We start from the raw sequence: 99,463 nt of genomic DNA, 5'->3' as shown, positions 1-99,463 counted from the left end.
TGCGCACCGCCTCGCGTCGCTGGCGTTCTGCGGCGGTCAGCCCGCCGCCGGTGGAATACCTCATACCTTCGGGATACTCCGGCGGGGCTGCTTGTCAAGAACGGTAACCCCACAAATTAAAGTTCAGCACAAGCATGAAAAAAGAATTCCATTCACAAGCGACCATATTATTAAATCGCTACAACCGCCCCCAGAGTTCACTCCGGCATTGATGCTGTGGCAGGATTTCCTCAACCACCGCAGCTCAGAACTCGGAGTAGCGATGCAAAGACGCTTCGTCTTCTCTCCCCTCTTCCTCACCCTGGGGACCCTGGGACTGGCAGTGCTCCTGGGCACGGCCTTCTCCTCCCTGGTACTCAGCGGCCCCGAGTTCGCCAACCTGGCGAGCGGGTTCTTCGGACTGGTTCTCGCGGCTCTCGGGACGTATGGCACTTTCTTCCAGAAGGCCGAACTCCCCTCTCCGCCGGAAAAGGCACCAGAAAACGATTCGGGCACGCCCGAGGACACGCGATCGGACAGCCACGTGAACGACCGCACAAACATCGCCGTAAGCACCAACAACAACTCACACAACACCACCAACTCCCACAACAACAACGGAAAGAACTCCGGCGGTGTGATCCTCGGAGCGGTGGCGATGGTGGCCATCGTGGCGATCATCGTCGCCCTGGCCCTGGTCTTCTTCGGGGTGGTCCCCGTAGCGGTCGAGGGCGAGGCTACGGCGGACACGGGTGAGGCCGTCGCGGCGAACACGGAGCAGTCCGCCTGCGACGCGCCGGTCCCCTTGGGCCCGGATCCACTGGAACTGCGGTCAGCGACCGTCGTCTACACCGAAGGGCTGGGGGTGAAGGCGCGCTGCGGCCCCCACGTCACCTACCCGGCGAGCGACCAGCAGAACCTGTTCGACCACGTGCACGTGAACATCGTCTGCCAGGTCCGCAACGGCTACCCCGTGAAGGATCCCCGGAACGAGGAGTTCCCCGCCGGGTATCCGAGGGAGTCGACCGTGTGGAACCTGCTCCACGACGGCCGGTGGGTGTCCGACCTGTACGTGGACACGCCGAAGGTGGAGGGGAGCGACCCGCCGGAGGGGTACGAGTCCTGCGACGGTCTCGTACGACCCGTGTAGACACGCGTGGGGAGGGCCGCACCCAGTACGGGGAGCGGCCCTCCCCCACGTGTTCGGCTCCGGCTCCGGAACCCCGCGTCCCGGGTGAGCGGTGGTCAGGGCGGGTCCCGGACCGGAAACGGCTCCGCGCCGTGGGGTTCCCCACAGCGTCCCGGTACCGGCAAGGGTGACGATCCGCCCGGACGGGGAAGAGGCAGTCCATGACCGACATCTCCCCGGACGACGCGGCTGAAGGCAGGACGTACCCAGGCGAGGGCAGGACCGGCCCCCGGGAGTGGCGGTTCGTGTGGCGCCACCGGTACGCCCTCGTGCTGGCCGTGGTCGTGGCCTTGATGGTCGGCGCGTGGGTGGCCCAGAGTTCGGCGCGTCCGCTGTTGTGGGCCGTGGCGGCGCTGGGGGCGGCCGCCCTGGTGTGGTGGTGCCGCATGCGGCTGCGCCTGGCCCGGGAGAGGTGGCGGGTGGCGCGGGTCGACCTGTCGGAGGTCGACCGGATGAGCGGGGTGGAGTTCGAGGAGCACGTCGCGGGGCTGATGCGCACGCACGGCTACACCGCCGTGACGGTGGTCGGCGGAGCCTCCGATGGAGGGGTGGACGTGCTGGGCCGGGCGCCGGACGGGCAGGCCGTGGTGGTGCAGTGCAAGCGGTGGAACAGCCCGGTGCCCCCGAACGAGGTCCGCGCCTTCCTCGGCGTCCTCGCCACCAGTTACGAGGGGTACCGGGGGGTGTTCGTGGCCTCGAACGGCTTCACCGAGGCCGCGGCCCGCGAGGGCGAGGGTTACATGACCCTGGTGGACCGGGAACGGCTGGCGCGGTGGATGGGCGGCTCCGGCGCGCCCGAGCCGCCCCGGTCGTGACCCGCTCGGCTTTCTCTCCGTGTTCTCTCAGTCCCACCAGAAGCGCCAGACGGGGCAGCCGACCAACTGCTCCGCGTAGACCTCCAGCCTGCCGGGGCTGGTGTTCTGCCAGATGTTGTCCGGGCAGAAGGCGAAGTGCTCGGCCGCCACGCGCAGGGCGGCCTCGGTGTCGGCGGGAGGAGCCGCGATGCTCAGGGTGAGGGTGCCGAAGCCCATGCCCAGTACGCGCGCGCCGAAGCGGCGTTCCCAGTCGGACACGACGGCCGCGAACACGGCGGTGTCGTTGTCGTAGTTGAGCGGCCCCGCCCAACCGGACGCGGCCACGGCCTCGGCGCCCGAGGCGGCCGGGACAAGCCCCAGGCGCGAGCCCACTCCGTTCTCGACCAGAATCTCGGCGCACTCGGCGGCTGACTCCCCCGGGTCCTCCTCCACCTGCGCGGCCGGTGCTCGTCCCGGCCAGGACGCTCCGTAGGGCGCGGTCACCGACAACCGGTCGGCGCCGGGATCGGCCTCCTCGCCGCAGGCGTGCTCCTTCCACCACCGGGCCAGCAGTGCCTCCGGGTCGTGGTCGGAGGGCGAGGAGATCCATTCGGGGTACAGCTCCCGGGACTCCCAGGGCCGGTCCGGTTCGCTGCGCAGTCCGTCCAGGAGCAGCGGCCACAGCCCGGAGCGGGGGTGCTCGGCAAGCAGTCGGGACCACAGTCCGAACGGCGCGGGGTCGTCGCTCAGCCACAGCAGCGGGGTGCCGTCCTCCGAGGACACCGTGCGTCCGGGTGGAAGCCGTACGGAAAGAGCCTTCTGGGGGTCCATGTCGCGATCGTAGGCGTCACCGGCGACGTTTCCCCGTCGGTCGGCTCCCCGGCGGTCGGCTCACCCCGTGCGCGCACCCGCGGAGCGCGCGGCTAGACCAGGGGCCTCCCCTCGGCCAGGTAACCGCGCACCAGGTTGACGATCGGCCCTTCCAGTCCCTGCTCCTCGAAGGCCGTGTCGGCCTCCGCCAGCAGAGGACGGGCCTTCCCGGGACGCCCCCGCTCATGGATCACGCAGCCGAGCTGGGCCAGCGCGAGGGGGAGGATCTCGGTCCTCAGCTCCCGGGCCCTTTCGACCACGGCGGCCAGCACCTCCTCCGCCCCATCCCGGCGACCGGTCTTGCGCAGGACGGTCCCGTACCAGTGGCGGACGAAGACGTCCTCGGCGGAGCCGGGGGCGAACACCCTCTCCACCCTGGGCAGGAGGTCGAGGGCGATTTCCTCCGCACGGACGTAGTCACCCGCGTGGAGGAGCAGCGGCAGGACTCCGCCGCGAAGGCCCAGGACTGCCCGGTCCTCCTCTCCGAAGACACGGTCCAGGGCGGGGGCCACGCGCAGGAACCAGTGGGCCGCTTCGGCGTGGTCGCCCCGGTCGAGCAGCACCGAGGCCAGTTTGTGGGTGGTGAGAGCGGTCAGGTAGGGATCGCTCCGGTCGGCCCCCTCCAGGATCAGCACCGCTTCGCGCAGATGCCTCTCGGCGGAGTCGAGGTCACCGGCGGCGTGGGCGTTCTCCCCCATGTCGGCGGTCAGGAAGGCCACCCACCGGTTGTCGGGCCCCAGAACGCTGCGCCAGACGCGCAGCCCCCGTGCCTTCCCGTACCGCTTCGCGTTGCCGCGCACGGGCTGGGTCCACAGGACCGGCCTCGTCCGTGCCAGTGCCCGCACCAGAGCGAACACCAGCCAGTGGAGGGGGAGAAGGCACACGACGACGACCAGCGCGCCCGCGCGCGTGCCCCACGAGTACCGCTCCCGGCGTCGGGAACGACCGGTCCGCGGATCGATCTCCAGCCCGGCGCAGAAGTACGTGTGCGCCTCGGCGAAACGGCTCTGTGCCGCCAGGCAGCGGCCCAGACCGTAGGCGGCCGTCCGGGTGATCGGGTGGCCGTCGCCGAGCTCGGCCAGGGACCGGACGTAGTGCTCACGGTACTCCTGCTCGACTTCGGTGACGGGACCGTGGTCGACGGGGCCGGGACCGCTGACGGAGGCGAGCACGGCCCTGTCGAGGCGTTCGTCGAGCTCCCGGATCCGGGTGGCGGCCTCCTTCCGGTCGGCGACCTCCCCCCGCAGGCGCACCGCCTCCGCGCCGTCGCCCGCCCGGGCGTCCTCAAGTGCCCCGAGCTCGCGCCTGTACCACCACAGCGCCTCGTCCTCCTTTCCCTGGCCGCGCAGGGAGAGGGCGAGCAGGGAGGCGGCCTCCCGAGGTGTGCCGTCGCCGCGGCCGGAACGGTCGCGCACCAGCACGACCGAGCGCAGGAGCCGTTCGGCGGCCCGGAGTTCGCCGTCGTCCAGGAGCCCCCGGCCGAGTCTGACGAGGAGTTCCTGGCTCTCGGGCGTAGCCGGGCGCGACGCCGCGTCGACCTGGACCATTTCTCTGTCGCACCGAGACATCGCGTACGCCGTGTACAGGTGTCTTCCCTCTCTCCCGGCACGGCGGCGCCTCTGCTGAGGTACGTGGCCCGGTACGTCGAGGCCGGCCGTTCCCGCCCTCTGGAGCGCGAGCGCGGCGTTGGCACGGACCAGCAACGCCCGCGCGCGGCCGGGCTCGCGATCGGGATCCTCTCCCCCGACCGGTTCGCGGCGGCCCTCGGCGTCCACGCGCAACGCCTCCGCGAAGTGGGGTTCGGCCTCCTCGAACCGGCCCTGCCCCGCCAGGGCCTCCCCGAGGGTGTAGGCGGCCTCCCGGCGCTGCACGTCACCGGGGGGCAGCGCCCTGGCCAGGCCCTCGTGGACCCGCCGGGCGGTCTCCTCCGTGTCGCGCGCACCGCGGTGGTGCAGGCGGTACCGGGCGAGGAACACGCCGAGTTCGCGGAAGGTCCCGTCCGCGGACAGGGAAGGGTAGAGCCCCTCCTCCGCCCGCTCCATCACTGCGTGGGTCTCCTCGAACCGCCGGGCCGCCAGGAGGCGCAGCGCCAGGATCAGACGGGGCATGTGAGCGGCGTCCGGCGGCAGGTCCGGCCACGCGTCGGCCGTACGGACCGCCTCCGCCAGGGTCTCCTCCCCGCGACGGATCCGTCCGCCCCAGAAGTCGCAGGACGCCCTCAGGGAGAGCGCGGCGACCAGTACCTGAGGGGAGAGGTCCGTCCCGGGGCCCCGGGCGCGGCGGATCAGGGAGTCGAGCAGTTCCGTCGCCGCGGACCTCCTGCGCTGGTGCATGTACGCCATCGCGAGCACGAGTCGGGCCTCAAGGGAGAACACGTGGCGCTCGCCGACCCCGTGTTCGAGTTTGTCCAGTCCGTGCGAGAGCAGCTCGACCGCCTGGGAGACGTCTGTCTCGGAGCCGTCGGACATGCTCTCGACGAGGAGGGCGGTGCCCAGGTTCACCTGTGCGTGCAGGACGTAGGAGTGGTCCGCGGGAAGCCTGCGGTGGAGCTCGTCGTAGGAGCGCCGGCACGCTTCGACGGCTCCGGAACCGTCTCCGAAGCCGGCGTCGTGGAGCAGGGCCGCCAGCAGGCCGGCCTCGCCCAGATAGGCGTACGGTGCCGTGGGGTCGGCCTCGGGCGCCTCGGGCCAGCGCCCGATCCCCTCCCTGGCCCGGGTGAGGCACCGCTCGGCCTCCTGGAGCGAACCGTGTCTCATGGCCCGGAATCCGACTGTGAGCAGGGCGCCGACCGCCGACCACCGGGTCTGGTCGTCGGCGCTTTCCAGAACGCCGGCGAGGACCCGTTCCGCCTCGTCATGCCCGCCGAGGAACTGCAGCGCGCGTGCGTGGTCTATGCGCAGCCTCGCGGTTTCCTCCTCGTCGGCTCCGGCGCGCTCGGCGCGTTCGACGCGGTGGAGCGCCGCACGCTCCGCCAGCTGCCAGTCCTCGCTGTTGAAGGCTTCGTGCATGACCGCGGTGAGTACCTCGGTACCGGTCTCTGCGTGCTGGAGGAGGAAGGCGGTGACCTCCGGCAGCGGGCGCCCCGCGCTCAGGTCCGGGTTGCGCTGGATCTCGTCGACGAGGTCCTCCCTCACCACGCACCGGTCCGGATCGTCCGGTAGGAGCGTGAGCAGGCCGTCGGGGCGAGCGTCGGCGTCGGACCTCGTCCTGCGGTCGAGTCCGGCCAGCCGCCACAGCCCGGGGAGGTCCTCGCGCTCCTCGGACCAGGCGCCGCCCCGGTGGCACCGGTAGACGAGCTCCACCGCGTCCACGGGCAGGGGTCCCGTCATCCCCATCCGACGCAGGTCGCAGGCGGCCTGGACGAGCACCGCCACCCTCTGGTCCTCCTCCGACCGCAGGCTCTCCCACTCCTCGACGGCCTCCGTGCCGGCCGCGAGGTAGCGGGCGATGTCGATGCGGTGCGCGGCCCACTGACGCAGCGCGTCCGCCAGACGGCCGTCCAGGCGCCCGAGCCGCTGGGCCTCGCGTTCGTCGACCGGAGGGTTGTCAACGGGCAGTTGGAGGACCTTGACGTCGATGTTGTCGGGGTGCTCCGGCCGGAGCCACCTCCCGCTCTCCTCCTCCAGGTAGGTGGAGGAGGTCGCGACCACCCGCGGAGCCCTGCCCTCGGCGATCATCGTGTGCAACGCACCGGCGGGGAGCTTGCCGTCCTCCAGGAACCGGGGCAGGTCGTCCAACCAGAGCACGGACCGGCGCTTCGCCGCGGCGTAGCGTGCGGCCGCGGCGAGGTCCTCCCTACCGCTGGGGACGACGAGGGAGTACCGCTTCCACGGCCGGACGCGCAGGGCCTCGAACAACGAGCGGGACTTTCCCGCCTTCGGGCGTCCGACGAGCAGGAGAAACGGGTAACGCCCCAGTTTTTCCCGCAGCTCGGCGTCGGCCGACCGTTCGATATAAGCGGGTGTTCTCCCGACGCCGTCCCCGTCACCTGTGTACGGTTCGCGTGCGGGCCTGATGCCCAGCACGCCGAGTTCGCTGATATCGGCGATTCTGCGCAGGAAGACGCCCGGCGGGAGGGCGCTGGCCGATCTGCTCGCGGCTTCCCTCTCCAGGACCTTGGCGGTCAGGGGCAGCGCCACACCGGCGGCCAGGCCCACGACGACGACCACGCGGGAAACCCATTCCGGCCAGCTCTGCGGCAGCAGTCCCCCGGCGCCGACGACGAGGGCGAGCACGAGGGCGAGGGCGGCCGTGAACCATATCCGGGAGCCGGTCATGCACAGCGCTTTCGTGTGGACGGAAACCGCGCGCCTACACGCGCGCGCTACCGGAGATCCTCACGGAGGCGTACAGAGGTGTCAACAGAAAAGGAAACACGGAACCTCTCCCCGTCGGGGACGTGAGCGTTCTCCCGTCTTCTCCACCGCTTTCACGTGTGGACCGGGACGAAGAAACCGGCCCTTTCATCGGCGGATCCGCTTCGGCCCGGGGAGGACAGCACGTCAGGGCCGGTGTCCGGGAGGTGGGGCCTGAAAGGCCCGGACGCCGGCCCGCTCCGCCGGAGGGCAGCGGTCAGGTGGCGAGCGCGCGCAGGGGTCCGTCCAGCTCGCGCCGGTAGAAGTCGACGAACCCGTCGGGGTCGGGCCCGGCGTTCTGCATGACCAGGCGGTCGAAGCCCGCGTCGACGTACGCGCGGACGGCCTCGACGTAGCGTTCGGGGTCGGGCCCGCAGGCGAAGTGCCCCAGCACGTCCTCCTCCCGGACCGTGGTGGTGGCGGCCGCGAAGTTGACCGGGTTGGGCAGCTCGCTCATGACCTTCCAGCCGGTCAGGGCCCAGCGGGAGGTCTCCAGGGCCGCCTGGGCGGCGGTGTGCTCGTCCTCGGCCCAGGCCATGGGCACCTCGGCGTAGCGGGGACCGTCTCCTCCGGCGTCGCGGTAGGCCCGCACGATCTTGGACTTGGGTTCGGTGGCGAACAGCCCGTCGCCGAGTTCGGCGGCGAGTTTGGCCGACTGCCCTCCGCTGGCGGCGACGGCGATCAGCGGCGCCTCCTCGGGCAGGTCGAACACCCGGGCGTCCTCCAGGCGCAGGTACTCGCCCTCGTAGGACTGGTAGCCGCCGTTCCACAGCAGGCGGATGATCTCCAGGGCCTCGCGCAGCATGTGGTGGCGCACCTGGACCGCGTCGGGGAACTCCTGGCCGACGACGTGTTCGTTGAGCCGCTCCCCGGAGCCGACGCCGAGGACGAACCGGCCCTTCGAGAGCAGGGACAGGGTCGCGGCGGCCTGGGCGATGATCGCCGGGTGGTAGCGCACGGTCGGGCAGATCACCCCGGTGGCCAGGCCGATCCGCTCGGTCCTGGTCGCGATGGCGCCGAGCACCGTCCAGGCGAAGGGCGAGTGGCCCTGGTTGTCCAGCCAGGGGTGGTAGTGGTCGCTGATCTCCACGAAGTCGAACCCGGCGCGCTCGGCCAGCTCCGCCTGCCGGACCAGCTCCTCCGGCCCGAAGGCCTCGGCCGCCAGCTTGTACCCGATCTGCATGCGTCTCCCCCGTCCGGTGGCACCGGGCGCCGGTCCGCGCCCACCGCCGGGCCCGCCCTCGGCCGGACCGGTGGAACGACGCGAGACCCCTGGCGTCCCTCACCACGCGTTACTCACCCAGGACACCCATACAACTACCGTCCGGGGCGGCGAAGGGGTTGCGACACACATCCGTCCCCGGATCCGGGAGGGACACCGGGCCGTGCGGCCACACGCCCGGTCACGGCACGGCCGCGAGGTTGCGCGGCGCCGTCCACAAGGGAGTCGCCCATTGCTGACGGAAAGCGACGGAGAGCGGAAAAATATCTTCCGCCATTCTCAATCTATAGCGCACCCGGGGGCTTGCGGCAAGACCCGGGTCGTGCCGCACAATTTCCCCTCGAAGCCGGAATCCGCGCAAATCCGGGATACGCGAAAAGCGTGTGCCGGTGTCGGCGCACAGGACGCGCACCGGCGCCGGGCCGCTGGTGGGGTCCGGGGCGCGCTCACAGGAAACCGGTTCGGAGACGCGGATGCGCGCCGCCGGAACACACGGAACGGCTGCTGGAGAAGCAGCCTACGGGGAAGCAGTCCTTTGAACGGGGAATTCATGATCGACGTGATCGTGGTCGGTGGCGGACCGACCGGCCTGATGCTGGCCAGCGAGTTGCGGCTGCACAGTGTGCGCGTGGTCGTGCTGGAGAGGCTGACCGAGCCGACCCGGCAGGCCCGCGCCCTCGGTCTGCACACGCGCAGCGTCGAGGTGTTGGACCAGCGCGGCCTGCTGGAGCGGTTCCTCGCGGCCGGTGAGAGGTTCCGGGTCGGCGGCCTCTTCGGCGGCATCACCAAGCCGTGGCCCGACCGGTTGGACACGGCCCACCCGTACGGCCTGGCCATCGAGCAGCCGGTCACCGAGCGGCTGCTCAGGGAGCGCGCCCTCGAACTCGGCGCCGACGTCCGGCGCGGCCGCGCACTGGTCGGGTTGGGCCAGGACGGGGACGGGGTGACCGTCGAGCTGGCGGACGGCACGCACCTGCGCTCGCGCTACCTCGTCGGCTGCGACGGCGCCCGCAGCACGGTGCGCGGGCTGCTCGGCGTCGGCTTCCCCGGTGAGCCCGCCCGGGTCGAGACGCTGCTGGGCGAGATGGAGGCGACCGAGGACCCGGCGACGATCGCCGCCGTCGTCGAGGAGGTCCGCGGGACCCAGCTGCGGTTCGGCCTCACTCCCCTCAAGGGCGGGGACGGGGCCGGGGTGTACCGCGTCGTCGTGCCCGCCGACGGGGTGGCCGAGGACCGCACGAGCGCACCGACCCTCGAAGAGTTCAGGCGGCAGCTGCGGGCCCACGCGGGCACCGACTTCGGCGTGCGCTCGCCGCGCTGGCTGTCCCGGTTCGGCGACGCCACCCGACTGGCCGAGCGCTACCGGGTCGGCCGGGTGCTGCTGGCCGGGGACGCGGCGCACGTCCATCCGCCGACCGGCGGGCAGGGGCTCAACCTCGGTGTCCAGGACGCGTTCAACCTCGGCTGGAAGCTGGCCGCCGAGGTCAACGGCTGGGCGCCGGAGGGGCTGCTGGACAGCTACCACGCCGAACGGCGCCCGGTGGCCGCCGACGTGCTGGACAACACCCGCGCGCAGACCACGCTGCTGGGCACCGAGCCGGGTGCGGTCGCGCTGCGGGGCCTGCTCTCGAAGCTGATGGACTTCGAGGAGGTGAACCGGTACGTGACCGGGCTCGTCACCGCGACGGACCTCCGCTACGACTTCGGCGGGGGGCACGCCCTGCTCGGCAGGCGGATGCGCGACATCGGTCTGACGCGGGGACGCCTCTACGAGCTGACGCACGGCGGCCGCGGGCTGCTGCTCGACCGGACCGGTCGGCTCTCGGCGGCGGGCTGGGCGGACCGGGTCGACCACGTCGTCGATGTCGGCGACGCCGGCGGGGAGCTGGGCGCGCCCGCCGTGCTGCTGCGGCCGGACGGCCACGTGGCGTGGGCCGGTGGGGACCAGCGGGACCTGCTCGACCGGATGCCGAGGTGGTTCGGGGCCGCCGCGGGCCGGGCGAGCCGGTGACGTGCGGCGAAGGCGCTCCGGCACGGCTGGTAGCCCGGCGCCGGACCGGGTAGTGCGGGGGCATGGACGGTACCGAGCACGACCGCTGGATCCAGTTCGTCGGAAACGCCACGGTGCTCATCGGCTGGGACGGCCTCGTGGTGATGACCGACCCCAACTTCCTGCACGAGGGGCAGTGGGCCTACCTCGGTTACGGCCTGGCCACCCGCCGCCGGATCGGCCCCGCCCTGGACGTCTGCGACGTCGGCCGGGTCGACGGGATCGTGCTCTCGCACATGCACGGCGACCACTTCGACCGCGTCGCGCGGCGCGGCCTGGCCCGGGAGACGCCGATCCTGACCACCGGCCAGGCGGCCCGACGCCTGGACCGCTGGGGGTTCGGCGCCGCGGTGGGGCTGCGGACCTGGGACGAGGAGACCATCACGCGCGGCCGCACCCGGGTCCGCGTCACGTCGGTCCCCGGACGCCACGGGCCCCGGCTCGTGCACCGGCTGCTGCCGCCGGTCATGGGCAGCATCCTGGAGTTCGGCGCGGTCGGGGAGCAGGACGAGTTCCGCGTCTACGTCACCGGCGACACCCTGGTCTACGAGGACATCGCGCGGATACCCCGGCAGTATCCGCACATCGACATGGCTCTGCTCCACCTGGGCGGCACGGCGCTGCCCGGCGGGATCCTGGTGACCATGGACGACAGGCAGGGGGCGGAGATGGCCCGTCTGGTGAACCCGGCGGTCGCCGCGCCCATCCACTACGACGACTACCGGCGCTTCAAGTCCCCGCTCAGCCGCTTCCTCGACCGCATGGAGGGTCTGGGCTGGGGCGAGCGCGTCCGGCTGCTCCCCCGAGGGCAGCGCGTACCCCTCTGACCGGGCCGTTCGCGGCCGCGCGCCGATGCCCGCACCTGGGAAAACCGGTTGCGGGCGCGCGTCGCGCCGTGGAAGCCTGCCGGGGCGCTCGCGGCGGTGACGGGGCGCGTACGGCGAAACCCCTGTGGAGAGCGGTCTTGGGCTACATCGACGTCAACCAGGTCAGCCACACCCTTCCCGACGGTCGGGTCCTGCTGGACTCGGTGTCCTTCCGCGTCGGCGAGGGGTCCAAGGCGGCGCTGGTGGGGGCCAACGGCGCGGGCAAGAGCACCCTGCTGCGGATCGTGCGCGGCGAGCAGCGCCCCCAGGGCGGCGCGGTCACCCTGGACGGCGATCTCGGCGTGATGCCGCAGTTCATCGGGCACGTGCGCGACGAGACCACCGTCCACGAACTGCTGGTGTCGGTCTCCCCCGCGCCGGTGCGCGAGGCGCACGCGGACCTGGAGGCGGCCGAGGCCGCCATGATGGTCGACGACGGCGAGAGGACGCAGATGCGCTACGCCGGGGCCATCGCCCGCTACGGCGACGCCGGGGGCTACGACGCCGAGGTCGTGTGGGACCAGTGCTGCACGGCGGCGCTGGGCGCCCCCTACGAGCGCTGCCGGTGGCGCGAGGTGCGCACGCTGTCGGGCGGGGAACAGAAACGGCTGGTCATCGAGGCCCTGCTGCGGGGGCCCGCGCCGGTGCTGCTGCTGGACGAGCCGGACAACTACCTGGACGTGCCGGGCAAGCGCTGGCTGGAGGAGGCGCTGCTGGCCACCCCCAAGACGGTCCTGTTCGTCTCGCACGACCGGGAGCTGCTGAGCCGGGTCCCGGACCGGATCGTCACGGTCGAACTGGGCGCCGCGGGCAACACGGCGTGGGTGCACGGGGGCGCGTTCGACACCTACCACGACGCCCGCCGGGAGCGGTTCGCGCGGCTGGACGAGCTGCGGCGGCGCTGGGACGAGGAGCACGCCAAGCTCAGGACGCTGGTGGTCACCTACAAGCAGAAGGCCGCCTACAACTCCGACATGGCCTCGCGCTACCAGTCGGCCCGGACCCGGCTGCGCAGGTTCGAGGAGGCGGGGCCGCCGCAGAAGCTGCCCCGCGAGCAGAACCTGCGGATGCGGCTGCGCGGCGGCCGGACGGGCAAACAGGCCCTGGTGTGCGAGGGGTTGGAGCTGACCGGGCTCATGCGCCCGTTCGACCTGGAGGTCTGGTACGGCGAGCGGGTGGCGGTGCTGGGCTCCAACGGGTCGGGCAAGTCGCACTTCCTGCGCCTGGCGGCCGGGGGCGGCAGCGATCCGGAGTCGTCGGTGCTGCCGGAGGAGGAGCGGACGAAGGTGTCGCCGGTGGAGCACGGCGGCACGGCGCGGCTGGGCGCGCGCGTACTGCCGGGGTGGTTCGCGCAGACCCACGAGCACCCCGAGTTCGCGGGCCGCACGCTGCTGGACATCCTGCACCGGGGGCAGGGCACCCGCCGGGGCGTGCCCCGCGACGAGGCGGGGCGGGCGCTGGACCGCTACGAGCTGGCGCCGGCCGCGGAGCAGACCTTCGACACGCTCTCGGGCGGGCAGCAGGCGCGGTTCCAGATCCTGCTGCTGGAGCTGTCGGGGTCGACGATGCTGCTGCTGGACGAGCCCACGGACAACCTGGACGTGGTCTCGGCGGAGGCGCTGGAGTCGGCGCTGGAGGCCTACGACGGCACGATCCTGGCGGTGACGCACGACCGCTGGTTCGCGCGCGGGTTCGACCGGTTCGTGGTGTTCGGCGCCGACGGGGGCGTCTACGAGGCACCGGAGCCGGTGTGGGACGAGGGGCGGGTACGCCGCGAGCGGTAGGGGTTCCTCGGCGTGGAAGGGGCGCACGTCCGCTGCCCTACTACTCCGTGCCGCCGGAGCGCGGCGTGTGGGCGGCGACCGGGTACGGCACCCTGGTCTCGGACCTGCCCGCACGGGTCATGCGCGGCGGGCACCGCGGGTAGGGCGGTGCCCGTGGAGGTTCACCGGCCCGCCCCCTTCCGCCGTGATCTCGTACCCGTAGCGGGGTTGGAGCACCGAACCCCGACATGAGTACAAGATCATCGCGGGTCAGGAACCTCCCGCCACACCGGGAACACGTTCGGGCGATCCGCTACCCGACGGGCAGTTCGATGTCGACCATGGCCGAGCACTCCTCCAGGCAGCCGCCCACCGTGAGCGTGCCGCCGGGTTCCGCCTCGGGGAAGAGGAACGCGGCGTGGGTGCCCTCTCCGGCGTCGAGCGCGTAGCGCCCCGCCGCCTCGCTCGCCCGGCGCTCGTCGCCGCCCCGACCTCCATGGCCCTGGCCGTCACGGCCCCGACCGTCACCGCCGCCGCTTCCGCCTCCCGTGTAGGAGGCCTGGAGCAGGTCGAGGCTGACGCCGTCTTCGGTGGTGAACTCCACCGTCACCGCCAGGGGCTCGTCGGGGGCGGCGCGGTAGGCGGTCAGCAGCCGGGCGCGCACCCCCTCGGACTCGTCCGTCACGTCCTCGGCGGCCAGCAGGTCTGGCCCCGGATCGCGGCCGTCCACGCGGAGTTCGGTGAGCAGGCCGTCCTCGGCGGTGAAGCCGCCGTAGGCGACGCAGGCCGGTCCGGTGTCCGGTTCGGCGGCCGGGTCGCCGCCGGGGCACAGTTCGTAGCCGTCCGGTGTGTGACCGACCTCGGCGTTTCGGGCGGGGCGTCCCCCGTCGGCCCGGGCCTGGGCGACCGCCGCCTGGTGGAGGAGGTAGGCGCGTGCGGCGGAGCCCTCGGCGGTGCGGGGCAGCCCCCCGCGCATCCGGCCGGGGTCCCCGGCCCGGGCCAGGGCGTCCACGTACCCCGTCACGGCCCTCCCCGACGCCGCCACCGCGCGCGCCTCCTCCCCACCGGTTCCGGCGAGGGGGACGTGCGGGGAGGGCCTGCTCCGGGGCTCGGCGCTCGGAGCCGCGGACCGCTCGGGCCCGCGCGTCGCGCCGTCGGCTTCCGGCCGCCCGGGCCGGGGCCCGGGCAGGTCGGTGGGCTGGGCCGTCCACCCCTCCCCCGCTCCCTCCCCGGCCGGGGCCGCGTCCCGCGGTGCCCCGCAGCCGGAGGTGACGAGCAGGGCCAGGGCCGCGGCGGCGGCCAGCCTGGTCGGTGTCATGTCCTTCTCCCCCCGTGAGGACCGGCGGCCAGCCGAGCCTACGGCCGGGAGGCGTCAACACGGGGGTCGCACAGCGTAAGGACTTCTTGGCGCGGGGCCGTCCCGGGTCCCCGGCGGGCCCGGGGCACGGCGGGGAGGCCCCCCGGGGCCGTCCGGCACGCGGCGCGGGCCGCACGGCGCGGACCACGCGCCGTGCGGTCCGGTGTTCAGGGGCGCAGCAGCACGGGCAGTTCCTGGAGGCTGTTGACGATGATCGAGGGGTGGTTGCGCAGTTCCCCGTCGGGGACCGCCAGCTCCAGGTCGGGGTAGCGCTCGAAGAGCATCGGCAGGGCGATCCGCCCCTCCATGCGGGCCAGGGTGGCGCCGGGGCACACGTGCGGCCCGTAACCGAAGGAGATGTGGCGGCCCCCGGAGCGGGTGAGGTCGAAGGCGTCGGGGTGGGGGTCGTCACCGTGCTCGGCCCGGTCGCGGCTGACCGCCCCGTAGGAGACCATGAGCGCCTCCCCCTTGCGGATCGTGCTCCCGGCGGCCTCGACGTCCTCGGTGGCGAACCGGAAGATCATGTTGGAGGTGGGCGGGTCGTAGCGCAGCGTCTCCTCCACGACCGCGTCCCAGCCGACCTTGCCCTCCTTGACCAGGGCGAACTGCTCGGGGTGGGCGAGCAGGGCGCGCACGGCGTTGGACAGCAGGTTGACGGTGGTCTCGTGCCCCGCGGCCACGGTGACCTGGAGGGTGCCGCGCACCTCCAGGTCGGTGAGGACGTCGCCGTTCTCGTCCGCCCGGAGGAGCTCGCTGGTCAGGTCGTTCCCGGGCCGGGCGCGCCTGTCGGCGACCATGTCGTCGTAGTACTTCTCCAGGGTGGCGTAGACCTCCATGAACTCCTCGGGCCCGGTGACCGACGAGAAGAACTTCACGTACAGCTCGCGCAGGCGGTCGAACTCGCTCCGGTCCACCCCGTACAGCTCGCCGATGACGTTCATCGGCAGCTGGAAGGCGAACTCCGACTTCAGGTCCAGGGGTTCGTGCGCGCGGGGCTCCATGGCGTCGAGCAGTTCGGCGGTGAGCTCACGGATGCGCGGGCGCAGGCGCTCGACGCTGCGCGCGGAGAAGGCCCGGGCGGTGAGCAGGCGCAGCCTGCGGTGCTCGGCCCCGTCGGTGCCCAGGAGGTTGGTGGGGGTCGGCGGGATGGTGCTGAGCAGCGGCCAGGCCTCGGGGATGCGGCCGTTCTGGTAGTCGTCCCAGTGGGCGACGTCCTTGACCAGGCGGGGGTCGGTGAGCAGCGCGCGGGCGGCCTCGTGGTGGGTGACGGCCCATGCGGTCACGCCGCCCGGCAGCTCGACCCGGGTGAGGGGTCCGGCGGCGTACAGGGCCTCGCGCTCGGCGCGCAGGTCGGTGACGTGGGGGTCCAGGACCAGGGTGCCGTGGGGGTCGTGCTGGACGGGGCAGGGCATCAGATCGCTCCCAGGGGCGGTACGGGGGTGAAGGCCACGGGCAGTGAGGCGACGCCCCGCACCCAGGGCGAGGGGCGCCATCGCAGTTCGGAGGGGTCGACGGCCAGTTCGAGGTCGGGCAGCCGGTCCATGAGGACCTCGATTCCGGTCACCGCGATGATCTCGGCGATCTCCTGGGCCGGGTAGGGACAGGAGTGCTCGCCGTGGGAGAAGGACAGGTGGGCGTGGTTGCCCCGGTCACCGGAGGCGGGGACCGCGGAGCGCACGCGCGGGTCGGTGTTGGCCCCCGCCAGCCCGAGCAGCACCAGGTCTCCCCGGCGGATGAGCTGTCCGTCCAGCTCCACGTCGTGGACGGCGAAGCGGCCCGCGTGGACCTGTGTGGGGGTGTCCTCCCACAGGACCTCGTTGAGGGCCTCCCGGGCGCTGTGGCGGGCGCCCGCGAGGGAGGAGGCGAAGTGGTCGTCGGTGAGCATCAGGCGCAGCGCGTTGCCCAGCCACTCGCCGGTGGGCTGGTTGCCGCCCCCGAGCATGACGACCAGCTCGGGGACCGCCTCCTCGTCGGTGTAGCCCGCGGGGTGGGCGAGCAGGCGCGAGACCACGTCGGACCCGGGTTCGGCGCGCCGTCGGGCGACGAGTTCGGCCATGGCGGCCAGGAGGGCGTGCTGGGCCTCCAGCGCCTGGGCCCCGCCGTCGATCATGGTGGTCATGAGGGAGGCGACGTGGTCGCCCCGCTCGTCGTCCAGCCCGTAGAGCCAGCTCAGCACCAGGGCTGGCAGGCGCGCGGTGTAGGAGGGGCGCAGGTCCGTTCCGGTCGAGGCGCAGAACCCGTCGACGAGGCGGTCGGCCAGGCGGGCGGTGACCGCGCGCAGCTCGTGCGGGTCGGTCCCGGCGAGGGCGTCAGCGACCGCGCCGGCGCGCCTGCGGTGCTCGTCCCCTTCCGAGTACAGGACCGTGGGCAGTTGCATCACCAGCGGCAGCAGCGGCCAGTCCTGTGGTACCCGGTCCCAGGCGTTCCACCGGCGCGAGGAGCGCGCGAACACCTCGGGGGTGCTGAGCACGTGGTGCAGCTCGCGGTAGCCGATGACCAGCCACGCGGGCACGTCGCCCTCCAGGAGCACGGGCACCACCGAACCGTGCTCGGCGCGCATGGTCCGGTAGAGGCCGCCGGGGTCGTCCCGGAAGCCGGGGCCGTGGAGGCGGACCGGGCAGGAGTGGGGGACGCTCACCGGGTGCCTCCCGTGACCAGGGCGCGGACGTGGTCGACCAGCGCGATGAGGACCTGCTTGGCCGAGTCGCGCGAGCGCGCGTCGCAGCGCAGCAGGGGGACGGAGGCGTCCAGGTCCAGGGCGGCGCGCACCTTCTCCAGGCTGTGGCCGGTCCCGCCGAAGTCGTTGTGGGCCACGACGAAGGGGGTGCCCTGGGCCTCCAGGCGGTCGATGGCGTAGAAGGAGTCCTCCAGGCGGCGGGTGTCGACCAGGACGACCGCGCCCAGGGCTCCGGAGAACAGGCGGTCCCACAGGAACCAGAAGCGCTCCTGGCCCGGGGCGCCGAAGACGTAGAGCACCGAGGTGGCGTCCAGGGTGATGCGGCCGAAGTCGAAGGCGACGGTGGTGGCGCGCTTGGCCTCCACGCCGTCCACGTCGTCGACCCCGTGCCCCGCCCGGGTCATGGTCTCCTCGGTGCTGAGCGGGCGGATCTCGCTGACCGAGCGGACCAGGGTGGTCTTGCCGACCCCGAAGCCGCCCACGACCGCGATCTTGAGGGCGTACTCGGCGGTGTCGGGCAGCGGGACGCGGGCGGGGCCCGCGGAGGCGTGCGGGGCGGCCGGGGGCGGGGCCGCGGGGGGATCAGAGGTTGTGGAGTGCAACGAGCACCTTCTCCAACACGTCCGGGGAGGCGAGGGGTCGGGCCGGCGAGGGCGCGGGCCGGGGGTGGCGCGCGGTGACCAGGCCGGTGTCGAGGAGGTCGGTGACCAGGATGCGCACGATCGCCACGGGCAGGCGCAGGTGGGCGGAGATCTCCACCACCGCCGTCGGGCCGCGGCACAGCCGCAGGATCCGGGCGTGCTCGGACTGCATGCCGGGGGCGGGCCCGCTCTCGGCCACGATGAGGGTCACCGCGTCCAGGGACTCGTCGGCCCCGCCGCTGCGGCCCGAGGTGATGACGTAGAGGCGGTCGGGCCCCTCCTGGTGGTGCGGGCGGGTCATACCGGTCCCGCGGCGGCGCGGGGCGGGGTGGTCAGGTACTCACCCATCTGCTCGACCAGCTCGTTCATGTTGTGGCCGACCAGGCCGGGTTCGGCCTCCTCGGAGGTGATGACGGCCAGGTGGGCGCCGTGTCCGGCCTCGACGATGAAGAGCAGGCCGCCGTAGAACTCGGCCATGGCCTGGCGGACGCCGCCCGCCCCGTCCCCGAACTCCACCGAGGCGCTGTGCGCCAGGCTCTGCACCCCGGCGGCGATCGCGGCGAGGTGGTCGGCGCTGTCGGCGCGCAGGCCGGAGCTGTGGCACAGCTTGAGCCCGTCGCGGGAGAGCACGAGGGCGTGGCGGGTGCCGGGCGTGCGTTCCAGGAGGCCTTCGAGGAGCCAGGTCAGCTTGTCGAGGTCCATCATGCGTCCTTGTCGGTCGGGCCGCGCACCGCGGAGCGGAACTCGCCGAAGCCCCTCGCCACGGCGGCGGGGTTGCTCCTGCGGGGTGCGGGCCTGGTGTTCTCGGCCGCCGCGAGGGTCCGGCCGCGGCGGCGCCGGGGCAGTCCGCCGACGTCCTCGGCGGTGGTCTCCGCCTCGGCCGGAGCGGCCGGGGCGGGCGTGGGGGCGGTCCGGGGTTCCCGTGCGTCCCCGGGCGGGGAGGCCGGGGAGTCGGGGACCGCGGGCGCGGGAAGGGGTTTGACGAGCTTGCGGGGCAGCAGGAGGACGACCGCGGTGCCGCCCCGGGAGGAGGAGCGGAAGGACACCGACAGGCCGTAGCGGTGGGCGATCTGGCCGACGACCGAGAGGCCCAGGCGGGTTCCGGAGATGGCGGCCAGGTCCAGGCCGTTCTCGACGGTGCGGCGGGCGCGGCGCAGGGCCTCCTCCCCCATGACCAGGCCGCCGTCCTCGACCATGACCGCGATCCCGGCCTGGACCTCCTCCACGTGGACGTGGACCTCGGCGGTGGGCGGGGAGAACCTGGTGGCGTTGTCCAGGATCTCGGCCAGGGCGTGGATGACGCCCTCGGCAGCGAACCCGGCGATCGCCTGCGTGGAGGCGTTGTGCACGCGTACGCGCTGGTAGGAGCCGATGCGGGCCATGGCGCCGCGGACGACGCTCTCCATGCCGATGGCCCGGCCCCAGCGGCGGCCGGAGCGGGCCCCGGTGAGGACGGCGATGCTGTCGGCGACGCGTCCGGTCTGGGCGGTGCTGTGGTCCAGGTGCATGAGGTCGCCGAGGATGTCGGCGTTCGCCTCGCCGTCGCCGTAGCGCTCCTGCATCCGGCGCAGGTCGGCGAGCATGGTGGTGCTCAGGGCCTGGACGCGCCCGGCGGCGGTGGCGCAGGCGGCCATCGCGGCCGAGCGCCGGCGTTCGGCCGCGGCGATCTCGGTGGCCACGGCCCGCAGGACGGCGCGGCTCCCGTGGTCGGCGGGAAGGGGCAGGGCGCGCAGGGCCGTGTCGGCGGAGTCGCCCGCGCGCAGGCGCCGGGCCAGGAGGGGCAGGTGCTCGTCGGCCAGGGATGCGCTGTCGGCGCGCAGCGCGTCGAGCCGCGCGCCCAGGTCGCGGATCCGCCGGTCGCGCTGGTTGAGCAGCACCGCGAGGACCAGCAGGAGCAGGAGGAGGACCGCGGAGGCGACCAGGACGGGCGGGGTCCGGGCCTCGGGCACGGCCCACGGGAGCACGGCCCACAAGAGCAGCGCCGCGAGCGGGAGGAGGAGCCAGCGCGGCGCGGACAGCCACGCGGGCATGCCTCCTCTGGGGAGGGAGGTCTCAACAGTCATGGGGCTCCACGTCCGGCCGCACCGTCGCTCCTGGTTCCGGCACGGGCGGACGCACCGAAGGGGACATTTCCGTCACACTGGGCACACTCAAAGGAAGGGGGCGAATTTCCCCAACCTAAGCTTTTCGGTGTACGGCGAGTCAACATACCACCAGACACCTCGGGCGGCCATGTCGGCATAATGGATCCTTATCGCACACGGAGGGGCGGAGATCGGGATTTCCTACCACAGAGCGCGTTCCGGAGAGTGATAATCCCCAGGGCCGGAAGGCACGGCCCTTTCCGCAAGCCATTGTCGTGCGCGCGCCTTTCCAGTCGTGAACTGCGGGAACCGTGCGGTGACGGGCCCGGAGGGGAGCGCGGTAAGGGTGGACACAGTGTGACGGGCGGGGTTCAAGCGGGATCGCCCCGCGGTCGTGGATGACGACCGGCGGGACCGTGCGGCCGTTGATTCGGTCGCGGAGGCGCGGCGCCCTCCCCACCAGGGAGGAGGGTGCGCCGGGAAGACGAAAGCAGGGCTTAGCGGACGTTTTTCTCCCCTGGCGGGCGCATATAGAGACACACCCGAAACAGCCAGTCTGGAGTGTCCCAGGTCACATGTGCCACACTCGGCGCACCGGACGATGTTTTGGGATCGGGGTGGCCCCCGGGGGCCGGAGGTGGTTCGACCTCAGGTCAGCGGGGAATCTTGACGTGGACCGACGCGTTACACCCCGCGAGACCGCACAAGCGCCTGGAGGCACCCACACGATGGCCGAGCGAGCACTTCGCGGCACCCGGCTCGGGGCGACGAGCTACGAGAACGACCGCAACACCGACCTGGCTCCGCGGCAGGAAGTCACCTACGACTGCACCCGGGGCCACCGCTTCTCGGTCACCTTCGCGACCGAGGCAGAGATTCCCGCCGAGTGGGAGTGCCGTTTCTGCGGCGACCGCGCCCTGCGGCGGGACGGCTCCGGCGAGGAGCCCAAGAACGCCAAGCCCACGCGCACCCACTGGGACATGCTGCTGGAGCGTCGGAGCATGGAGGACCTGGAGGAGGTCCTCGCCGAGCGCCTGGCCCTGCTCCGCGCCCGCCGCCGCGAGGAGGCGGCCAAGGTGGAGGAGCTCGCCAAGCAGCGGCAGAGCGCCTGACACCCCGCGACACCCGGGGGCGGCGGACACGGTCCGCCGCCCCCGTCGTCGTGTCCGGACGTCAGTCCCGCTGGAAGGGGTCGCGGGTGATGCCCACCAGGTCCTTCACCGAACCGATCACACGGGTCGGACGGTAGGGGAACTGCTCGGCGGTCTCGCGCCCGGAGATGCCCGAGAGCACCAGCAGGGTCTGCAGGCCCGCCTCCAACCCGCTGAGCACGTCGGTGTCCATCCGGTCGCCCACCATCAGGGTGTTCTCCGAGTGCGCGCCGATCCGGCGCAGCGCCGACCGCATCATCAGCGGGTTGGGCTTGCCCACGAAGTAGGGGCGGCGACCGGTGGCCTTCTCGATCAGCGCGGCGACCGCGCCCGTGGCGGGCAGCGGGCCCTCGGCGCTGGGACCGGTCTCGTCGGGGTTGGTGGCGATGAACCGGGCGCCGCCGCGGACCAGCCGGATCGCGCGGGTTATGGCCTCGAAGCTGTAGGTGCGGGTCTCACCGAGCACCACGTAGTCGGGGTCGCGCTCGGTCATCACGTAGCCGACGTTGTGCAGGGCGGTGGTCAGGCCGGACTCACCGACGACGTAGGCCGACCCGTTGGGGCGCTGGGTCTGGAGGAACTGGGCGGTGGCCAGGGCCGACGTCCAGATCGACTCCTCGGGGATGTCCAGGCCCGAGCTGAGCAGACGCGCGCGCAGATCGCGGGGGGTGTAGATGGAGTTGTTGGTCAACACCATGAACGGGATCCCGTTCTCGCGCAGCTCCGCGATGAGCTCGTCCGCGCCCGGGATGGGGTGCTGCTCGCGTACGAGCACGCCGTCCATGTCGAATAGGTAGTTCCACTCGTTGCTCACGTGCCCCATTGTGCCGTCAGGGGCAAGGAGCACGCCATTCCCACCCCCCGGTAGTCGGGACCCCCGCACCGGACCGGACTCCCGCTCGGGGAAACGCCCGTCCGGGTGTTCGCGTGCGGCAGGCAGTCAGGGCGCCCGTCCCGTGCCCGTCACACCGGGCGGCCGGAGGCCTGGCCCGACCTCAGATCGGCGGCCAGGGCACCGCGGGCCAGTCCGGCGCCGGGTAGGGGTGGATGCCGTGCCGGATGAGCAGGTCCACCCGGCTGCGCACCGCGTAGGCCTCGGGTCCGGTCAGGTGCAGTGCCAGCTCCCGGGACAGGGCGCTGTCCGCGTCGGCGAGCTGGTCGCGCACCGCCCCCAGGGCCTCCAGGGCGTCATGGAGCAGCGGCTGGCCCTGCCACTGCCACAGCACGGTGCGCAGCTTGTAGTCCTCGGCGAGGGAGACCCCGTGGTCGCAGCCGTACAGGTGTCCGCCGGGGGTGGGCAGCAGGTGGCCGATCTTGCGGTCGGAGTTGTTGATGACCGCGTCGAACACTGCCATGCGGCGCAGGGCGGCGTTGTCGGTCTCCCGCGCCAGGGCGACCAGGTCCACGGTGGTGTCGCCGTGCACCCACAGCTGCACCATGCCCTCGCCGAACGGGCCGTCGCGGTGCACCGTGGGCGGGACGACCTCCCAGCCCAGCGCCTCGGAGACGGCGTGGGCGCTGACCTCGCGCCCGGCCAGGGTTCCGTCGGGGAAGTCCCACAGCGGCCGCTCCCCCGCCACCGGCTTGTACACACAGGCGGCGGAGCGCACACCGTCGGAGACGGTGCAGTACAGGGTGGCGTTGGAGGCGGAGGTCAGCCGCCCCTCCACGGTGATCTCCCCGCTGCGGAGCAGGTCGAGCCCGGCGGCCGGGCTGAGTCCGTCGAAGGCGTCGGCGGTGTCCCTCATCTCGGGCCCCCGGGTCTGCGCGCCCGGTGGCCCGCCGGTGGTGTGCTCATCCGCGCCTCAGACGAGGCTGTCGGGCCGGTAGCCGTTCTGGCGTACGCAGATGTGGCCGTTGGGGTCGAGCGGGCGTCCGCACAGCGGGCAGTCCGGACGTCCGGCGGCGACCACCTTCAGCGCGCGTCCGGCGAAGGAGCGGGCGGCACCGGGGGTGAGGTAGACGCGCAGGACGTAGCGGTGGGCGGGGGCCTCCTCGGCGAAGACCTCCAGCTCCTCCTCGTCGTCCTCGATCAGGTCCTCGCCCGCGGTCTCGTCGATCTCCTGGGCCTCGATGATGACGCGGGCGGCCTCGGCGTCCCAGGCCAGGGCCAGGGTGCCGACCCGGAAGTCCTGCTCGATGGGCTGCTCCAGGGGAGCGTCGTCCTCGGGCGGGGCGGTGTCCTCCGGCGGGGAGCCGAAGCGCCGGTGCACCTCTTCCAGTAGTTCCTCGATGCGGGTGGCGAGCGCCTCGACCTGCGCCTTCTCCAGAACCACGCTGGTGATGCGCCCCTCGCCCACGGCTTGGAGGAAGAAGGTGCGGTCTCCCGGCTGGCCCACGGTCCCCGCGACGAACCGCTCCGGCGGATTGAACTGAAAGACGGGCATGCCAAGAACCTTACGGGATGCGGGCGTCCCGGCGCCAAACCCGCCGGACGCGCTGGTGGGCCCGGGTGGGGCCGAAGGGCCGGGCGCCGGGCGGATGCGCGCCGCGCCACCGGGCCTTGACTTCAACAAATGTTGAGGTTGTTGATTCGTTCCAGCGGGACGGACCACCGCCCCCGAGAGGAACGGACGCGACCATGAGCGACACCGAGCAGACCGAGACCCGTACCGGGACCCGCCGGAGCCCCGAGGGCCCTACAAGGGCCCTGGCCGAGATCCACGGTCTCGTGCGCAGCCTGCAGAACGCCTTCAACGCCCACGACCCGGTGGCGCTGGCCGACCACTACGCCGGGGACGCGCTGTGGGCCTCCGCCGGAGGCAGGCGGATGGTCGGCTCCGCCCAGATCGCCGAGTTCGCCAAGGAGGTGGCGCCGAGGCTGGCGGACTCCTACGCCCGGTACGAGGTGGCCAACCTGCTGGAGATCCGCCCGGACGTGATCGCCGTGCAGGTGGCCCAGACCGCGGTGGACGCGGACGGGGAGCCGACCGGCGCTCCTGCGGGCAGCGCACTGTACGTCTGCGCCCGGGGCGAGGACGGCTGGCGCATCAGCGCGGGCCAGAACATGATCGTGGCCCAGTGACCCGCTGGTCCGGGGAGGCAGAGCGCGACCCGGGAGGTAGGGCGGGCCAGGGGAGACGAAACGGCGGCCGGGGCCTCCAGCACGCCTGACGGTCAGGCCGTGCCCCGGTGGGCCGCTGAGGCCTCTCGGCGGCCCACCGGGGCGGGAGCGGGCCGGTCAGGGGGCGTCGGCGGCGGTCTCCTGGGAACCGGCGCCGCCGCCCACGGCCGCGTCCCCGCTGGCCTCGGCGGGGGTCGGCAGGCTGGCGGGCAGGCTCTCCCCGGTGTCGTTGAGCTTGTTGAGGAAGGGACGGGTGCGTGTGTAGGTGATGGAGGTGACCGAACAGGGGTCCACACGCAGGCGCTGGAAGAGGTCCAGGTGCATGCCCAGGGCGTCGGCGACGATGGACTTGATGATGTCGCCGTGGCTGCACACCACGTACACGGGCGGGTCCTCGGGTGCGGACGGGGCGTCGGCGGCGGCGGACGCGTGCGGCGCCGAGAGCAGACGGGCGTTCCAGTCGCGCACGGCCGCGACGGCGCGGGCCGAGGAGGCGGCGAGGGCCTCCCCTCCGGGGAAGCGCGCGGCGCTGGGGTGGTCCTGCACCACGCGCCAGAGGGGTTCGTCGGACAGCTCGCCGAGACCGCGACCGGTCCAGGAGCCGTAGTCGCACTCGATGAAGCGCTCGTCGGTGGTGACGGGGACGCCGAGCTGCGCGGCGACGGCCTCGGCGGTCTCCTGGCAGCGTTCGAGCGGGCTGGAGACGAGGACCGCCGGGCGGAGTCCGGTGAGCCGACCGGCCAGGTGCGCGGCCTGGACGCGGCCGGTGTCGTTGAGGTGGACGCCCGCGGCGCGCCCCGCGAGGCGGGGGCCGGTGGCGTCGGTCATCCCGTGCCGGATGAGGAGGAGGGTGACCGCCTCGGGCGGGGGCGGCGGGGTCGGAGTGTCCTGGGGTGCTGCGGGTGTCGCCATGGTCACAGGGTAGGCCCGGAGCGGACGGGAGCGCAGGACCCCGGCCGCGGTCGCGGGAACGGTGTGCCGGGTCGGGCGGGGTGTAGGCGGCGCCGCGTCGCCCGAGGGGAGCGGCGGCCCGGAGCGCACGGGGACGACGGCTCGCACACGTCGGCGGAAGCCGGTGTCAGCGGGGCGGACCGGCACGGGGCGGACCGTCACGGGGGCGGCTGGGCCCGGGGCGGTCCGCGGGGGCCTGCGGATCCGGGCCACCAGGTTCGGGCCGCCCGCCCCAGGGCCCGGGACACGGCCGTGCGCGCGGCGAACGCCCCGCTCACGGCCGCGTCCGAGGGGAGCGGAGGGGGTGTGTCCGGGGACGGCGTCGGACGGACGCGGTACTCTCCGCCGCATGGAACAGCGACAGGTGGGCAGATCAGGGCTCTGGGTCTCACGCACCGCTCTCGGCACGATGACCTGGGGCAAGGACACCTCCGAGGAGGAGGCCGGGCAGCAGCTCACCGCGTTCGTCGACGCGGGCGGCACGCTCGTGGACACCGCGGACATCTACACCGGCGGCCAGAGCGAGCGGATCCTGGGGCGCCTGCTGCGCGCCTCGGTGCGCCGCGAGGACGTGGTGGTGGCCACCAAGACCGGCCACACGCCCGACGGCTACCGGCCGGTGGACGCCTCCCGGCGGCACCTGCTGGCCTCCCTGGACGCCTCGCTGCGACGCCTTCAGACCGACTACGTGGACCTGTGGCAGCTGCACGTGTTCGACCCCGCCACCCCGCCCGAGGAGTCGCTGGCCGCGATGGAGACGGCCGTGGCGGCGGGCAAGGCCCGCTACGTGGGCACGGGGAACCTGGAGTCGTGGCAGTTCGCGACCCTGGCCACCTGGCAGCGCGCACGGCCCGGACGGGTGCCCCTGGTGAGCGTGGGAACCGAGTACTCGCTGCTCAACCGGAGCGCCGACCACGGTCTGCGGCCCGCCGCGGCGGTGGCCGGGGCCCACCTCATCGCGTGGTCGCCGCTGGGACGCGGCGTGCTCACCGCCAAGTACCGCAACGGGACGCCGCCGGACTCGCGGGCGGCCTTCTCCCACATGGCGCCGTACGTGGAGCCCTACCTGGACGACCGCAGCCGCCGGGTGGTGGAGTCGGTGTGCACGGCGGCCGAGGGCCTGGGCGTGTCGCCGCTGGCGGTGGCGCTGAGCTGGGCGCGCGACCAGGAGGGCGTGGCCGCGGCGGTGGTCGGTCCGCGCACCCTCGCGCAGCTGGAGGAGATCCTGGGTGTGGAGGGCGTGGAGCTGCCGCCCAAGATCCGCGACGCGCTCGACGACGCCACGGCGCGCCCCGAGCGCTGACGCCCCTCCTCCGGCCGGGGGCTCCCCGCTCCTCCCTCCTCCGGGGCCCGAGGGCGCGAGAGCGCGACCGGCCACGGCGGCCCCGGGACCGGCCCTTCCCCCGGGTCGCGCCGACGCGGGGAGCGCCCGCGCGCGGACGAGCGCTCCGACACCTTCCTCCCCGGGGACCGGGCACGCGGGGAACCCCGCACCGCCGTCCGGCTCCGGCGGGACCCGGTCAGCCCCGGGCCGCGGGCGCGATCGCGAAGTTCTTGTCGAACACGTTGTGCGGGTCGTACACGGCCTTGAGGGCCCGCAGCCTGTCCAGAGTGGGCTCGGGGAAGGCCCGCGCCAGCACCTCGGGGCCGGTGCGGGTGTCGAAGCTCAGGTACATGCCCTCCAGGTGCTTGTCCAGGTCCGCCCACCGTTCGTCCATGCGCGCGGCGCTGCGGGTCGCCGTCATGGCCGCCAGCGAGAAGTTCTGCGACCGGTGGGCGTAGGCGGTGGCGTCGGCCGCGACGTCGTTGACCGCGCCGCCGACCTGTCTGAGCTGCATGAACATGACGTCGCCCGAGGTGAGCAGCGCGGCCAGGCCCTCGGCCGAGTCCGGGGTGAGGTGGCGCAGCAGGCCCGAACGCGACTCGGGCAGCCCATGGCCCTGGTGCGGCCCGTCGGCACGCACGAGGAGGGCGGAGTAGGGCGCGAGCTGGGCGCGCTGGTCCAGGACTGGGCCCACGGACAGGAAGGGCTCCAGCGCCCGCACGGCCAGGTCGGTGTCGTCCCCGGCGTATACCACCATGGCCTGGGCCGTGGGCCCGCGTCCGCCGCGCGCGGGGCCCGTGGTGAGGAAGGCGGTGACCTCGCGTGGCGCGGCCTCGGCGACCTCTCCCCAGGCCCGGAGGAAGGCGGCCGTGTCGGTCGCGTCGTAGACGAACTGGCCGAGGACGACGTCGCGCACGGGGGCGGCCGTGGCCTCGACGGCGGTGAGCACACCGAAGTTGGCGCCCGCGCCGCGCATGGCCCAGAACAGGTCGGGGTGGTTCAGGGCGTCGGCGCGCACGGGCGTTCCGTCCGCGGTGACGACCTCGACGGCGGTCACGTTGTCGATGGTCAGGCCGTGGGCGCGGGCCATGTATCCCAGGCCGCCGGTGGTGGCCAGACCACCGACGCCCACTCCCCCGTGGTCGCCCGAGCTGAGGGCCAGGCCGTGGGCGGCGAGGGTGTCGGCGACCTCGCCCCAGCGGGCCCCGGAGCCGAGCCGGACCAGGCCGGAGCCGGCGTCCAGGACCTCGACGCCGTTCATCCGCGAGAGGTCCACGACGACGCCGCCGTCGCCGGTGGAGCGCCCGCTGATGCCGTGGCCGCCGCTGCGCACGTGCAGTTCGGCGTCCTGGGCGCGGGCGTGGGCGAGGGCCTCGGCGACCTCCTCGGCGCTGCCGGGGCGCAGGACCAGCCCCGGTGAGCCGTGCTGCATGTAGCCGTGGCGCACGCGGGCGTAGGCGCGGTCGCCGGGTTCGACGGCGTGCTCGCGCAGGCTCTCGGGGACGCCGTCGTAGTCGATGCCGGGGCGGCGCGCGGCCAGGGAGGCGGCGGCGCGGGCCGGACCGGTGGCGGTGCCCGCGTCGGCGCGTTCGCGGTCGACGGCCTCGCGCAGGGCGGGGGCGACCTCGGCGCCGAAGGTCTGGATGGTGCGCGGGTCGTCGGTGCCCACGATGAACGTGGAGTAGCCGTGTTCGAGGACCAGGGGCAGCAGGTCGTCGACCCACTGCTCGGGCGGGCCCTGGAGGAAGTCCTTGCCGGTGGGCAGGAAGGCGCTCTGGGCGAGGTTGAGCATGCGGCGGACCTGGCGGGGGTCGCGCCCGGCGGCCAGCGCGGCCTCGTCGATGGTCCGGTGGGCCTCGGCCATGTCCTCCAGCTTGAGGTAGCCGAGGCTGGGCAGCCAGCCGTCCGCCTTGGCACCGACCAGGCGCAGCATGCGGGGCTTGTAGGCGCCCAGGCTGATGCCGATCTCGTGGGCGGGCGCGGGACCGCGCTTCATGCCGCGCACGCGGTGGTGCTCCCCGTCCACGCGGACACCGCCGCGGGCGTCGGTGTCCCAGACGGCGCGGATGACGTCGATGCCCTCGCTGAGCGCGTCGACGGCCTGGCGCGGGGTGAGGCGCCTGCCTCCCATGGCCTCGATTCCGTCCCAGAAGGCCCCTGCGCCCAGGGCGAGTTCGAGGCGGCCGTGGGAGAGCAGGTCGAGGCTCGCGGCGGCGCGGGCGAGCACCCCGGGCGGGCGCAGGGGCAGGTTGAGGACGTTGGCCGACACCCGCAGGCGCGTGGTGCGCGCGGCGACCCAGCTGAGCAGGGTCCAGGTGTCGAGGAAGCCGGGGTTGTAGGGGTGGTCCTGGAAGGTGGCCAGGTCCAGTCCGGCCGCCTCGGTGAGTTCGGCGAGCGCGACCGTGCGGTCCGGGTCCTGCGCCGCGGGGGTGACGAAGGTGCCGAACCTCAGGGGGTGTCCGTAGTCGGGCATGGGTTCTCTCCTCGGGAGGAAGCCGAAACTAGTTTGTTGAATAAACGATGTTGACAACAACTTATCTTGTGTTCCACCTATTCCTGGTAGCCTCGGGGCATGGCACTCCCCACTCCGAAGCACGGCGGGTCACCGGCACAGGACGCGGCCCCGGTCGCCGACACGGCCGCGGGCCCGTCCGCGGTTCCAGGTGCGGGACAGGGCGCGGCCCCAGGCGCGGACCCGACCCCGGTCGCTGGCCCGGAACCGGGCCAGGACACGAACCTGGGGTGGTCGCTGGCCGTGGTTCTGCGCCGGTGGCACGAGCGGGTGGAGGCGGTCCTGGACGGCGTCCCGCACGGCAGCCGCGGCTACCACGTGCTCACCGCGGTCTCGCTCGACGAGCCCCCCACGCAGGCGGCCCTGGCCGAGCGGCTGCTGATCGACCGCAGCGTGATGACCTACCTCCTCGACGACCTGGAGGAGGCCGACCTCGTGCGGCGCCGGGTCGACCCCGGCGACCGGCGGGTGCGGCGGGTGTGCGCCACCGCGCACGGCCACGAGGTCCTGGCCGCGGTCAGCGAACGGGTACGGGAGGTGGAGGAGCAGGTCCTGGCGGGTCTGGACGCTCCCGCGCGCGAGCTGTTCCGCGGGATCGCCCAGCGCGCGGCCGTCGCCATCCAGGAGTCCTCCCCCACGACCGACCCGTGCGCGGCCGTGCGGCAGGTCGTCGGCGAGGGGGACCCGGCCGGGGAGCCGGGGAGGCGGGAGAGGCGGGGCAGGCGGGGGAAGCGGGAGAGCCAGGGGCGTTCGCGGGGTTAGTCCGCGGGGGTGGGGAGGCTCCGAGGCGCGTCCGGGAGGCCCGGGGCGTCCGGGGAACCGGGGCGGGCGTCGGCGGGCGGACCCCGGGAGCGGGAACTGAGCGTCGTCGCCAGTCGATAGGCTCCCCCAGAGTCCGTGAACCGTATGACGAGGGGAACCGCCCGAGGTGTCCGAGGCAGAACAGGTCAGTGCCGTCCTTGACCGGATGGGTGCGCCGGGCGCCCTGGCTCCCCGGCTGCTGGGCGTGCTGGGGCCGGGAGCCGCCGCCGCGCTGGACGCGAACCCGTGGCTGCTGCTGCGCCTGCCGCAGGTGACCGCGGAGCAGGCCGACTTCTGCGCCCGCAGGCACCTGGGCGAGGGCGCGCGGCCCGACGACCCACGGCGGCTGGCGGCGTTCACCGAACACGTGCTGCGGATGTCCGCCGCGCGCGGGCACACCGTGGTGGAGGAGAAGAAGCTGGCCTCGGTGGTCGGCAAGCTCGGGGTGGCCGACCCGGCCGCCGCGCTGGAGGCGGCCGTGGCCGACGGGAGCGCGGTGGTGCTGGAGAGCACCGACGAGGACGACGACGAGGACTTCGACTTCACCGAGGGCGGGGGCGGGGTGCCGGACCTGCCCGACACCGAGCTGTTCTACGCCCTGCCCGACGTGGGGCACGCCGAGCAGCGGCTGGGCGACCAGCTGCTGCGGCTGATCGGCGGCAACGAGCCGATCATGGACTCGATGACCGCGGGCGAGACGGTGGACGCGGCCGTGGAGCAGGGCGGGTTCACCATCTCGGACCGCACGCGCGAGGCCCTGGTGACGGCGACCCTGCGCCCGGTGACGGTGCTGCGGCACGGCCCCGGCGACGCCGCGGAAATCGCGCGGGCGCTGGTGTGCCTGGACGCGATCGCCACCGACAGCCAGGTGGGGATCGCGGTGGCGGCGCCGACCGCGCAGGCCGCGGCGGCGGTCAACGCCGAACTGGCGCGGGTCCGCGGGGAGCGGGCCGCGGCCGGGGGTTCCGAGGGGGCGCAGACTCCCGCGGAGACCGGCGGGAAGCCGGAGGCCGGGGGCACCGGGGCCGCGTCGGAGGCCGAGGACGCTGAGGAGGCTCCGGAAGCCGAGAGGGCTGAGGAGGCGGAGGGGTCCGAAGGGGCTCAGGGAGCCGAGGGCGCTGCGAAGGCGGAGGCCCCTGACACGCAGGGGACCGAAGAGGCCGAGGAAGCCCAGAAGACACAGGGAGCACAGGGGGCGCAGGAAGCACAGGGGTCCGAAGCGCCCCCGAAGTCCCCTGTGCGGGCGGTGTCGCTGCCGGAACTGCTGGCGCAGGCGCCGGTGGGTGCCGGGCTGGTGGTGCTCTGCGAGGCGATGTCGGTGGGTGCGGCCCGTGCCGCCGAGCTGGCGTCGGTGTGCGCGGACGACGCCCACCTGGTGCTGCTGGCCGACCTGAACCAGGCGCCGTCGGCGACGCCGGGCCAGGTGGTGGTGGACATCGCCGCGTCGCGGACCGCGCACGTGGCCGAGGTGGCCGACGACAGCGCGCCGGGTCCGATCGCGGAGCTGGCGGCGGCCGTGGCCGGGGGCGGGGTTCCCGAGGTGGAGGCGCCCGGACGCGAGGTCGTGCGGGTTCTGGCGGCGTCGGCAGAGGAGGCGGTGCACCGGGTGGTGCAGCTGGTGACGGACTCGATTCCGCGCGCGTTGGGGATCGGCGCCGAGCACGTACAGGTGGTGACCGCGCGGGAGGACGGCCCGGCCGGTGCGCGGGCGGTCAACGCCGCGTGCAAGGAGAGGCTGAACCCCGGCCCGGGTGCGCACGGCGGGTTCGACGTGGGCGACCGGGTGCTGTTCACGGCGGAGGGGCCCGGCTACGGGCCCGGTGACACGGGGCGTCTGCGCGAGGTGGACGGCGGCGCCGTGGTGGAGCTGGTCGGCGGCGGACGGGTGAAGGTCACCGACCCGGCGGCGCTGCGTCCGGGCTGGGCGGTGACGGTGGCCGCCGCGCACGGGGGCCGGTGGCCCGCCGTGGTGGCGGTGTTCCCTCCGGAGGTGCCGGTGTCGCGGCCTCAGGTGTACACGACGCTGACCCGCGCGACGCGGCACGTGTCGCTGGTGGACGCGACCGGCGGCGGGCTGGAGACCGGTGTGCGGGAGAACGCGGCCAAGGAGCGGACGACCCGCCTGGTGAGGATCCTGCGCGAGGGGTAGGGGTTCCTGCCTTTGCCTCGGGCAGTCATGAAAACGGACCGTCTGCCAGGGTGAACCCTCCCTACGGCGGCCGTGGCCCCACCCGCCGTGATCTTGTACTTATAGCGAGTTTGGGTGCTCGAACCTCGCTATAAGTACAAGATCATCGCAGGTCAGAACCCTTGCGCCACACCAGCAACGTTTCCGGCCAGTCCACACCCAGCTGCTACCGGCGGATGTTCCGAGGCCCCGTCGTGGCTTTCCGCGAATGCGGGGATGGCCCTCGGCAGCCACGGGGCGCACGACAGAAACCGGCCCTGCCCGGGGGTGGGCGGGGCCGGTTTGCGCTACTTCGTTACTGGCCGCGCACAGCAGCCAGCAGCGCCGTCCACTCAGAGGCCTCGGCCGACAGGTGGCCCAGCTCCCGGTTCTGGGTGTCACGAACGTGAGTGGTAGGCCCTTCCGCGACCTCCACGCAGTCCCCACCCCGGCCATCGCTGTAGCTGGACTTGTGCCAGGAACCGTTCTCGGCGGTGCTCATCACAGACCTTTCATTCTCGCATGGAGGATTTCGAGGGACCGTCGTGGAGACAGTGCTTCGGCTACTGGCCACGCACCGCAGCCAGCAGCGCCGTCCACTCAGAGGCCTCGGCCGACAGGTGGCCCAGCTCCCGGTTCTGGGTGTCACGAACGTGAGTGGTAGGCCCTTCCGCGACCTCTACGCAGTGACCGCCACCGCCGTCGCTGAAGGAGGACTTGTGCCAATCTCCGGTGCTCATCGCAGGCCTTTCATTGTCGAATCCAGCAGGTCAAGGGACCGGCGAGGGGACAGCGCTTCAGCCTGGAGCGCGCCGAACAGGTCGGCCATCTCCTCGACCTCTGGGGCGCGGTCGAAGGTGGTTCCCCCCAGAGTATGTTCCATCTGCACGGCCTTACGTCCACCCATGCTCATCAGCCGGAATGGGGCGCACAGGCCGCAGTGGTGACGCACGTCGTCCGGAATCACCTGGAACCGGATCGTACCTTGCTCAGCCAGCGCGATGATGTGCTGTAGCTGTTCGAACATCACCTTTTCGTCCCCAATGACCCTGTTGATCACGCCCTGTTCCACAACAGACCACAACTTGGGGCGAGTTGGGAGAATAGTACGCAGGCGGCTCGTGCGAAGCTTCACCACCTCTTCGATCTCCTCTGCGGTCTTACGGACCTGTCGGGCCGTGATGAGGACCCGAGCGTAGTCAGCGGTCTGGAGCAGACCCGGAACCAGGATCGGCTGGTAGTCCGAGATGGCGTCCGCGCGTCGTTCCATCTCCAAGGAATCGCGGAACCACGGCAGCACACCCGTCCCCTGGGTGACTTCCAACCAGAGGTTTTCGAGTTCGCCACCTGTTGCGAAGGCCCTGTCCAATTTACGGGCATGCGCCCGATTTGGCTTGCGTGTGGCCCGTTCTAGGTGACCGGCCATGCTCCCGGTGTGTTGTAGGACTTTGCCGATGTCCTCTTGAGACATCCGAGCTTGCGCGCGTAGTTCACGCAACCGCTCACCGAAGGGTTTCCATTCTGGATGGACCTTGTCTGTCACACAACCAGAGTGCAACAAGCCAACCAGGCTCGCAACAGATTGTGAGTTGTTGACCCTGTCTTGTTGTATCTCTAGCCCTCTGAGCTGTGCCTAGGCATAGTCAGATCAGAACCAGCAGATAGTTGTTTGCTGGGAGCCGGTGCCTTTTGTTGCTTGCAGCCTTTGCCTTATCCGAAGGGTCGAGGGCAGCTCGCACACTCCCCGTCCGGGATCGGGCGGGAAGGCCCCACACAGCAAAAGACGCCCCGGTGCCGAAGTAGAGAGCGGCACCCGGGGCGTAGGCCCACCCCGAGACACCCGAGGTGAGACATGACAAAGCCTATCGTCCAAGCCCCGGCGCTTCCACGCCGACTGTGCGGAACCAGCACCAAATCAGGCATTCTGCTCGGCCCCGACCTGGGCCACGTCAAGATCGCCCGCCGCTGGGCCGCGCAGGCCACCCGTTCCCGGCCGAGTCTGGCCGAACCGGTCAGCGTCGCCGTCTCCGAAATGACGACGAATGCCCTTCGGCACTCAGCGTCCGGGCTCCCCGGAGGCACCATCCGCGTGGAGATCGAACGCACCCCGCGCCACCTCGAACTCCGGGTGACCGACAACGGGCCCAAGCCGGGGGCGGCAGCCACGTTCCCACGCGTACCCGCCCCCGAACCCCTGTGCCCCGGCGGCAACGGCCTGCGCCTGGTCGAGGCCCTGTGCTCCTACTGGGACTGGAAGCAGCACTCCTGCGGAGCGATCACCGTACGCGCCGTCTTCCCCTGGTGACCCGTCCCCCGGTAGCCCAGCCCCTCCACACTCCGCGCCATCCCCCGTGACGGCGCGGACGAAGGGCCGGTGACCTCCGTACCGGCCCTGGGCCCCGCCTCCTCCTTCCCCGAAGAGGCGGGGCCACCGGTCACCCCACCCGCTCCACCGCTTCCACCACGCTCACGAACACGGAAAGCCCCTCATGCCCGACTACCGCGACCTCCTCGACAGCCGCCCCGACGTCCTCACCCCCGGCGAAGTCGCCGCCCTGTTCAACATCCGCACCCGCAGCCTGCACCGCGGCGAATGGGACAGCGTGCTCCAACCGTTCCGCACCCCGGGCGGAGCACGCCGCTACCCCAAGGAGAACGTCGCCGCCCTGCTGGTACAGCCGGACACCTCGACCTCCCCATGAACCTGCACGAAGGCCGCCCTCTCACGCCTCATCGAGTCCGGGCGGCCCAAAGGCGACACGGGGCCCGGTCACGCGGACCACAGCCGCAGCCGCGACCAAGCTCGCGGCCGGAAACGCGGCCGGAGTCAGCGGTTCAACGGGCGTACTGGCGGCACTCCCCCGTGAACACCGAGCCCAGTTCCGCGCGCAACGCCTCCCGTGCGCGCTCGGCGGCTCCGGGGCCGCCCCGGTAGACCTGGGTGGCCAGGCCCTCGGCCACGGCGGCCACGCGGGCGGCGGCCGCGACGGCGTCCACGTCCGCCTCCACCTCACCGCACTCCACACCGTTGCGCACCGCACGGGCGATCTCGGCGTGCAGCGCGTCCGCGGTACGGGCGTCCACCTCGGCCAGGGCAGGGTTCTCCAGAGCCCGTCCGGCGAAGACGCGGATCACCCGGAACTCCGCCCGACGGGGCTCGTCCAGGGGCAGGTGCTCGGCCAGCGCGGCCAGCAGGATCTCGGCGATGGTCCTCTCGTGCCGGGTCCCCTCGCCGACGACGTCCGCGACGCGGGTGGCGACGGCCGTGCTGACCCGCTCGAACGCGTGCAGCAGCATGTCGTCCTTGGACGGGAAGTAGTGCTGCACGAGCCCGACGGAGATCCCCGCACGCGCGGCCGTGCGGGCCACGGTCACGGCGTCCAGCCCCCGTTCGGCGATGAGCTCGCACACGGCGCCGGTGATCTGCGTGCGCCTCTGGGCGTGGTCTGCGGTTCTCGGCACCGGATAACCGTATCATGGTACGGTCATAATCGTATGGAGATACGGTTATCGAAAGGCCCCCTCATGCCCCGCCCCCTCACCCACATCCCCCTCGCCCTGTGGCTCGCCCTGTCCCCCGTGGTCACAGCCCCACCGAACGACCCGGCTCCCACCGACCCCGCCGACCCCGCCGACCCCGCCGCAATGGACGCCTACGTCCAAGAACGCATGGCCGCCACCAACACCCCCGGGCTGGCCTACGCCGTGGTCGGCCCCGAGGGCGTCGAGCACCGGGGGGCCTTCGGCGTGGACGGCGACGGCGCCCCGGTCGACGAGCACACCCCGTTCCTGTGGGGGTCGGTGGCCAAGCCCGTGGCCGCCACCGCCGCGCTGGTCCTGACCGAGGAGGGGCGCCTGGACCTGGACGCCCCGGTCGAGGAGTACCTGCCGGTCTTCGCGCAGTTCGGCGCCGACCCCACCGTGCGCGACCTGCTCACCCAGACCTCGGGCCTCACCGCGCGGACCGCCGCCGCCACCAGCGACCTCTACGGCGAGGAGGCCCCGGGCCTGGACGCGCGGGTGGCGCGCATCGCCGCCTCGGAGCCGGGGGACCCCGGCACGCACGAGTACAGCAGCGCGAACTACCTCGTGCTGGGCGCCGTGATGGAGGAGGTGACCGGCGACCTCGGCGCCCACCTGCGCGCGAGCGTCCTGGAACCGATGGGGATGGACGGCGTCTTCACCAGCGCGGCCCAGGCGCGGGAGGCGGGGCTGAGCGCGGGTCACCGCACGCTGTGGGGCGTGCCGGTGGCCGACGCGGACGGCGTGGACGACGCGGGAGCCGCCTACGGCTACCTGGGCGGGGACGTCACCGACCTGGCCTCGTTCGCACGGGCGCAGTTGGAGGCGGAGCCTCCCGTGCTGGACGCCGCCGCCCTGGAGCGGGCCCGCACGGGACTGGTCCCGGTCCCCGGTTCGGCGCAGGAGTACGGCCTGGGCTGGCGCGACACCGCCCTGTCCGACCTCGGTGAGCCGATCGTCTTCCACGGCGGGTCGACCCCGGGGTACGTGGCGATCGTGGTGGTGCTGCCCGGGCGCGAGAGGGCGGTGGCGGTCCTCCAGAACACCTACGACATGCTGCGCGACAACGGGATCCAGGCGGTCGCCTTCGGGCTGGCCCACATGGTCGCGGGCGGCGGCTCCCCCTCCTCCCCCGGCACCGACCCGCTGTACCTGGCGTCGGTGTGGACGCCCACGGCCGCCGCGGCGGCGCTGGGGGCGGGTGCCGTCGCGGCCGTGCGGGTCCGGCGGCCCCGCCGGTGGGCGACCGGGCTGTGGTCGGCCCTCGGACTGGTCGCCGTGGTCGCGGCGGCGGGGCTGACGGCGAGCTACGGCCTGCGCCCGGCCCTGACGTGGGTGCCCGACGTGACGGCGGCGACGCTGGCCGCGGGCGTGCTCGGCGCCGCCGTCGTGGTCCTGCGCCTGCTGGCGCACCGGCGCGACACCCGATCCCGGATCTGACCCCCAGCGCACGGGGCGACGCCGCCGTCATGGTCCCGCGCCCGCTGGCACACCGGCGCGACACCCGATCCCGGATCTGACCCCCAGCGCACGAGTCGGCCCGGCCGCGGCCGGCGCGCTCAGATCCGGCCGCGGCGGGCATGCTCAGATCCGGTCGAGGAACCCGCCGTCGACCATCAGGTTCTGCCCGGTGACGTAGGTCGCGGCCGGGCTGGCCAGGAAGGCCACCGCGCGGGCGACCTCGTCGGGGTGGCCCAGGCGGCCGTAGGGGATGCGCTCGCGGACGGACTCGTAGAACTCCGGGTCGTTCTCGCGGCGGCGTTCCCAGCCCCCGCCCGGGAACTCGATCGGTCCGGGAGAGACGGTGTTGACCCGCACCCCCTCCCCCGCCCAGGCGCGGGCCAGCGAGGACGCGTGGTGGTTGAGCGCGGCCTTGACCGCGCCGTAGGAGCGCGGTCCGGCGGGCACGGTGGTGTGCAGCGCCGAGGTGCTGGAGATCAGCACCACCGCGCCGCCGCGCCCGGAGGCCAGCAGGTGGGGCCGGGCCGCCTCGGTCAGGCGCACGAACGGCATCAGGTCGGCCGCGAAGCCGCGCTCCCACTGGTCGGGGGTGGGCGCGCTGCCGCCGGAGACGTTGGACACCAGCACGTCCAGGCCGCCGAGCTCGGCCGCGGCGTCGTCGACGAAGGCGGGCAGCGCGTCGTGGTCGGTGACGTCCAGGGCGCGCGAGAACACCCGTGCGCCGGTCTCCTCCAGCTCCCGGGCCGCCTCGGACAGCGGTTCGGGGGTGCGCGCGCAGATCGCGAGGTCGGCGCCCTCGACGGCGAACAGCTGCGCGATGGCCCGGCCGATCCCCCTGCTGGCCCCGGTCACGGCGACCCGTGCCCCCGTCAGTCCCAGATCCATACCCCGTCCCCTTCAATTTCGGCTCGCACGGCCGCCTGCCAGGGTCACACGCGCCGCTTCCGGCACACGGGTGTACACACCGCACCTGCCCCGCGACAGCAGACGGGCGGGCCGCCCCTGGGGGTGGCCCGCCCGCGTCAACCTACCGCACGCGCGCGCCGCGGCACCGGTACCGGAGAGCCGGGGTCGGTGCGGTCGGCGCGGTCGGGACGGTCAGGCCCCGGTGGAGTGGAAGCCGCCGTCGACGTGGACGATCTCGCCGGTGGTGGCGGGGAACCAGTCGGACAGCAGCGCCACGACCGCCTTGGCCGCGGGCTCGGGGTTGGTGACGTCCCAGCCCAGCGGGGCGCGCTCGGGCCAGTGCTTGGCCAGCTCGGAGAACCCGGGGATGCTGCGGGCGGCCATGGTGCTCAGCGGCCCGGCGGAGACCAGGTTGACCCGGATGTTCTGCTCGCCGACGTAGCGGGCCAGGTAGCGGGCGGTGGAGGTCAGCGCGGACTTGGCCACGCCCATCCAGTCGTAGATGGGGTAGGAGACGCTGTTGTCGAAGTCCAGGGCCACGACCGAGCCGCCGTTCTTCATCAGCGGCATCAGCGAGGTGGTCAGCGACTTCAGGGAGAAGGTCGAGGTGTGCATGGCCGTGGCCACGTCCGACCACTCGGTGTTGAGGAAGTTGCCGCCCAGGGCGTCCTGCGGGGTGAAGCCGATGGAGTGCACGACGCCGTCGAGGCCGTCCACGTGCTCGCCGACGCGGGCGGCCAGGGTGCCGAGCTGCTCGTCGTCGGTGACGTCCAGCTCCAGGATCGGGGGCGTCTCGGGCAGGCGCTTGGCGATGCGCTCCACCAGGCTCAGGCGACCGTAGCCGGTGAGCACGACCGTGGCGCCCTGCTCCTGGGCCAGGCGGGCCACGTGGAAGCCGATGGAGGAGTCGGTGAGCACCCCGGTGACGAGGATGCGCTTGCCTTCGAGGATTCCCATGTTCGGGTCGTCCGTCCTGTCTTTGGTCCGTTGCGGAAGGGGAGCCCTTCCGGTGGCTGAGGGAGAGAAAAAGGGGGCGGACCCGGTCAGTGGCCCATGCCCAGGCCGCCGTCGACGGGGATCACGGCTCCGGAGATGTAGGCGCCGCCGGGCCCGGCCAGGAAGCCCACCGTCCTGGCGATGTCGTCGGTGGAGCCGAGGCGGCCCAGCGGGACGTTCTTCTTGATCTCGGCCTGGCGGTCCTCGGACAGGACCGCGGTCATGTCGGTCTCGATGAAGCCGGGGGCGACGACGTTGACCGTGATGTTGCGCGAACCCAGCTCGCGGGCCAGGGAGCGTCCGAAGCCGACCAGACCCGCCTTGGAGGCGGCGTAGTTGGCCTGGCCGCCGGAGCCGAGGAGGCCCACCACGGAGGAGATGAGGATGATGCGGCCCGAGCGCTTGCGCATCATGCCGCGCACGGCGCGCTTGGCCACGCGGAAGGAGCCGGTGAGGTTGGTGTCCAGCACGGAGGAGAAGTCGTCCTCGCTCATCAGGGCCAGGAGCTGGTCCTTGGTGACCCCGGCGTTGGCCACGAGCACCTCGACGGGGCCCTGCGCCTCCTCGACCTCCTTGAAGGCGGCGTCGACCTGGGCGGAGTCGGTGATGTCGCAGCGGACACCCAGCAGGCCCTCCGGGGGCTCGCCGGAGCGGTAGGTCACCGCGACGTCGTCTCCGCCCGCGGCCAGTTCACGGGCGATGGCCAGACCGATTCCGCGGCTGCCGCCGGTGACCAGTACCGAGCGCGACATAGGGGCTCCTCTTCTCCTGCGGCTGCTGTGATCAGCCACGACGTGGTGTTCCGGGGGTGGGACCGCATTGCAGCGTACCGAGCTACCCGGCGGTAGACGTAACCGAGGCGGACAGGGACGCCGATCCGCCCATGTGCGGGGATTCCGGACACGCAGGGGGGAGGCCCTGAGCACGGCGGGCGGTGGTGAGGTGTGTCACCGCCCGGCCGAGCAGGATCACGACAGCGCGGGACGGCGGCGGAGGGCACGATCGTGGGGAACGACACGCGCCGCGGCACGAAGGAGGAGCACGGTGATCAGAAGGCTGTGGCACGGGTGGACGTCTCCCGCCGACGCGGACGCCTACGAGCGGCTGCTGCTGGACGAGGTCTTCCCCGGTATCGTCGCGCGGGACCTGACGGGGCTGCGCGGCCTGGAGGCGTGGCGCCGTCCGGAGCTGGCGGGTGAGGTGGAGTTCGTGACGGTCATGTCCTTCGACGACGTGCGCGCGGCCGCCGCGTTCACCGGAGGCGACCCGGACGCGTCGGTGGTCCCCGAGCGCGCTCGCGCCCTTCTGAGGCGGTTCGACGAGCACTCGGCGCACTACGACCTCATCGGCGACGGGTTCTCTCCGCGGAGGGGCTCCTCCCGGTGATCCCCTCCCCGCCCCTGCGCCGCCTCACTCTCGCCGACGCCGGCGGGGTGCGGGTCACCGACGTGCTCTGTTCGGCTCCGCGCGCGCCGCTGGGCGCGGAGGAGGCCGCGGGACTGCCCCGGCTGGTGCTGCCGGTGGACGGTGTGTTCTCCTGCCAGGTACGGGGGACCCCGCACATCGTGGAACCGGGGAGCGCCCTCCTCCTCCAGGCGCAGGAGCCCTACCGGTTCGGACATCCGGCCGGGGGCGGGGACGCGTGCGTGGTGGTCGCCCTGTCCCAGCGGCTGTGGGACGAGGCTGTCGAGACGGGTCCGCCCCCGACGAGCCGTCTGGTGCTGGATCCGCGCGAGCAGCTGGGAACGTCGGTCTTCCGCCGCGCCCTGCGCGAGCGGGCCCGCGATCCGGACGCCGTACGCGAACTGGCCCTCGTCCGGGTGGGAGAGGTCCTCACGGCCGCGGGAACGGGGCGGGAGGGCGCACGGGTGTCGCCCGCCCACCGCCGTGTCGCCTGCGCCGCCGCCTCCTTCGTCGCCGAACACCACGCCGATCCGGTCCCGCGCCTGCTCGACGCGGCCGCCTCCGCGGCGGGCTGCTCCCCCTACCACCTGGCCCGGGTCTTCCGGGCGGTCCAGGGAGTCACCCTGCACGGGTTCCGTGAGCGGCTGCGCCTGGCCTCCGCGCTGCGGTCCCTGTCGGAGGGGTTCGACGACCTGTCCGCCCTGGCCTCCTCCCTCGGCTACGCCAGCCACTCCCACTTCACCGAGCGCCTGCGCCGGTCGGTGGACGCGACCCCGTCGCAGGTGCGCTCCCTGCTGGGCGGCGGGAGGAGACCGCCGGAGCGCGCCCCGGACCTCGGGATGACGGGGAGCCTCCCGTCCGGCGGCGGATCCGCCGCCGGGCGGACCGACCCCCTCAGGCCCAGCCCGCGTCGTGGGCCAGGATGGCGGCCTGCACCCGGTTGGACATGCCCAGCTTGGCCAGGATGCGGCTGACGTGGGCCTTCACCGTGGCCTCGCGCATGCCCAGGTCACGGCCCGCCTCGGCGTTGGACCTGCCCCGGGCCACCGCGAGGAGCACCGACCGTTCGCGCTCGCTGAGCACCGACAGGCGGCGCACAGCCTCGGCGCGGCCCGCCGCGGAGTCGGCGGGGGCGGGGGCGGCGAAGCGTTCGAGCATGCGCTTGGTGACGCTGGGCGCGAGCATCGCGTTGCCCTCGTGGACGGTGCGCACCGCGCCGATGAGGTCGCGCGGCGGGGTGTCCTTGAGCAGGAAGCCCACCGCGCCGGCCCGCAGAGCGCTGTGCACGTACTCGTCGAGGTCGAAGGTGGTCAGCAGGACCACGCGGGGCGGCCGGGGCAGAGCGGTGAGGCGGGCGGCGGCGGTGATCCCGTCGGTGCCCGGCATGCGGATGTCGAGCAGCACCACGTCGGGGGTGAGCTCCTCGGTCAGGCGCACGGCCTCGGCGCCGTCGCCGCCCTCGCCCACCACCTCGATGTCGGGGGCCGAGTCCAGGATCATCCGCAGGCCGGATCTGACCAGGAGTTCGTCATCGACCAGGAGCGTGCGGATCACCTTCGGAAACCTCTTCCTGCGTGCCGGATGGATCGTCGGTTCGCACGATAGCGCGCAGACGCCACCCGCCGTCGGGGCACGCCCCCGCGCTGAGGCTGCCACCGGAGAGCACGACGCGTTCGTGCAGCCCGGTCAGACCGAAACCGCTGCGGGGCATGGGCGAGGCCGGGCCACGCGCGGGCGCGTTGGCCACCTCCACCTCCAACTGGCGGTCGGCGTAGTGCAGGCGCAGGGTGACGGCGGCGCCGGGCGCGTGCTTGGCGGCGTTGGTCAGCCCCTCCTGGACGATCCGGTAGGCGGTGCGCTGGACGCCCGTCGGCAGCGGGCGGACCTGACCGCTTTTTTCGCGGTCGATCGGCATCCCGGCGGCGCGCCACTCCTCCACCAGGCGGTCCAGGTCGGCCAGGACCGGTTGGGGTGCGGTGGGCGCCGCGTCGGTGTCGTCGCGCAGCACCCCGAGGATGCCGCGCAGTTCGGTGAGGGCCTCGCGGCCGGTGGTTCGGATGAGCCCGGCCGCCTCGACGGTGCGCGGGTCCTCGGAGGAGACCTCCAGCCCGCCCGCGTGCAGCACCATGAGGCTGACCCGGTGGGCGACCACGTCGTGCATCTCCCGGGCGATGCGGGTGCGCTCGGCGGTGAGGGCCTGCTCGGCCATCATGTGCTGTTCGCGTTCGAGGCGCTCGGCGCGCTCGTGGAGCCGGTCCATGAGCTGGCGGCGGGTGCCCACCCACAGGCCGAAGGTCATCGGCACGACCAGCACCATCGCGATCAGGGAGATCGGCATGAGGACGCTGGTCGGGTAGGCGACGACCATGGCCAGGCTGAACAGGGCGAACCAGCCCACCAGCAGGCGCCGGTTGGCGTGGTACACCGAGTACGAGTACAGGGCGATCATGGCCGGGACGAAGTTGGCGAAGCACAGCAGCAGCACGAACGCGGTGACGAGCATCCACTGCGGGGAGCTCCGCCGCAGGAGCACCGTCGCCCCGGCGAACAGCACCGGGATCACGTAGAGGACCACCACGGAGACCAGGGCGAGCGAGATGTTCAGGGAGGCCAGGGCCACGGGGACGGCCCCGACGAGCCCGCGGAACAGGCCGAGCTGGAAGCTGCCCAGCAGTTGCAGGAGTCCGCTGAACAGCAGCGGCAGCACGGCGTAGAGCCAGTCGGCGATGGTCAGGCGGCGGGCCCACCACCACTCCCAGTTCTTGTTCCACAGGGCACCGACGGCTCTGCCCTGGTCGCTCACCCAGCTCCTCATGGTGCGGATTCTACGGCGGCGCCCCTGGTGAACCGGTGTGCGCGCCGGGCCCGGTCCCGCGCGGTCCGATCGTCGGTCGGCGCGCGAAAGCCCCGGTGGAGAAGGGCCCGTGGCGGGTTCGCCACAGCGGGTGACCCGCCGACCCCCGACGAAAGTCGGTGCGTCGGCCAGACGAAGGAGTCGCGAACCCGCCCGTCACCGTTCCTTTGGCCGAGTCGCGAATCGGCCCAGCGGGGGACGCCCGGGCCGGGCGGGCGGACCTAGCGTGGTGGGAGCCGGGCAGGAGAGTCCGCCCGGCCCGCACACCATCCCCGAATCCTGGAGCTGTCTGCCGTGACCGAGTCCACTGTGAAGCCCGACCCCACGGTCACCTCACCACCGGTGGTGGTCGCCCGGGGCCTCACCAAGACCTACGACACCGGCGGCAGCCAGGTCCACGCGCTGGCCGGGGTGGACGTGGAGTTCCACCGGGGGGCCTTCACCGCGATCATGGGCCCCTCGGGGTCGGGCAAGTCCACCCTCATGCACTGCCTGGCCGGGCTGGACGTGCCCACCGGGGGCACCGTGCACCTGGGCCGCACCCAGATCACCGGTCTGCGCGACGCCGAGCTCACCCTGCTGCGCCGCGACCGGATCGGGTTCATCTTCCAGTCGTTCAACCTGCTGCCGATGCTGACCGCCGAGCAGAACATCCTGCTGCCGTCGCAGATCGCCAAGCGCGGGGTCGACAAGCAGCGCTTCGACCACATCATCGACGTGGTGGGGCTGCGCGACCGGCTCGACCACCTGCCCGCCAAGCTCTCCGGCGGCCAGCAGCAGCGCGTGGCCGTGGCCCGCGCCCTGCTCAACGCGCCCGAGGTCGTCTACGCCGACGAGCCCACCGGCAACCTGGACTCGCGCTCGGGCACCGAGGTGCTGTCGTTCCTGCGCGACTCGGCCCGCGACCTGAACCAGACCATCGTCATGGTCACCCACGACCCCGTGGCCGCCTCCTACGCCGACCGCGTGGTCTTCCTGCGCGACGGCCGCCTGGTGGACGAGGTCGTCGAGCCCACCGCCGAGCTGGTCTCCGCGCGGCTGCTGAAGCTGGAAGAGGCCTGAGGGACATGCTGCGCACCACACTCGCCGGGCTGCGTCTGCACAAGTCCCGGTACGTCACCACCGTGCTGGCGATCCTGCTGGGGGTCATGTTCGTGTCGGGGACCATGGTCTTCGCCGACACCCTCAACGCCAGCTACGAGAAGTCCGTCATGGGCTCGGCCACCAGCGTCGACACCATCGCCGTGCCCACCGAGCCCGAGTTCGACCCCGAGAGCACGGAACCGCCCGAGGAACCGGTTCCGTTCACCGACGAGCAGCTGGACGCGGTGCGGGCGCTGCCCGAGGTCGCCGGCGCGGGCGGCCTCCTGAAGAGCGAGGCCGTGCTCCTGGACTCCGACGGCCGGGCGGTCGGCTTCATGCCTCCCGCCGCGGTCGGACTGGGCGAGGTCAGCCGGTTCTCCGCCGACGAGGGCTCGCTGCCCGCGAGCGGGGACGAGATCGCCCTGGCCACCTCCACCGCCGAGCAGACCGGCTTCGCGGTCGGCGACACGGTGACCGTGCTCGACGCCGAGGGGGACAAGCGCGACTTCACCCTCACCGGGCTGGTCGAGTTCGGCGTGGACCCGTCCTACAGCTCCGGGGGCGCCGTCGTCTTCGACCCGGACACCACCCGGGAGATGACCGGCGTGACGGGCTACGCCGAGATCGACGTGCTCGCCGCGGAGGGCCGCACCCCGCAGGAGGTGACCGACGCCGTCGCCGCGGAGCTGGGGGGCGCGGCCGAGGTGAGCACCGGTGAGCAGTTCGGTCTGGACATGGCCGAGAGCGTGGGCGGCCAGGCGGAGATGATGCGCATCGCGCTGCTGCTGTTCGCCTTCATCGCGATGTTCGTCGCCGGGATCGTCATCTACAACACCTTCGCCATCCTCATCGCCCAGCGCCAGCGCGAGCTGGCCCTGCTGCGGTGCGTGGGCGCCAAGCGCGGCCAGGTCTTCCGGTCGGTGCTGACCGAGTCGGTGGTCGTGGGCCTGGTCTCCTCCGCCCTGGGCGTGCTGGCCGGTGTGGGCGTCGGCATGGCCGGTGCGACCTACGGCGGCCCGCTGCTGGGCTCCGGGGAGGCGGTGCCCGTGGTGATCACGCCGACGGCGGTCCTGGTCGGACTCGCCGTGGGAACCGTGGTGACCGTGTTCTCCGCGATGGTCCCGGCCACGCGCGCCACCCGGGTGGCGCCGCTGGCGGCCCTGCGCACCAGCGCCACCGCCGCGGGGCTGGAGAAGGGCACCGGCTGGATCCGCGTCGTCTTCGGCCTGCTGACCTTCGCGGTCGCGGCCGTCCTGGTGGGCCTGACCCAGATGATGGGACCGGACACGATGGGCCCGGTCATCGTCACCGCCGCCGCCCTCACCGCGTTCGTGGGCGTGGTCGTGCTCGGGCCGCTGCTGGTACGCGGCATCGTGCGCGTGGTCGGCGTGCCCCTGCGGAAGGTGGGCGTGCCGAGCATGCTGGCGGTGGACAACTCCACCCGCAGCCCGCGCCGCGCGGCCACCGCGATGATCGCCCTGACCGTGGGCGCCACCCTCATCACCGGCTACTCGGTGATCAGCGCCTCCGTCGAGACCACCCTGAGCCAGCAGCTCGAGGAACAGTTCCCGGTGGACTACCAGATCACCCCGCAGTTCTCCTTGGAGAGGACGGGGACCGCCACCGAGACGGCCGAGGACCCGGAAGGCGCCGAGGACCCGGAGGCCTCGGAGCAGACCGGAGGCGCCGAGCAGACTCCCGCCGGTGGCGAGGAGGCCGCGGCCCAGGACGCGCCCGCCGAGGGCATGGCCGGGGAGGGTCCCGCCGACGGCGCCGAGGGTCCCGTCGAACCCGGGGAGCCGGGCGAGGGCGCGATCGCCGGTGAGGACTCCGGCGCGCAGGCTGCCCCCGAAGCCGGGGCGACCGAGGTGCCGGAGTTCCCCACCATCCCGAGCGAGGTCCGGGTGGCGCTGGAGGGCCAGTCCGCCCTGGGCAAGGTCATCGGCCAGCGCAGCACCTACGTCGAGACGGACGGCGACCAGTCGTTTCCCGTCTACACCTACCCGGGCGCCGAGCTCGGCGTCGACCTCACCAGCGACACCGTCGAGGGAGACGTCACCGACATGGGTCCGGGCCGGGCCACGGTGACGGAGGGCTACGCCGAGGGCGCCGGGGTGGGCGACACCCTCACCCTCCCGGCCGAGGACGGGCAGGACCTGTCCGTGGAGATCGTCGCGGTCGTGGAGGACATGCAGTCCCTGACGGGCGTGACCCTGCACCCGGAGGACTTCGCCGCGGCCTTCCCGTCGGTGGACGAGGACGAGATGCTGCTCATCCGCGCCGCCGAGGGAGCCGACGCCGCCGAGGTGCGCGACGCGGTCTACACCGCGGTCGAGGACTACCCGACCATGCAGGTCGGGTCGGCCGCCGAGATGAAGAACCAGTTCTCCGAGGTTTTGGACATCGCCTTCTACACCATCGCGGCCATGCTGGGGCTGGCGATCATCATCGCGGTGTTCGGCATCTCCAACACCATGGCGCTGTCGGTGCTGGAGCGCACCCGTGAGTCCGCGCTGCTGCGGGCGCTGGGTCTGGCCCGGGGCCAGCTGCGCCGGATGCTGAGCGTGGAGGCCGTGCTGCTGTGCCTGATCGGCGCCGGCATCGGCATCGTGCTGGGCGTGGTGTTCGGCTGGGCGGCCGGGGCCTCGGTCCTGCCGGGCATGGTCTTCTCCGTGCCCTTCGGCCAGATCGCGGTGTTCATCGCGATCGCCGTCCTGGCCGGGCTGCTGGCCTCGGTGCTGCCCGCCCGCCGGGCGGCGTCCACCTCCATCACGGGGGCGCTGGCCAGCGAGTAGGCCGTCGCCGCCCCGCGGGCGCGCGCGTCGCCGCAGCGGGAAACGCGCGGGCCCCCTTCCGCCTCCGGGCGGAAGGGGGCCCGCGCTCTCGGCGTTCTCCCCCTCGCCGAACAGGGTCTTCCTCCGTCCGGGGCGCCGCACCTCACGTGACCCGCCTCGGACGGCGCGTCCCGGGCGGCACAGCCCTCAGGCGGCGCAGTGCCTCACGTGTCCGGGGCCCCCGTGTCCCTGGGGTCCTCGGCGTCCGGAACGTAGCCCGCCGTGTCGGTGGTCCGGTCGCGCTCGTCGTCCCGGTCGCCGTGGGGCGTGTCCGCCGGATGCTCGTAGGGCCTGTCGGGGTGCTCGCTCCGCACGGCCGCGCCCTCGTCGACGTCGGGCGTGACGTCGTCGGACTCCTCGTGCATGGCCTCCTGCTCGGCGCTGCGGGTCTCCCCTCCCCAGCTCTCGCGCGGGTAGAGGTCGCTGCGCTCGGAGCGCACCCCCTCGTCGATCCCCCGCGGCTCGGCCGAACTGTCGGTCCCCGGCATGTCGGGGTCCTCGAAGTCGTACTCCTGGATGTCGTAGTCGGCCTCGATCCGCCGCTCCCGGGCGACGGCCTTGCTCAGTTCGGGGTCGTCCCCCATGTCGGTGTCCACGTCATAGGGCTCTTCAGTCATGTTCGCCCCCTTTCCCTCGTTAGTCCCGTGCCCCAAACCGGCGTACCTATGTCACCCGCGGGAGCACGGGGCGGCGGGGCGGACCGGGGGCGTCCGCGCGGCGGGACCCGCTACCGGCGGCGGGCGCGCTCGGCACGGCGCAGCAGCAGCGGGCGCAGGGCGGCCTCCAGAGCGACGGAGCCGTCGAGCTTGCTCTGGCCCACCACGCGGTCCTCGAAGTGGATGGGGATCTCCACCATCTTCTGCCCGCGCCGGTAGGCCCGGTAGTGCATCTCCACCTGGAAGGCGTAGCCGGTGCTCTCGATGCCGGGCAGGTCCAGGACGCGCAGCGCCGAGGCCCGCCAGATCTTGAAGCCCGCGGTGACGTCGCGGATCGGGATGGACAGCACGGTCTTGACGTAGGTGTTGGCCCAGCCGCTCAGGAGGCGGCGGCTGAGGTTCCACTGCTCGGACAGGCTGCCGCCGGAGACGTAGCGGCTGCCGATCACCACGCCCGCGTTGGTGGCGTGCAGGGTGCCGAGCAGCTGGGGCACGTAACCCACGGGGTGGCTGAGGTCGGCGTCCATCTGCACCACGTAGTCGGCGCCCTCCTCCAGGGCGCGGGTCATGCCCGCGACGTAGGCGCGCCCCAGACCGTCCTTGCTGGTGCGGTGGACGACGCCGACGCGTCCGGCGGACTCGACCGCGAGCTTGTCGGCGACCTCTCCGGTGCCGTCGGGGGAGCCGTCGTCCACGACCACCACCCGCAGCCGCGGCAGGTCCAGGGCCATGAGCCGGCCCACCAGCACGGGGAGGTTGTCCGCCTCGTTGTAGGTGGGCACGACCACCGTCACCCGGGACTCGGCCCACGGTGCGGGGAGCGCCACGGGTTCGGGGGTGACGCGCACGGGAGGGGAGGACGGCTGCTGGGGAGTCGGCTGGGAGGACATGCGCGGCGGCTCCTGCGGGATCGGACGGGTGGTGCGGGACGGGCGGAGCGTACGCGGGATACGCGTGTGAACGGTAGGGTACGCGGTCCTTTCCTCTGTTCGCAGAGGAAAAGTTCCCCTTTGTCCTCCCTCACTGCCCCCGCTCCTGGGCGACCACCGCGACGTGGACGAGGGCGCCCGTCTCCTCCAGGGTCATCAGCACCTCGGGGTCGGCGCTGCTGTCGGTGACCAGGTGGGCGATCTCCTCGGGGGCGACGGTGGGCACCATGGTGTCGGCGCCGATCTTGGTGTGGTCGGCCAGGACGATGGTCTCCTCGGCGCAGGCGGCCAGGGCACGGTCCACGCTGGCCACGGCCGGGTTGGGGGTGCTCAGGCCGCGGTCGGCGCTGACCCCGTTGCCCGAGAGGAAGGCCCGGTTGACGCGCAGCCCGGCCAGGCTCTCCTCCGCCGCGGCCCCGACCAGGGCCCGGATGGGGCCGTGCAGGGTGCCGCCGGTCACGACCACCTCGACACCGGCGGCACCGGCCAGGACGTCGGCGACGCGCAGGGAGTTGGTGACCACGGTCAGGTCGGTGCGGGTGAGGAGCGCGCGGGCGAAGGCCTCGGCGGTGCTGCCGGGACCGATGGTGACGGCGTCACCGGGGCGGACCAGGCGGGCGGCCGCGATGGCGATGGCGGCCTTCTCCGCGGCGCACTGGCCGCTCTTGCCGGAGTAGCTCTGCTCGTGGCCGATCCTTCCGGGCAGGGCGACCCCGCCCCGGCGGCGGTCGACCAGCCCCTCGGTCTCCAGCGCGCGCACGTCGCGGCGGATGGTGACCTCCGAGGCGCGGACCTTGACGGCGATGTCGCGCAGGGACATGGTGCCGTTGGCGCGCACGAGTTCGAGAATGCGCTCCCGGCGGTCGGCGGCGAACGCCGGACGGTTCTCCTCGGCCATGGACCCACTTCCGTGCTCTGTTCGGGCACGGGCCACGGTCCCGCGCGACTCCCTAGACTACGGACCCGTCGGCGGTGGGAACCCGTCCGGGCCGGACGGCGTCCTCGGGCACCGACTGCTCCGGAATCCTCCCGGAGGCGGTTTCGGGCCCCTCGGCCTCCGCGGCGGCCTCCTCCTCGGGAGTCTGGGGCCCCTCCCGCAGAAGGGTGACGACGACGATCACCGTGAGCGCCACCAGACCGACGAGCGCTCCCGCGCCGAGCAGTACCACGACAGACATCTGGGCCTCCCAGGGGACGGGCTGACCTGCCAATAACCGAATTCCCGGTTTGGGTTGACCTCACACCACCGAACGCGGGGAAGATCGGGACACAATGGGGGACATGAAGCTCGATCCGGCACCACTGCCCACCGAGGTGTGGTGGGTACGCACCTCAGCCGCCGACGACCGCCTGCTGCGCCTGTTGGACGAGGAGGAACGGTCACGCAACGCCCGCTTCCGGCTCCAGGCCGACCGCGACCGGCACCTGCTGGGCCGGGCGGTGTCCCGGCTGCTGCTGGCCGAGCGGGCCGACTGCCCGCCCGAGAAGGTGACCTTCGCCTTACGCTGCCGTTCCTGTGAGGAGAAGGAACGCGCGGGCGCCAGCCGGGGCGAGGACTCCGCGCAGGGCCCGCACGGCAAACCCCACCCCTCCGGCCCCGCCGAGGGGTGGGAGGTCTCCGTCAGCCACTCGGGCGAGTGGGTGGTGCTGGCCCTGGCCCGCGGGGTGCCCGTGGGCGTGGACGTGGAACGCGTGTCCCCGGCCCGCGACTTGGAGGGCCTGGCGGGCTACACGCTGGGCGAGTCCGAGCAGCGGACCTGGGAGCGCCTCTCCCCCGCCGACCGGATCGGCGCCTTCTTCCGCTACTGGGCCCGCAAGGAGGCGCTGCTGAAGGCGACCGGCCTGGGCCTGTCCGGCGGGATGCGGCGGGTGCTGGTGAGCCCGGCGGACGCCGCCCCCGAACTGCTGGCCTGGGAGGGCGGCGGGGGTCCGGAGGCGGTGGCGCTGGCGGACCTGGAGGTCGGGGCGGCCTCGGACCGGGGCGGGGAGGAGTACCGTGCCGCGCTGGCGGCGCTGACCGACCGGCCGCTGGAGCTGGAGCTGCGTCCCCACGAGGAGACCGTCAGGCTGCTGCGCTCCCGGCCGGGCGGCGGCTGAAGCCCGGGGGCGGCCGGGCTCCCGGGAGAGGACCGGAACCTCCCGGGGCCGGGCCGCCCCGGCCCCCTCAGGCGTTCTCGCGTGCCGGGCGGCGGGTGCGCGCGGCGGTGCCCTCCTGCGCGCGGGAAGGCGGTCAGGCTCCCTCGCGGGCCAGGTGGCGGCTGATGACCATGCGCTGGACCTGGTTGGTGCCCTCCACGATCTGGAGCACCTTGGCCTCGCGCATGTAGCGCTCGACGGAAAAGTCGCGGGTGTAGCCGTAGCCGCCGAAGACCTGCACGGCGTCGGTGGTGACCCTCATGGCGGTGTCGGTGGCCAGGAGCTTGGCCATGGCGGCCTGCTTGCCGAAGGGGCGCCCGGCGTCGCGCAGGCGGGCGGCGGACAGGCAGAGCTCGCGGGAGGCGGCGACCTGGGTGGCCATGTCGGCGAGCATGAAGCCCACACCCTGGAAGTCGCCGATCGCGCTGCCGAACTGGCGGCGTTCGCGGGAGTAGTCCACGGCGGCGTCGAGGGCGGCCTGGGCGAGGCCGACCGCGCAGGCGGCGATGCCGAGGCGCCCGGAGTCGAGGGCGGACAGAGCGATGCCGAAACCCCTGTCCCGCTCGCCCACCAGGGCGTCGGCGCCGAGGCGGACGTCGTCGAAGAGGACCCCGGCGGTGATCGAGGAGTTCATGCCCATCTTGCGTTCGGGGGCCGCCGAACCCAGGCCGGGGGTGTCCGCGGGGACGTGGAGGCAGCTGATGCCGCGGGCGCCGGAGTCGGGTGCGCCGGTGCGGGCGAAGAGCGTGTAGTAGTCGGCCTGGCCGCCGTGGGTGATCCAGGCCTTGGCTCCGTTGACGCGGTAGCCGTCCCCGTCGGCCTCGGCACGGGTGGCCAGGGCGGAGGCGTCGGAGCCCGAGGCGGCCTCGGACAGGCAGTAGGCGCCCAGGAGGTCGCCGCCGAGCATGCCGGGCAGGTGGGCCTCCTTCTGCGACTCGGAGCCGAAGGAGGCGAGGGGGTAGCAGGACAGGGTGTGCACGCTCACGCCCAGGCCGACCGCGAGCCAGCCCCGGGCCAGCTCCTCCACCACCTGGAGGTAGACCTCGTAGGGCTGGTCCCCGCCGCCGTACCGGCCGGGGTAGGGCAGGCCGAGCAGTCCGGCGCCGCCGAGCACGCGGAAGACCTCGCGCGGGAACAGGCCGCCCTCCTCGTCCCCGGCGGCCCGCGGGGTGAGCTCCTTGTCCACGATCTCCCGGGTCAGTTCCAGGAGCTGCTCCGCCTCGGGGGTGTGCAGCGTACGTGCGACCGTCATGAACCTCTCCCGCGCCTGTCCGACATGTGGACACCTAGTAGGACGTCCAACTATATGGTGACGCACGGCACCCCCGCTCCACAAGCCGGATGCGCCCGGCACTCCGTTCCCTTGGACAGCGCACCACCCTGGTCGCCGTTCCGTTAGACGGGGCGGGCCGCCGCGCCCGCGGCGACAACACGTCTGTACACGAGCCCCCTCCTCGTCCTAGATTCCACGCATGGACCTCGAACTCCGCCACCTGCGCACCATCTGCCTCCTGGCCGACACCGGCAGTGTGACCAAGGCGGCCGCCGCGCTCTCCACCTCCCAGCCCGCACTGACCACACAGCTCCAGCGGATCGAGCGCGAGGTCGGCGGTGCGCTGTTCCACCGCGGACGTTCGGGGGTCCGTCCCACCGAGCTGGGCGACTTCGTGCTGGTGCGCGCCCGCTCGGTCCTGCTGTCCATGGACGACCTGCTGCACGACATCACCGCGCGCGGGGCCTCCCCCACCACGCTGCGCGTGGGCGGGGTCGGGCCACTGACGCTGGAGCTGTCGGCCCGCATGCCCGAGGTCTTCCCGAACGTGCCGGTCCACGTGCGCACGGAGTACTCCCCCAAGCTGGTCACCGACCTGGTCCGCGCGGGCCGCCTGGACCTGGGGACCACGATCGACTACGTGGACCGCGACCTGTCCACGGACGGCCCCCTGTCCTGGGCGATGCTCTCGGTGGAGCCGCTGCACGTGGCGCTGTGGGCCGGCCACCCCCAGGCGGACCGGCCCCTGGTCCGGCTGGGCGACCTGGAGGGGTCCCCGTGGGCGCTGACCCCGCCGGACGGCACCGGCTGGCCGGAGTGCTTCTACCTGGCCTGCCAGCGGGCCGGGTTCACCCCCGAGGTGCCCTACCGGCTCTACGACCGCTCCGAGATCCGCGACCTCATCGCCGACCGCCGTGCGGTCGCGCCGTGCCAGTCGGACTTCGACACCGGTCCGGACGTGGTGATACGCCCCTTGGAGGGCGCGCCCATCCAGCTGCGCCACCTGTTGGTCTGGCGGCGCGACAGCCCGATCCAGCAGGCCTCCGACACCATCGCGCGGCTGGCCCGCGAGATCCTGCGCGGCCCGTCCCGCACCCTGCCCCCAGTGCCCCCGGGCGCCGCCGGGTCCGCCGCGCAGGCCGCGGACGGCTCCGCGTCCGGCATCGGCCGTGCGCCGAACGAGCGGTGCGGCGGACGCGCGCCGGGGGCGCTCAACGGCTGACCCGGACACACCCCCATGCCCTCCCACCTGGACACACGTCACATGACGACCGGTCGGTTTGAGCGGTCGGGTGACACGCGTAGAGTGTTTACCCGCAAGTAACGTACTGGTGAGTAGACGTACCCCCGCAGTCCGCTCCGCAGACACGTACCTCCCCCACGGGCCCCGCCCCGCCCGTTCCGCGAAGGCACGACCGAGTCCAGGACACCATCATGCGACCACTGAGAATCCTCTCCTCGACGCTGGCCGTCACGGTTCTCCTCACCTCCTGTTCCAGCGGCACGGACGGCTCCGACAGAGCCGACACCCGCGGAGTGACGGACGACGCCGTCGTCATCGGCACCCACCAGCCGCTCACCGGGGCGGCCTCCCCGGGTTTCCGCCACGTCTCCACCGGCGCCCGCGCCGTGTTCGACTACATCAACGACAACGGCGGCATCCACGGCCGCCGGATCGAGTACCAGGTCCAGGACGACGCGTTCGACCCCGCGCAGACCATGGAGGCCACCCGCAGCCTCATCGACGACCAGGAGATCTTCGCCATGCTCGGCGGCCTGGGCACCCCCACCCACGAGGCCGTGATCGAGGAGCTCAACGAGGCGGGCGTCCCCGACCTGTTCGTCTCCTCGGGCGCCCTGGCCTGGGACCAGCCCCAGGTCTACCCCTACAGCTACGGCTTCCAGGTCGACTACACCCGGGAGGCCAAGATCCAGGGCCAGTACATCGCCGAGAACTTCCCCGGCGACCGGGTCGGCCTGCTCTACCAGAACGACGACGTGGGCCCCTCCTCCCACGCGGGGATCGAGCAGTACCTCACCGAGGAGATCGTGGCCTGGGAGTCCTACGACCCCGGCGTCCCCGAGCTCGCCGGACAGGTCGAGGAGCTCAAGCGGTCGGGCGCCGAGGTCGCCGTCTGCCACTGCATCCCCGCCTTCCTGGCCCTGGCCGTCCTGGAGGCCACCGCGATCGGCTACACGCCGCAGTGGGTGGCGCCCAGCTTCGGCGGCGACGTGGCGGTGGCCACCGGGCTGATCGAGGAGTACGCGCAGGGCACGGCGGCCGAGAACGTTCCGCCCGAGGCCTTCCTGGACGACCTGATCATCACCGCGTTCCTGCCGATGGCCGCCCAGCGCGAGGACCCGTGGACCGAGTTCTTCCTGGAGATCCACGAGCAGTACAACGAGGGCACGCCCTTCACCGACACCACCGTCTACGGCATGGTGCAGGCGGTCCTGTTCGCCCAGGTGCTGATGGAGACCGGCCCCGACCTGACCCGGGAGAGCCTGCTCGCCACCCTCAACTCCCACGAGTGGACGGGGCCCGGCCTGGTGCCGTTCAACGCCACCGAGAACGACCACAGCGGCTACGCCGGGGTGATGGTGGTGCAACACCACGCCGGTGAGGAGCCCGAGCTCCTCCAGGAGCCCATGGTCACCGACAGCGATGGCGGGCAGATCCTGCCCTTCGAGCTGGACCGCCCCTCGCCCGACGAGGTGGCCCTCTTCGGGGGATCCGGCGGGTAGACCGGGGGCCGGTGGCGGCGGACGAGCGGCACCGCCACCGGTTCGGACCCGGCGGGCGGCACGGCCGTCACAGGAGCGCGGGTGTCCGCGACCGCCGAGGGGGCCCGTGCGTCCGGGACGGGCCTCAGGCCCGCGTCCGCCCGCGGCGCGAGCGCACCCACCACAGCGCGCCGATCACCACCGCGAGCACCGCCCCGGCCACGGCCACCGGCGGACCCAGGTCCGTGCCCCCGACGCCGACCAGCACCAGCGCCGCCGTGCTGGGCACCCCGCCCAGGAGGGTGCCCAGCGCGAAGGGCCACATCCGCATCCGGGTCAGCCCGAAGCCGTAGTTGACCACCTGGTAGGGGACGACCGGGATCAGCCGCAGCTGGAGCACCGCCAGGAGGGCGCGCCCGCCCGCCAGGGCCTCCAGCCGGGTGCGGGCCCCCTGGGGCAGCCGCCGGTCCACCGCGTCGCCCGCCACGTGGCGGGCCACCGAGAACTGGGCCAGGGCCGCGCACACCCCACCGGCCAGGGCCAGGACCAGGCCCAGGGACATTCCGAAGAGCAGGCCAGCGGCGGCGTTGAGGGCGGGCCGGGGCAGGAAGGCGAACACCCCGAGCAGGTACACGCTCAGGTAGGCCAGCGGGGCGGCCGCTCCGGCGTCCTCCACCCAGGCCTGGAGGGTCTCCAGGTCGGGGCCCCACAGCAGCGCCGACACCAGCAACGCCGCCCAGAGCAGCAGCAGGACGAGCCGCGACACGTCCGCGGCGCGCACACCGCGCGTGTCCTCACCCATGGCCACAGCGTACGTCCGGCGCCGGACCCCCGCGGAACCGGCTGATCCGCGCCGTTCGGGGCGAACAGGGCGAACGGGGCGCGGTCCGCGCTATTCGGGACGGTCGGAACGCCCGAGGCGCTCAGGGTCCTCGGGCTCCTCGGAGGCCTCGGGGAGGCGGAGGATGAACGCCGCCCCGCCGAGCAGTTCGCTGTGCCCGGCCAGCAGGCTGCCGCCGTGGGCCCGCGCGATCTCACGGGAGATGGCCAGCCCCAGGCCGCTGCCGCCGGGATCGAGCTCCCGCGACTCGCTCAACCGCGCGAAGCGCTCGAAGATCCGCTCCCGCTCCCCCGGCGGAATCCCCGTCCCGTCGTCGTGCACCTCCGCCACGGCGAAGCCGTCCTCCCGCCGGACGATGACGTCGACGCGGGACCTGGCGTGCCGGTCGGCGTTGGCGACCAGGTTCGTCAGGAGCCGCACGAGGCGCAGGCGGTTGGCGTCGACGCGGACCGGGCCGGAGGAGTGCAGCCGCAACTCGGGAGTGCGGCGATCGGACAGGAACTCCTCCGCGACCAGCGCTGACAGGTCCAGCCGTTCCTGGACGGGCGCGGTCCCGGTGTCCAGGCGGGCGAGTTCGAGCAGGTCCGCGACGATGTTCTCCAGCCGCTCGGTGTCCGAGAGCAGGCCGGTGAGCAGCCCCTCACGCATGCGGGGGTCGGGATCGGGGTCGGAGAGCTCCATCTCCAGCTTGATCCGCATCCCGGCGATGGGGTTGCGCAGCTCGTGGGAGGCATCGGAGACGAACCGCCGCTGCCGGGTGACCGCCTCCTCCATCCGCTCCAGACTGTGATTGGCGGTACGGGCCAGGTAGGCGATCTCGTCGTCGCTCCCGGGCACCGGGAGCCTGCGGTGCAGGTCGCTGACGGAGAGGGTGTCGAGCTGGGCCCTGATCTGCTCCACGGGGCGCAGCGCGCGGCCGACCCCGTACCAGATGGTGATCCCGGTGATGGTGAGCAGGACACAGGCCATCACCACCAGCGCGTCCTCCAGCACGTGGGTGGCCACGACCTGGGGCGTGCCCACCGCCGCCAGGACCACGACGTCGCCGTAGGCCGTGTCGTCGACGGCGTAGCCCGACACCAGCAGACAGGTCCGGGGGTCGATTCCCGCGACCGGCCCGCAGACCGTGGTGTCCACCCGTGGATCGGAGGTGGTGGGACGCTCCGCGGTCAGCTGCGGCTGCCCCTCCAGGGCGTCGCTGGAGGCGAGCACCTCGCCGGAGTCGCGCGCGACGACCTGGATCCGCAGGACGGACTCCCCGTCGGGGATCAGCTCCGGATAGCGCTGGACCGCGATGTGGTCGGCGACGTCGCGGGCCTCCTCCGCCGCCAGGTCGCGGACCTGCTCGACGATCGCCTCGCGGACGAGGAAGATGGTCAGGGCCAGGCCCAGTCCGGTGACCACGGCCAGCGCCGCGACCGCGCCGAACGTGACCCGGGCCCGAATCGACCGGGGACGTATCCGATCCCACACCCTCCCGGGCCCGTCATCCCAACCTGGCACCGACCCATTGTCACCCAGAGGGCCGGACATCCGTCGAAGCGACGGCGGTGTGGCGGCGCTCGGCGAGCGGACCGGCGGTTACTGCTCGTAGGGAGAGGGCGGGTCGCTGACCTCCTCCATCTCCAGGACCTCGAACTCGTGCTGGCTGACGTCGACGATGTCGCCCTCGGGCTCGACCCAGGTGCCGCGCACCGTCCACCAGGTGTCGGTCTCCGGCGCGGGCTCGTTGGAGATGTGCACCTTGTTGACGATGGCGTCGGCGGCGCAGCAGGACATCTGGAGGCGGGCCAGGAACCAGCCGTCCCCCTCGGGATCGGGCACCGCGAAGCCGGTCAGCTCGATCTCGCGCCCCGCCAGCTGGCGTTCCTCGTCCACCCAGGCGCGCATCACGAACTGGCGGATGTCCATCGCGACGACCTCGCCGGGCCCGGCCTCGGCCAGCCCGTCGTCGAAGCGGCCGGGGCGCGCCTGCTCGGGCGGCGGGGCGGAGGAGCTGGCGGTGGACTCCACGGTGTAGGCGCCCAGCGCGGGCGGGGCGACGACGAAGACCGCGAGCACCGGCAGCAGGAGCAGCCAGGCCACCCTGGGAGCACGGGAGTGGTCGTGCCCGTGGTCGTCTCCGTGGTCGTCGGCGGAGTGGTCGGAGTGGTCGGAGTGGTCCTCGGAGGCGGTCGCGGCCGCCCTCTCCCCGCGCAGCTCGGCCACGATGATGAGCACGCCGAGCACGGCCATGACCACGCCCGCGGCGATGAGGAAGGGACCGAAACCCGCCTTGACCCAGTTGAGGTAGAGGTCGGTGGCCACCGTGCTGGTCAGCGCGGCGGCGCCGAGCAGGACGAGGGTGAGCCCCTGGGCGATACGGTTCACAGGACGAGGCCTCCGATCAGGAAGGTGCTGAGCAGCCCGACCAGCAGGCACAGCGGCGCGAAGCGCACCACGAAGCGCCAGCCGAACACGCCCGCCTGCATCGCGAGGAGCTTGAGGTCGACCATCGGGCCGATCACCATGAACGCGAGCTTGGCGGTGGGCGAGAACTCGGTGAGGCTGACCGCGACGAACGCGTCGGCCTCGGAGCAGATGGACAGCAGGATGGCGAGCAGGGCGAGCACGAGCACCGAGACGACCGGGAGTCCGGCCACCGTCACCAGCCACTCGCGCGGGACCAGGACGTTGAGGGAGGCCGCGGCCAGGCCGCCGACCACGAGGTAGCCGCCCGCGTGCATCATGTCGTGCAGCATGGAATCGCGGAAGACGACCCACCGGGACTCGCCGGGGGTGTGCGTGCGCGCGGGCAGGCGCAGCCAGTCGGTGCGGCCGAAGCGCACCCAGATCCACCCGACGACCACGGCGGCCAGCAGCGAGGCGACGAACCGGGCGAGCACCATCTCGGGCTGCCCGGCGAAGGCCACCGCGGTGGCGATCATGACGATCGGGTTGATGGCGGGCGCGGCCAGCAGGAAGGTCAGCGCGGCGGCGGGAGCGACCCCGCCCTTGATCAGGCTTCCGGCGATGGGGACCGAGGCGCACTCGCATCCGGGCAGCAGGGCGCCGGAGGCCCCGGCCACCGGCACCGCCCGCGCAGGGTTGGAGGGGATGAAGCGCTGGTAGACCGAGGCGGGGACGAACGCGGTGAGCGCCGCCGACAGCGCGACGCCGAAGACCAGGAAGGGCAGCGCCTGGAAGCTGATCGCGGTGAAGATGGTGGCCCAGGCCAGGAAGGCGTCACTGGTCAGCCGGTCGGTGACCCAGGCGTGCCCCATCGCCATCGCGGTGATGAAGAGGGCGAACAGCCAGACGGTCCCGGTCCTGCGCTGACCGCTCCCGCGCCCCCAGTCCTCGGGGGGCAGTTCGTCGCCGCGGTCGCTCCACCCCCCGGCGAGGGTGTCGCCGAGCGAGGCGGAGGCCTTGGGCGGGGCGGAGCCGGGCACGGCTGGATCAGGTGCGGCGGCGGGCGTCGTCCGGTCGGACACGGTGGTACTCCGCGGTGGTCGGGTGGGAACTCCACGCATCGTACCGAAAATCGTTTTCGCCCGTCAGCGTCCCACTCCGGCCTGTGGACAACCACCCCCCGGTTTCAACCGAGATAGCCCATCCCGGCCAGAAAAATAGTCTTCTGCGCTGCCCACACACCCACGTACCACACCAGTCCCGCGGGCACCGTCGCGGCGAGCGCCCGCGGCCGGTCCCCGGCCCTGCGGGCCACCAGCAGGACGAGCACGACGCCCACCAGCACGTAGAACGCGGACTGGGCGAACATGGGCGCCGGCGAGCGGGGCAGGGTCGTCTCCGGCGACACGATCCGAAAGTGCGCCCAGTCCAGCACCGGGAGCAGCGCGTCGGCGAGGAAGACACCGCCCAGCAGGCCGAGCCCCACCAGGCGGCGCGGACGGCGCTCGTGGCGGATCCACGCCCCGGCGGTGGTGAGCAGCGGACCGGCCGCGCACGCGGCCAGCAGCCACAGCCAGGCCGGGAGCAGCCATGCCACGGGGTCGAGGAGGGCGCCCGGCCCGTCGGTGAGGGCGGTGATCACGCCGTAGTAGCAGACCACGGCGCTGAGCAGGGCGACGGCTCCGCTGACCGGCACCTGCCACGGGGCCAGCCGCGTGCTCGCCCACAGGCCCAGCAGGATCGCGACGGCGCACCAGCCCGCCGCCGCGTCGGTGAAGAGGCCGCCGAACACCCAGGGCAGCAGGGCCGCCCCGAGGAGGGAGAGCGCGCCCAGGGCGGGCCCGGCCGCGGCGGCCGCGAGGAACACCAGAGGGGAGGGGGATGCCTTCGTCATACCCCGGTTATCGCTCCGTGCCGGAGCCCGGGTTCTCCTCATCGGGTCCGTCGTCGCCGTCGGAACGGTCCGCGTCACCCGCCTCGTCCACGGCCGTCGCGCCGTGCGGCTCCGCCTCCTCCGGGCCGTTCTCCTCCCCGTCCCCCGCGTGCTCCGCCGCGACGGCCCCCGGGTCCGGAGGCGCCTCTCCCTCATCGCGGGGCACGTCCTCGGGCTGGGGCCCGGAGGCCGGGCCCCAGCACTCCACGTTGCGCAGACCGGGCATCTTGGAGAGCGTGAACTGGGGGTCCAGGCCGTTGCGCAGCTGGCGGCTGTAGTCGGCCAGCAGCCGGAAGGCGACTCCCGACAGCGGCGCCAGGGCCAGCAGGTTGACGGTGGCCATGACCCCCATGGAGATGTCGGCGAGGTTCCACACCAGGGTCAGGGGCGCCACGGAGCCGAGGAAGACCGCCGCCAGGACCGCGTAGCGGAAGTAGGTCATGTGCTGGGGACTGCTGTCCAGGAACTGGAGGTTGGTCTCCCCGTAGTAGTAGTTGCCCAGCACGGAGGTGAAGGCCAGAAGGAAGAGGATGACCGTGAGCGCGTGGAGCGACCACTCACCCAGGCTGGCCTCCAGCGCCCCCTGCGTGACCTGGATGCCCCTGTCCTCGCCGTACTGGGGACCGTGGACCAGGACGATGAAGGCCGTCACCGAGCACACCAGCCAGGTGTCGAAGTACACGCCCAGGGTCTGCACGAGCCCCTGCTTGACCGGGTGGGAGACCGAGGCGGTGGCACCGGCGTTGGGGGCCGACCCCAGGCCCGCCTCGTTGGAGAACATGCCGCGCCGCATGCCCTGGACGATGGCCGTGCCCACTCCCCCGGCGACGAACTCGCGCGCGCCGAACGCCGACGCGAAGATGTCGCCGACGACCCGTGGCAGCTCCCCTATGTTGAGGGCGACCACCCACAGGCCGAGCAGGATGTACAGGACGGCCATGAGCGGGACCAGCGCCTGGGCGGCGTGCGCGATGCGCCGGACCCCGCCGAAGATCACCAGCGCGGTCAGGCCCACCAGCACCAGCCCGATCACGGCCGACAGCAGCAGGCCGGGCGTCCCGCCGAGGGCTCCGACGGAGGTGGACACGGCGGCGGCGATGCTGTTGGCCTGCACCGTGTTGAACACCAGGCTGAAGGTCACGGTGATGATCACCGCGAACAGCACGCCCATCCACCGCCTGCCCAGCCCCTTCTCCATGTAGTAGGCCGGGCCGCCCCGGAAGCCGGTGCTGGTGCGCACCTTGTACAGCTGGGCCAGGGTGGACTCCACGAACGCCGCGGCGCCCAGCACCGCGGCCATCGTCCACATCCAGAACACCGCGCCCGGGCCGCCCAGGATGATCGCGGTGGACACGCCGACGATGTTGCCCGTCCCCACCCGTGAGGCGGCCGAGATGGAGAAGGCCTGGAAGGAGGAGATCTCCCGCCTGCCGTCGGGGGCCACGCCCGGGGCGCTGCCCAGGACTCGGAACATCTCCGGCAGCAGGCGCACCTGCACGATCCCCGAACGCACCGTGAAGTAGACGGCGAGGACGATCAGGAGCGGGATGAGGAAGTAGCTCCAGAAGAAGTCGTTGACGGCGACGACTGCGTTGTTCACGCGCTCCCCTTCAGGCGGTCCGGTCTTCGGCAAGTGTCCACGTCACCGGGGGTGGGAGACCGTGCGGACACGCGAAGGAGCGGTAAAGGACCGTAACGGGTCAACAACCCGCCGCGGGCACGTGGTCGGGCCCCGGACCGGCACCGGCGTCCGGGGCACGCTGGCGGGTCCGCTCCGGCTGGCCCGCCTGACCGAGCGCACCACCCCGACGGCGTACGCCGAGAGGTTCTGCGCCATCGGCAGGGAGGCGGCCCCGTTCCCCGTTCCGCCGGCCCCGTGGACGAGCTGCACGGATACGCGCGCCGTAGCGGATTGAAGTTGTTCCATTACAGCCTGCAAATGATCATATTAACGAAATCCGCGCTTTACACAGCCTTGTGATCGTTCCTGCTGACGGCGCGGTGAACATGGCCGGGCTGGAAACGAGAGGGAGTGGCGTCCGTGGACGTGGTGCGGGAGTCTGCACAGGCGAATCGTGTGGTGCTGTGGGAGGAGTCGGCCCGGGACGGAGCCCAGGCCAAGACCTTGATCCCTCCTGCGGCCAGGGTGCGATTGGCCCGGGAGACCGGTCGGATCTTCGGTGCCGACGGCCCGCGGCAGGTCGTCTTCGCGGCCGGCTTCCCAGCCGTGTGCGATGAGGAGTTCGAGGCCGTGCGTCAGGTCGCCGCGGAGGCCGAGGGCGCGGTGAGCGTGGCGGCGGTGTGCCGGGGGGCTCGCCGGGACGTGGAGCAGGCGGTCGCCTCGGTGAAGGGCAGCCGCCATGCCCGGGTGATGGTGGTGGTGCCCGCCTCCGAGGCGATGGCCCAGGTGATGGTCCATCGCACCGCGGCGGAGGCGCTCACGGCCGGGGCGGACCTGGTCAGACACGCCCGCGGCCTCGACGACGGGGTCGCGGTGGACGTGTGCCTGGCGGACGCCTCCCGTGCCGACCACGCCCTGATGGCGCACTCCGCGCAGGAGCTCACGGGCGCCGGGGCCGGGCTGGTCGTTCTGGCCGACACGGTGGGAGCGCAGCTACCCCATGACTGCCGGGAGATGTTCTCCCGGGTGCGGGAGGGCGCCGGCGACGAGGTGGTCCTCGCCTCGCACCTGCACAACGACCTCGGGCTCGGGCTGGCCAACACCCTGCAGGCGATGGCCGCCGGGGTGCGGGTCGTGTCCAGCTCGTGGCTGGGCATCGCCGAGCGGGCGGGCATGGTCGCCACCGAGCAACTGCTGCTCCTCCTCGCCCGTCACGGCACGGATCTGTTCGGCGCGGACGCCGAGCTGTGGCGGAGGGAACCGGACCTGACCCTGCTGCCGGGGATCGCGCGGCTGGTGGCCGAGGAGACCGGGGTCCCGCTGAGCGTCACCACGCCCGTCGTCGGCACCGGGGTGGGCACGATCTCCACCGGCACCCCCTTCGTCCACCCGCAGCTCTTCCAGCCTTACGACCCCAAGCGGCTCCTCGGCATCGAACCGACGGTCGTCCTCACCCACCTGGCCAGCGCCCGCGTGGTGACCGCCGTGGCCTCCCGCCTGGGCAGGACCCTCGACCGCGAACAGACCTCCGCCGCGATGGCATGGGTGAAGTCCCGTGCCTTCCGCACCGGGCGGGCCGTGGTCGACGACCACGCGTTCGCCGACTACCTCGACGGCCTCGCCCACACCACCGCAGGGAGAGCCTCGTGAACCCTGACGACGGCAGCCGGTCCCGCGCACCGGTGACCCTGGCCGAGGCCCGGCGGGCCCTGGGCCGAGGCACGGCGGTCGTGCTGCCGAACCCCGCGCCCCTCACCCACGTGATCACCGCCGCCACCGCGCCCGCCGTCAACCGCGCCAAGGGCCGCGCCGTCGGGCAGTCCGTCGCCCTGTGGGCGCACCACCCCGACACCCTGCGCGCCCTCGACGGCGTCTGGGCCCTCGCCTCCGAAGACCGCGTGCTGGCGCGGCGCCTGCTGGTCGAGGAGCACCTCACCGTCCTGCTGCCGCTGCACCCGCAGGCCGAGCGGCCGGCCTGGCTGGAACCGGCCGCCAAGGACGGGTGGGTTCTGCTTTTCGGCACCCGCTGGCAACCGCTCCGCCCGCTCCTGGACGACCACCCGGTGCTCTACGTCAGCAGTGCCAACCGCACCGGCCGCCCACCCGCCGCCACCACCGGTGAGGCCCTGGCCATGTTCCCCGCCGCCGTCCCCGTCCTGGAACGGCCGGGTCCCGGGTGGGCGGCGGACCCCGCCGGGGAGACGGGCAGGCGGGCCACCACCACGGTCCGGATCACCGGCGAAGGACAGCTGCGTCTGCACCGGCACGGCGCACAGGACCGGCGCCACCCCTGTGCCGACGCCTACCTGCGCCATCTGCGTACCCGGTACACGGCCGCGGGCGGCAGTGCGACCGCCGGTTCGGACACGGGGGACGCCGACGCGGCGACGGGTGCGCCGCGGACCTAGGTCGCCGTCGCGCTCTCCCGCGGGAGCAGGGTCCTCGACCTGCGGGAGGCGGCAGTGTCCGAGAGAAGTGGGTAACCCCGGAAAAAGGGCCCGGGCCCGGCAGGTGCCACCTGCCGGGCCCGGGTCTGTACCGGTACCGCTCCAAGCGCGGGAGCGGTGACGGGATCAGTACTGCGGAGCGGAGTCGAAGCGCTCCTCGCGGCGCGGGCCGCGACGGTCGCCGCGGTAGCCGCCGCGGTTGTCGCCGCCACCCCGGTAGCCGCCACCGCCGCCGCGGCGCTCGCCGCCGCGGTAGCCGCCCTCGCCGCGCGGGGCGTAGTCACGGCGCTCACCACCGGGACGGTCGCCCCGGTAGCCGCCGCGGCTGTCGTCCCCGCGGCGCTCGCCGCCGCGGTAGCCGCCCTCGCCGCGCGGGGCGTAGTCACGGCGCTCACCACCGGGACGGTCGCCCCGGTAGCCGCCGCGGCTGTCGCCACCGCCGCCGCGGCGCTCACCGCCGCGGTAACCGCCGCCGCCCCGGTAGCCGCCGCCACCGCCACCGCGGGGGCCGCCCCGACGGGGGCCGCCGCGGCCACGACGCTCGCGCACGGGCTCCGGCGGCTCGATCCACGGCTCCCAGGAGGGCTCCTTGGCTCCGGTCACCTCGCTGAGCAGCTCGTCTCCGGGGTTGACCAGGTGCTGCTTGGCCTCCACCCCGGCGTCGCTGAGCAGACGGCGGGCCATGCGGCGCTGGTTGGGCGCCACCAGGGAGACCACCAGGCCGGAGGCACCCGCGCGGGCGGTGCGGCCGCCGCGGTGCAGGTAGTCCTTGTGGCCGGTGGGCAGGTCGACGTTGACCACCATGTCGATGCCGTCGACGTGGATGCCGCGGGCGGCGACGTCGGTGGCGACCAGGGCCTGGATGCGGCCCTCACGGAACTTGGCCAGGGTGCGGGTGCGCACGCTCTGGGTCTTGCCGCCGTGCAGCGAGGCGCAGGGGACACCGGCCTGGGCCAGCTGCTCGCTGATGGTGTCGGCGCGGTACTTGCTGCGCACGAACAGGATCGTGCGGCCCTCGCGCGCGGCGATCTGGGTGACGATCGTGTTCTTGTCGCGGGGCAGCACCTTGAGCAGGTGGTGCTCCATCGCGGTGACCTGCGAGACCGGCGGGTCCACGGAGTGGGTGCGCGGCTCGTTCATGTACTTGCGGACCAGCCTGTCGACGTCGCCGTCGAGCGTGGCCGAGAACAGCAGGGTCTGACCGTCGGGGCGGACCTGGTCCAGGAGCTCGCTGACCTGCGGCATGAAGCCCATGTCGCACATCTGGTCGGCCTCGTCCAGCACCGAGACCTCCACGTCGCCCAGGTCGCAGGCGCCCTGGTCGATCAGGTCCGACAGACGGCCGGGAGTGGCGACCAGGACCTCGACGCCGCGGCGCAGCTCGTTGATCTGGCGGGTGTAGGAGCTGCCGCCGACGACGTCGCCCACGCGCACGCCCACGACGCGGGCGTAGGTGCGCAGGGCGTCGCGGACCTGGTGGGCCAGCTCGCGGGTGGGCACCAGGATCAGGGCCCGGGGCCGGTTGGCGGCGGCGCGGCGCTCGGCGGCGCGCATCAGGACCGGCAGGCCGAAGGCCAGGGTCTTACCCGATCCGGTGCGGCCGCAGCCGAGGACGTCGCGGCCCTCGATGGCGTCGGGAATGGTGGCGGCCTGGATCGGGAACGGGGTGGTCACACCGTTCTTGGCCAGCTCGTCGACAATGTCCTGGGGCAGGCCCAGGCTGTCGAAGGCAGGCGTTACGGCAGTGTCCGTCGTCAAGTGACGTGTACCTTCCTCATCGTTTGGCGGCGTTTCGAGGAAGGCTTCACACGGCCATGACCGACCCAGCGAAGAAATCACACAAACGCGCCTGATCACACGCGGAAGCGGGCCCCTGCATTTGTGGGGCTCCTGAGCTCGTGAGATCCTCACTGGCGTGGGGGGACGAGCGACTCTTCGGGTCAAGAGTGGCGCCGACCGGGTCGGCACGCTCTCCGCGTCTTGCGCGGCCTCGGCGCGCTCGGATGCGCGCGGCATGTCACGACCGCTCGTAGAAGACTACTAGAGATCGCCTCGCGACGGGGACGGGGTGGGGGTTTCAGACCGGTGACAAGGGTCTCCCCCTCCCGTCCACATCTTCGCGCAACCGCTGGGTATCCGGTCGGCTCCCCGCGCCCTGATCCTGTACTTGCAGCGGGTCCGGAGCGGAACCTCGCCACAAGTACGACATCGCCGCAGGCCAGAACGCTTCCGGTCGCCCGCTAGCGGGCACCGTCGGCCGTGGCGCGGGCCAGGGCTGCGAGCCGGGCGGCCTGCGCCGTGCGCTCGGCCTCGGCCTGCTGCTGGAGGGTGTTGCCCGCGGCCTGCTGGAGCAGGGCCTTGGTGGCGGTGGCGGCCGCGCGGTCGGTGGCGAGCAGGGCGGCGACGACGTCGTCCACGGCCCCGGAGAGCTCGGCGGCGGGGACCACGAGCTCGGCCAGACCCAGGTCGCGCGCCTCCTGGGCACCCACGCGGCGCGCGGTCAGGCAGATCTCGACGGCGCGGTTGACACCGACGATGTCGACCAGGGGCTTGGTGCCGGTGAGGTCGGGGACCAGGCCCAGGGCGGGCTCCTTCATGCACAGCTGGGCGTCGTCGGCCAGGATGCGCAGGTCGCAGGACAGGGCCAGCTGGAAGCCGGCGCCGATGGCGTGGCCGCGCACGGCGGCGACGGTGACCAGGTCGGGGCGGCGCAGCCAGAGGAAGCCCTCCTGCAAACCGGCGATGTAGTCCCGGACCTCGGCGTCGGAGGCGGTGCCGTCGGCCAGACCCGCGACCATGGAGCGCTCGCCGTCGACGCCCTCGGGGCTGAACATGCCGAGGTCGATCCCGGCGGAGAAGATGTCGCCGTCCCCGTCGATGACGACGATTCGGACGTCTTCGGGGAGGGTCTGGCCGATGTGGGCCAGCGTGGTCCAGGTGCGCCCGGTCATCGCGTTGCGACGGTCGGGGCGGCTGATGGTGATGCGGGCGACCGGCCCCCGCACCGCCAGCCTGAGCCGGGCCCGGGAGAGCTCCTCCTCGGTGGGCGCCGGTCCGGGCCCGTTCGTCGCCTGTGCCATGGGTTCCTCCGTCGTGTTCGGCGTCACCCCGGATATTACCCATCAGTAATACAGGGCGGCGAGCGGGCCGGGGCCGCGGCGCCTCACGCCTTGCGCGTGGGCCCCCCGCGGCCGCGCAGCTCCACCCCGGCCTCGCTCAGGAGCCGGTGGACGAAACCGTAGGACCGCCCGGTGGCCGCCGCCAGCATGCGGATGCTCTCCCCCGCGTCGTAGCGGCTCTTGAGCTGGGCGGCGAGCGCGGAGCGGTCCTCCCCCGCCAGCCGTGGGCGCTTGATCGGCGCGTCGTTCACTTGCTCGCTCCTCAGAGTCGTCGGATCACCCGTCGTGGGACACCCTCATGATCCGGTATCGGGCCCGCGGCCCGCCACACCACGCGGGCGCCCCGCCGAGAACGCCGTTTTCGGCACGGGGCAAACACTGGCCGAAAAGAGGGGAGGTAAACCTCCCGGACCTGCCGGGCGTCCACCTCCCCCACGTTCCGCGCCTGCCGCGGGCGGTGTCAGGCCAGAGCGATGAGGTCCTCGAACTCGGCGTTCCACACGTCCTCCACGCCGTCGGGCAGGAGGATGACCCGCTCGGGCTGGAGGGCCTCGACCGCGCCCTCGTCGTGGGTGACGAGCACGATCGCGCCCTTGTAGTTGCGCAGCGCCGCCAGGATCTCCTCGCGGCTGGCGGGGTCCAGGTTGTTGGTGGGCTCGTCCAGCAGCAGCACGTTGGCGCTGGAGACCACCAGCGTGGCCAGCGCCAGCCGGGTCTTCTCACCGCCGGAGAGCACGCCCGCGGGCTTGTCCACGTCGTCGCCGGTGAACAGGAACGAGCCCAGCGTGCGCCGCGCCTCGACCTCCGGCAGGTCCGGGGCCGCGCTCATCATGTTCTCCAGCACGGACCGGCCCACGTCCAGGGTCTCGTGCTCCTGGGCGTAGTAGCCGAGCTTGAGCCCGTGACCGGGCACGACCCGGCCGGTGTCGGGCTTCTCGACGTCGCCGAGCAGGCGCAGCAGGGTGGTCTTGCCCGCGCCGTTGAGGCCCAGGATCACCACGCGGCTGCCCCGGTCGATGGCCAGGTCCACCCCGGCGAAGATCTCCAGGGACCCGTAGGACTTGGACAGGCCCTCGGCCATGAGCGGCGTGCGACCGCTGGGCGCCGGGTCGGGGAAGCGCAGCTTGGCCACCTTGTCGGACTTGCGCACGCCCTGCACGCCGTCCAGGAGCTTGTCGGCCCGGTTGAGCATCTGCTGCGCGGCGCGCGCCTTGGACGCCTTGGCCCGGAACCGGTCGGCCTGCTTGCGCAGGGTGTCGGCCTGCTTCTCGGCGTTGGCCAGCTCGCGCCTGCGGCGGCGCTCGTCGGCCTCGCGCTGCTCCAGGTACAGCTTCCAGCCCATGTTGTAGACGTCGATGGTGCTGCGGTTGGCGTCGAGGTAGAACACCTTGTTCACCACGTGCTCGACCAGGTCCACGTCGTGGCTGATCACGATGAGCCCGCCCTGGTGGGACTTGAGGAAGTCGCGCAGCCAGGCGATGGAGTCGGCGTCCAGGTGGTTGGTGGGCTCGTCCAGGAGCAGGGTGTCGGCCCCGCTGAACAGGATGCGCGCCAGCTCGATCCGGCGGCGCTGACCGCCCGAGAGCGTGTGCAGCGGCTGGCCGAGCACCTTGTCCGGCAGCCCCAGGCTGGAGGAGATGGCGGCGGCCTCGGACTCGGCGGAGTAGCCGCCCAGCACGTGCAGCCGCTCCTCCCAGCGCGAGTAGGCGCGCACGCCCTTGTTGCGGGTCTTGGTGTCGGTGCTGGCCATCTTCTTCTCGGCCTCGCGCATGCCGCGCAGGGCCTCGTCGATGCCGCGCGCCGACAGGATCCGGTCCCTGGCGATCACGTCCAGGTCGCCGGTGCGCGGGTCCTGGGGCAGGTAGCCGATGCTGCCGGAGGAGGTGACCGTACCGCCGGTGGGCAGGCCCTCGCCCGCCAGCACCTTGGTCATGGTGGTCTTGCCCGCACCGTTGCGGCCGACCAGTCCGATCCGGTCCCCGGCGGCGACGCGGAAGGTGGTCGGCTCCAACAGGAGTCGAGGACCGACGCGCAGTTCGAGGTCGGTGGCGATCAGCATGGTGAGGCTTCCTACGAGGTGGTGGGACGGTTCTGTGCGGCCGGTCTGTGCGCCGGTCCGCGCAGCCGGTCTGTGCGGCCGGGCACGCGTGTGCGCCGCGGGGAGACGTGCTCCCCCGCAGCGGCGGCGGGAGGGGTGGTTTCGGACCTGCCGACCCAGACTAACGGCACCGGCGGGGGGCGGCGCGAGGGATGTGACCGGAACGCGGGCGCCCCCGCCCGGTCAACGGGTCGGGGGCGCCGGGCATTCCCGGGGGCGGCGCGACCGGAGCGGCGCCGCCCCGCACCTACTTCTGCTCGGGGGGATCGACCGGGGTGGCTCCGCCCGCGCCGTCCTGGCCGGCCTCCCGGTCGGTCCTGACCACGACGGTGTCCGCCCTGACCTCTGCCACGTCCTTGTCCTCCGCGTCGGAGCCGTCACCGCTGGAGGGCGGGCGGTTGCGCAGCAGCGCGGCCAGCACGGCGACCACCGGGGTGGACAGGAACATGCCGGGGATGTTGCCGACGACCGCGCCGACGGAGATCCCGATGAGCACGATCGGCGAGGGCAGGTCGAGGGAGGCGCCGTAGATGCGCGGCGCGAAGACGTTGCTCTCCAGCTGCTGCACCAGGAGCACGGCGCCGACCACGATCAGGGCGACGATCCAGCCCTCGGTCACGAAGGCCACCAGGGCGGCGAGCAGGCCGGTGAGGAAGGCGCCGATGATCGGCAGGAAGGCGCCGACGAAGGTCAGCACGATCAGCGGGATGGCCAGGTTGATGTCGAGGAAGATGATCAGGACGATGCCGATGCCGACGGCGTCGAAGAAGCCGACCGCCGCCACACCGCGCACGTAGCGGCCCATGACCCCGTAGGCGACCTCGCCCGCGTGGCGCATGCCCGGGCGCGAGCGGGCGGGCAGCAGGGTGACCAGCCAGTCCATGAGCTGGTCGCCCGAGTGCACGAAGTACACGGTCAGGGCGATGATGAGGACGATGCCGACCAGGACCGAGATCACCGCCGAGGTGGCCGTCCAGGCGCCGCTGAGCAGCTGGTCCTGGTTCTCGGTGATCATGCTCTGGATCTGCACCCAGGCGTCGTCGATCATGTCGGTGAACAGGGCCGGATCGACGAAGGGCAGCCGGATGTCCTGGAGCTCGGTGATCGCGCTGGTGACGCTGTCCACGAGCGGGCCGAAGCCCTGGATCGCGGGCGTGACGATCAGCGAGATCACGCCGCCGAAGATGATGAGTCCGACCAGCAGGGCGATCGTGGTCGACAGTCCCCGGCCCAGCCCCCTGCGGCGCAGCCCGCTGGCGATCGGCATGAGCAGGGCGGTGATGAACACCGCCAGGATCACCGGCAGCGTGACGACCGACAGGTAGACGAGCACGTAGACGAGCAGGCCCGCCACCACGCCGATGAGCAGTACCCGCCAGGCCACGTCGCTGATGGAGCGCAGGAGGTCGTCGGGGCCGCCCTGCTGTTCGTGGGAGTCCTCGTCCGCGGCCTGGGGTTCGGCGCCGCGCTCGTTCTCCGCCTCCAGCCTGGCGAGGCGCTCGGCGCGGGCTCTGCGGGCGGAGAGCCACTTGTTCAGGAGCGCCCACACTCCCGGCCGCTGGGCTTGCACATGGACTCCATTCTCTGGACGTTGCGCGGTGGAGGTCGGGGAACCGACGGCCGCATGGGGGTGGTCTCGCGAGGGCGAACGGGTGGGGCCCGTGTTTTCCACGGGCCCGGTGGGAGGTCAACGCTGTCAGAACTGCCAGGGTTCCCGCGGGTGGCCGCTCTCGACGATCTCGTTGCCGAAGGGCGCGAGGGCGACGGGGATCATCTTCAGCGACGCCCAGGCCATGGGGATACCGATGATAGTGACGGCGAGGCCGATCGCGGTGGCGATGTGGCCGAGGGCCAGCCACCAACCGGCGACGATCACCCAGATGACGTTGAGGAAGGTGCTGCCCCCGCCCGCGCCGGGCCTGCGGACCAGGTCGCGCCCGAAGGGCCAGATCGCGTACCTGGCCATGCGGAACGAGGCGATACCGAAGGGGATCGTGACGATGAGGACGCAGCAGATGATGCCCGCGAAGACATAACCGACGGCCAGCCAGAATCCCGCGACGAAGATCCAGATGACGTTCAGGATGAACCGCAAGAGGCCCACGGTGTTCTTGTTCTCCCTTGTGTTGGTGTCCCGGTGCGGGGACGTGCGGCCGGGAAGCGGCCGCGTCCGTTGTTTCTACCGTCTGGGACGCCCGCGCACCACGACCCGTTCGGACGCCCCACCCTGGTACTTCCCCTAGGGGCAGCCTTCAGGCATGCGGGAGGCAGCCGGCGGAGGCGCCGGGGGGCGGCGTGTCGCGAGGGGATCCGGGACCGGCGGGAACGGGCGCGGGACGCGGTGGAGGGCGCCCGGGAGCGGGGCTGACAGGGGCCGCTGCCCCCTCACCGGCGTCGACGGAGGGTGAGGACATACGGTCAGGTCCGAACTCGGAGCTCCGTACAGACCGCAATGTGACCCGCACATCAGGAGGACCCCCTAGGCAGGAGGGACATCGCACCATACGATGTGCTGTGTCCTTCGCAAGGCCTCAGATCTTGCGATGTGCAACAAACTCAGACAAAAGACCGCACACCGGTCAGTTGTCATCTGGTTTCGGTAACGGTTGTGCGAGTAATTTCCCTACCCCCCGTGCATGATCGGGATGAGGGATGGCATGATTACGTACCGGCTCGGACGGAGGCCGTCACCGCCTCCGCAGCCGTTCGCGTGAGAGCACTCCGCCCATCGGCGGATCGGTGCCGCAGTACCTGTGCTTCTCGTGGTCTCAGCCACACCGGGGAACATCACTCGCACCGCTCGGCGTTTGCGTCGTGCGGGGTGACTCGCGCCGCATGACCAATTTTGGTGACTGAAGCTTTTTCCGACAGCTTACTAGTGATTTCAGTAGAGGTGGTTCAAGCATGTCTCAGGTACGTCGGCAGGCCGCGCTGCGCCCCCGCCCGAGCTGGGGGTGGCAGGATGCCGCCGCGTGCCGGGGCGAGGACCTTGTGCTCTTCTTCGGTCCGGACGGCGAACGCCAGCCGGAACGGGAGATCCGTGAGCGCAAGGCCAAGGAGATCTGTGCGGCCTGCCCGGTTCGAACCGACTGCCTGGACTATGCGATCTCGCGTCCGGAGAAGTACGGCACCTGGGGCGGGCTGAACGAGGACGAGCGCGCCTCCGAGCGCCGTCGCCGTATGCGTCGCGCGAACGCCGCATAGTCCGGATTCCCGGCAAGCGGATCTCCCCCGGTGGCCCCGGCCCCCGAACAACCCGCGGCGCCCCGACGAGCAACGTCGAGGGCGCCGCGGGTTTTCTCATGCCCGGAGTCCTCCCGTGTCCGGTGAAGGCCGCCCCGCCGCCGGGCGAGGCGGCCGCGCCCGGTCCGTCGGCGCCTCACCGCGGGCCCGTGTCCAGGTGCCGGTCGAACCAGTCCAGGGCCTCCGCCGCCACACGGCGCCACTCGCGGGAGTCCCGGAGCAGCCGTTCGGCTCCCGACACCACCCGCAGGTCCGTGGAACCGCCTATCCGGGCGCGCGTCCACTCGCCGAGCTCGCGCAGGAAGGAGTCGTCTCCCTCCAGCAGCACCAGGACCGACGCCCGCACGTCCGGCAGGCTCGCCTCGGCCACGTCGATCCGCCCTCCGTGCGCCACCACCGCGGCCACGTCCCGCGGGTGCCGGGCCGCGGCGACCAGGGCTGACGCCGCGGCGTCGCCCGAGGCCAGCACGCCCAGGGGCTCGTCGGCGGTGTCCTCGGCCCCGCGCAGCCAGGTGACCGCGGCGCCCAACCGCCCGCCGAGCACGTCGGCGCCGGTGTCGGAAGCGGCGTCGGAGACGGCTTCGGAGGCGCCGAGGGAGCGTTCCTGCTCGGTCAGCAGGTCCATGAGCAGGGTCGCGTACCCGGCCTGCTGCAGGACGGAGGCGACCGACCGCCATCGCTCGTCCGCGCGCCCCTGCCCCGCGGCCATCACCACCGCGCCGCGCGTCTCGGCGGGCACGGTGAGGTCGCCGTCGAGGTGGACCCTCCCCGCGGGCACCCGCACGCGCCGCGTTCCGCCCGACCGCGGCCGCGTGTGCGCGTTCTCGGCCAGGATGGCGGTGACGTGGTCGTCGGAGAGCTGGCCGAAGTCGCGGTACCACTCCCCCACCGCGCGGAAGTTGTCCGGCGCGCCGAGCACCACCAGGGCGTCGGCCTCGTCGCGCAGCAGGGCGACCGCCTCCGGCGAGGCGACGGGCACGGCCAGGACCACACGTGCGGGCCCGGCCTGGCGGACCATGCGCAGCGCGGCGCGGGCGGTGCCCCCGGTGGCGACGCCGTCGTCCACGACCACGCAGTCGCGCCCGGCGATGCGCGGGGACGGGCGATCGCCCCGGTAGACGCGGCGCCTGCGGTCGAGTTCGTCGCGTTCGGCGGCGACGGTGTCGGACAGGGCCTGGCGGGGCACGTGCAGCCGGGCCAGGGCGCGGTCGTCGTAGATGACGTGCCCGTCCTCGGCGATGGCGCCGACCCCCATCTCGGGGTGTCCCGGCAGGCCGATCTTGCGGACCATGAGCACGTCGAAGTCGGCGTCGAGCCGCAGGGCGAGTTCCGCGCCGACGGGCACGCCGCCGCGGGGCAGGGCCAGCACGAGCGGATCGTTGACCGCGAAGGGGCGCACCCGCTCCGCGAGTCGGCGTCCCGCCTCCGACCTGTCGGCGAAGGGCAGTGAAACGGGTACTGGGTTCATGTCCTCACCGGCGCCGGGGCCCGGGCCCCGGTACCGCTCCTCTCGGCTGTGTGGATGAGCCGCTGGAAAGTGGTACCGAGATACCCCCCGACACGGCGGTTCCAACCCCGAACCCGAGCAAAACCCGTCCCTCAGGTGCGGCGGAAGCCGTTCCTGAACACGGCCATCAGCAGGGCGTCGTGGCGGCGCCCCTCCCACAGCAGGGAGTCGCGCAGCCGTCCCTCCACGGCGAAGCCGCAGGAGCGGTAGACGGCGATCGCCCTCATGTTGAAGGCGTAGACGTACAGCCAGACGCGGTGCAGGCCGATGCGCTCGAAGGCGTACTCCAGCACGAGCTGGGTGGCCTCCCTGCCCAGGCCCCGGCCGGTGAACTCGATCGCGGACAGGGCGATGCGGTACCCGGCGCTCTCGTTCTCGGGCGCGACGGCGTAGACCGACAGCTCGCCCAGGTAGCGCCCGTCCTTGGGTGCGGTGATGGCCAGGTCCAGGCGGTCGGTGCGGTCGGCGCGGCTCTCGCACCACTCCCTGGCCTGCGCGTAGGTGATGCGGCGGTGGGTGCCGGTGAGTCTGCGGACCTCCTCATCGAGGCTGGCGGCGAAGTAGGCGTCGGTGTGCTCGGCCGCCAGGGGCTCCAGACGTACGCTCTTCCCGGTGAGTGTGGGCTTCTCTCGCAGCGCGCTCGTGTTGATCATGGGCTCTTCCGGTTCCGTCCGGGCCGTGCGGACACGGTTCCCGGCGTGGGGAGGCGGCGGACAGCGGGCTGGGACGCCCTGCGCGGGAGCGGGCCGCCGGGCGGGGGCTCGGGCCGGGCCCCGGAGGCGGTGGCGGACGGGGATCCGAGCGGGACGGAGGCGGTGGCGGTGGGGTCCGGGGGCCGGTCGGGGACGGAGGCGGGGTCCGGTCGGGGCGGTCGGGGGCCTGTCCGGTGACGGAGCAGGACCTCTATTTGACTTCCTCTTGCGCCCGAAGGCAAGGAGGGCCCGGCCGGACCCGCCGTACCGGTACCACCGTGGACGGCGGCTCCGCGGCAGGGCCCCTCCGCACGGGCGGTGGAACAGGACCGCCCCGAGGACGAGCCCGTTCGGGGCCACCGAGAAGGCCTGCCATCCGATGACCGGACCCGATAACATCTCCCCGCACCGAAAGCCGTCCTGGGAGCCGCCGTGAACGTCCAGACCAGAACCGAGTCCCCTCCGCCGGAGGCCCGCAGGGCCAGGATCGCGGTCTCCACCCTCTTCTTCGTCAACGGCTTCACCTACACCAACGCCGTTCCGTGGCTCCCGGTGCTCAAGTCCCAGCTGGGGTTGAGCAACGCGGAACTGGGTCTGGCGATCGCGGCGATGCCGACCGGCGCGATCCTGACCGGCATGCTGGCGGGCCCGCTGATCCACTGGTTCGGCAGCGGCCGAACGGCGGTGGGGACCAGCCTCATCTCCTTGGGAGCGCTCCCATTCATCGCGCTGGCGCAGAACTGGTGGATGTTGGCGGCGGCGCTGTTCGTACTGGGCAGCGCGGACGCCTGGACCGACTCGGCGCAGAACTCGCACGGGCTGCGCGTCCAGCGGCGCTACAGACGCAGCATCATCAACACCTTCCACGCGTTGTGGAGCCTGGCCGCGGTGGCCGGAGGCCTCCTGGGCGCGGCCATGGCCGGTGCCGGGGTGCCCATCCTGTGGCACCTGGGCGGTGTGGCCGCGCTGCTGCTGTGCGTGAACCTGGCGGTGAGCCGGATGCTGCTGCCCGGTCCGGAGAGCAGCGAGCGCGAGGACGGCACCGACGCGGGGAGCGGGCGGCGCCTGCGCGTGCCCGGACGGGCCGTGCTGCTCCTGGTGGGGCTCAGCGTGCTGCTGATGTTCGCCGGCGGCATCGAGGACTCCGCCGCCTCCTGGGGCGCGGTGTACATGACCTCGGAACTGGAGGCGTCGCTGTTCCTGGCGGCGATGCCGTTCGTGGCCTGCCAGGCGATGATGACGCTGGGTCGGCTTGTCGGCGACCGGGTGACCGACCGGTTCGGCGCGGCAGCCGTGGGGCGCGCGTGCGGACTCCTGGCGGGCGGCGGGATCGCGTTCGCCCTGCTGGTACCGCACCCGGTGGCCACGGTCATCGGCTTCGGGGTGATGGGACTGGGCGTGTCCACGCTCTTCCCGCTGACCCTGGCTGCGGCGGGGAACGTGCCGGGCGTGCGCACCGGGGACGGGATCACCGTCGTCGGGTGGCTGGGCCGCGCGGGCTTCCTGGCCTTCCCCCCGCTGGTGGGCTTCCTCGCCGACTCCTCCAGCCTGGGGAACGCGCTGTGGGTGATCGCGGGGGCGGGCGTGGGCGCCTTCCTGCTCGCCTTCGCCCTGCGTCCGCGCATGTGAGGGCCTGAGGACCGCGGCACCGTCCCCGCTGGGACCGCCCCGCAGGGACGGCGCGGCTCTCCTCCCGCGCACGTGAGAGAGCCCCCGACCTGGTGGTCGGGGGCCCTCGTCGCCGCGCGGCCTCAGCGGCCGTGCGGCGGGGTGATGCCGTTAGGCGATCGGAGCCGGACGGCGGGCCCCGGCCCACAGGGCCAGAGCGCCGATGCCCGTCACCACGGCGCCGCCGAGCACGAAGCCCTGCATGTCGACGCCGGTGGTGGCGAGGGTCTCGTCACCGTCGTCGTCGCCGTCGCCGTTGCCCTCGCTCACCGGAGCGGCGGCCTCGGGGGCGGAACCACCGGGGGCGGTGGTACCGGGGGCCTGGATCTCGTCACCGTCACCGGGGTCGCCGCCGCCGTCGCCGTCACCAGGGGGCGTGCCGCCGTCGTCGCCACCGCCGTTACCGGGGGGGTTGCCGCCGTCGTCACCGCCACCGCCGTCACCGGGGCCGCCGTCGTCGCCACCGCCGTCACCGGGGCCGCCGTCGTCGCCACCGCCGTCACCGGGGCCGCCGTCGTCGCCGCCACCGTCACCGGGGCCGCCGTCGTCGCCACCACCGTCACCGGGGCCGCCGTCGTCACCGCCACCGGGGGGGTTACCGTCGTCGCCACCGCCGTCACCGGGGTCGCCACCGTCGTCACCGCCACCGTCACCGGGGTCGCCACCGTCGTCGCCACCACCGTCACCCGGGTCACCGGGGCCGGGGTCGCCACCGTCGTCGCCACCACCGTCACCCGGGCCCGGGTCCACGGGACCGGGGTCCACGGGGCCGGGGCCGGGGTCGCTACCGCCGTCGCCATCACCGTCACCGGGGCCGGGGAGCTCCAGCGGGAGGATCTCGGCGGTGGTGTGGACCACTTCCTCGACCGGCAGGTCGACCACCGTGGTCTCGGCGGCCTGGGGGGCAGCCTCGATCGCGGTCGCGTCCAGGGTGTCGGCGAACGCCGGACCCGCGGAGAAACCGGCCATGAACAGGCCGGCCGCGGTCACGGTGAAAACACGCTTCTTGGGGGTCATCCCACTCCTTTCTTCTTCTCGTGTACTCATCTATTCAGAGGGGATGGCATAGAGGTGGTCCTCGTGGACCACGACGGCCCGCTCGCCGAGCAGGCCGATGGGTGGGACGGAATCCGCCGCGGCCTCCTCGACCCTGCCCTCGGCGTCGACGGCCACCGGGGCGTCGTCGATCTGGCCGAAGACGAGGGAGCCCACCGCGATCTGGGGCTTGAGGCCGGGGACCACGGCGGTCCGGCCGTTCTCGGGGTTCATCACCGCGGGTCCGTAGGCGACCAGGCGGGGGCCGACGGCCTCCGAGCGGTGGCGCACGTCCTCAAGGTCGGCGGGGTCGATCTGGGCGCTGCCGACGACGCTGCCGTCCTGGGTGTCGTGGAAGGCCAGGACGGCGCCCTCGCCGCGGAGGGGCTCCCAGCGGATGATGACGTACTCGCGCAGGGCGGTGAGCACGGCCTCCATCTCGCCCGCGTCGTGCGGCCTCTGGGCGGTGACCTGCACGGGGTTGTCGTCGGGGCTGACCCAGGTCCAGGGACCGTTGACGACGGCGGTGAGGACGTTCTCCCCGTCGGCCAGCATGGGCGCGGAGCCCTCGGGGACCCCGACCGGCTCAAGCTCCGCGCCGACCGGGACGAAGGCATCGCTCTCGGTGCGCACGAGCACGGAGCTGCCCACGTACTGCACGGAGGCGTTCTCGGGGAGGTCCACGCCGGTGGGCTCGCCGCCCGCGACGGGCCAGAACCACAGGGTTCCGGCGGTCTCCATGACCACGGCGCCCTCGCCGCCGTACTCCACGAACCGGAGTTCGCCGAGGGCCTCCCCGGACTCCACGGGCAGGTCGGCCGACCACAGGTTCTCGCCGTCGGCGTCGAGCAGGTTGAGCCGCTGCTCGGGGTCGACGTAGGCGAGCAGGTCGCCCCGGCGGCTGACCCCCGGCTGACTGCCCGGGGCGATCCGCGCGCTGAAGTCGACGGTCGTGGAGAAGTGGGGCGGCGCGGGGTGGTTGAGGGTGGTCACGTCCGCGGCGACATCGCCCCCGGGGCCCCCGCCGAGGCCGGGCAGGAAGCGCCAGGCGGCGGCGCCCGCACCGGCGAGCAGTACCAGGGCGAGCACGGCGGCGCCCACGATGACGAGGGTCCGGCCGCCCTTCCTCTTCGTCTTGGCCCTGGCCCCGGGCTGGGCACCGGTCTCGGGACCGCTGACGGGAGGACCGGCCGGAGCGGGAGGAGGCGGCGGCGTCGGCTCGCGGCCGGGCACGACCTGGTCGGCCGCCTGCACCACGCCCGTGGGTGTGGCGACCAGGCGCCAGTAGCCGTTGGCGTCGCGGGCGTCGATGAGGACCGGCTGACCGATTCTGGCGGCGTAGCCGGTGGCGACGTCCAGCGCGGCGCGCCGCGTCTCCTTGGGCGCCTGACCCGTGACGACCTGGCGTTGTCCCTCGACGAGGATCTCGGCGCTGCGTTCGTCAGGCGCGATGACGATGACGGCGGTGGGCCGGGACTGCCCCGGGTGGGACTCCCGGCTCATGGTGCCTCCGAAGGCATGGGGAACGTGGACCTGTTCGTGTACGGGGGTACGGGGACCTAGGTCAGCGATGACGGTGGTTCGCGGCCTGGGACTACCTGGAGGTGGTGCCGACGCACGCGTAGTCAGTGCTGCACGAGATCATACTGATCGTCGCTCGTCTCGCCTATTCCGGCCATGCGTCAACGCGGCGCGCACGGCCTGGCTTACCTGAGGCAGTTGTCCCGCCCTCCCCTCCGTGACCTGGAGAATTGTCCGAACATGGGATGTGGCTGGTGCCGCGGGCATCATCCTCACCATGGAGTGGACACCTGGGGAAGATATTTAGTTCACACCGAAAATGGCCGGATCCGGCCACCTGGTTCTCACCGGCCACACGCGTAGCAGGACAAGGCCTCATCAGGGCGGGACCCGGACGAGGCGGAAGTACTCGCCGGGGCGCGAGCGCCGGTCGGCGTTGGCCCGGCGGTTCGGACTGGCCGGTTCGACCGTGAAGTGGACCGCGGCGCCGGGTTCAGCCGTGAAGGGGACGGGGGCGTTGCTGAGTCTGCCGAGGCCGCCCCGGACACTGTGCGGGCCCGGAGGGAGGCCGAGCACGAGGGTCTGGCCGGGGCCGAGCGTGCCGACCCGGTCGCCGTCCACGAGGATCCGGTAGTCGACGAGCATGTCGAACCTCCCGCGATCGATCCGGTGGACCAGCACCGGGCTCCAGCCCGGCGGCACCTGCTCCGGGCTCCGGATACCGATGACCTTGGGGCCGGTGAGTTCGGGCCGGGCGAGCGCCTCACGCAGCTGTTGGCGTTCGCGTCTGCCAGCGGCGAGGGAGAGCGCGAAGGCCGTATAGGAGGCCAGCAACAGCGGCACCAGTGTCCACGCGGCGTTGGAGACGATCAAGAACAGCGCGAGCAACCCGTTGCAGAAGACCATGAACCACCACAGACGCGCCATCCGGAAAGGGTGTCGGAAGTTGTGCACCCGGTGGAGCTCGCCGGAGGTCAGTTCCGCATCGGCACTCGCCCAGAGCCCAACCGGGAAGAACAGCAGGAATGCGAGGAAGAATCCGACAGTCACCGGAACGGGGTTGCCGGTGATCCCCACCCGTCCGGCGATCGCGATGCACGCCACCAGGCCGAGCCCTGCCCCTTGGACCAGTAGGAAGGACGCCCTCACGACCGCCACCGCCGTTCGCGCACGAAGGCCTCCGTGCCGAGTGCCGGAGGGACGAGGGCGACCAGGTGGAGCGCCAGCAGCGGCAACGGAAGGGCCCCGTAGAGGTGGTCCCCGACCGCGACGACGAGATAGACCGCGCCGGCGGCCCACAGCGTGCCGAGCAGGATGCCCTCCATCAGCGGCGACCTCACCGGTTGCCGCCGCCGTTCGATCATCCCCGGGAGGGAGCGCATGTACAGGAGGGGCGCCAGGACCACGACCGACAGCATCATGACGAAGAGCCCGAGGTAGATCTCGCTGTCGCCGCCCAGGTACGCGCGCAGGAAGTGCGTGAGCATCAGCAGGGGCAGGCCGAACGAGGCGTAGAACATGGTCTTCGAGCCGCCGAGCACGGTCTCGACGGTGACGGGCACGGAGTCCTGATCGCCCTCGTCCTGCGGGGGAACGGCGTCCGGTGGGGGAACGGTCATGGGGGGACGGCCTCTCACGGGCGGCGCCGCCCGGGCTCGGGTGCGGCGGGATCGCGGCCTCCCGCCCGTCGGCACGACAAAACTACCGGCGACACAGGGCTTTCCGGGCTTTTCGGACGCTGAAGCGCGACCGCCGACCGGAACCGGTCAGTGCCCGTTGCTCTCCACGATCGCGTCGATGAACGCCTGCTCCCGGCGCTGGACGAGCCGGTTGGCCCGCTCGAAGTCCCGGTTGGCGATCTCCGCCCGGGCGGCGGCGGTGCGCGGCATGGGCCACATCGCGTCGATCTCCGCGTTGAAGGACGAGCCCACCAGCACGGCGATCGCCATCACGAACAGCCAGGCCAGGATGGCGATCGGCGCGGCCAGGGAGCCGTAGATGGTCACCTGCCCGAAGGAGGCGTCCAGGTAGACGCGCAGGGCGACCGAGCCCGTGATCAGCACCAGGGCGGCCAGCAGTGCCCCCGGCAGGTGGCGCCACAGCGGGGTGCGCACCGGCACGCTCAGGGCGTAGAGCAGGGTGACCGCGGCGATGGCGAGCAGCGCGACGGTCGGCCAGTAGAACAGGTTGAGCCGCCCCACGGTCATGGGCAGCAGGCGGTTGACCAGGTCCGGCCCGGCCACCAGGACCGGCAGCAGGAGGATGGCGAACAGCAGCCCGCCCAGGTAGGCGACGAAGGCCAGAACGCGCTGGCGCACCCAGCCGCGCAGTTCGTCCAGGCCGTAGGAGATCGTGATCGAGCGGATGAAGACGTTCATCGCCCGCGACCCCGACCACAGCGACACCAGGAACGTCACCGACAGGACTCCGCCCGGCACTCCCCCGAGGAAGTCGTCGACGAGCGGCTCGACCACGCTGTCCACCGTGTCCGGGGTCAGCACCCGCGCGGTCAGGTCCAGGATCCAAAGCCGGATCTCCTCGACGAAGTCCTCGCCGAGCACGACGGTCAGCGGGCCCAGGGCGCCCAGGAGGCCCAGCATGAGCGCGGGCAGCGAGATGAGGGTGAAGAAGGCCGACTCGGCGGCCAGCCCGACGACCCGGTCGCGGGCGAAGGCCCGGACCGTGCGCAGGACGAGGAGCGTCCCGCTGCGCAGGCGGGCATGGCGTCTCAGCCACCCGTCCACGGCGTACCACAGCCGCTCCCAGAAACCCGCCACGGAGGAAACGTTAGCGGTCCCGGGAGGCTGCCCCGTGCCACGAACGCCCGCGCCTAGTGACGTGACTCACTCCGGGGCGGTCAGACCCCGTCTGGACAAAGCGTCGACGCCCGTGACATTCTCATTACATGATCGCTGCCCTGGACCCCATGCTCTACGTGCGCCGCCACGTGGACTTCCTGCGGGTCGGCAGCGCCATCTGTTGCAGCGTCGGTTAATCTCACCGCCCTTTGACGCACCCCAGGGGTGCGCGCGGCACCGGCGCCCTGCCTCTCCTCCTTATCCCACACGCGGATTCCACCCGATCGCCAGCACGACGATGTGCGGCGACGCGGGCATGCGGTGCGGGCGCCGGGGCTGTGAGCACCCCGCGACACCTCATCGGAGACACCCGCGATGCCTCCCTCTTCCGCGCAGCCCGGCAGGACAGCGACCGCGGCCAAGCCGCGCCGCCGTGGCGAGGGCCAGTGGGCCCTCGGCTACCACGAGCCGCTGAACAAGAACGAGGAGAACAAGAAGAACGACGACGGGCTCAACGTCCGCGATCGGATCATCAACATCTACTCCAAGGGCGGGTTCGACTCGATCGACCCCGCTGACCTGCGCGGACGGTTCCGCTGGTTCGGTCTGTACACCCAGCGCGCCCCGGGCATCGACGGCGGCAAGACGGCCGTGCTGGAGCCCGAGGAGCTCGACGACCGCTACTTCATGCTGCGGGTGCGCATCGACGGGGGGCAGCTGACGGTCGCGCAGCTGCGCGCGGTCGGTGAGATCTCCCGCGACTACGGACGCGACACCGCCGACATCACCGACCGCCAGAACGTCCAGTACCACTGGATCCGGGTGGAGGACGTCCCGGCGATCTGGGAGAAGCTGGAGTCGGTGGGCCTGTCCACCACGGAGGCCTGCGGCGACACCCCTCGCGTCATCCTGGGCTGTCCGCTGGCCGGGGTCGCCGAGGAGGAGGTCATCGACGCCGGTCCCGCGATCCGCGAGATCTACGAGGACCACATCGGCAGCGAGCTGTACTCCAACCTGCCGCGCAAGTTCAAGACCTCGGTGTCGGGGTGCACGGTGCACTGCGTCAACCACGAGATCAACGACGTGGCGTTCGCGGGCGTGCGCAACGAGGCGGGCGAGGCGGGCTACGACCTGTTCGTCGGCGGCGGCCTGTCCACCAACCCGATGTTCGCCCAGCGCCTGGGCGCGTTCGTGCGCCCGGACCAGGTGAGCGAGGTGTGGGCCGGGGTCTGCGGGATCTTCCGCGACTACGGCTACCGGCGCCTGCGCACCCGCGCCCGGATCAAGTTCCTCATCAAGGACTGGGGCGCGGAGAAGTTCCGTGACGTCCTGGAGAAGGAGTACCTGGGCTACGCCCTGCCCGACGGCCCCGCCCTCGAACTGGACTCGGGCCTGCGCCGCGACCACGTGGGCGTGCACCGCCAGAAGGACGGGAAGTTCTACGTGGGCTTCGCGCCCAAGGTGGGCCGGGTGTCGGGCAACGCGCTGCTGCGCGTCGCCGACATCGCCGAGGAGCACGGTTCGGACCGCGTCCGCACCACCGCCGACCAGAAGCTGGTCATCCTGGACGTGGCGGAGGACCGGATCGCCTCGATCACCTCCGCCCTGGAGGCGGAGGGGCTCCAGGTCAACCCGAGTGTGTTCCGCCGCCAGACGATGGCCTGCACCGGCATCGAGTTCTGCAAGCTGGCGATCGTGGAGACCAAGGACCGTGCGGCCTCCCTGATCGACGAGCTGGAGAAGCGGCTGCCCGACTTCGACGAGCCGCTGACCATCAACGTCAACGGCTGCCCGAACTCGTGCGCGCGCATCCAGGTCGCCGACATCGGCCTCAAGGGCCAGCTCGTCATGAACTCCGAGGGCGAGCAGGTGGAGGGCTACCAGATCCACCTGGGCGGCGGTATGGGGCTGACCCAGTCCTTCGGCAAGAAGATCCGCGGGCTGAAGGCCACCGCCGACGAACTGCCCGACTACGTCGAGCGGGTGGTGCGCCGGTTCCAGGACCAGAAGGAGGACGGCGAGTCGTTCGCCTCCTGGGTCGGCCGGGCCGAGGACGCCGACCTGAAGTAGTTCGTCCGGGCGGTCGGGACCGCCGCGGCCGCCCCCGGCCGCGGCACCGGGGCCGGTCCGTGTGAGGACCGGCCCTGCCCACGGCCGCGAAACGACCTGAGAGACCCGAGCGAGAGGAAGAGGTGCGCCATGTCCGAGAGGGCCGCGCCCCACTACTGCCCCTACTGCGGCGACGAGGACCTCGTGCCGGAGGAGGGCGCCGCCGTCAAGGGAGAGGGCTACCCCTGGGCCTGCCTGTCCTGTGCCCGGGTGTTTCGGGTCAAGTACGTCGGGTTGCGCTCCGCGTCCTTCTCCGCGAAAGGCGCCCCCTCCAGACCGACGGAAGGGAACTCATGAACTCCACCACCATCACCCCCCTGGGCGGTCCCGAGCTCGCAGAGCGGGCCGCGCGCGAGCTGGAGGAGGCCTCCGCTCCGGAGATCGTCTCCTGGGCCGCCGAGACCTTCGGCGACCAGCTGTGCATGACCTCCTCCATGGCCGACGCGCTCATGGTCGACCTGGTCTCCAAAGCGGCGCCGGGGATCGACGTCATCTTCCTCGACACCGGCTACCACTTCCCCGAGACCATCGGCACGCGTGACGCCGTGGCCTCCGTGTACGACATCAACCTCATCAACGTCGAGCCCACCCGCACGGTGGCCGAGCAGGACCTGGTCCTGGGCCCGCGCCTGCACGGGCGCGACCCGGGCATCTGCTGCCACCTGCGCAAGGTGGAGCCCCTCCAGCGGGCCCTGGAGCCCTACGCCGCCTGGCTGACCGGTCTGCGCCGGGAGGACTCGGTGACCCGCCGCGACACCCCGGTCGTGCAGTGGGACCGGCGTCGGCGGATGACCAAGGTGAACCCGATCGCCCGGTGGACCCAGGACGAGGTGGACACCTACATGGCCGAGAACGGGGTCATGGTGAACCCGCTCCAGTACGACGGATACCCCTCGATCGGCTGTGAGCCGTGCACGCGGCGGGTGGCCCCGGGCGAGGACCCGCGCAGCGGCCGGTGGTCCGGCACGGGCAAGACCGAATGCGGAATCCACGTGTGAGTGCGTACTCGGCGGCCGGGCCCGTGGCCCGGCCGCGGCTGCGCCGGGGTCGGGCGGGGCCGGGGGCGGCGGTGCTCGGAAGCGACGAGGAGAGTGGCCATGACGGTGGGCGGAGCCGGAGCGCGGAGCGGCGGAGGACGGGACGGGGGCGTGCCCCTGCTCGCGGTGGCGCACGGCAGCGCGGACCCGAGGTCGGCGCGGGCCGTGTCGGCGGTGTTCGACCGGGTGCGGGCTCTGCGGCCGGGGCTCGACGTGCGCGTGTCCTACCTGGACCACGTGGCACCCTCCGCGCGGGACGCGCTGGAGGAGCTGGCCGCACGCGGGGCGGGTGAGGCGGTGGTGCTGCCGGCGCTGCTGACGGCGGCCTACCACAGCAAGGTGGACCTGCCGGAGGTGCTGGCGGACGCGCGCGGGCGCAGCCCGTGGCTGCGGGTGCACTACGCCGACACCCTGGGCCCGCACCCGCTGTTGACGGAGGCGGTGGAGCGGCGCCTGGACGAGGCGGGTGTACGCCCCGACCCCGGCACGGCCCTGGTGCTGGCCTCGGCCGGTTCCAGCGACCCCGGGGCGAACGCGACCGTGGCCGCGATGGCCGCCGAGCTGGCCGGGCGCGGCCCCTGGCGGGAGGTCGTGGCCGCCTACGCGTCCGCGGCCTCCCCCGGCCCGGGGGAGGCGGTGGCCGCCCTGCGCGAGCGGGGGGCCACGCGGGTGGCCGTGGCCACCTACCTTCTGGCGCCGGGGTTCTTCGCCGACCGGGTGCGCGCCCGGTCGCTGGAGGCGGGCGCGTCCGCGGTGTCCGAGGCGCTGGGGGACGTGCCCGAGATGGCCCGGGTGGTGCTGGAACGCTACGACGCCGCGGTGGCGGCACGGCACGCGACCAGCTCCCGCTGAGGCGCGGGGCGCCGCCCGGCCGCGGCGGGAGCGCCGACGGCCGGGGTGCCCGTCGTCCGGGGTTCGGCGGCCGGCGTCCGTGCCGTGAGGGTGCGCGGACGGACGGGACGGACGGGACGGAGGCGAACGGGCGGTCCGTTGGACGGGCCGCCCGTTCGCGTCGTCCCCGGAGGCCGTGCTCCCTGGAACCGTGCCCCTGACCCCTGATCCCTGAGACCGTGCCCCCGGCGACCGCGCCCCCCGAAGAAGCGCGCCCACGGTTGTCCACAACCGCGAGAAGTGACTTGTCCGCGCGGCCGCGGCCCAGAAGAATCGAGGATGCGGCGTCGCGAACGGGCGCCGGCCGACCGAGGGATCGTGGGGGTGGCCGTGTCGGAGGGACGGGGTTCGGAGGGGCAGGGTTCGGAGCGACGTGATGCGGTGCGGAGCGGTGTCCGGGACCTGTTGCGGGGGCTGCCGGTGTTCTCCGGGGCGCTGCCGGAGTTCGATCCCGGGGAGGCGCCCGAGGACCCGGCGGAGCTGTTCCTGGAGTGGTTCTCGGGGGCGGTCGAGGCCGGGGTGGCCGAGCCGCACGCGATGACGGTCGCGACCGCGGACGAGGCGGGGGCTCCGTCGGCCCGGGTGGTCATCATGAAGGACTTCACTTCCGAGGGCTGGTGGTTCGCCACCACGACCGGCTCGCGCAAGGGGCGGGAGCTGGCCCGAAACCCTGCGGTGGCGCTGCTGTTCCACTGGATCGGGCAGGGCCGCCAGGTGCGGGTGCGCGGGCGGGCGGAGCTGGCCGACCGGGAGCGGTGCGCCGCCGACTACCTGGCCCGGCCGCTGGAGTCGCGGGTGGCGGGTCTGCACGGCAGACAGAGCGAGCCCCTGGACGGGCTCGCGGACGTCGACCGCGTGGCGCGGGAGAGCCGGGAGAGACTGCGACGCGATCCGGAGCTGGTTCCCGAGGACTGGGGCCTGTACCTGGTCCGCCCGGCCGAGGTGGAGTTCTGGCAGGCCGACCGGGACCGCCGCCACACACGTCTGCGCTACACCCGCCCGGGGGAGGGTGCGTCCTGGGAACGCGGCCTGCTCTGGCCGTGACCGGGCGGGAGCGCCTCAGAGGGAAGGACGCGCTGCCACCGGTCCGGGGCCCGGCCGCGACCGAACCCGGTTCTGTTCGGCGTCCCGTCCGAGGATAGGATTCCCGCACTCCGACCACCCGCGACCAGCAACGAAAAGAGGTGGCCGCCGTGCCCCCCACACACGAGGTGTTCAACCAGGCGCCCCCGCTCGGCGACTACGCGGCGGCGGAGGACCCCGCGCTCCTGGAGGGCCTGCGGCGCGAGGGCGCCGGATGGGCCGAGGCCGAGGTGCGCGAGGTCGGCGACGCGGCCGGGTCGGAGCGGGTCCGCGCCTGGGGCGAGTCCGCCAACGCCTACCCGCCGGTCCTGCGCACCCACGACCGCTACGGCCACCGGGTGGACGAGGTCGACTACCAGCCCGCCTACCACGTGCTCATGGACCAGGCGGTGGAGCACGGCATGCACGCCGCGCCGTGGGCAGACGAGCGCCCGGGCGCGCACGTGGCCCGCGCCGCCAAGTTCTTCCTGTGGTCCCAGCCCGAGGCGGGCCACGGGTGCCCGGTCTCGATGACCTACGCGGCGGTCCCGGCCCTGCGCCACTCCCCCGAGCTGGCGCGGCGGTACGAGCCGCTGCTCACCGCGCCCGTCTACGACTTCGGGCTGCGGGCGCCGCACACCAAGCGCGGGCTCCTCGCGGGCATGTCGATGACCGAGAAGCAGGGCGGCTCGGACGTGCGCGCCAACACCACCCGCGCGGTCCCCACCGCCGAGGGGCACCACGTGCTGACCGGGCACAAGTGGTTCACCTCGGCGCCGATGAGCGACTTCTTCCTCACGCTGGCGCAGGCGCCCGAGGGGCTGAGCTGTTTCCTGGTGCCCCGGGTGCTGGAGGACGGCGGCCGCAACGCGCTGCACGTCCAGCGGCTCAAGGACAAGCTGGGCAACCGCTCCAACGCGTCGGCGGAGCTGGAGTACGACGGCGCCGTCGCCCACCTGGTCGGCGAGCCCGGCAGGGGCGTGCCCACCATCATCGAGATGGTCAACAGCACCCGGCTGGACTGCGTGATCGGCTCGGCCGCGGGCATGCGCGCCGCGGTGGTGCACGCCCTGCACCACGCCGAGCACCGCAGCGCCTTCGGCGGGGTGCTGGTCGAGCAGCCGCTGATGCGCAACGTGCTCGCCGACCTGGCGCTGGAGTCGGAGGCGGCGACGGCGCTGATGACCCGTCTGGCCGGTGCCGTGGACCGCGCGGTGCGCGGGGACGAGTCCGAGGCGGCCTTCCGCCGCCTGGGGGTGGCCGTGGGCAAGTTCTGGGTGACCAAGCGCCAGCCCGCGCACGCCGCCGAGGCGCTGGAGTGCCTGGGCGGAAACGGTTACGTGGAGGAGTCGGGGATGCCCCGGCTGTTCCGGGACTCCCCGCTCAACTCCGTCTGGGAGGGCTCCGGCAACGTGGCGGCGCTGGACGTGCTGCGCGCGTTGGGCCGCGGTCCCGAGCCGCTGGAGGTGTTCCTGGCCGAACTGCGCACCGCCGCGGGCGTGGACGACCACTACGACGCGGCGGTCAGGCGGTTGGAGCAGGTCCTGGGCGACCCGGAGGAGGCGCAGTACCGGGCGCGGTCGGTGGTGGAGCTGATGGCGCTGGTCCTACAGGCGTCGGTGCTGCTGCGCCACGCGCCCACCCCGGTCGCCGAGGCGTTCACCGCCTCACGTCTGGGGGGTGAGTGGGGGCACGTGTTCGGGACCCTGCCCAGGGGTGTGGACACCGGGCTCATCCTGGACCGGGCCCGTCCGAGCCGGTGAGGCCGGGGCACGCGGACACCATTTCTTAACCTCACAAATCCCGTTTGCAACTCTTAACCCTGATAATTCCAACAAAAACCCCTAAGAGGGACGGCCGATGAATGATCATCGGCCAGGTCGGCATACTTCTGCGTCCGGAGCGGAACAAAGAAGTCGTCACAAACACGACCGCCTGCTTTCGGACGGGGAGCGGGCCCGCGGTAGACCTTCAGGAACGGCCGGAGGCGCGCGGGCCCGAGCCACCCCTTCCGGAGGCCCCGAATCCAAGAGACTGACGACGCCTATGGTGGAAGTCTGGCCAGGTAGTTCCTATCCGCTCGGTGCGACCTACGACGGGTCCGGCACCAATTTCTCCCTGTTCTCCGAGGCCGCCGAACGGGTGGACCTGTGTCTGTTCGACGACGACGGCGAGGAGACGCGTATACAGCTGACCGAGTACGACGGTTTCGTATGGCACGGTTACCTTCCCGGTGTCGGACCGGGACAGCAGTACGGGTACCGCGTCCACGGCCCCTACGCCCCGGAACAGGGGCTGCGGTGCAATCCGAACAAACTGCTCACCGACCCCTACGCGAAAGCGCTGAACGGCAACCTCACCTGGCACGAATCCCTGTTCAGTTACCACTTCGCCGCACCGGAGCGCAGGAACACCAAGGACAGCGCGCCCTACGTGCCCAAGTGCGTGGTGGTGAGCCCGTTCTTCGACTGGGGCAACGAGTCCAGACCGCGTACGCCCTACCACCGCACGGTGATCTACGAGACGCACGTCCGCGGGCTCACCATGCGCCACCCGGGCATCCCCGAACACCAGCGCGGCACCTACTCGGGGCTGGCCCACCCGGTGATGATCGACTACCTCACCTCGCTGGGGGTGACGGCGGTCGAGCTCATGCCCGTGCACCACTTCGTGCCCGAGCACGCCATGGTGGCCCGGGGGCTGACCAACTACTGGGGGTACAACACCCTGGCCTTCCTGGCCCCGCACAGCGGCTACGCGGCGCGCGGCTCGCGCGGGCAGCAGGTCCAGGAGTTCAAGGCGATGGTCAAGTCGCTGCACGAGGCGGGCATCGAGGTGCTGCTCGACGTGGTGTACAACCACACCGCCGAGGGCGACCACATGGGGCCCACGCTGTCGCTGCGCGGCATCGACAACCTCAGCTACTACCGGGTCAGCGACGAGGACCAGCGCTACTACCTCGACTACACCGGCTGCGGCAACAGCCTGAACGTGCGCCATCCGCACTCGTTGCAGCTGATCATGGACTCGCTGCGGTACTGGGTCCTGGAGATGCACGTGGACGGGTTCCGCTTCGACCTCGCCTCGGCCCTGGCCCGCGAGTTCCACGACGTGGACCGGTTGAGCACGTTCTTCGACATCGTCCAGCAGGACCCCGTGATCTCGCAGGTCAAGCTGATCGCCGAACCCTGGGACGTGGGCCCGGGCGGCTACCAGGTGGGCAACTTCCCTCCGCTGTGGACCGAGTGGAACGGCAAGTACCGCGACACCGTGCGCGACTACTGGAGGGGCGAGCCCGTGGTGGGCGAGCTGGCCTCGCGCCTGGCCGGGTCCAGCGACCTGTACCAGGACGACGGCCGTCGGCCGGTGGCCTCCATCAACTTCATCACCTGCCACGACGGTTTCACCCTGGCCGACCTGGTGTCGTACGACCACAAGCACAACGAGGCCAACGGCGAGGACAACCGCGACGGCACCGATGACAACCGGTCCTGGAACCACGGCGTGGAGGGGGCCACCGAGGACCCCGCGATCATCACGCTGCGCCGCCGTCAGGTGCGCAACTTCCTCACCACCCTGTACCTGTCGCAGGGGGTGGTGATGCTCTCCCACGGCGACGAGGTGGGACGCACCCAGAACGGCAACAACAACGCCTACTGCCAGGACAACGAGATCGCCTGGATCGACTGGAAGGGCGCAGGGCTCGGCGAGGACGAGGAGCCCGACAACGACCTGCTGGACTACGTGCGCGGGCTGGCGCGACTGCGCCGCGACCACCCGGTGTTCCGGCGCCGCCGGTTCTTCCGGGGCAGTCCGGTGGGCGGTGCCAAGGCCGGGAAGAAGGGCCTGCCCGACATCGTGTGGCTGCGCCCGAACGGCAGGAAGATGTCCGGCGACGACTGGAACTCCACGGGCCAGGCCCTGGGCGTGTTCCTCAACGGGGACGCCATCACCGAACCGGACCCGCGCGGTCGGCGGATCCGGGACAGTTCGTTCCTGCTGCTGCTCAACAGCGGCCCGGAGACGGTGGACTTCACCGTTCCGGGCACCGAGTACGGCATGGCCTGGGAGACCGTGCTGGACACCGCCGAGCCCGACGTGGGCGGACGGCCGTTCGTGGCGGCCTCCGGTCCGGTGCGGGTCATCGACCGGGCGCTGCTGCTGCTGCGCCGGGTGTCGCACAAGCACACGTCGTCCTCCCGGTCCTGAGGAACCGGGCACGCGGGCCCCGGCCGCCTCCTCCGACGGGAGCGGCCGGGGCCCGTCGCCGCGCACGCGGCGCCCCGGTTGTCCACAGGACGACGTCGGCTCTGGCGGTGGCACTGCTCGTTGGAGATGCTGGAGGAAAAAGGCTGGGCAGGGGGGCTCGGGCCCCCCTCCTCGGCATGCCCCGGGCCACCGCCTACGCTGTGTGACCATGTCGAGTACACACACCGCCGCGGACGCCCCCGCCGCCCCCATCGCGTTCCGGCAGCTGCTGCCCGTCCCGGGCGGCGCGGACGCGGATCCGGCCGACGCCTACGCCTACCCCGCCGACCTGGACCGTCCCTGGGTGCGCGCCAACATGGTGGCCAGCGCCGACGGCGGCGCCGTGGGGCCCTCGGGGCGCAGCAGGGACCTGTCCTCGGCGCCCGACCGCAGGATCATGGGCGCGCTGCGCGCCCTGTGCGACGTGGTGCTGGTGGGCGCCGCCACGGCGCGCGTGGAGGGGTACGGGCCGGTCCGCGTCCGCAGGGCGTGGGAGGGGCTGCGCGGGGGACGGCCCCGGACACCGGCCGTGGCGGTGGTCTCCCGTTCCCTCGACCTGCCCGCCGCCCTGCTCACCGAAGCGCCCCCGGACGCGCGCACCCTGGTGTTCACCACGGACGGCGCCCCCGAGCGGCGGCGCCGCGAGGTGGCCGAGCACGCCGACCTCGTGGTGGTCGAGGGGGCCTCGGTGACGCCCGCGCACGTGGTGGACGCTCTTGCCGAGCGCGGACTGCACCGCGTGCTGACCGAGGGCGGCCCGCACCTGCTGGCGGAGTTCGTGGCGGCGGGGCTTCTGGACGAGTTGTGCCTGACCCTGAGCCCGCACCTGCTGGGGTCGGGGCCACCGCGCATCGTGGCGGGGGGACCGGGCGCCCCCGGGGGCCCGGAGCACACCGCCAGCGCCCAGAGCACGCCCGTGCGGATGGCGCACCTGCTGGAGGCGGAGGGGAGCCTGTTCGCGCGTTACGTCAGGGAATAGGGCGTCTGCGGAGGACACACGGGTAACCGCTCGGTTTCGGCCGCCCCACAACCACGCATGAACCGTCCCGCAACCGGACATACCCGAGGTGTGCCCTCCATTGGAAACACCGCTGCTGGACACCGGGCACACCGCATTGACGGGGCTTACCGGCTTGGCCCCCCGGCCGAGAGGATGAACGTGGTGCCGACGTCCGAAAACGGATCCCCTCCGGTCTATCGCGGGATAGCCGAGGAACTACGCGAACAGATCCGCTCCGGACGGTACGCCGACGGCGACCGCCTGCCCGGGGAGAACACCCTCATGGAACGCCACGGCGTCGCACGGGCCACCGCGAGGCAGGCGCTCTCCGTACTGATCAACGAGGGCCTGGCCGTGGCCGTGCGCGGCTCGGGCATCTACGTCCGCCTGTTCCGGCCCCTGCGAAGACACGGCGCCCGGCGGCTGTCCCAGGAGCTGTGGGGCAGCGGGCGCGCGATCTGGCAGGTCGACAGCGAGGACCGGGAGTACGAGGTGGACAGCCTGCGCGTGGACGAGTCGGCGCCCGCCGCGCACGTGGCGCGCGCGCTGGGCCTGGCCGAGGGGGCCGGGGTGCTGCGGCGCTCGCGCCGCTACCTCGTGGACGGGCGTCCGGTGCAGCAGGCCGTCTCGCACCTGCCCCTGGCCGTGCTGGGGGACGGCGGGGAGCCGTCGGCCCGGCGCGTGCGGGAGTACGACAGCGGGCCGGGAGGCATCTACGCGCGCCTGGCCGAGCTGGGGCACGCCCCGGCGCACTTCACCGAGGAGATCCGGGTGCGCATGCCCACCCCCGAGGAGAGCGAGGTGCTGGAGCTGGCCCCCGGCACCCCGGTGCTGGAGGTGGCGCGCACCGCGCTGACCGCCGACCACCGGCCCGTGGAGTTCAACGAGATCACCATGGACGGCTCGGCGTACGTGCTGCGGTACGACTTCGACGCCTGAGCCGGCCTCCGCCCTCGTCCCCGCCCCGTCACCGTGCGGCCTCCCACACCCCCGCAGCCGCGCCGCACGCCCCCGACGCCCGAAAGCGGGGGGAGGGACGCCGTACCGGGCGCCCCTCCCCCCTCTCGGACCGACTTCAGCGACCGCCTCGTTTGGAGGCGAACACCAGGTACGCCAACGGCAGGAGAACCAGTCCCACCGCCAGTGCCCCGGCGGCGGCGAAGGGCAGGGAGTCCGACGCGGTCATGGCCCACCGCGCCATGCCGACCCCCAGGACGAGCGCGACCGCCAGCGCGCACACGGCGACGGCCGCGGCGGCGAGCAGCAGCGTGCGTTCGCTCCAGGGGCCGGGTCGGGTGCGGCCGACCCGCACGACCGTGGAGCGGACGCTGAGCTCGGCGGCCCAGCGCAGCTCACGGCCCGTGGTGGCCGCTCCGTCGGCGACGGTCCTCACGAGGGACCGCGCGCCCGTGGTGTTCTGGTCGAGCCACCACAGTCCGTATCGGATCCTGCCCACGCGCAGCGGTCGTCTGCTCACTCCGAGTGCCTGTTGAGTTGTAACAGCCATGTCACCTGCCTCAAGTGCACCGTTCGACCACTGACCCTGGTTACAGCCGTACCCGCCCCTTTGGCTACCGAACGTCGCGTAAGCCGAAGTTAGGAGGATCTGGCCCTTTGGGGCGGTTTCCCTGTCCCAAATGTCATATGGGAGTGTTTGCTCCACGAAGGGTGCTGAGGCGGCATCCGGGTCCGATTCGGGGTAGCGTCGTCCCATGGCTGACTCAGCGGACCAGGCCCAGGACAACGGCAACGGGCCCAAGGACATCCCCCGGACCGACCAGGAATGGCGCGAACGGCTCAACTCCCAGGAGTACGCGGTACTGCGCCAGGCCGCCACCGAGCGCCCGTGGACCGGGGAGTACGTGGACACCACGGCCGCCGGGGTCTACCGCTGCCGCGGCTGCGGCGCCGAGCTCTTCCGTTCCGACGAGAAGTTCGAGTCCCACTGCGGATGGCCCAGCTTCTACGACCCGGCCGACTCCGACGCGGTGACCCTGCACGAGGACCGCTCCCTGGGCGCGGTGCGCACCGAGGTGCGGTGCGCCGCGTGCGACTCGCACCTGGGCCACGTCTTCCACGGCGAGGGATACGCCACCCCCACCGACGCCCGGTACTGCATCAACTCCGTCGCCCTCACCCTGGAGCCGACCGAGTAGGTGCCGTACGATCCTGGTGCCGGACGGCGGGACCGGGACCGCCCGAGGGCGGCGGCGCGCACCCGCGGCCCGTCCTCGGCGGAATCAGGGATAATCGCATCCAGCGCACCAACGGCCGGTCCCCCGTCGGCCCGCGGGGCGCGGCGCGCAGGGCCGGTCGCATCCGGCTCCTCCGCCAGCCGACCCGGGAGCCCCGGGTCGACCCCCGCAGCGGCAACCGATGTGCGGGCGAACCGACAGACCCGCGACGAAAGCGCTCGATGACCGACGACTCACCTTTCTCATCCGCCTCCCACCGCCCCCCGGCACGCCCGCGCCTGGGCATGGCGCAGGGTTCGGCCCCGTGGCTGCTGCCCGCGCTGGGAGCCGCCGGAGCCGCGGCCCTGGCCGCCCGGGGCTCGCGGACCCGCACCGCGCTCGCCGTCCCGGTGGTCGCCCTGGCGGCGGGGATGACCTGGTTCTTCCGCGACCCCGAGCGCGGCCCGGCGACCGGACGGGTGCTGTCCGCGGCGGACGGCGTCGTGCAGAGCCTCGACCTCCAGCCCGACGGGCGGACCAGGGTCGCGGTGTTCATGAACCCCCTCAACGTGCACGTCAACCGTGCCCCCCTCGCCGGCGTGGTGACAGGCGTCGAGCACCGACCGGGCGGCTTCCGCCCCGCATTCGACAAGGACAGCGAGCGTAATGAGCGCGTCATCTGGACCCTTGAAACCGAGATCGGTGCGATCACGGTCGTTCAAATCGCCGGCGCGATGGTCAGGCGTATCGTCCCGTATCTCGCTGCGGGGCAGAAGGTCGAGCAAGGGGAGAGGATCGGTCTCATCCGGTTCGGGTCCAGGGTCGACGTCTACCTTCCGGCCGGGATCGCCCCGGCGGTGGAGGTCGGCCAGAAGGTCCGTGCCGGAGAAACCCGCCTTGACGCCGGCTGAGAACGCCGTGGCGGCCGACGGGGCCGCCTCCACCGTTCCGCAGGAGGCCCCCAGGCTGCGTCTGGGGGTGGCCGACTACCTGACGCTCGGCAACGCCCTGTGCGGCTTCCTGGCGGTGTGGGCGCTGGTGGTGGCCCAGTCCGCGCAGGACTGGGCCGGGATCGCCGGGCCGCTGCCGCGCACGGCCATGGCCACGGTCGTGGGCCTGATGCTCGTCGCGGCCGCCCTGGACGTGCTCGACGGCCGGGTCGCCCGCAAGCTGGGCGGCAGCGGCATGGGCGCGGAGCTGGACAACCTGGCCGACGTGATCAGCTTCGGGTTCGCGCCCGCGTTCTTCTTCGTCGTGTGGGGCATGCGGACCGGGGGTTCGGACCTGCTGCCGGTCGCGGCGGGCGGCGCCGTGCTGCTCGCGGTCATCGTGCGCCTGGCCCGGTTCTCCTGCCAGGCGCCGGGTTCCAGCTACTTCACCGGGCTGCCCTGCCCCTTCGGCGCCATGGCCGTGGTGACGGTGGTCCTGCTCGACCCGCCGCTGATGGCGGGGGTGGCGGCTGTGCTGCTCATCTCCTGGCTGATGGTGAGCCGGATGGAGTACCCCAAGCCGCGCGGGCGCAAGGCCCACGCGGTGCTGGGCGTCCTGGCCGTCGGGGTCGCCCTGATGGCCGCCTGGGGCCTGGGGCTGCCCGCGGGCCAGACGCTCATCTACCTGATGAGCGCGGCCGTGCTGGGCTTCATCGTCACCATCCCGTTCTACGTCCTGGCCGTGCGGCGGGCCTCCGCCGCGCAGGACTGACGCACACGCGCGGGGGCGCCCCGGGGAAGGAGCTCCTTCCCCGGGGCGCCCCCGTTCGCGTTGTGGCTGTGCCCGCCCCCGGCGGGCGGTGGCGGGCGACGGGCGGGCCGAGGCTGAGCGGAGGCCCAGGGACTACGGCAGGGACTCGACCAGCTCGGCGACGCTCTTGCGGCGACCGGTGTAGAACGGCACCTCCTCGCGGGTGTGCAGGCGGGCCTTGGCGCCGCGCAGGTGGCGCATCAGGTCCACGATGCGGTGCAGGTCGTCGGCCTCGAAGGCGAGCAGCCACTCGTAGTCGTTGAGCCCGAACGAGGACACCGTGTTGGCGCGCACGTCCGGGTAGGGGGCGGCCATGCGGCCGTGCTCGGCGAGCATCGCGCGGCGCTCGTCGTCGGGCAGCAGGTACCACTCGTAGGAGCGCACGAACGGGTACACGCACAGGTGCTCGCGCGGCTCCTCCCCCGCCAGGAAGGCGGGCACGTGACCGCGGTTGAACTCGGCGGGGCGGTGCAGGCCCACGACCGACCACACCGGGGTGCTCACCCGGCCCACCCGCGTGCGGCGGAAGGCCGTGTAGACGTCCTGCACCTGCTCGGGCGAGTCGGCCACCCACCAGAACATGATGTCGGCGTCGGCGCGGAAGCCCTGGACGTCGTAGCTGCCGCGGGTGGTCACACCCTGCTCGGCGGCCTTGTCCAGGAGCGCGGTCAGTTCGTCGGCCGCGGCCGCGCGGTCGACACCGTCCAGGGACTCGACCTTGAAGACCGACCACATGGTGTAGCGGATGAGGGAGTTGAGGTCACTGCCGTCCTGGTCGGCGGCTTCGTTGTGCTGGCCCGTCACGGGTTGACTCCTTGCTGGTTCGTTCCGGCGGCCTCGTCGCCGCCGGCGGGACTGTTCGTCGTGAGGGCGCCCGCCAGGCGCTCGGCCTGTTGGAGGGCGTCGGCGACGCAGGCGGGGATCCCCACGCCGCCGTAGACCGCGCCGCACACCCCCAGGCCGGGGCTGCGGGCGACGTCGGCGCGCACCCGCTCGACGAGCGAGGCGTGGCCGACGGCGTACTGGGGCAGACCGTCGGTCCACCGGGTGACCCGGGTCTGCACCGGCGCCCCGTCCATGCCGGTGACCGTGGCCAGGTCGCGCACGGCGGCCGCGGCCAGCTCCTCGTCCGAACGCTCCAGGACCCGCTCCTCCCCGAAGCGGCCGATGGAGCAGCGCAGCACCACCAGGTCGTCGCCGGGGTTGGCCGCGGCCAGCTCCTCGGCGATCCAGGGCCACTTGTTGCTGGAGAAGGTGGCGGCCTTGACGGTCAGCCCCTCCCCCGCCGGGACGAGGAAGCCCGTTCCGGTGAGCGGCTCGGGGAAGGCGGACGCGGGCAGGGCCAGGGTCACCAGCGCCATGCTGGCGTACTCGACGCCGTTCAGGTCGCGGGAGGCGCCGGGGGCGTGCTCGGCGAGCAGGCGGGCGGCCTCGGGGGCGGGGCAGGCGAGCAGGACGCCGTCGCAGGCGATGCGCTCGTTGCTGTCCAGGCGGACCCGCCAGCCCTCGGGCAGGCGTTCCAGGGCGCGGACCCGCGAGCCCGTGCGCAGGCTGTCGGCATGGCGCTCGGCGAGCGCGCCGACGAGTCCGGCCACCCCGCCGCGCAGGGAGGCGAACACCGGCCCGCTCCTGGTGGGCGCCGCCCCCCTGCCGCGCAGGCTGGTGCGCACGGCGTGCATCAGGGAGCGGTTCCGGCGGGCCATGGGCGCGATCTGCGGCAGCGTGGACTCCAGGGAGAGCCGGTCGGCCCGACCCGCGTACACGCCGCCCAGGAGGGGCTCGACGAGGCGGTCGACGACCTCCGAACCCATGCGGGCCCCGACGTAGTCGGCGACGGACACGTCGCCGCGCACCGGGGTGCGCGGGAGCACGAGGTCGAGTCCGGCCCGCAGGGTTCCGGCCCCGGAGAGCACCCCGCTGCGGGCGAGCGCGCGCAGGTCGCCGGGCACGCCCATGAGCTGGCCCTTCGGCAGGGGGCGCACCCGTCCGCGGCTGTAGACGGCGGCGGCGCCGGGCCCGGGGTGCACCACCCGCTCGTCCAGGCCCAGCTCGGAGAACAGGTCCAGCGCCTCGGGGCGGCGGGCGAGCACCGCCTCGGCGCCCGCGTCCACGGACACCCCCGCCACCGGTGAGGCGCGCAGCTTGCCCCCGGGGGCGTCGGAGGCCTCCACCACGGTGACGGCGGCGCCCAGACCACGGAGGCGGTGCGCGGCGGTGAGTCCGGAGACCCCGCCCCCGACCACGACGACGTGCGGTGCTTCAGGCATACCCCCAGCTTCCCAGATGACCTGGGTCACCGTGATCCGCCTTCCCCCACGACACCCGTGAGTTGCGTCGCGCCCGGGGCGGGTCCGCACGCGGTGCCCCGCGGGCGCTCCCGCGCGCCACCGCGGCGCACCGCCGTCGCCCGCCGCCGTTGCGCGGTCGTTACCACGGGGTCGAAACGGGCCCGCTGCGGGGTACGTCGAAGCGGGCATGGCTACCTCAGCGTTCCCCCCGACCCGGCGTGTCGCCGGAACCGTGCTCTCCGTGGGCCTGGCGGCCCTCCTGGCCACGTCCTGTTCCTCCCCCATGGCCGACAGCGGCGCCGGGGCCGCCAACGAGTCCGCGGCCGTGGCGCCCGAGGCCGGTGACCGGGCCCTCTCCGAGGAGCAGGCGGGCGAACAGCAGTCCGCCGAGGAGGGCGGCGGCTCGGCCGTCGGTTCCGAGGTGGAGATCGGCGACCGGGAGCTGGTCCACACCGCCGAGCTGTCGGTACGGGTCGAGGACGTGCCCGAGGCGGTCGGGCTCGCCAAGGAGCTGACCCTCGACGCGGGCGGCTACGTCGCCTCGGAGCGGGTGTCGACCCCCCAGGGCGGTTCCCCCGAGGGAACGCTGACGCTGCGCATCCCGGGCGAGGACTACGAGGGCGCGCTGGAGGAGCTGTCGCGGCTGGGCGACCGCTCCAACCTGGAGCGGTCGGTGGAGGACGTCACCGAGGAGGTGGCGGACGTCGAGAGCCGCATCGAGTCCTCCGAGGCCGCGCTGGAGACGCTGCGCGGCTACCTGGAGGAGGCCGAGGACGTCGACGACCTGCTGCGGGTGGAGGGCGAGATCCAGACCCGCCAGGCGGAGCTGGAGGCCTTCCAGGCGCGGCTGGAGACGCTGCGCAACCAGACGGCGTACTCGACGGTGCACCTGACCCTGACGCCCCCGGAGACCTACCTGGAGGAGCCCGCGGAGGACTCCATCGGCTTCCTCGGCGGCCTGGACCGCGGCTGGCGAGCGCTGGTGACCTTCGGCCAGGGCGTGGCCGTGGTCGTGGGCTGGCTGCTGCCGTTCCTGGTGGTCGCCGCCGTGCTGGGCGCGGGACCGCTGTGGTGGTACCGCTCGCGTCGGCGCGGGCCCGCGAAGGGCGCGTCCTCCTCGGGCGGCCGGAAGAACGGCGCCGGGAAGGGCGCCGCCTCCGGTGGCACCGCGAAGGACCGGGGCCCCGACGCGCCCTCCGGACCCGGCGAGAGGCCGCCCGGGGACGGGGAGTGAACCAGCGCCGACGGCGCCCGGCCCCGCGTGTCGGGGACGGGCGCCGTCGGCGTGGAAGGGACAGTCGGACCTCGGGGACTGGCCGGAAACGTTACTGGTGTGTCACGAGGGCCCTGACCTGTGTCTTAGCGAGGTTGGGCGGTCGAGACGCGCCATAAGTCCACGGCGGAT

89 protein-coding genes are annotated in these 99,463 nt (G+C 72.8%); 38 read left to right on the top strand and 51 right to left on the bottom strand.

Annotated elements, in window-relative coordinates; genetic code table 11:
• Positions 1–211 precede the first annotated feature (211 nt).
• Positions 212–1,129, top strand: coding sequence for a hypothetical protein (locus HGB44_RS24540; RefSeq protein ID WP_210752105.1), 918 nt, complete (start codon positions 212–214; stop codon positions 1,127–1,129).
• A 200-nt stretch (positions 1,130–1,329) separates the two neighbouring features.
• Positions 1,330–1,983: a restriction endonuclease gene (locus HGB44_RS24535; protein WP_061081362.1), complete on the top strand. Its 654-nt coding sequence runs from the start codon at positions 1,330–1,332 to the stop codon at positions 1,981–1,983.
• Positions 1,984–2,010: 27 nt separating this feature from the next.
• On the opposite strand, the gene HGB44_RS24530 is transcribed toward HGB44_RS24535, so the two are convergent.
• The 3 genes from HGB44_RS24530 to HGB44_RS24520 all read right to left on the bottom strand — a co-directional run bounded on the left by HGB44_RS24530 (position 2,011) and on the right by HGB44_RS24520 (position 8,370).
• Complete coding sequence (locus HGB44_RS24530; RefSeq protein ID WP_061081363.1) at positions 2,011–2,793, bottom strand: DUF4253 domain-containing protein; 783 nt, start codon at positions 2,791–2,793, stop codon at positions 2,011–2,013.
• 92 nt (positions 2,794–2,885) lie between these two features.
• Positions 2,886–7,109 (bottom strand): tetratricopeptide repeat protein, encoded by a 4,224-nt coding sequence (locus tag HGB44_RS24525; RefSeq protein ID WP_061081364.1) that lies wholly within the window; start codon positions 7,107–7,109, stop codon positions 2,886–2,888.
• A 295-nt stretch (positions 7,110–7,404) separates the two neighbouring features.
• On the bottom strand, positions 7,405–8,370 hold the full coding sequence (locus HGB44_RS24520) for a TIGR03557 family F420-dependent LLM class oxidoreductase (RefSeq protein WP_061081365.1): 966 nt from the start codon (positions 8,368–8,370) through the stop codon (positions 7,405–7,407).
• Between the two features lie 589 nt (positions 8,371–8,959).
• Here HGB44_RS24520 and rox point away from each other — a divergent pair.
• From rox to HGB44_RS24505, 3 genes are all read left to right on the top strand, one after another.
• Positions 8,960–10,420, top strand: a complete 1,461-nt coding sequence (gene rox, locus HGB44_RS24515) for a rifampin monooxygenase (RefSeq protein WP_061081366.1) — start codon at positions 8,960–8,962, stop codon at positions 10,418–10,420.
• 62 nt (positions 10,421–10,482) lie between these two features.
• On the top strand, positions 10,483–11,286 hold the full coding sequence (locus HGB44_RS24510; RefSeq protein ID WP_061081367.1) for an MBL fold metallo-hydrolase: 804 nt from the start codon (positions 10,483–10,485) through the stop codon (positions 11,284–11,286).
• Positions 11,287–11,423: 137 nt separating this feature from the next.
• Complete coding sequence (locus HGB44_RS24505) at positions 11,424–13,109, top strand: ABC-F family ATP-binding cassette domain-containing protein (protein ID WP_061081368.1); 1,686 nt, start codon at positions 11,424–11,426, stop codon at positions 13,107–13,109.
• A gap of 292 nt (positions 13,110–13,401) precedes the next feature.
• Here HGB44_RS24505 and HGB44_RS24500 read toward each other — a convergent pair whose 3' ends face one another.
• The 7 genes from HGB44_RS24500 to HGB44_RS24470 all read right to left on the bottom strand — a co-directional run bounded on the left by HGB44_RS24500 (position 13,402) and on the right by HGB44_RS24470 (position 19,826).
• Positions 13,402–14,406 carry a hypothetical protein gene (locus HGB44_RS24500; protein ID WP_061081369.1) on the bottom strand — a complete coding sequence of 335 codons (1,005 nt, stop codon included), beginning with the start codon at positions 14,404–14,406 and terminating at the stop codon, positions 13,402–13,404.
• A gap of 206 nt (positions 14,407–14,612) precedes the next feature.
• A complete protein-coding gene (locus HGB44_RS24495; protein ID WP_061081370.1) occupies positions 14,613–15,857 on the bottom strand; it encodes a cytochrome P450 family protein in 1,245 nt (414 codons plus the stop codon).
• The gene (locus HGB44_RS24490) at positions 15,857–17,083 is read right to left on the bottom strand and encodes a cytochrome P450 (RefSeq protein ID WP_061081371.1); all 1,227 of its coding nucleotides are present in this window, start codon (positions 17,081–17,083) and stop codon (positions 15,857–15,859) included. Before HGB44_RS24490 ends, HGB44_RS24495 begins: the two co-directional genes overlap by 1 nt.
• Positions 17,080–17,724, bottom strand: a complete 645-nt coding sequence (locus tag HGB44_RS24485; protein WP_061081372.1) for a GTP-binding protein — start codon at positions 17,722–17,724, stop codon at positions 17,080–17,082. Before HGB44_RS24485 ends, HGB44_RS24490 begins: the two co-directional genes overlap by 4 nt.
• Complete coding sequence (locus HGB44_RS24480) at positions 17,705–18,064, bottom strand: DUF742 domain-containing protein (protein ID WP_061081373.1); 360 nt, start codon at positions 18,062–18,064, stop codon at positions 17,705–17,707. Before HGB44_RS24480 ends, HGB44_RS24485 begins: the two co-directional genes overlap by 20 nt.
• Complete coding sequence (locus HGB44_RS24475; RefSeq protein ID WP_061081374.1) at positions 18,061–18,465, bottom strand: roadblock/LC7 domain-containing protein; 405 nt, start codon at positions 18,463–18,465, stop codon at positions 18,061–18,063. Before HGB44_RS24475 ends, HGB44_RS24480 begins: the two co-directional genes overlap by 4 nt.
• The gene (locus HGB44_RS24470) at positions 18,465–19,826 is read right to left on the bottom strand and encodes an ATP-binding protein (RefSeq protein WP_231972488.1); all 1,362 of its coding nucleotides are present in this window, start codon (positions 19,824–19,826) and stop codon (positions 18,465–18,467) included. The genes HGB44_RS24475 and HGB44_RS24470 overlap by 1 nt, the downstream gene beginning before the upstream one ends.
• Before the next feature lie 749 nt (positions 19,827–20,575).
• Between HGB44_RS24470 and HGB44_RS24465 the strand changes: the two genes are divergently transcribed.
• Positions 20,576–20,959 (top strand): RNA polymerase-binding protein RbpA, encoded by a 384-nt coding sequence (locus HGB44_RS24465; RefSeq protein ID WP_017564414.1) that lies wholly within the window; start codon positions 20,576–20,578, stop codon positions 20,957–20,959.
• Between the two features lie 61 nt (positions 20,960–21,020).
• On the opposite strand, the gene HGB44_RS24460 is transcribed toward HGB44_RS24465, so the two are convergent.
• The 3 genes from HGB44_RS24460 to HGB44_RS24450 all read right to left on the bottom strand — a co-directional run bounded on the left by HGB44_RS24460 (position 21,021) and on the right by HGB44_RS24450 (position 23,385).
• The gene (locus HGB44_RS24460) at positions 21,021–21,821 is read right to left on the bottom strand and encodes an HAD-IIA family hydrolase (RefSeq protein ID WP_061081376.1); all 801 of its coding nucleotides are present in this window, start codon (positions 21,819–21,821) and stop codon (positions 21,021–21,023) included.
• Between the two features lie 172 nt (positions 21,822–21,993).
• Positions 21,994–22,746 carry an SCO1664 family protein gene (locus HGB44_RS24455; protein WP_061081377.1) on the bottom strand — a complete coding sequence of 251 codons (753 nt, stop codon included), beginning with the start codon at positions 22,744–22,746 and terminating at the stop codon, positions 21,994–21,996.
• 57 nt (positions 22,747–22,803) lie between these two features.
• Complete coding sequence (locus tag HGB44_RS24450) at positions 22,804–23,385, bottom strand: DUF3090 domain-containing protein (protein WP_061081378.1); 582 nt, start codon at positions 23,383–23,385, stop codon at positions 22,804–22,806.
• A 194-nt stretch (positions 23,386–23,579) separates the two neighbouring features.
• Between HGB44_RS24450 and HGB44_RS24445 the strand changes: the two genes are divergently transcribed.
• A complete protein-coding gene (locus tag HGB44_RS24445; RefSeq protein ID WP_061081379.1) occupies positions 23,580–24,023 on the top strand; it encodes an SgcJ/EcaC family oxidoreductase in 444 nt (147 codons plus the stop codon).
• Between the two features lie 156 nt (positions 24,024–24,179).
• On the opposite strand, the gene HGB44_RS24440 is transcribed toward HGB44_RS24445, so the two are convergent.
• The gene (locus HGB44_RS24440) at positions 24,180–24,974 is read right to left on the bottom strand and encodes an MSMEG_4193 family putative phosphomutase (RefSeq protein ID WP_061081411.1); all 795 of its coding nucleotides are present in this window, start codon (positions 24,972–24,974) and stop codon (positions 24,180–24,182) included.
• A 388-nt stretch (positions 24,975–25,362) separates the two neighbouring features.
• On the opposite strand from HGB44_RS24440, the gene HGB44_RS24435 reads away from it, so the two are divergent.
• Positions 25,363–26,316, top strand: coding sequence for an aldo/keto reductase (locus tag HGB44_RS24435; RefSeq protein ID WP_210752104.1), 954 nt, complete (start codon positions 25,363–25,365; stop codon positions 26,314–26,316).
• Between the two features lie 217 nt (positions 26,317–26,533).
• Here the strand turns inward: HGB44_RS24435 and HGB44_RS24430 are convergent, their stop codons facing one another.
• A complete protein-coding gene (locus tag HGB44_RS24430) occupies positions 26,534–28,810 on the bottom strand; it encodes an LLM class flavin-dependent oxidoreductase (protein ID WP_061081380.1) in 2,277 nt (758 codons plus the stop codon).
• Between the two features lie 99 nt (positions 28,811–28,909).
• Between HGB44_RS24430 and HGB44_RS24425 the strand changes: the two genes are divergently transcribed.
• Together HGB44_RS24425 and HGB44_RS24420 are read left to right on the top strand one after the other, a co-directional pair.
• Positions 28,910–29,611 carry a MarR family winged helix-turn-helix transcriptional regulator gene (locus HGB44_RS24425; protein WP_082768428.1) on the top strand — a complete coding sequence of 234 codons (702 nt, stop codon included), beginning with the start codon at positions 28,910–28,912 and terminating at the stop codon, positions 29,609–29,611.
• A gap of 166 nt (positions 29,612–29,777) precedes the next feature.
• Positions 29,778–31,799, top strand: a complete 2,022-nt coding sequence (locus HGB44_RS24420) for a helix-hairpin-helix domain-containing protein (protein ID WP_061081381.1) — start codon at positions 29,778–29,780, stop codon at positions 31,797–31,799.
• A gap of 334 nt (positions 31,800–32,133) precedes the next feature.
• Here the strand turns inward: HGB44_RS24420 and HGB44_RS24415 are convergent, their stop codons facing one another.
• The 3 genes from HGB44_RS24415 to HGB44_RS24405 all read right to left on the bottom strand — a co-directional run bounded on the left by HGB44_RS24415 (position 32,134) and on the right by HGB44_RS24405 (position 33,360).
• Positions 32,134–32,319, bottom strand: coding sequence for a DUF397 domain-containing protein (locus HGB44_RS24415; protein ID WP_061081414.1), 186 nt, complete (start codon positions 32,317–32,319; stop codon positions 32,134–32,136).
• 61 nt (positions 32,320–32,380) lie between these two features.
• Positions 32,381–32,557, bottom strand: coding sequence for a DUF397 domain-containing protein (locus HGB44_RS24410; RefSeq protein ID WP_061081382.1), 177 nt, complete (start codon positions 32,555–32,557; stop codon positions 32,381–32,383).
• Positions 32,554–33,360 (bottom strand): helix-turn-helix domain-containing protein, encoded by an 807-nt coding sequence (locus HGB44_RS24405; RefSeq protein WP_168444128.1) that lies wholly within the window; start codon positions 33,358–33,360, stop codon positions 32,554–32,556. The genes HGB44_RS24410 and HGB44_RS24405 overlap by 4 nt, the downstream gene beginning before the upstream one ends.
• Positions 33,361–33,669: 309 nt before the next feature.
• Here HGB44_RS24405 and HGB44_RS24400 point away from each other — a divergent pair, with 309 nt between their 5' ends.
• Both HGB44_RS24400 and HGB44_RS24395 read left to right on the top strand, forming a co-directional pair.
• Positions 33,670–34,122: an ATP-binding protein gene (locus HGB44_RS24400; protein ID WP_061081384.1), complete on the top strand. Its 453-nt coding sequence runs from the start codon at positions 33,670–33,672 to the stop codon at positions 34,120–34,122.
• A 184-nt stretch (positions 34,123–34,306) separates the two neighbouring features.
• The gene (locus HGB44_RS24395; RefSeq protein WP_061081385.1) at positions 34,307–34,519 is read left to right on the top strand and encodes a hypothetical protein; all 213 of its coding nucleotides are present in this window, start codon (positions 34,307–34,309) and stop codon (positions 34,517–34,519) included.
• 133 nt (positions 34,520–34,652) lie between these two features.
• On the opposite strand, the gene HGB44_RS24390 is transcribed toward HGB44_RS24395, so the two are convergent.
• Complete coding sequence (locus HGB44_RS24390; RefSeq protein WP_026114701.1) at positions 34,653–35,279, bottom strand: TetR/AcrR family transcriptional regulator; 627 nt, start codon at positions 35,277–35,279, stop codon at positions 34,653–34,655.
• A gap of 63 nt (positions 35,280–35,342) precedes the next feature.
• Here HGB44_RS24390 and HGB44_RS24385 point away from each other — a divergent pair, with 63 nt between their 5' ends.
• Positions 35,343–36,779: a serine hydrolase domain-containing protein gene (locus HGB44_RS24385; RefSeq protein ID WP_061081386.1), complete on the top strand. Its 1,437-nt coding sequence runs from the start codon at positions 35,343–35,345 to the stop codon at positions 36,777–36,779.
• A 144-nt stretch (positions 36,780–36,923) separates the two neighbouring features.
• Here the strand turns inward: HGB44_RS24385 and HGB44_RS24380 are convergent, their stop codons facing one another.
• The 3 genes from HGB44_RS24380 to fabG all read right to left on the bottom strand — a co-directional run bounded on the left by HGB44_RS24380 (position 36,924) and on the right by fabG (position 39,454).
• The gene (locus HGB44_RS24380; RefSeq protein WP_061081387.1) at positions 36,924–37,685 is read right to left on the bottom strand and encodes an SDR family NAD(P)-dependent oxidoreductase; all 762 of its coding nucleotides are present in this window, start codon (positions 37,683–37,685) and stop codon (positions 36,924–36,926) included.
• Positions 37,686–37,898: 213 nt separating this feature from the next.
• A complete protein-coding gene (gene fabI / locus HGB44_RS24375; protein ID WP_061081388.1) occupies positions 37,899–38,663 on the bottom strand; it encodes an enoyl-ACP reductase FabI in 765 nt (254 codons plus the stop codon).
• Positions 38,664–38,749: 86 nt separating this feature from the next.
• A complete protein-coding gene (gene fabG, locus HGB44_RS24370; protein ID WP_017564393.1) occupies positions 38,750–39,454 on the bottom strand; it encodes a beta-ketoacyl-ACP reductase in 705 nt (234 codons plus the stop codon).
• A 292-nt stretch (positions 39,455–39,746) separates the two neighbouring features.
• Between fabG and HGB44_RS24365 the strand changes: the two genes are divergently transcribed.
• Positions 39,747–40,088 carry a hypothetical protein gene (locus HGB44_RS24365; protein ID WP_061081389.1) on the top strand — a complete coding sequence of 114 codons (342 nt, stop codon included), beginning with the start codon at positions 39,747–39,749 and terminating at the stop codon, positions 40,086–40,088.
• Positions 40,085–41,080 carry a helix-turn-helix transcriptional regulator gene (locus tag HGB44_RS32745; protein ID WP_061081390.1) on the top strand — a complete coding sequence of 332 codons (996 nt, stop codon included), beginning with the start codon at positions 40,085–40,087 and terminating at the stop codon, positions 41,078–41,080. Before HGB44_RS24365 ends, HGB44_RS32745 begins: the two co-directional genes overlap by 4 nt.
• Here HGB44_RS32745 and HGB44_RS24355 read toward each other — a convergent pair.
• Positions 41,001–41,660, bottom strand: coding sequence for a response regulator (locus HGB44_RS24355; protein ID WP_061081391.1), 660 nt, complete (start codon positions 41,658–41,660; stop codon positions 41,001–41,003). The genes HGB44_RS32745 and HGB44_RS24355 overlap by 80 nt on opposite strands.
• A complete protein-coding gene (locus HGB44_RS24350; RefSeq protein ID WP_061081392.1) occupies positions 41,635–42,921 on the bottom strand; it encodes a sensor histidine kinase in 1,287 nt (428 codons plus the stop codon). The genes HGB44_RS24355 and HGB44_RS24350 overlap by 26 nt, the downstream gene beginning before the upstream one ends.
• Positions 42,922–43,254: 333 nt before the next feature.
• On the opposite strand from HGB44_RS24350, the gene HGB44_RS24345 reads away from it, so the two are divergent.
• Positions 43,255–44,022, top strand: coding sequence for an ABC transporter ATP-binding protein (locus HGB44_RS24345; protein WP_061081393.1), 768 nt, complete (start codon positions 43,255–43,257; stop codon positions 44,020–44,022).
• 5 nt (positions 44,023–44,027) lie between these two features.
• On the top strand, positions 44,028–46,838 hold the full coding sequence (locus HGB44_RS24340) for an ABC transporter permease (RefSeq protein WP_061081394.1): 2,811 nt from the start codon (positions 44,028–44,030) through the stop codon (positions 46,836–46,838).
• Between the two features lie 203 nt (positions 46,839–47,041).
• On the opposite strand, the gene HGB44_RS24335 is transcribed toward HGB44_RS24340, so the two are convergent.
• The 4 genes from HGB44_RS24335 to HGB44_RS24320 all read right to left on the bottom strand — a co-directional run bounded on the left by HGB44_RS24335 (position 47,042) and on the right by HGB44_RS24320 (position 49,640).
• A complete protein-coding gene (locus HGB44_RS24335; RefSeq protein WP_061081395.1) occupies positions 47,042–47,473 on the bottom strand; it encodes a hypothetical protein in 432 nt (143 codons plus the stop codon).
• 131 nt (positions 47,474–47,604) lie between these two features.
• Entirely contained in the window at positions 47,605–48,423 is an 819-nt protein-coding gene (locus tag HGB44_RS24330; protein WP_061081396.1) for a polyprenol monophosphomannose synthase, read from the bottom strand.
• A gap of 130 nt (positions 48,424–48,553) precedes the next feature.
• On the bottom strand, positions 48,554–49,360 hold the full coding sequence (locus HGB44_RS24325; protein WP_061081397.1) for a DeoR/GlpR family DNA-binding transcription regulator: 807 nt from the start codon (positions 49,358–49,360) through the stop codon (positions 48,554–48,556).
• A gap of 52 nt (positions 49,361–49,412) precedes the next feature.
• Positions 49,413–49,640 (bottom strand): hypothetical protein, encoded by a 228-nt coding sequence (locus tag HGB44_RS24320; protein ID WP_061081398.1) that lies wholly within the window; start codon positions 49,638–49,640, stop codon positions 49,413–49,415.
• A 94-nt stretch (positions 49,641–49,734) separates the two neighbouring features.
• On the opposite strand from HGB44_RS24320, the gene HGB44_RS24315 reads away from it, so the two are divergent.
• On the top strand, positions 49,735–50,559 hold the full coding sequence (locus HGB44_RS24315; RefSeq protein WP_061081399.1) for a 4'-phosphopantetheinyl transferase family protein: 825 nt from the start codon (positions 49,735–49,737) through the stop codon (positions 50,557–50,559).
• Between the two features lie 133 nt (positions 50,560–50,692).
• Here HGB44_RS24315 and HGB44_RS24310 read toward each other — a convergent pair whose 3' ends face one another.
• A complete protein-coding gene (locus tag HGB44_RS24310) occupies positions 50,693–51,850 on the bottom strand; it encodes an acyl-CoA dehydrogenase family protein (protein ID WP_061081400.1) in 1,158 nt (385 codons plus the stop codon).
• Positions 51,851–52,070: 220 nt separating this feature from the next.
• Here HGB44_RS24310 and HGB44_RS24305 point away from each other — a divergent pair, with 220 nt between their 5' ends.
• The gene (locus tag HGB44_RS24305) at positions 52,071–53,093 is read left to right on the top strand and encodes a LysR family transcriptional regulator (RefSeq protein WP_061081401.1); all 1,023 of its coding nucleotides are present in this window, start codon (positions 52,071–52,073) and stop codon (positions 53,091–53,093) included.
• Positions 53,094–53,305: 212 nt separating this feature from the next.
• Positions 53,306–54,616, top strand: coding sequence for an ABC transporter substrate-binding protein (locus tag HGB44_RS24300; RefSeq protein ID WP_061081402.1), 1,311 nt, complete (start codon positions 53,306–53,308; stop codon positions 54,614–54,616).
• A gap of 124 nt (positions 54,617–54,740) precedes the next feature.
• On the opposite strand, the gene HGB44_RS24295 is transcribed toward HGB44_RS24300, so the two are convergent.
• The 6 genes from HGB44_RS24295 to HGB44_RS24270 form a co-directional block, all read right to left on the bottom strand.
• Positions 54,741–55,397: a TVP38/TMEM64 family protein gene (locus tag HGB44_RS24295; protein ID WP_061081415.1), complete on the bottom strand. Its 657-nt coding sequence runs from the start codon at positions 55,395–55,397 to the stop codon at positions 54,741–54,743.
• Positions 55,398–55,487: 90 nt separating this feature from the next.
• Positions 55,488–56,939: a sensor histidine kinase gene (locus HGB44_RS24290; RefSeq protein WP_231972489.1), complete on the bottom strand. Its 1,452-nt coding sequence runs from the start codon at positions 56,937–56,939 to the stop codon at positions 55,488–55,490.
• A 78-nt stretch (positions 56,940–57,017) separates the two neighbouring features.
• Positions 57,018–57,806: a TIGR03943 family putative permease subunit gene (locus HGB44_RS24285; RefSeq protein ID WP_061081404.1), complete on the bottom strand. Its 789-nt coding sequence runs from the start codon at positions 57,804–57,806 to the stop codon at positions 57,018–57,020.
• The gene (locus tag HGB44_RS24280; protein ID WP_061081405.1) at positions 57,803–58,909 is read right to left on the bottom strand and encodes a permease; all 1,107 of its coding nucleotides are present in this window, start codon (positions 58,907–58,909) and stop codon (positions 57,803–57,805) included. The genes HGB44_RS24285 and HGB44_RS24280 overlap by 4 nt, the downstream gene beginning before the upstream one ends.
• 104 nt (positions 58,910–59,013) lie before the next feature.
• Entirely contained in the window at positions 59,014–59,721 is a 708-nt protein-coding gene (locus HGB44_RS24275; protein ID WP_061081406.1) for a DUF6518 family protein, read from the bottom strand.
• 7 nt (positions 59,722–59,728) lie between these two features.
• Positions 59,729–61,360, bottom strand: coding sequence for an alanine/glycine:cation symporter family protein (locus HGB44_RS24270; RefSeq protein ID WP_061081407.1), 1,632 nt, complete (start codon positions 61,358–61,360; stop codon positions 59,729–59,731).
• A gap of 441 nt (positions 61,361–61,801) precedes the next feature.
• Between HGB44_RS24270 and HGB44_RS24265 the strand changes: the two genes are divergently transcribed.
• Positions 61,802–63,031, top strand: coding sequence for a 2-isopropylmalate synthase (locus tag HGB44_RS24265; RefSeq protein ID WP_231972490.1), 1,230 nt, complete (start codon positions 61,802–61,804; stop codon positions 63,029–63,031).
• Positions 63,028–63,789, top strand: a complete 762-nt coding sequence (locus HGB44_RS24260) for a hypothetical protein (protein WP_061081410.1) — start codon at positions 63,028–63,030, stop codon at positions 63,787–63,789. Before HGB44_RS24265 ends, HGB44_RS24260 begins: the two co-directional genes overlap by 4 nt.
• Before the next feature lie 165 nt (positions 63,790–63,954).
• Here the strand turns inward: HGB44_RS24260 and HGB44_RS24255 are convergent, their stop codons facing one another.
• The 6 genes from HGB44_RS24255 to HGB44_RS24230 all read right to left on the bottom strand — a co-directional run bounded on the left by HGB44_RS24255 (position 63,955) and on the right by HGB44_RS24230 (position 71,149).
• A complete protein-coding gene (locus HGB44_RS24255) occupies positions 63,955–65,586 on the bottom strand; it encodes a DEAD/DEAH box helicase (protein ID WP_061082024.1) in 1,632 nt (543 codons plus the stop codon).
• A gap of 482 nt (positions 65,587–66,068) precedes the next feature.
• Complete coding sequence (locus HGB44_RS24250; protein WP_061082025.1) at positions 66,069–66,908, bottom strand: enoyl-CoA hydratase/isomerase family protein; 840 nt, start codon at positions 66,906–66,908, stop codon at positions 66,069–66,071.
• An 83-nt stretch (positions 66,909–66,991) separates the two neighbouring features.
• Positions 66,992–67,198 carry a helix-turn-helix domain-containing protein gene (locus HGB44_RS24245; RefSeq protein WP_013153820.1) on the bottom strand — a complete coding sequence of 69 codons (207 nt, stop codon included), beginning with the start codon at positions 67,196–67,198 and terminating at the stop codon, positions 66,992–66,994.
• Positions 67,199–67,407: 209 nt separating this feature from the next.
• On the bottom strand, positions 67,408–69,006 hold the full coding sequence (locus HGB44_RS24240) for an ABC-F family ATP-binding cassette domain-containing protein (protein ID WP_061082026.1): 1,599 nt from the start codon (positions 69,004–69,006) through the stop codon (positions 67,408–67,410).
• Positions 69,007–69,292: 286 nt separating this feature from the next.
• Positions 69,293–70,594, bottom strand: a complete 1,302-nt coding sequence (locus HGB44_RS24235; protein WP_231972541.1) for an AI-2E family transporter — start codon at positions 70,592–70,594, stop codon at positions 69,293–69,295.
• A 147-nt stretch (positions 70,595–70,741) separates the two neighbouring features.
• Complete coding sequence (locus HGB44_RS24230; protein ID WP_061082028.1) at positions 70,742–71,149, bottom strand: YccF domain-containing protein; 408 nt, start codon at positions 71,147–71,149, stop codon at positions 70,742–70,744.
• Between the two features lie 800 nt (positions 71,150–71,949).
• Here HGB44_RS24230 and HGB44_RS24225 point away from each other — a divergent pair.
• The gene (locus HGB44_RS24225) at positions 71,950–72,249 is read left to right on the top strand and encodes a WhiB family transcriptional regulator (RefSeq protein ID WP_017588640.1); all 300 of its coding nucleotides are present in this window, start codon (positions 71,950–71,952) and stop codon (positions 72,247–72,249) included.
• Positions 72,250–72,424: 175 nt separating this feature from the next.
• On the opposite strand, the gene HGB44_RS24220 is transcribed toward HGB44_RS24225, so the two are convergent.
• Entirely contained in the window at positions 72,425–73,756 is a 1,332-nt protein-coding gene (locus HGB44_RS24220) for a phosphoribosyltransferase family protein (RefSeq protein WP_061082029.1), read from the bottom strand.
• 131 nt (positions 73,757–73,887) lie between these two features.
• The gene (locus HGB44_RS24215; RefSeq protein ID WP_061082030.1) at positions 73,888–74,448 is read right to left on the bottom strand and encodes a GNAT family N-acetyltransferase; all 561 of its coding nucleotides are present in this window, start codon (positions 74,446–74,448) and stop codon (positions 73,888–73,890) included.
• A 471-nt stretch (positions 74,449–74,919) separates the two neighbouring features.
• On the opposite strand from HGB44_RS24215, the gene HGB44_RS24210 reads away from it, so the two are divergent.
• On the top strand, positions 74,920–76,116 hold the full coding sequence (locus HGB44_RS24210; RefSeq protein ID WP_061082031.1) for an MFS transporter: 1,197 nt from the start codon (positions 74,920–74,922) through the stop codon (positions 76,114–76,116).
• A 150-nt stretch (positions 76,117–76,266) separates the two neighbouring features.
• Here the strand turns inward: HGB44_RS24210 and HGB44_RS24205 are convergent, their stop codons facing one another.
• The 5 genes from HGB44_RS24205 to HGB44_RS24185 form a co-directional block, all read right to left on the bottom strand.
• Complete coding sequence (locus HGB44_RS24205; RefSeq protein ID WP_061082032.1) at positions 76,267–77,172, bottom strand: hypothetical protein; 906 nt, start codon at positions 77,170–77,172, stop codon at positions 76,267–76,269.
• Positions 77,173–77,202: 30 nt separating this feature from the next.
• Positions 77,203–78,693, bottom strand: coding sequence for a hypothetical protein (locus HGB44_RS24200; protein ID WP_061082033.1), 1,491 nt, complete (start codon positions 78,691–78,693; stop codon positions 77,203–77,205).
• 396 nt (positions 78,694–79,089) lie between these two features.
• Positions 79,090–79,638 carry a hypothetical protein gene (locus HGB44_RS24195; protein WP_231972538.1) on the bottom strand — a complete coding sequence of 183 codons (549 nt, stop codon included), beginning with the start codon at positions 79,636–79,638 and terminating at the stop codon, positions 79,090–79,092.
• Between the two features lie 218 nt (positions 79,639–79,856).
• Positions 79,857–80,330 (bottom strand): hypothetical protein, encoded by a 474-nt coding sequence (locus HGB44_RS24190; RefSeq protein WP_061082035.1) that lies wholly within the window; start codon positions 80,328–80,330, stop codon positions 79,857–79,859.
• 147 nt (positions 80,331–80,477) lie between these two features.
• On the bottom strand, positions 80,478–81,488 hold the full coding sequence (locus tag HGB44_RS24185; protein WP_061082036.1) for a YihY/virulence factor BrkB family protein: 1,011 nt from the start codon (positions 81,486–81,488) through the stop codon (positions 80,478–80,480).
• A gap of 128 nt (positions 81,489–81,616) precedes the next feature.
• Here HGB44_RS24185 and HGB44_RS32740 point away from each other — a divergent pair, with 128 nt between their 5' ends.
• From HGB44_RS32740 to HGB44_RS24140, 10 genes are all read left to right on the top strand, one after another.
• On the top strand, positions 81,617–81,706 hold the full coding sequence (locus HGB44_RS32740; RefSeq protein WP_017564358.1) for a putative leader peptide: 90 nt from the start codon (positions 81,617–81,619) through the stop codon (positions 81,704–81,706).
• Positions 81,707–81,884: 178 nt separating this feature from the next.
• Positions 81,885–83,579, top strand: a complete 1,695-nt coding sequence (locus tag HGB44_RS24180; RefSeq protein WP_061082037.1) for a nitrite/sulfite reductase — start codon at positions 81,885–81,887, stop codon at positions 83,577–83,579.
• A gap of 129 nt (positions 83,580–83,708) precedes the next feature.
• The gene (locus HGB44_RS24175; protein ID WP_017564357.1) at positions 83,709–83,915 is read left to right on the top strand and encodes a hypothetical protein; all 207 of its coding nucleotides are present in this window, start codon (positions 83,709–83,711) and stop codon (positions 83,913–83,915) included.
• Positions 83,912–84,616 carry a phosphoadenylyl-sulfate reductase gene (locus tag HGB44_RS24170; protein WP_061082038.1) on the top strand — a complete coding sequence of 235 codons (705 nt, stop codon included), beginning with the start codon at positions 83,912–83,914 and terminating at the stop codon, positions 84,614–84,616. The genes HGB44_RS24175 and HGB44_RS24170 overlap by 4 nt, the downstream gene beginning before the upstream one ends.
• A 99-nt stretch (positions 84,617–84,715) precedes the next feature.
• Positions 84,716–85,507, top strand: a complete 792-nt coding sequence (locus tag HGB44_RS24165; RefSeq protein ID WP_061082039.1) for a sirohydrochlorin chelatase — start codon at positions 84,716–84,718, stop codon at positions 85,505–85,507.
• 420 nt (positions 85,508–85,927) lie between these two features.
• Complete coding sequence (locus HGB44_RS24160) at positions 85,928–86,590, top strand: pyridoxine/pyridoxamine 5'-phosphate oxidase (protein WP_061082056.1); 663 nt, start codon at positions 85,928–85,930, stop codon at positions 86,588–86,590.
• Between the two features lie 149 nt (positions 86,591–86,739).
• Positions 86,740–88,371 (top strand): acyl-CoA dehydrogenase family protein, encoded by a 1,632-nt coding sequence (locus HGB44_RS24155; RefSeq protein ID WP_061082057.1) that lies wholly within the window; start codon positions 86,740–86,742, stop codon positions 88,369–88,371.
• Between the two features lie 283 nt (positions 88,372–88,654).
• On the top strand, positions 88,655–90,817 hold the full coding sequence (glgX, locus tag HGB44_RS24150; protein WP_061082040.1) for a glycogen debranching protein GlgX: 2,163 nt from the start codon (positions 88,655–88,657) through the stop codon (positions 90,815–90,817).
• Positions 90,818–91,025: 208 nt separating this feature from the next.
• The gene (locus HGB44_RS24145; RefSeq protein ID WP_061082041.1) at positions 91,026–91,835 is read left to right on the top strand and encodes a dihydrofolate reductase family protein; all 810 of its coding nucleotides are present in this window, start codon (positions 91,026–91,028) and stop codon (positions 91,833–91,835) included.
• A gap of 174 nt (positions 91,836–92,009) precedes the next feature.
• Entirely contained in the window at positions 92,010–92,795 is a 786-nt protein-coding gene (locus HGB44_RS24140) for a GntR family transcriptional regulator (RefSeq protein ID WP_061082042.1), read from the top strand.
• A gap of 136 nt (positions 92,796–92,931) precedes the next feature.
• Here HGB44_RS24140 and HGB44_RS24135 read toward each other — a convergent pair whose 3' ends face one another.
• Positions 92,932–93,363: a hypothetical protein gene (locus HGB44_RS24135; RefSeq protein ID WP_210752099.1), complete on the bottom strand. Its 432-nt coding sequence runs from the start codon at positions 93,361–93,363 to the stop codon at positions 92,932–92,934.
• Between the two features lie 205 nt (positions 93,364–93,568).
• Between HGB44_RS24135 and msrB the strand changes: the two genes are divergently transcribed.
• The 3 genes from msrB (at position 93,569) to HGB44_RS24120 (ending at position 95,731) form a co-directional block, all read left to right on the top strand.
• Positions 93,569–94,012: a peptide-methionine (R)-S-oxide reductase MsrB gene (gene msrB, locus HGB44_RS24130; protein ID WP_061082044.1), complete on the top strand. Its 444-nt coding sequence runs from the start codon at positions 93,569–93,571 to the stop codon at positions 94,010–94,012.
• A 260-nt stretch (positions 94,013–94,272) separates the two neighbouring features.
• Entirely contained in the window at positions 94,273–94,941 is a 669-nt protein-coding gene (locus HGB44_RS24125; protein WP_061082045.1) for a phosphatidylserine decarboxylase, read from the top strand.
• Positions 94,928–95,731 carry a CDP-alcohol phosphatidyltransferase family protein gene (locus HGB44_RS24120; RefSeq protein ID WP_061082046.1) on the top strand — a complete coding sequence of 268 codons (804 nt, stop codon included), beginning with the start codon at positions 94,928–94,930 and terminating at the stop codon, positions 95,729–95,731. Before HGB44_RS24125 ends, HGB44_RS24120 begins: the two co-directional genes overlap by 14 nt.
• Positions 95,732–95,863: 132 nt before the next feature.
• Here the strand turns inward: HGB44_RS24120 and hemQ are convergent, their stop codons facing one another.
• Positions 95,864–96,574 (bottom strand): hydrogen peroxide-dependent heme synthase, encoded by a 711-nt coding sequence (gene hemQ, locus HGB44_RS24115; RefSeq protein ID WP_061082047.1) that lies wholly within the window; start codon positions 96,572–96,574, stop codon positions 95,864–95,866.
• Entirely contained in the window at positions 96,571–98,037 is a 1,467-nt protein-coding gene (gene hemG / locus HGB44_RS24110) for a protoporphyrinogen oxidase (protein WP_061082048.1), read from the bottom strand. Before hemG ends, hemQ begins: the two co-directional genes overlap by 4 nt.
• 208 nt (positions 98,038–98,245) lie before the next feature.
• On the opposite strand from hemG, the gene HGB44_RS24105 reads away from it, so the two are divergent.
• The gene (locus HGB44_RS24105) at positions 98,246–99,292 is read left to right on the top strand and encodes a DUF4349 domain-containing protein (RefSeq protein ID WP_061082049.1); all 1,047 of its coding nucleotides are present in this window, start codon (positions 98,246–98,248) and stop codon (positions 99,290–99,292) included.
• The last annotated feature ends 171 nt before the right edge of the window (positions 99,293–99,463 follow it).

The sequence above is a fragment of the Nocardiopsis alborubida genome, assembly GCF_012396365.1.
Taxonomy (GTDB): domain Bacteria; phylum Actinomycetota; class Actinomycetes; order Streptosporangiales; family Streptosporangiaceae; genus Nocardiopsis; species Nocardiopsis alborubida.
Note: the sequence above shows the minus strand (reverse complement) of the source record. Positions and strands in the feature narration are given on the sequence as shown.

Bases quoted from the DNA above. Each gene is read 5' to 3' on its own strand.
- HGB44_RS24540 (WP_210752105.1), top strand. From the start codon at position 212: ATGCTGTGGCAGGATTTCCTCAACCACCGCAGCTCAGAACTCGGAGTA.
- HGB44_RS24535 (WP_061081362.1), top strand. From the start codon at position 1,330: ATGACCGACATCTCCCCGGACGACGCGGCTGAAGGCAGGACGTACCCA.
- HGB44_RS24530 (WP_061081363.1), bottom strand. From the start codon at position 2,793: ATGGACCCCCAGAAGGCTCTTTCCGTACGGCTTCCACCCGGACGCACG.
- HGB44_RS24525 (WP_061081364.1), bottom strand. From the start codon at position 7,109: ATGACCGGCTCCCGGATATGGTTCACGGCCGCCCTCGCCCTCGTGCTC.
- HGB44_RS24520 (WP_061081365.1), bottom strand. From the start codon at position 8,370: ATGCAGATCGGGTACAAGCTGGCGGCCGAGGCCTTCGGGCCGGAGGAG.
- rox (WP_061081366.1), top strand. From the start codon at position 8,960: ATGATCGACGTGATCGTGGTCGGTGGCGGACCGACCGGCCTGATGCTG.
- HGB44_RS24510 (WP_061081367.1), top strand. From the start codon at position 10,483: ATGGACGGTACCGAGCACGACCGCTGGATCCAGTTCGTCGGAAACGCC.
- HGB44_RS24500 (WP_061081369.1), bottom strand. From the start codon at position 14,406: ATGACACCGACCAGGCTGGCCGCCGCCGCGGCCCTGGCCCTGCTCGTC.
- HGB44_RS24495 (WP_061081370.1), bottom strand. From the start codon at position 15,857: ATGCCCTGCCCCGTCCAGCACGACCCCCACGGCACCCTGGTCCTGGAC.
- HGB44_RS24480 (WP_061081373.1), bottom strand. From the start codon at position 18,064: ATGACCCGCCCGCACCACCAGGAGGGGCCCGACCGCCTCTACGTCATC.
- HGB44_RS24475 (WP_061081374.1), bottom strand. From the start codon at position 18,465: ATGGACCTCGACAAGCTGACCTGGCTCCTCGAAGGCCTCCTGGAACGC.
- HGB44_RS24470 (WP_231972488.1), bottom strand. From the start codon at position 19,826: ATGACTGTTGAGACCTCCCTCCCCAGAGGAGGCATGCCCGCGTGGCTG.
- HGB44_RS24465 (WP_017564414.1), top strand. From the start codon at position 20,576: ATGGCCGAGCGAGCACTTCGCGGCACCCGGCTCGGGGCGACGAGCTAC.
- HGB44_RS24460 (WP_061081376.1), bottom strand. From the start codon at position 21,821: ATGGGGCACGTGAGCAACGAGTGGAACTACCTATTCGACATGGACGGC.
- HGB44_RS24455 (WP_061081377.1), bottom strand. From the start codon at position 22,746: ATGAGGGACACCGCCGACGCCTTCGACGGACTCAGCCCGGCCGCCGGG.
- HGB44_RS24450 (WP_061081378.1), bottom strand. From the start codon at position 23,385: ATGCCCGTCTTTCAGTTCAATCCGCCGGAGCGGTTCGTCGCGGGGACC.
- HGB44_RS24445 (WP_061081379.1), top strand. From the start codon at position 23,580: ATGAGCGACACCGAGCAGACCGAGACCCGTACCGGGACCCGCCGGAGC.
- HGB44_RS24440 (WP_061081411.1), bottom strand. From the start codon at position 24,974: ATGGCGACACCCGCAGCACCCCAGGACACTCCGACCCCGCCGCCCCCG.
- HGB44_RS24435 (WP_210752104.1), top strand. From the start codon at position 25,363: ATGGAACAGCGACAGGTGGGCAGATCAGGGCTCTGGGTCTCACGCACC.
- HGB44_RS24430 (WP_061081380.1), bottom strand. From the start codon at position 28,810: ATGCCCGACTACGGACACCCCCTGAGGTTCGGCACCTTCGTCACCCCC.
- HGB44_RS24425 (WP_082768428.1), top strand. From the start codon at position 28,910: ATGGCACTCCCCACTCCGAAGCACGGCGGGTCACCGGCACAGGACGCG.
- HGB44_RS24415 (WP_061081414.1), bottom strand. From the start codon at position 32,319: ATGAGCACCGCCGAGAACGGTTCCTGGCACAAGTCCAGCTACAGCGAT.
- HGB44_RS24410 (WP_061081382.1), bottom strand. From the start codon at position 32,557: ATGAGCACCGGAGATTGGCACAAGTCCTCCTTCAGCGACGGCGGTGGC.
- HGB44_RS24400 (WP_061081384.1), top strand. From the start codon at position 33,670: ATGACAAAGCCTATCGTCCAAGCCCCGGCGCTTCCACGCCGACTGTGC.
- HGB44_RS24395 (WP_061081385.1), top strand. From the start codon at position 34,307: ATGCCCGACTACCGCGACCTCCTCGACAGCCGCCCCGACGTCCTCACC.
- HGB44_RS24385 (WP_061081386.1), top strand. From the start codon at position 35,343: ATGCCCCGCCCCCTCACCCACATCCCCCTCGCCCTGTGGCTCGCCCTG.
- HGB44_RS24380 (WP_061081387.1), bottom strand. From the start codon at position 37,685: ATGGATCTGGGACTGACGGGGGCACGGGTCGCCGTGACCGGGGCCAGC.
- fabI (WP_061081388.1), bottom strand. From the start codon at position 38,663: ATGGGAATCCTCGAAGGCAAGCGCATCCTCGTCACCGGGGTGCTCACC.
- fabG (WP_017564393.1), bottom strand. From the start codon at position 39,454: ATGTCGCGCTCGGTACTGGTCACCGGCGGCAGCCGCGGAATCGGTCTG.
- HGB44_RS24350 (WP_061081392.1), bottom strand. From the start codon at position 42,921: ATGAGGAGCTGGGTGAGCGACCAGGGCAGAGCCGTCGGTGCCCTGTGG.
- HGB44_RS24340 (WP_061081394.1), top strand. From the start codon at position 44,028: ATGCTGCGCACCACACTCGCCGGGCTGCGTCTGCACAAGTCCCGGTAC.
- HGB44_RS24330 (WP_061081396.1), bottom strand. From the start codon at position 48,423: ATGTCCTCCCAGCCGACTCCCCAGCAGCCGTCCTCCCCTCCCGTGCGC.
- HGB44_RS24325 (WP_061081397.1), bottom strand. From the start codon at position 49,360: ATGGCCGAGGAGAACCGTCCGGCGTTCGCCGCCGACCGCCGGGAGCGC.
- HGB44_RS24320 (WP_061081398.1), bottom strand. From the start codon at position 49,640: ATGTCTGTCGTGGTACTGCTCGGCGCGGGAGCGCTCGTCGGTCTGGTG.
- HGB44_RS24315 (WP_061081399.1), top strand. From the start codon at position 49,735: ATGGGGGACATGAAGCTCGATCCGGCACCACTGCCCACCGAGGTGTGG.
- HGB44_RS24310 (WP_061081400.1), bottom strand. From the start codon at position 51,850: ATGACGGTCGCACGTACGCTGCACACCCCCGAGGCGGAGCAGCTCCTG.
- HGB44_RS24305 (WP_061081401.1), top strand. From the start codon at position 52,071: ATGGACCTCGAACTCCGCCACCTGCGCACCATCTGCCTCCTGGCCGAC.
- HGB44_RS24300 (WP_061081402.1), top strand. From the start codon at position 53,306: ATGCGACCACTGAGAATCCTCTCCTCGACGCTGGCCGTCACGGTTCTC.
- HGB44_RS24295 (WP_061081415.1), bottom strand. From the start codon at position 55,397: ATGGGTGAGGACACGCGCGGTGTGCGCGCCGCGGACGTGTCGCGGCTC.
- HGB44_RS24275 (WP_061081406.1), bottom strand. From the start codon at position 59,721: ATGACGAAGGCATCCCCCTCCCCTCTGGTGTTCCTCGCGGCCGCCGCG.
- HGB44_RS24250 (WP_061082025.1), bottom strand. From the start codon at position 66,908: ATGGCACAGGCGACGAACGGGCCCGGACCGGCGCCCACCGAGGAGGAG.
- HGB44_RS24240 (WP_061082026.1), bottom strand. From the start codon at position 69,006: ATGCTGATCGCCACCGACCTCGAACTGCGCGTCGGTCCTCGACTCCTG.
- HGB44_RS24225 (WP_017588640.1), top strand. From the start codon at position 71,950: ATGTCTCAGGTACGTCGGCAGGCCGCGCTGCGCCCCCGCCCGAGCTGG.
- HGB44_RS24220 (WP_061082029.1), bottom strand. From the start codon at position 73,756: ATGAACCCAGTACCCGTTTCACTGCCCTTCGCCGACAGGTCGGAGGCG.
- HGB44_RS24215 (WP_061082030.1), bottom strand. From the start codon at position 74,448: ATGATCAACACGAGCGCGCTGCGAGAGAAGCCCACACTCACCGGGAAG.
- HGB44_RS24205 (WP_061082032.1), bottom strand. From the start codon at position 77,172: ATGACCCCCAAGAAGCGTGTTTTCACCGTGACCGCGGCCGGCCTGTTC.
- HGB44_RS24200 (WP_061082033.1), bottom strand. From the start codon at position 78,693: ATGAGCCGGGAGTCCCACCCGGGGCAGTCCCGGCCCACCGCCGTCATC.
- HGB44_RS24195 (WP_231972538.1), bottom strand. From the start codon at position 79,638: ATGGCGCGTCTGTGGTGGTTCATGGTCTTCTGCAACGGGTTGCTCGCG.
- HGB44_RS24190 (WP_061082035.1), bottom strand. From the start codon at position 80,330: ATGACCGTTCCCCCACCGGACGCCGTTCCCCCGCAGGACGAGGGCGAT.
- HGB44_RS32740 (WP_017564358.1), top strand. From the start codon at position 81,617: ATGATCGCTGCCCTGGACCCCATGCTCTACGTGCGCCGCCACGTGGAC.
- HGB44_RS24180 (WP_061082037.1), top strand. From the start codon at position 81,885: ATGCCTCCCTCTTCCGCGCAGCCCGGCAGGACAGCGACCGCGGCCAAG.
- HGB44_RS24175 (WP_017564357.1), top strand. From the start codon at position 83,709: ATGTCCGAGAGGGCCGCGCCCCACTACTGCCCCTACTGCGGCGACGAG.
- HGB44_RS24170 (WP_061082038.1), top strand. From the start codon at position 83,912: ATGAACTCCACCACCATCACCCCCCTGGGCGGTCCCGAGCTCGCAGAG.
- HGB44_RS24165 (WP_061082039.1), top strand. From the start codon at position 84,716: ATGACGGTGGGCGGAGCCGGAGCGCGGAGCGGCGGAGGACGGGACGGG.
- glgX (WP_061082040.1), top strand. From the start codon at position 88,655: ATGGTGGAAGTCTGGCCAGGTAGTTCCTATCCGCTCGGTGCGACCTAC.
- HGB44_RS24145 (WP_061082041.1), top strand. From the start codon at position 91,026: ATGTCGAGTACACACACCGCCGCGGACGCCCCCGCCGCCCCCATCGCG.
- HGB44_RS24140 (WP_061082042.1), top strand. From the start codon at position 92,010: ATGAACGTGGTGCCGACGTCCGAAAACGGATCCCCTCCGGTCTATCGC.
- HGB44_RS24135 (WP_210752099.1), bottom strand. From the start codon at position 93,363: ATGGCTGTTACAACTCAACAGGCACTCGGAGTGAGCAGACGACCGCTG.
- msrB (WP_061082044.1), top strand. From the start codon at position 93,569: ATGGCTGACTCAGCGGACCAGGCCCAGGACAACGGCAACGGGCCCAAG.
- HGB44_RS24125 (WP_061082045.1), top strand. From the start codon at position 94,273: ATGACCGACGACTCACCTTTCTCATCCGCCTCCCACCGCCCCCCGGCA.
- hemG (WP_061082048.1), bottom strand. From the start codon at position 98,037: ATGCCTGAAGCACCGCACGTCGTCGTGGTCGGGGGCGGGGTCTCCGGA.
- HGB44_RS24105 (WP_061082049.1), top strand. From the start codon at position 98,246: ATGGCTACCTCAGCGTTCCCCCCGACCCGGCGTGTCGCCGGAACCGTG.